Here is a 115,343-nt window from a genome sequence, read left to right as displayed (position 1 = left end):
CAGCAGGTCGAGCACGGCCGGGACGGACTGCCAGACCGTCACCCGGTGCTCGTGGACCAGGCGCAGCCAGGCGGCCGGGTCGCGGCGGCTGTCCTCGGTGACGGTGACGACGGCGCCACCCGCGCCGAGCAGGGCGAACATGTCGAACACGGACAGGTCGAAGTCGAGGGCCGAGACCGCCAGGACGCGGTCGTCCGGGCCGATCGCGAACCGCCGCACGAGGTCGTCGAGGGTGTTCCGGGCCGCCCGGTGGGGCACCCGCACCCCCTTCGGCACGCCGGTGGAGCCGGAGGTGAACAGCAGGTAGGCGTCCTGCTCGGGGTCGACCGCCAGCGCGTCATCGCGCAACGGCACGCCGGTGGCGGGGACGGTGAGCATCGTCGAGGAGTCGGCAGGCGACCCCGCCGCGGCCCCGGCGGTGGTGACGGTGAGCCGGACCCCGGCGGTGGCCCGGATCAGCTCGCGCCGGGCGTCGGGCTGGTCGACGCCGATCGGCACGTACACGCCGCCGGCGCGCAGCACGCCGAGCACCGCCACGATCTGGTCGGGGCCCTTCGGCAGCGTGACGGCGACGGCGTCGCCGGGGGCCAGGCCGCGGGCGGTCAGCTCGTCGGCCAGTGCCTGCGCCCGGCCCGCCAGTTCGCCGTACGTGAGCACGCCCGCCCGGTCCGGTCCGGGCAGCACGGCCGGGCGGTCGGGCTCGCGGGCTGCCCAGGCGAAGACGTCGCGGTGCAGCGGCCCGTTGTCGGTGGGGCCGGCGGTGTCGTTGGCCGCCGCCCGCACGGCCAGGGTGCGGGCGGGCAGCGCGATCGGGGCGCGCCGGGACCAGTCCGTGGCCGGGTCGAGCAGCCAGTCGACGATCCCCAGATAGGCGGCGAACATGTCGTCGACGAACCCGTCGGGGAACAACTCGTCCACGACGTCCCAGTTGAGATAGAGGCCGTCCTCGCGCTCCGTGATCTGGTAGTCGAGCCAGACCTGGGGGGTCTGGGACATGGTCCAGCCGGGCGGGCCGAAGCAGTCGCGGACGTCCGCGTCGAACAGCTCGCCGAGGTTCAGCGCGCTGGTGAAGACGACGGGCGCGCCGACGGGCTGGCCGGTCCGGGCGCGGGACAGGTCGCGCAGCACGTCGACTCCGCTGTACGCCGAGTGCGCGGCGTCGCTGCGCAGCCGATCCTGGTGGCGGCGGACTAGGTCGACGAAGCCGGCCGGGCCGGTCGTGTCGATCTCCAGCAGAATCAGGTTGGTGAAGTCGCCGACTACCGCGCCGACCTCGGGATGGACGGGGCGCCGGTCGTACATCGGCAGGTTCAGCACGAACCGGCCGCTGCTGCTCCAGGCGGCCAGCACCTCGGCGAAGGCGGTGAGGAACACCATCGACAGGGTGACTCCCGCCGCCGCCGAGCGCCGTCCCAGCTCCGCCTGCTGCTCCGGGGTCAGCCAGTGGTACCGGCGGACCACCCGGTGGCCCTGCACGGTGGCCGGGTCGACGGCGGTCGGCAGTTGGGGCGGGCCGGGCAGCGTGGCCAGCCGCTCGCGCCAGTACTCGCGGGCCCGGTCCCGGGCCGCGTCGGGCCGGGCGGCGATGGTGGCCAGGTAGGCGGGATAGCTGAGGCCCACAGGGGCCACCTGCCGGTCCGGGTTCCGGTAGAAGGCCGCCAGGTCCGACAGGATGAGCCGGAAGCTGTGGGCGTCGGCGACCAGCATCTCCACGTGCACGTGCACCCGGGTGGCACCGCCGGGCAGCAGGGACAGCTGGATGTCGAAGGTCTCCGCCTCCTCCACCCGCAGCCGGCGGTGGGACAACCGGTGGCGCAGCCGCGCCAGCTCCTCCTCGCACCGGCGCGGCGACAGCTCACGCAGGTCGTGCACCGTCAGGCCCGGCCACGGGCTCTCCGGCCGGATCTGCTGGGTGCCGTCGGCGTGGAACTCCGCCCGTAGCATGCCGTGCCGGTGCAGCACGGCGCGGACGGCGGCGTCGAGCCGGTCCGGTTCGACGCCGGCCCCGTCGAACTCGTTGTAGAAGTGGGCGCCCACGCCGCCCAGGGGCTGCCCGTCCGCCCGGCCGATCCAGTACGCGTGCTGCATCGTGGCCAGGCCGAACGGCGCGGACTCCGCCACGGCCACCGGCGGCAGCTGCGCCGGGCGGGCCTCGGCGTGGCGCTCCGCGACCAGGTGCCACCACTGCGCGAGGGTGCGCCACTCGACGAGCTCGCTGAAGGTGACGGGGACGCCTCGGCTGTGCCAGCGACTGGCCAGCCGCATGACCGCGATCGAGTCGAGGCCGAGCACCAGCAGATCGTCGTCGTCCCCGACGAGTGACGGCGGGCACTCGAGGGCCTCCGCGACGTCCTCGCGCATCCGGTCGAGGGTCAGGGGATCGGTGTCGACGGCAACGTCCAATGTCGCGTCTCCTCAGTCAGCCTCTACCACGTCTCCGGTCGGCTGGCGCTAAGCTATCAGCGACTTACGACTTGGGTCTAGAGACAGTCGATGATACTCGGAAAGACTCGTTGGACAGGCGACGGGAAAGGCGACGGGGCGGCGGACGGAGGAGCGGCGTGGGCGAGCGGCTGGGCAGCGGCGAGTGCCTGGTGTGGCGGTGCCCCGCCGGGCCGGTCCCCGAGCGGCTGCACGCCCTGCTTGACGACGCCGAACGCGCGCGGGCGCGGCGGCTGGGCCACGACGCGGCCCGCACCCGGTTCGTGGCGGGCCGCGTCGCGGCGCGGCTGCTGGCCGCCCGGCACGCCGACACGACGCCGCACGAGGTCGTCTTCTCCTCGACGTGCCGGCACTGCGCCGGCCCGCACGGCCGGCTGGAGGTGCACACCGGCGCGGGCGTGCTGCACGTGTCCGTGTCGCACTCGGCCGAGCGGGTCGTGGTGGCGATCGCCCGCGACACGGTCTGCGGCGTCGACATCGAGCGGGTGGCCCTGCGTGGTGGCCGGATCCCGGTCTCGGCACTCTCCCCCGCCGAGCGTCGGGTGCTGGCCGGCCTGCCGCAGCCGCGGCGACTCGCCGCGTTCATCCGGTACTGGTCCCGCAAGGAAGCCATCCTCAAGGCGACCGGGGACGGCCTCGTGCCGTCGCCGGCCGACCTGACCGTGAGTGCCCCGGATGCCCCCGCGCGCCTGCTGAGCTGGGCAGACCGGCCGCCGCCGCACATCAGCGTGCACCTGCGCGACCTGGCCGTCGGCGACGACTACCGCGGCGCGCTGGCCACGCTCGGCCGGCCACTGTCGGTTGTCGAGCGTGATGTTGACCCTCGCGCAGAGGCGAGTCACCTATGATGAACCACACCGGACGGATTGACTCCATACGAGAAGAGGCTTCATGTCGGAACGTTCGTTCTCTCCGGTCATCCCCTTCCTGCGCTACCAGGACCCGACGGCTGCCGTTGACTGGCTCGTCAACGCGTTCGGGCTGGAGCGTTTCGACGTCACCGAGGTCGACGGCAAGGTGGTGCACGCCGAGCTGAGCTGGGGTAACGCCACGATCCAGCTCGGCGGCGGCGGCCCGAACGACTCGCTGGGCATGGTCAGCCCACGCGAGTTGCCCGCCACCAGCGGCGGCGTCTACATCTGCGTCGGCGACGCGGCGGACGTCGACAAACACTACGAGCGGTCGATGCAGGCCGGCGCCAAGCCGGTCTACGAGCTGCATGACACCTCGTACGGCTCCCGCGACTACGGGGTGTACGACCTCGAGGGTCACGTCTGGAGCTTCGGCAGCTACCTGCCCCGCGAAGCGTCGGCATAGGGTTTCCGGCAAACACGCGTAAACACTTGCCCGGGCAGCGGGTCCGGGCCAAGACTGGCAGGCATGGATGCCTCCGGTCTGCCGCCCAGGTTCGACGCGCTCGACCCCGCTGTCCTGCACGATCCCTATCCGACCTATGCGCGGCTGCGCGAGGCCGGACCGCTGTGCCGGTTCGGCCCCGGCAGCTGGGGCGTCACCCGGCACGCCGACGTCGTGGCGTTGCAGCGCGACCCGCGCCTCGGCAGCGAGTTCCCCGAGGGCTACCACCACCTGTCGGTGGGCGAGGGACCGGCCAGCCACTTTTTCCAGCGCATCATGCTCTACCGCGACCCGCCTGACCACGTCCGGCTCCGGCGGCTGATGAGCGGCGCCTTCACCCCGGCCGTGGTGCGGCGGATGCGCGGCTACATCGAGCAGACCGTGGACCGGCTCCTGACCCCGGCGCTGGAGTCCGGCACCTGCGACGTGGTGCGCGACCTGGCGTACCCGCTGCCAGTGCTGGTGGTGTCCACGTTGATGGGCATCCCGCCCGAGGCCCACGACGACGTCCGGCAGCACGCCATGCGGCTCGGGCGGGCGTTCAGCGCCATCGTTCCCGAGGCCGCCCGGGGCGCGGCGCACGAGTCCGTGGAGTGGCTGCGCAAGTACATCGGCGGGCTGCTCGACGAGCGCCGTGCGGCGCCCGGCGACGACCTGCTGTCGACGCTGTTGCGGACCGAGGACGACGGGGACCGGCTGACCCACGACGAGATCGTGGACAACACGGTCTTCTCGTTCTTCGCCGGCTTCGAGACGACCGTCCACCTCATCACCAACGGGTTCGCCGCGCTGCTGCGGGCGCCGGACCAGTTCGCCGTCCTGCGCGCCGACCCCGGCCTGGTGCCCGGCGCGGTGGAGGAGTTCCTCCGCTTCGAGGCGCCCATCCAGGGCACCGCCCGGCTGGTCCGGGAGCCGGTACGGATCGGCTCGCGCACCGTGCGCGCCGGGCGGGTGCTGGTGCTGATGCTGGGCTCGGCGAACCACGACGAGGCGGTCTTCCGCTTCCCCGACAGGCTGGACGTCACCCGCAGCCCGAACCCGCACGTCACCTTCGGCGGCGGCGGGCACTTGTGCCTGGGCGCGTTCCTGGCCCGCACGGAGGCGCAGGTCGTCTTCGACTGGGTGCTGCGTCGCACCCGCTCGGTCGAGCAGGCCGGCGACCTGGTCCGGGAGAGCGACACGCCGTTCCGCGCCTTCGCCCACGTGCCGCTGGCCGTCCGGGCCGCCTGACGCCGGTGGCGTCCCGCCGCGGCCCGTTCGGCCGGGCCGCGCGGGCGCGGCCGGGCCGCCGCCCATCGGTGGACGGTCGCGCCCGCATACGGCCCTCGGGCCGGCGGGGGTCGGATCAGGCCGGGGTGGCGGCGAGGATGGTCAGCGTGGCGGTCGGCCGGACGGTGTCCAGCCGCAGCCCGGCACGGCCGAGCAGGGCCTCGGTTTCCTCGGCCGTGCGGTGGGTGCCGCCGGTCAGCACCAGCGTGTGCACGTCGTACAGCTTGGCTACGTCGTAGGTGTCCCCGGCGGGCAGGACGGCCTCCAGCAGCAGCAGCCGGCTGTCCGGCCGCATCGCCTCCCGGACCCGGCGGAGCACCGCCACCACCTGGTCGTCGCCGAACCCGGGCAGCACCGTCTTGAGCAAGTACGCGTCCGCGTTGGCAGGCAGCGGGTCGAAGAAGCTGCCGGGGACGATCTCGCACCGGTCGCGCACCCCCGCCTCGGTCAGGACCCGGTCGGCCGCCGCGACGACGTGCGGCAGGTCCAGCAGCGTGCCGCGCATCGCGGGGTACCGTCCGAGCAGGCCGGCGAGGAAGCCGCCGTCACCGCCGCCGACGTCGACCACGTGGGACAGCTCCCCCCACGGGTGGCAGGGCAGCACGGTACGCAGATGCAGCCGGGTGACGGCGTGCATCCAGCGGTCCACCCGCCGGCTTTCGTCCGGGTTCCCGGCCAGGTGGCTCCAGTAGTCCGTGCCGTGCGCCCGGTCGAAGGCGGCCTCGCCGGTGCGCAGGCTGTGCGGCAGCATCGCCCACGCCTGCACGTCGGAGGCGAGCAGCGTGTAGACGGCGCGCACCGACAGCGGGTGGTCGCTGCGCAGCGGCTGGGCCAGGGGCGTCAGGGCGAACACCGCCGGCTCCGGCTCCGTGAAGATGCCCTTGGCCGCCAGCGCCCGCAGCGCCCGGCACAGCGACCTCTCGTGCGCACCGACCGCGGCGGCGAGCTCGGCCACCGGCCGGGGCCCGTCGATGAGCAGGTCGGCGATCCCCAGGTCGCTGACCGCCCGCACGGTCATCGGCACGATGACATCGGCCAGCTCCGCCAGCCGCATCAGCGACGACAGGTCCATCGGCGGCCGCTGCCGGACGCCCGTTCGCTCAACCACCGCGCCTACCCTCCACGAATTGGATCAGATCCAGCCGGGCGAGCCCGTCCCGCACCCGAGGGGTCATCAGCCCGATCTGGTCCAGCGCCCGGCCTACCCGGGAGAAGATGGCCTGCCGATAGGCGACCATCAGCTCGTTGCGGGCGGCGAAGTCGAGCCCCTCGGCCATCGGGATCTCCATGCGTTCCCAGATGTCACCGAGCAGGAACCGGCGACGGATCAGGGCGGCGGCCTCCAGCACCAGCTCCTCCCGCTCGGCCCGCTCGCGAAAGGTCATCTCGTCGTACAGGCCGCGCAGCGACAGCACGCCGAACGACACGTGCCGGGCCTCGTCCCTCGCCACGAGGCCGGTGATCCGCTTGATCAGCGGGTCGTGGAAGGTGCTGTGTGCCAGCCGGAACGCGGCCATCGCCAGCGCCTCGACCATGATCTGCATGCCCAGCGAGATGACGTCCCAGCGGTTGTCCTCGAGGATGTCGGACAGCAGCAGCGCCAGCGGCTCGGAGATCGGGTACGGCCGCTCGATCTTCTCCCTCAGGTAGCGGGAGAAGACCTCCACATGGCGCGCCTCGTCCACCGCCTGAGTTGCCGCGTACAGCTTGCTTTCCAGTCCAGTGACGATCTCCACCAACCGGGCGGCGACAACCATGGCCGCCTGCTCGCCGTGCAGGAACTGGCTGACCATCCACACCTGGAGTTCCCAGCGGAACTCGTCCCAGGCTGGCCGGCCCCGCCGGGCCAGCGGGGACGCGGCGAACGCGGCCATGGCGAAGGCGGAGTCGTCGGGCAGCGGCGCCCCGAAGGGCACGTCGAGGAGCCAGTCGATTTCGTCGACGCTCCACTGCGCCTGCTTGGCCCGCTGGTAGAGCAAGCCGGTGCGGGAGTCCGAGGGTTCGTAGTTCCAGTTGAGTCGGGCGTCCTGGGTCGAGCGCACTACCAACTCGCTCATAGCAGCAAAGACTAGTTCGCCACACGCGCAAAGCCAATGGAAAGACTATCCTGCCGTTGTGGACGCACTCGAAACACCCGCCTCGGTCTCCCAGCGGCTGCTGTGGATGATCAAGCACTACCGGTCGGACTTCGGCGCGCTGAACTGCCCGGTCGTCTGCCGCATCGTGGGGCGCCTGGACGACCGGGCGTTACAGGCGGCGGTGGACCAGCTCGTGGTCCGGCACGAGTCGCTGCGGACGACCTTCCACGGCCGCGGCGCACGCCTCGTGCAGCGCGTGCACGCCCCGCGCCCGCAGCCGCTGGCCTGGGCCGACGCGGCGGCAGCGGGCGAGTCGCCGGACGCGGCGCTGGCCCGGGAGCTCCAGACGCCGATCGACCCCGGGCAGTGGCCGGCGCGGGCCAGCGTCTGGCGGGTCGGCCCGCGGGAGCACCTGTTCTGCCTCAACCTGCACCACCTCGTCACCGACGCGTGGTCCACCGGCATCCTGCTGCGCGACCTGGTTGCCTGCTACGACGCCGCCTGCGGCGGGGCCAGCGTCCCCACGCCCGTGGGCTGGCAGATGGCCCGCTTCGCGCAGGCGCAGCAGGAGCTGCTGGCCTCGGACCAGCTCGCCCGGTATCAGCGGTACTGGCGACGCCAGCTCGAGGGCAGCCAGATCCCCCGGCTCGACGCGCTCTATCCGGCCGCGGACGCCACCGGCGCCGCCACGGCGGCGACCCGATCCGTCGCGGCAGAGCTGCCGGCCGCGACCGTGGCCGGGCTGCGGGAGCTGGCGAGGCGGGAGAAGACGACCATGTTCACGGTGCTGCTGGCGGCCTTCCACGCCCAGCTGCACCGCCTGACCGGCCAGCCTGACCTGGCGGTAGCGTCGATGTTCGCCAACCGGTCCCGGCCCGAGGTGCGCGACACCGTCGGCCTGCTCGCCGGCATGGTGCTGCTGCGCGCCGAGGTCGCCCGTCAACGCAGCTTCGCGGACCTGGTGCGCCACGTGCACGTCGCGGTGATCAGCGCGTTCGCGTACCAGGACCTGCCCTTTCATCTGCTGCCCACCGGCCTCGTCGACACCGGCGGCGGGCGGGCCGACGACGTGATGTTCAACGTTATGTCGCCCCTGCGGCATGACCTGACCGGCGGCGGCGCGCGCTTCGAGCTGGTGGTTCCCACGGAGATCGGCAGCCGCTTCCCGTTCGAGCTGGCCCTGGCCCCGGTGGGCGAGCACCGGGTGCAGGCCGTGCTGTTCCGCGCCGGGGGTTGGGCCGACCCGGCGCTCGGGCGGGACTTCCTGGCCGGCTACCTGGATGTCGCGGCGGCGGCGGCGCGCCGTCCGGACGTCGCGCTGGCGTCGCCCGGGCGGTGACGGGTCGCGGCAACGCCAACGGTATTGACAGCGTCACAGGCATCCTGAGAACCTCTCAACACATACTCGTAAATGCACGTGGATAGCAGGAAAGGCAAGTGCTCACCGGGATAGCAGGTCAATCCGGGGCCGGTCGGCCGGCCCGAGGCGGAAGGGACCGTTGATGACGCTGCGACTGCACTGGTTCCTGCCACTGCACGGCGACGGCCGGGAGGTGGCCAAGAGCGCGGACGGGGCGGACGGGACCAGGAACATCCGGCGGGAGCCGGAGCTGAACTATCTCAGCCAGGTCGCCCGGGCCGTCGACGGGCTCGGCTTCGCCGGCGCGCTGGTGCCGACCGGCCTGTTCTGCGAGGACCCCTGGCTGCTGTCCACGGCGCTGTCGCAGCAGACCCGCAGCATGCACTTCATGATCGCCTGCCGGCCCAGCGCGCTGCCGCCGATGGTGTGCGCCCAGTCGGCCGCGACGTTCCAGCGGCTCTCCGGCGGCCGGCTGATGCTCAACATCGTCACCGGCGGGGACGCCGACGAGCAGCGGCGCTACGGAGACTGGCTCGACCACGACGAGCGCTACGCCCGCACCGAGGAGTTCCTCGACGTCTTTCACCGCGCCTGGCACGGCGAGCCGTTCGACTTCCACGGCGACCACTACCAGATCAAGGCCGGGATGCTGACCCGGCCACACGACGTGCGGCCGACGATCCTGCTGGGCGGCTCCTCGGCGGCGGCGCAGCGGGTGGCCGCCGCCCACGCCGACGTCTACCTGGCGTGGGGCGAGCGACCGGACGGGCTGGCCACTCTCACCGGCCGGGTCGCCGAACTGGCCGCTGCCCGGGGCCGCAGCGTCGAGTTCGGCACCCGGTTCCACGTCATCAGCCGGGACACCGCGCAGGAGGCGTGGGCGGTGACCCGCCGGCTGCTCGACGGCATGGACGCCAGCCGGATCGCCGACGCCCAGCGACGGTTCCGCCGCACCGACTCGGAGGGGCAACGCCGGATGGCCGCCCTGCATGGCGGCCGGGTCGACGACCTGGAGGTGTACCCGAACGTGTGGGCCGGCTACGGCCTGGTCCGCCCGGGCGCCGGCGCCGCACTGGTCGGCAGCCACGAGCAGGTGGCCGAGCGGATCGAGGAGTACCACACGCTGGGCATGAGCCATCTCATCCTCTCCGGGCAGCCCCACCTGGAGGAGGCGTACAACTTCGCCGAGGGCGTGCTGCCGCTGCTGCGGCGCCGGGGGCTGCTCGGGCTGGAGGCGTCGTGAGGGACCGGAGCGCGCTGGTGCAGACGACGCTGCTGGTGGGCAGCCCTCGCAAGGGCTCCCGTACCGGCGGGATCGCCATCCGGCTGATGGAGGAGCTGTCGCCGGCCCTCGCCGCGGAGGGCGTCGAGCTCGCCCGACCGGACATCGTCGACCTCGCCGACGTCGGTGCCGCGCTGCCGCTGCGCGCCAGCCGCAGCGTGCCGTTGGGGCCGGAGATAGAGCGGTCTCTGGGCCTGGTCCGCCGGGCCGGCCTGCTGATGGTGGTCAGCCCGACGTTCAAGGGCACCTACACCGGCCTGCTGAAGCTGTTCCTGGACATGCTCCCGATGGACGGGCTGGCCGACTGCGTCGCCGTCGGGGCGATGACCGCCGGCTGGGCCAAGCACCGCGGCGCCGGGGACCAGTACCTGCGCCCGCTGCTGACGGAGCTCGGCGCGACCGCGCCGGTTCCCTGCCTGTCCATCCTCGAGGAGGAGTTCGAGGACGTGCCAGAGGTCGTCGCGGGGTGGTCGCGCCGCTGGGCGCCCGCGCTCGGGGCGGTGGTGCGCCACCAGCACCAAAGTGCTCCGCCGCTCGTTTCCCACCCGCTGACCGGCGCTCGGGCCTCCTGAGCGTCCCCCACCCAACCGTCACGCCAGCAGCACGGAGGAGATCGACCATGACCGAGCAGACCGCTCCCGCCCGCCGTACCGAGGAGGAGATCCGCGCTACCGTGGCGGCGATCATCTCCGACATGGCGCCGAAGGACAGCGTGGAGGCGACCGCGGACTCCCACCTCATCAAGGACCTGGGCTACCACTCCCTGGCCCTGATGGAGGTGGCGTTCGCCATCGAGGACGAGTTCGACCTCGACCCCATCGACGAGGACACCGCGCGCAAGATCACCACTGTCGGCGCCGTGCAGGACCTGGTGGTCCAGCGGCTCGCGGAGCGCGACGGGGCCTGAGCACGAATCAGGGCAGGGTCCGGGTCGCCCCGGACCCCTCCCACACCCCTTGACGGGCGGGTCCGCATCCGGCCGTCGGGGTCAGCACCACCTCGTCCCCAGCGGACTTCCGTGGCCGAACGAGTGCCCCCTCCCGTGCGCCTGCGTGACGAACGCGGCGGCGGCCTGCTGGGCACCCCGGCCGGCCTGGTGCGGTCAACCCGTCAGTCGGTAGAGCCGGTGGAAGCGGTCGTTGACGGCGAGGACTGTCATTCCCGAGAAGCCGGCCTTGACCGCCAGCTCGCGCACCATCCCCGGGCGCAACACCGTGCCAGTGCCCGTCGAATCTTCCCCGGTACGGCTCGCGGGCAGGCAGTGCAGCACGCTCGTGCCGTACTGGAACCGCTCCACGTCGTCGCCGGGGGCCGTGAAGGCCGGCGCGACCTTGGCGTCCATCACGAGCACGGCGCCGTCGGCGGCGCGCAACTGCCGGCACGCCTCGAGCACGGCGACGGGTTGGGACACCTCGTGCAGCGCGTCGAAGAGGCACACCAGGTGATACTCGCCCGCCAGCTGGGGGTCGGCGGCGTCACGATGGGCGAAGCGGACCCGGTCGGCGACGCCCGCCTCGGCGGCGTGCCGCTCGGCCTGCCGCAGGGCCGCGCCGTCGAGGTCCAGGCCGGTCACCTCGGCACGCGGGTACGCCCGGGCCAGCGCGATGCTCGACCAGCCGGTCCCGCAGGCGACGTCGGCGATGCGCTGCCCGGGCCCGTCGAGCCGGGCGTGCACGTCGGGCAGTTGCTCGGCGATCCAGCCGGCGAGCTGATGGGCGAACAGGGCCCGGTTGGCGCCGGAGTGGCCCTCGCGCCAGTCCACGCCGAACACGTCGTCGGGCACGCCCGCGCCGCTGCGGTAGGCCGCCAGAAGGTCCGGCAGGGCGGCGGCGACGCCACCGAGGGGCAGCACGGCGAGGGAGGCCAGGGACATCGGGTCGTCCGAGACCGTCAGGACGGCGGCGTGCCCGGCGGGCAGCCGGTACGCTCGCCGCTCGGCCGGCAGCCGGGCGTCGTCGGTCTCCACGATGCCGCAGACGGCCTGCTGTTCCAGCCACTCCCTGGCGTACCGGGGGGCGACGCCGGCGGCACGGGCCAGCTCGTCCGGGCGCAGCGGTCCCGGCGCGGCGGCCAGCGCCTCGTACAGGCCGAGCTTGACCCCCAGGTACGCCGACAGCAGCTCCTGGGTGGCGAGAAGAGACTTCCACATCCTCATCGCGAACACGTGTGTCTGCGCGTCAGACGCCGTCATGAGGTACCTCCCCAGCCAGTCCGGCTGTGCTTTTCAGAGTGTCTACACACAACAGTCTCGTGTCTGTTGCGACGATACAGGCAGACAGTACGATGGTCATCGGTCGTTCCGGGACGCTTGGGTGGATCGAGCGAGCGCGGCCCGGTATTCGGACCGGCACGCCAGACCGGAGGGCGAGGATCGGCATGACGACTCTGCAACTGGTCCGTGATCTCCTTCCGGAGGTCGTCAAGCACGCCGACGAGGTCGAGCGGGTGCGGGGGCTTCCGGAGCAGCTGCTCGACGGGCTGCGTGCGGCGGGTTGTCTGCGCATGCTCGCGCCCGTGGAGCACGGCGGCACCGGCCTGAGCGTGCCGGACACGCTGCGGGTCGTCGAGACGCTGGGCACGGCGGACGGGTCGGTGGCCTGGATGGTCGGCCAGGTCGCCCTGTCCCAGCTCATCATCGGGTGCGCGCCGGCGGCGACCGTCGCGGCGATCTTCGCCGACGGCCCGGACGTCTACGCCGCCGGCGCGGTGGCCCCGAAGGGCCGAGCCACCGAGGTCGACGGCGGGTGGCGGATCTCCGGTCAGTGGCCGTTCGTCACCGGCTGCGAGCGCGCCGCCTGGGTGTACCTCAACTGCGTCCTGCTGCGCGGGCGCGCGGTGGCGTTGGACGGGGACCGGCCCGCCACCCGGATCATGCTGCTGCCCGCCGCCGACGTCACGGTGGTCGACACCTGGCACACCCTCGGCCTACGCGGCACGGGTAGCCACGACCTCGCCGTCTCCGGCGGCTTCTGCCCGGCGGAGCGGGCCGTGGAGCTGGTGCCCGGGTCGGCGACAGCGGCGCGGGCGGCGATGAGCATCGCGCAGTCCAGCCTCATCATCGCGGCGGCGGCGTTGGGCGTCGCCGAGGCGGCCCTGCGGGACGTCGTCGAGCTGGCGGCGGGCGGCAAGCGGCCGGCGCTGAGCGCGAAGCGGCTGGCGGCCTCAGCCGCCTTCCAGGAGCGGCTGGGCGAGGCGCGGATGGTGGTGCAGGCGGGTCGGGCGCTGCTCTACGACCAGGCCCGCGATGAGTGGGGTGGGTACGCGGGCCCGGATGCGGCGCTGCGGCGAGCACAGGTGCGGGCAGCTGCCGCGCAGGCGACCGCGCTGGCGGTCAGGGCGACCGACGCGGCCTTCGAGTTGGCCGGCGGGACAGCGGTGTACGACTCTTCTCCCCTGTCCCGGCGGTTGCGGGATGTCAACACTGCCCGCCAGCACTTCGTGGCCAGCCGCAACTCGTATGCCGCCTTCGGCGCCCACCTGGTGGGTGAGGGGGGCGACGGCGGCCCGCTGTGACTCGCGGGCCGCGACGTCACTTGACGCTGGGGATGACACCCTTGCGTCGCAGCCGGGTGATCCACCCCTGTGCGGTGTGGGTGGGCACGTCGTAGTGTTTGGCTACCCCGGTGACAGTGCGGTTCTTGAGGTAGATGTCCTTGAGTTCGCTCGGGTCCGGCATACGACGGTAGGCGCGGTCTGGCTTGGTGGCCCGGCTCGGCGCGGCGATACGGTAGGGCCTGGCCGTGTCCAGGCCCTCGGCCGGCGCGGCGGCGGCCGAGGGACGCTTGGCGGCGAACGCCTGCATCAGCAGGTCGAGGTCGACCTGGAGCAGGTCGGCGGCAGCGAGCTTGACGTCCTCGGCGACGCGAACGGTCAGCTCCTTGATGTAGACCTGGCCGTCCTCGGCGAATACGCGCATGGTGGTGCGGGAGGACTCCTCTCCCGCGCCTTCCTCACCAAGCACCGGTGTGATCGTGACGATGTACTGAGCCATGTTTCCGCCCCTCTCCCTACTCAGCATCCGGCGCCCGCAAGACACTAAGACACTGTCATACGTTTCCGCACGTTCACTTAGTCGTTCCGGACGTGAACAGAAGGTCACCCGTCAGGTCAGGGTGAGGTCATCATAACGGCTGGTGACGCCACACACGCCCATCAACGCTGATGGTTATCGAAAGACCACGTTGTGTGTCACCACCACGCAGACCATGCCCCGAAAGACACTTCTCGTGTTACCAAGATCACCCTACCGGTGGCTGCGTTCAGACAGGTATCCACACGTTCTTCGGCCGGAGGAACTCGCGCAGACCCGCGAGGCCACCGATACGCGCGGAACCGCTCTGTTTCACCCCGCCGAACGGGGCCGACGGCATGAGGCCCGGCGCCCCGTTCACCCATACGCTGCCGGCCGCGACGGCCCGGCTGACCCGGTGGGCGCGGCGCAGGTCGTTGGTGTGCAGATAGGCGCCCAGGCCGTATCGGGTGGCGTTGGCCAGCCGCACCGCCTCCTCCTCGGTGTCGAAGCTCGACACCGCCAGCACCGGCCCGAAGACCTCCTCCTGGGCGAGCTCGGCGTCGCAGTCGACGTCGGCGAAGACGGTGGGCTCCACGAAGAAGCCGTCAGCGAGGTCCCCACCGCAGCGCCCACCGCCCGCCAGCAGCCGCGCGCCGGCCTCCCGGGCCCGGTCGACCACGCCGAGGATGCGGTCGCACGCCTGCCGGGACACCACGGGACCCATCACGGTCGTCTCGTCGGCCGGGTCGCCCACCCGGACCCGACGCAACCGCGAGGTCAGCGTCTGGAGCACCTGCTCGCGGACGGCGGAATGCACCAACAGCCGGGTGCCGTTGGCGCAGCCCTGCCCCGACAAGGCCACCACGCCGCTCATCGCGTACCGCGCCGCCGACCGGACGTCGGCGTCGTCGAAGATGACGTGCGGGGACTTGCCGCCCAGCTCCAACGCCACCGGCGTCAGGTTCCGAGCCGCCTCGGCGAGCACCTGCCGGCCGGTCGCCGCACTGCCGGTGAAATGCACCTTGTCGACGCCAGGGTGTCCCGCCAGGGCCGCCCCGGCCGGCGGCCCGCCGGGCACGACCACCACCACACCCTGCGGCACACCCGCCTCCACCGCGATCTCGGCGAACCGCACGCCGACGAAGGGCGCCAGCTCCGACGGCTTGACCACGACGGCGTTGCCGGCCGCCAGCGCCGGGCCGAGCAGTTGCGCCATCGACATCAGCGCACCGTTCCACGGGATGATGCCGGCCACCACGCCGTACGGCTCGTCGAGGGTGTAGTCGAGGCTGCGCCCGGGCCAGGTGGGCACCACCTCGCCGCCGACCTTGTCGCACCACCCGGCGTAGTACCGCAGATGGTCGGCCGCCAGCGCCGGCAACCGCCGCGCCAGTTGCGTCGGCAGGCCGATCTCCAGGCTCTGCAGCGCGGCGAGGGACTCGGCGTGGACGAGCAGCAGGTCGGCCAGCCGCAGCATCGTGTCGCGCCGGACCTCGGCCGAACTGTCCCGCCACTGCGGCAGGCTCTCTCGGGCCAGCGCCACGGCCTGGTCGACTTCGGCCGGGCCGGCGAGCACCACCTCCGTCGTCGGCCGCCCCGTTGCGGCGTAGACGTGTTCCGCCCGCCCGCCAGACGACTCCACCACCCGCTCCCCGCCGATCCACAGCGCCGGCTCGGGCAAGAGATGGGTGGGCGGTTGAGTCATTCCCATCGCGCGCTCCTCACGTCGAGGCTTCCCACCGGTCATGCGTGTCTCTCAAGAATCCCATCGAAACCTCGTAGGACACTAGAGGCGTCTTTGATAGACACTGCTAGACACCGTAGATAGCCTGTTTCCCAGCAGCCGAGGCGGCAGAGGTGTCCGCGCTGGTCGCCCCGGCCGGTCAACGATCCGAGAAGCGATCATGGAAGGTACGGCGAATGACACGACCGAGGACGCGACCATCCCCCAGCCCTGCAGGGACCCCTGCGGAGCCACGTCCGATTGCCGGTCGAGCGCGGACCATCGCGCTCTTCGCCGTTCTGGTCGGCCTGCTGCTCGACCTGCTCGACATCGTGATCGTCAACGTAGCCCTGCCGACCATCCAGGAGGACATCGGCGCCTCCAGCGCCAACATGCAGTGGATGGTGGGCGGTTACACCCTCGCCTTCGCCACCATGCTGGTGACCGGTGGCCGTCTCGGCGACATCTACGGCCGCAAACGCATGTTCCTCATCGGCATGACCGGGTTCGCCGCCGCCTCGCTCGTCGCGGGGATCGCGGTAGCTCCCGAACAGATGATCGTGGCCCGTTTCGTGCAGGGCGGCATGGGTGCGCTCATGGTCCCACAGGTGCTGTCGATCCTCCAGGTCATGTACCCGCCCAATGATCGGGGACGCGCGTTCTCCGCACTCAGCGTTGTCTTCGCCGTCGGCACGGTGGGCGGTCCCGTCGTGGGCGCCCTGCTCACCGCCTCCAACGTCGGTGGTCTCACCTGGCGCACGATCTTTCTGGTGAACCTCCCCATCGCCGTGGCTTGTCTGCTGATCACCGCGAAGCTGGTGCCCGAGTCCCGAGGGGAGTCCGCCCAGCGGCTGGACGTCAAGGGCGCCGTCCTGGTGGGTCTCGGCATGCTGTTGCTGGTGTTCCCGCTCATCCAGGGCCCGGAGCAGGGCTGGCCGGCGTGGACCTTCGTCAGCCTGGCCGCCTCGGTGCTGGCCTTCGCCGCGCTGGTGGCGGTGCAGCGACGTCGAACGGTGTCGCCGCTCATCCCGATGTCACTGTTCTCCCACCGCTCCTTCCGCGGCGGCCTCGCCGTCTCCCTGTTGTTCATGAGCGGCGTCATGCCGTTCTTCCTGGTCAACACCCTCTACCTGCAGTTCGGGCAGGGCTTCTCGGTGATCAAGGCTGGCCTGATCGGCGTGCTGTGGGGTTTCGCCGTCCCCCTGTTCACCGCCATCTCCGCGCGCCGCATCACCCCGAAGCTCGGACGGCTCGGCCTCCAACTCGGGCTGGTCATGCTGATCGCGGCGATGGTCATCCTGATCACCGTGGTCCACCGCTTCGACACCGCCTCCCCGTGGGCGCTGGCCCCCGGGCTCATCCTCGGCGGCGCGGGCATGGGCATGACCTTCGCCCCGCTGCTCACCTACACGCTCAACGACGTGCCGTTGGACAGCGCAGGCGCCGCCTCCGGGGTGTTCAACACCGTGCAGCAGATGGGCGCGGCCATCGGCATCGCCCTGAGCAGCATGGTCTTCTTCCTCGTCCTGGGTGCCCAGTCCCCCGCCGTTGGCGACGACCTCCGCGCCACGGTCAAGGAGGAGCTGACCGCCCGAGGTCTGCCGGTGGCGACCGTCGACGCCGCCGCCGGCAACGCCCGGGCCTGCTTCAGCGGGCGGATCGAGGTCGCCAACCCGATTGCGGATCTGGACCCGTGCCGCGCCGTGTCGGCCCAGTCCGGGGCCGCTGACCCGGGCGTCGCTGACCTGCACGACAAGCTGCAGTTCCTGGCGAACCGCACCGCCTACCAGCAGACCACCGAACGGGCGCTGCTCTTCCAGATCCTGGTGTTCACGCTGGCCATCGCCGCCAGCTTCCTGCTTCCCCGCCGCGTCCAGCAGCAGGGTTGAGTCGCCTGCCCAGTGCCCGAGTCGGGTCCGCCGCCAGCCGTGGCTGCGGACCCGACAGGCATCCGGGTACCTGGCGGAAGCTGTCGGCGAGGCGGGGCACGATCGGCTCGGCGGCCTGCCTGCCTGCCTGCCTGCCTGCCTGCCTGCCTGCCTGCCTGCCTGCCTGCCTGCCTGCCTGCCTGCCTGCCTGCCTGCCTGCCTGCCTGCCTGCTGGGGACGATAACGGTCTGCTCGTCGAGGGCGGCCAGGATCGCCGCGACCAGCGTCGTGCCCATGCGGGGGCGGGTTCTTGACCGCGATCGAGGTGAGTCTGCGCCGGCGCCGGTGTCAACCCGCTGCAGAGTGTGGGGCACGGTGCGGGCCACGTCGGCGATCACAAACGCGTCGGGCGCCGGTCTACGCGGTGCCGGGGTGCAGGTCAGCGCTCCGCCGCATGGCCACGTTACGAAGAGACCTCCCCCGAGAGGGGCGGCCGGGTCCCTATCAGCGGTCCACCGACGCCACCCGACCCGGCGACAACACCCCCCGGGTCAGGCGTACGACAGGGGCAGTCAAGTCATACCGGGCCGGGCGACAGCGGGGTGCCCGGCTGAGGACGATCGAAAAGGTAACGAGGGTGGTACTCAGGCGGTATGAGGTCGCGGTGCGGCGGGCCGATCCGGAACGCCGCGGCCAGCCGCACGACGATCTCACTCCGTGTCGACGCGGCCCGCGGCAGCCTTTTCTTCCACAGCCGTCTGTGCGGCCGCCTTCTGTTTTGCGAGCCGGGCACCGGTGGCGCGGCGCTGCACGGCGAGGTCGCCGCGGCGCTCGACCGGCACATGAGACGTGCCCATCGCCAAACCGGTGGGCGACGGCATGTAGTCGTATACAGCCTCGTACTCGCCGGACCTGACCACGAAGGTCTCGTGCCAGACTCCGACGTCGCCGTTGTTCTTCATCCGCTTGAAGTATCGTGCCCAGACCTCGGCATGCGGCTGCTGCGGGTCGTTGGCGAATCGTTCCAACTGCTCGACGCTGCGGAAGTACCCGATCAGGATCGGCCCGCGGCGAGTCCAGGCGTGGTGGGCGCACAACGCGCCGTACTCAGGGTCGCTGAAGAGCGCCATCAAGATCTTGCGCATGTCGCGGAAGTTCGGGTACCACTGATGGATCTTCCAGTATCGATTGATCCGCATGCCGGTGATGAAAACGGCGAAGTCACCTTCGATCTCCGCGGTCATCCGCGGTCGCTGCTTCGGCTCATCGCCCATACCGGATCGCTCCCCTCGCTGGGTGCCGCTGGGCGGCAGTCGTATGTAGGATTTCAGGACAGCAGTAGAGAGTCGAAAACACAAGCTTTGACTGTGGAACACGTGGAAAGCCGCGTGTTGTCGAGGGGGTTGGCCATGCTCGGGCCCGCACCGCGTTTCGCCCCGCCGAACGACCGGCTCACCTACCACCTCAGCGAGCGGTGGGTCCGCGGCAGCATCGGCGAGGTCACCGTCGTGGACAGCCGGCGACCGCTGCTGGTCTGGGAGCCCGGGCTGCCCGTGCCGTTCTACGCCTTCGCGCTGACCGATGTGACCGGTGGAACGCTGCGGCCCGCCGCGCGGCCGCCGGAGCCCGGCAGCCGGGCCGGCAGCAGCTTTTACGATCTGACCGTCGCCGGGCTGACCCTGCCCAACGCCGCGTGGACCTACCCTGGCGACATCTTTGCCGAGACAGTGTGCCTCGCCTGGCGGGAGTGGTTCGGCCAGGGCATCGAGCGGTGGTACGAGGAAGACGAACAGATCTTCGTGCACCCACGTGATCCGTTCTCTCGCGTCGACTCGCTGCCGAGCTCACGGCATGTGCTGGTCGAACACGACGGCGTCGTGCTCGCCGACACCCACCGTCCGGTGCTGCTGTTCGAAACCGGCCTGCCCACCCGCTACTACATCCCGGCCGACGACCTGGTCCGCGATCTGTTGCTACCGTCCGACCATCACACCCGCTGCCCGTACAAGGGGGTCGCCTCATACTGGTCGCTGGGCGACCTACCAGGGCGCGACGGGCGCAACATCGGGTGGTACTACCCCGACCCACTGCCCGGCGTGGCCAACATCGCCGGCCTGACCGCGTTCTACCAGGATCGGGTAACGATACTGGTGGACGGCGAGCCGGTGAGTGCGACGGTAAGCGCGCGGATACGGAACTGAACGTGATCTCCACCGGCTCCGGCGACCGGTGAGGATCGAAGCCGCGGACGACGTCGGCAACCACCTTCCCGCTAGAGCAGGGCATTCGACGGGTGGGCACCGGAGACAGCGACCAGTGGCGAAGCGACCGGCGCTGTGCGCGGACGAGTCCAGCCGATCAAGCCAGGTGCGGTTAGCAGTCGAACAGGCGGACGCCTTCGCTAATCGCCGCTATGGCAGCTCATCGCTGCGGGGCGGCCGTACCACGTCCACGTACCGTGGGTGGCTGGCCCCATAGATGGCGAAGTTGAGCTGGGCGTCGCTCAGGCTGACATCCCCGTTGGGGCCGCCGGCCACCGTGCCGGCGTCCGCATCCCGCTGTCCGTCATCGGTCCAGAAGCAGACCGGGCAGGTGGTACACCCAGTCCGGTATGCGCAGCAGGGACAGCGGCCGAGGGATTGTTGAATCACGTCGGCAAGCCTTCCATGACATTCACCAATGGGCATCCTCGGCTCGCCTGACTCGTGCCACGGAGTAGCCGGTCTTCCACACGTGACCGACGTGTTCCTGCAGCAACTGCAGCGACTGCGCGGTACCCGCCCGAAGGCCGTCAGACCTCACCGCCGAGAGGAGCGCAGCGGCGAGCAGGTATGGGCCGAGAGCGCGGTGGGGCTGGCGGCGCAGCGCCCTATGGCCTCACCCGCGCCGCCTACATCGGCACCGAAGCCGCCAGCACCCTGACCATGCACCTGAGGCATCACTCCGCTCAGGCCAGGTTGATCGTGTACTGCGCGGTGTGCACCTTCCCGTCGACCTGGAAGTCGAAGAACGCCCGATACCGGCCCATGCTCGGTGCCGTCAGCCAAACCTTGACCGCCCCGTCGACCAGTTCCTGTTCGGGGTGGACATGCACGTAGCCCAGGTCGCCCTCGCGGACCACGACCAGGTGCCCGTACGCGCCCAGGTAGCGCTGCAACTGTGCGGGCGTGCCGGTGCGGCTGACCCGGAAGAGCATCGGCGCTGCCACCCCCACTGTGGGCGTGCCGTCCATCGACACCGTGAACGGCCCGGCCATCGCCTGCGGCTGCGCCGGCGGCAACGCGGCCGGGGTGTACGCGCCCGGCACGTCGTGGTCGACGCCCAGGACCAGCGGCAACGGGCTGCCGTCGGTCCCGGTCAGGGAGAAGTCGGCGTAGACGCGGTATCCACCGGCCCGGGCCAGCTTCAACGGGACGCTCCAGGTGCCGTCGGGCGCCAAGGTGGGGTGCAGGTGCTGGTATCCGCTCAGGTCGCGACCCACCACGATCAAGTGCAACGGCTTGTCGTGTACGACCGTGAAGCGCGTCGCCGCCTGCCGGTCAGCTCCGACGATCCGGAACCGGTAGTCCACGCTCACCCCGGCCGGCTGGGACCGCCGCATCGGCTGCAGCGTGTATCCACCGGCGCTGACCGTCGTCCCGGTCGCCTGCGTCTGGCCCGCGCTGCCGTCACCCGGATGCGAGTGCGCCCCGGTACCCGGCGCATGCTGATGCCCGTCCCCCGCCACCAGTGCCCGCTGAACGGCAGGCGGCCCGCCGGCGGGGGCCGTGAGCGTCGGCGCGCCGGTGGGGGTCCGCGCGTCGCCGGTACCGATCCGCCCGATCCCGAACCCGGCCAGCAACGCCACCAGCAACCCGGCGACGAGCGATGCGAAACGCGTGTTGCTCAACCGAGGCCCGTGCGTCAGGGCTGGGTCGGCCATGTCGGAAGCCCCCACCCGGCCGGCGGTCACGGGCCGCGCCGTGGCGGCGGCGCTCGCCGATGTCGCCTCCTGTCCGGCCGCCGGCGGCGTGGTCACGGCGATGCCAACCGCCCCGTTCTTCCGCGTCGCCGGGGCGGCGGCCCGTCGTCCCTTGCCGCCGGAGCCCGACGCGGCGGCCGTGCCGTTGGCGCCGGCGCGGCCGGCCGCGCCCGGTCTGCCCCTGGAGTGGGGGCCGGCGCTCTGCCGGCGAGCGGCCGCGCCCGAGCTGCGGTCCCGGCCGGAGGTCCTGCCTACGGGAGCCGGGCGGCGGCGCCAGCTCACGATGCCGGCCACGGCCGCCGCGACTGCCACCGCCCAGCCGGTCCACGCCATCCAACCGAGGCTGCCCTCGTCATCCTGGGCCGTCGAAGGAGCGGCCACCGCGGGCGGGGACGCCGACAGCGATGGCGCGGCCGGCGGGGTCGACGGCACGGGTAGCGCGGCCGGCGCAGCCGACGAAGACCCCGAGCCGTGCCCGAACGAGGCGTGCTGCTCGGCAGCCGCCACCAGCGACGGATCCGGCTGATTGGTCGGCGGGCGCCATCCCGGCGCCGCTGCCGTCACCCGCCCCGTGTAGCGGAAGCTCATCGTGCCTCGCACCGGCTCACCGTCCGAGGCCACCGACAGGTAGCTCACCGAGTACTGCCCCACCGCCGGCAGATGCGCCAGCGTCACCACCGCCGGGAACCCCGTCGAGTACTCGCGCGGCTCAAACTTCCCCGCGACCAGGAAGTACTCCCGTACCGGCTTGTCCAGCGGCTCGGGCGACCCATGGTTCCAGCCGTTGTCGACCCGACCGCCACCCGGCGCGGTGATCGTGAGGTACGCGTTGTCGGCGACCCGCTCCGTGAAATAGAGCTTCACCGCCGCCAACGGCTCGTTCACCGTGGCACCCTCCGCCGGGGTGGACATCGCCAAGGTGCCGTGAGCTGCCGCGGGCGAGGCGAGCCCGAGGACCGCGACCGCTGAGACGAGGACAAACGCGAGCAGGCCCGAGGCCGCGCGTCCAAGAGCCGGAGGGAGACGACGCATCAGAGCATCCTCGCGACGGAGAGGCTTTAGTCAAGGCATCGACAACTTTTTATTCAAATAGCAAAAGTTCTGCCCGCTCGGGCTCAACATACGAGCAGAGTCCACGAAACTTCCTCCGCCAGGACGCCGAGCTACCCCCACTGCGGGGGCGGCAGCCCCGAAACATCCGCAGCGTGGAGGACCGGACGTGGACGACAATGCACGGACGACCCGGTTGGCCCTTGCCGCCGGCGAAGGCGACCAAGCCGCGGCGGCTGCGTTCATCCGCGCCACCCAGCAGCAGGTATGGCGGCTCATCGCCCACCTCGCCGGGCCCAACGAGGCCGACGACCTGACTCAGGAGACCTACCTGCGGGCGCTGCGCAGCCTACCGAGGTTCACCGCCGCCTCGTCCGCCCGCACCTGGCTGTTCGTGATCGCCCGGCGGGTCGTCGTCGACCACCACCGCGCCGCAGCCGCCGGACCCCAGCCGGCCCAGCTGGAAGACTCGCACACCGCCACACACTCGCGAGCCGCCCGTGGCTTCCCGGTCGAGGACAAGGTCATTCTGCGACAGCTCCTGGACCACCTCTCACCCGAGCGGCGGGAAGCATTCGTCGCCACGCAAGTGCTCGGCCTCTCGTACGCCGAAGCCGCACAGGTCTGCGACTGCCCGGTCGGCACGATCCGGTCCCGGGTCGCCCGCGCCCGCGACGACCTCATCACCGCCATGGCCGACGCCGACATCACCGACAGCCGGGAACGCCGCTCCAGCTGACCTGGCGAGGTCGTAGTTGGATGGCGCCGGGGCCGGGTCTACTGGTTGACGGGCAGGTCGACGGTTCGGGTGGCCCAGCGGGCCAGCAGGGCCGGGTCGTGGGTGATGAGCAGGACACCTGCGGCGTGCTGGCGTTGGTAGTCGGTGATGACGGCGGCGAGGTGGGCCTGGGTGGAGGCGTCGAGCATGGCGGTGGCCTCGTCGCAGATGAGGTAGGCGGGCTGGTGGACGAGGGCGCGGGCCAGGCAGGCGCGTTGCAGTTGGCCGTCGCTGACGGCGTGCGGACGCCGGGTGAGCAGGTCCGGGGTGAGGCCGACGAGGTCGGCCAGCTCCGCCGCGCGCCTGGATGCCTCGTGCTTGGGGGTGCCGGTGGCGCTCAGTGGTTCGGCGATGATGTCGGCGAGGTTGAGCCGGGGGTCGGTGGCGGCGCGGGGGCTCTGGAACAGGATCGCGACCCGGGTCCGCAGGGCGGCGGGCAGCCGGTGCCGGACACCGACGACGGGCTGACCGTCGAGGGTGACGTGCCCGGTGTCGGGGGCGTGCAGGAGGGCGAGGACCCGGGCGAGGGTGGACTTGCCGCTGCCGGACGGGCCGCGGAGGCCGACTGTCTCCCCGGGAGAGATGTGCAGGTCGACGCGGTCGAGGACGCGCTGCCGGCCGTAGCAGACGGTGACCTGGTGCGCGGCGAGGCTTGTCATGCCCGTACTCCGGTGGCCAGGGGGTGGTGGCAGGCGACGTGGCCGGTGCCGTCTCCGGTTGAACCGGGCGGATCGTGGCACACGTCGCTGGCGCGGTCGCAGCGTGGGGCGAAGGCACAGCCAGCAGGGAGGTCGGTGAGCATCGGCGGGTGGCCGGGCACGGGTCGGAAGGCCCGCTCGGGCAGGGCGTCGAGCAGCCCGGCGGTGTAGGGGTGGGCCGGTGCGGTGAACAGGGCGTCGGTTCGGCGGTGTTCGACGATGCGGCTGGCGTACATGACAGCGATGGTGTCGGCGACTCGGCGGGCGGCGGTGAGGTCGTGGGTGATGAGCACGACGGCCGCGCCGGTGTCGCAGCGGCGGCGTAACAGGTCGAGGGTGTGGTCGACCAGCGGCCGGTCCAGGCCGGTCGTGGGTTCGTCGGCCAGCAGCAGCGGCGGGTCCGGGGCGAGGGCGAGCGCGGTGGCCAGGCGTTGTGCCATTCCGCCGGACAGTTCGTGCGGATAGCGGTCGAGGTCGACCGGGTCGAGTCCGACGTCGGCGGCGAGGCGGTCGGCGGCCGGTGCGGCGTCGCGCCGGGAGTGGCCGTGGGCGCGCAGGGTTTCCTCCAGCAGCCGCCGTCCGGTGCGGACCGGAGTGAGGGCGGTGGCAGGACTCTGCGGCACCAGCCCGATCTGGCGTCCCCGCACCGCCCGGGATAGCTGCCGTTCACCGCAGCCGATCAGGTCGATCGGCTCGCCGGTGGGTGGGTGCAGGAGGGCGTGGCCGGTGACGGTGGCGTTGCCGGGAAGCAGTCCGAGCAGGGCGTGGGCGAGCACGGACTTGCCGCAGCCGGACTCGCCGACGACCGCGAGGAGTTCCCCAGGGTGCACCTGCAGGCGCAGGTCGGTGACGGCGTGGACGACGGCGTCGCGGAGCCGGAAACGGACGGTCAGCCCGTCGACCTCCAGCAGAGCCGACCGCTGGCCGGTGTCGGGGATGGCCGGGGCGCTGGTGGTCACAGGTTCAGCTCCGCTCGGACGCGGGGGTCGAGGCGGTCGCGCCATCGGCCGGTGAGGGTGGCCAGGGCGAGGGTGACGGCGACCAGGACGAGGCCGGGGACGATGCTGGCCCACCAGGCGCCGGTGAGCAGGGACCGCTGCCCGTCGTTGATCATGTTGCCGATCGACGCGAGGTGCGGGGGCAGGCCGAGGCCGAGGAAGGACAGGGCGGTCTCGTGCCAGACGGCGTGCGGCACCATCAGCGTGGTCGCCAGCGCCAGCCGGGGCAGGACGTGTGGCAGTAGGTGCCGGGTGAGTACCCGGACGCGGCTGGCCCCGCCGGAGACGGCGGCGTCGATGAACGGGCGGGTGCGCAGGCTGAGCAGCTCGGATCGGACGATGCGGGCGGTGGACAGCCAGTGGGTCAGCCCGATGGACAGGATCACCGCGCCGAGGCTGGGGCGCAGCATCGCCACGATGAAGATGCCCAGCAGCAGGTGCGGCAACGCGGCGATGGTGTCGACCACCCGCATCAGCACCCGGTCGACCAGCCCGCCGACGGTGCCGGCGACGGCGCCGACGAGGCCGCCGATGACGGTGGCCACGAGCGCGGCGACCGCGCCGACGAGCAGGGAGACGCGCAGCCCGTAGAGGCTGCGCAGCGCCACGTCGCGGCCCAGGTCGTCGGTGCCGGCCAGGTGCTGCCAGGAGGGCGCGAGCCGGGTACGGGCCAGGTCCACGGCGCTCTCGTCGAGCGGCCACAGGATCGGGGCGAGCAGGCAGGCGGCGACCGCGCCGACGAGCAGAGCCGTGGCGACGGTGACGCCGGCACGTCCGGCACGCGGTTTCAGCCCCCGAAGGCGGGCGGGCAGGGCAAGATCAGTCATCGAGGCGTACCCGTGGGTCGGCTGCGGTGTAGGCGAGGTCGGTGGCGAGGTTCGCGGCCAGCACCACGACGGTGGTGGCCAGCGTGGTCGCGGCGAGCAGCGGGAAGTCGGCGCCCAGCGCGGCCTGCACGGTGACCGCGCCGAGGCCGGGCAGCGAGAACACGGTCTCCACCAGCACCGCGCCGCCGACGAGTTCGGGCACGTGGGTGCCGACCAGGGTGAGGAACGGAAGCAGCGCGGTGCGCAGCGCGTGCCCGAACAGGACGGTACGGCCGGGCAGGCCCCGGGCGCGGGCGGCGAGGACGTGGTCGTCGCGGAGGCTGTCGGCCACCGCGTCGCGGATGAACAACACGAACCATGGCGCCTGGGAGATCGCCAGGACGGCCACCGGCAGGATCAGGTGCCGCGCCACGTCGGCGGGGTCCGTGCCGGTGGCGGTGACATCGGTGAGTCCACCGGCGGGCAGCCAGCCCAGGCTGAGGGCGAACACGGCGATCGCAGCCAGACCGATCCAGAACACCGGCATCGACTGCACCGCGTACACGGTGGCGCGCAGACCCCGGTCGAACCAGCCGCCCCTCCGGTAGGCGGCGAGGGTGCCCAACAGCAGGCTCGTCACCAGCACCAACGCGAGGGCGGCGCCGACGAGCAGCAGCGTCCAGCCGGCACGGGCGGCCAGCACCGAGGTGACCGGCTCATGCCGGCTGGTCGACCAGCCCAGGTCACCGCGGAGCAGGTTGCCGACCCACCGCGCGTACTGCACCGGCAGCGGGTCGTCGACTCCCCAGTTCGCGCGGATCTGCGCCAGGTTCTCCTCGCTGGTCGTGAACGCCGCCGCGCCCGCGTACTGCTGGGCGGGGTCGATCGGGGAGGCCGCGCCGAGGGCGAACATCCCCACGCTGGTGGCCGCGAGCACGGGTACGGCGACCAGCAGCCGGCGGCCGACAACCGCGCCGGCACCCGCCAGCCTCCGCTGGCGGGCCGGTGCTTTCGACTGGACCACCGGCCCGCCGGCCCGGGTAGCCGCGGTCACGGCTTCTTCGTCCACGTGTGGACGTTCCACCAGAGGCTGTTGGCGACGTCGTGCTCGTGCGGTTCGACGCGTGGTGTCACCCCGGCCACGGTGTCCTTCACGACGTAGGTGTGCTGCAGATAGGTGAGGAACACCCACGGCACGTCGGCGGCGAGCTGCTTCTGGAACGTGGCGTAGGCGGCCTTGCGGGCGGCGAGGTCGGCGTCGTCACGGCCGGCCTGCAGCGCCGCGTCCGTGATGGGGGACTTGTAGGAGCCGGGGTTGAAGAAGCCCTGGCCGGCGAACTCGGACCGGAACAGCTTGTAGGAGACGAAGTCCGGGTCGTACGGAGTGCCGTATCCCATGACCAGGGCATCGGTCTTCATCCGCGGGGTCATCGCGTCCCAGGTCAGCCCTTCGGGCGTCACCTTGATGCCGACCTTCTTCGCGTCGGCGGTGACCGCGAGCGCCAACTCCTTGCGCAGGCTGTCGGTGGCGGGATACATGAGCGTGAACGCGGCCTGCCGGCTGCCCTTGACCCGGACGCCGTCCGGGCCTGGCTTCCACCCAGCGGCATCGAGGGCGGCGGTCGCGGCGGCCAGGTCGGCGACTGCATTGCCGGCAATGGACGGTTCGGCGAACTCCGACGACGGCGGCACCGGCCCGAACGCCGGCTCCCCCGCCCCGCCGAGCACACCGGTCACCATCGCCTGGCGATCCACCGCCGCGTTGAGCGCCCGCCGCACCGCCACGTCGCCGGTGACCGGGTTCCCCATCGGCAGCATCACGCCCCGGTAGTCGGCAGTGGGCACCCGCTGCACCCGGTACCCGCCCTGCTTGTCGAACCCGGCGGCCAGTTTCGGCGCCAGCTCCGCCGCGTCGAACTCCCCCGCCCGCATCCGCTGCGCACGCACGTTGTCGTCGGCGACGAACGCCACCACGACACCGGAGTTGGCCGGCTTGCCGCCCCAGTACTTCTCGTTGGCCGCGAGCACGAGCCGCTCTCCCGGCGTCCACGACGTCACCCGGTACGGTCCGGTCCCGACCGGCTTGCGGTTGAACTCGGCGGTGTTGACGTCCTTACCGGCGAAGGCCTTTGCTGGCACGATGCCCAGCGCCAACCGCTGCAGGAACGGCGCGTAGGCGTACTTGAGGGTGAACACCACGGTCGACGGGTCCGGCGCGGCGACCGAGGCGAGCATGTCCAGGTCCGAGCGCAGCGTGGAGTCGACCTTCGGGTCCAGCACCGCCCGGTAGGTGAAGACGACGTCCTGCGCGGTCAGCGGGCTGCCGTCATGAAACAGCACCCCATCCCGCAGCTTCGCCGTGACCGTCTTCCCGTCTGCGGACACGGTGGGCACCTCCCGGGCCAGCGCCGGCACCAGTTGGTTGCGGGCGTCGCGGGCCACCAGACCGTCGAAGATCAACGAGCCGCCGTCGACGCCGTAGTTCAGCACGGGGTTCAGGGTGTCCGGCTCACCCGAGGTCGCCACGACCAGCGTTCCGGCACCGCGCGCGGCGTCCGTCGGCGTCGCCGACGACGAGCAGCCGGCTGCGACCAGGACGGCGGCGGCCAGCGCCGTCACTCGGGTGGACAGAGGCTTACCCATGATTGCTCCTGTGGTTGCGGAGGCCACGGCCGCTCGTGCCGAGCCGATGGAACAGAGTGACCGGGACAGGCCCGGCACGCCGGTCACGGCGTCGGCGAAGCCGCGCGGGCAGCGTCGAAGCGGGCGGTGACGTCAGCCCAGTTCACCAGGTCCCACAGCCGGTCCACGTAGTCCGGTCGCACGTTGCGGTACTGCAGGTAGTAGGCGTGCTCCCAGGCGTCGAAGACCAGCAGTGGGGTGGCGGCCTGTCCGACGTTGCCGTGGTGGTCGTACACCTGCTCCACGATCAGCCGCCGGCCGAGCGGCTCCCAGGCCAGCACGCCCCAGCCGGAGCCCTGCACGCCCTTCGTCGCGGCGGACAGGTGCCCGGCGAAGCCCTCGAACGAGCCGAAGTGCTCGTCGATCGCGGCGGCCAGTTCCCCGTCCGGGCGGTCGCCGCCGTCCGGGGACAGGTTGTTCCAGAAGATCGAGTGCAGCACGTGCCCGGACAGGTTGAACGCGAAGGTCTTCTCCAACCCGACCAGCGCCGCGAAGTCACCCTTCTCCCTGGCCTCGGCCAGCCGGTCGAGGGCGTCGTTGCTGCCCTTCACGTACGCGGCGTGGTGCTTGCTGTGGTGCAGCTCCAGGATCTCGCCGGACATCGCCGGCTCCAGCGCACCGTAGTCGTACGACATGTCGGGCAGCGTGTAGACGCCCACCAGCAGGCTCCTTCCTATCGGGCGACAGCGCAGCAGGCGGGTACCCCGGCGAGGTGCGGATCATCGCGAGCCGGGACACCCGCCCACTGCTGCAAGCATTACGTAGTTGCCAAGCTTTGGCAATAATGACCCAAGGCTGAAGGGCCCTGCCTGACCCAGGCAGAGCTCGCAGGGAAGATCCGGCGACGTCGGCGCTCGCCGGCCGGGCACCGGGCCGGGCCCCGAAGCCGGGCTCGACCAACGCGGTCAGTGCCAGGGTTGTCGTCATCCGACGGCCACACCCCTCGCTCCGATGGCGGCCGCCACCGGTCCGCCCGGCACGGTGCATGTCCAACACGCAAACCGGCGGTGCCGAGACCGGTTGTCCGGGAACCGGACCGCGTGCTGGCTCGACTACCCGTGGACGGCCATCTAGGGAGGAGCCGAGGTCATGAGTGTGGATGGTGGACGACGCGCGATCCTGCGAGCAGCCGTTGCTGGCGGAGTAGGCACGGGGCTGGCCGCGACAGGCCTGGCTGCGCCGGCCGGTGCAGCGCCCGGCGGAGCCACGGCGGGCGGCCGCGGACCGCGCATCGCGATCCTGCTCTACGACGGCTTTACGGCGCTGGACGCCGTCGGCCCGTACGAGGTGTTGTGCCGGGTACCGGAGGCATCGGTGGTGACGGTGGCGAAACGAGTCGGTCCGGTGCGTACGGACACCGGCGTGCTGGGGCTGGTCGCCGACCGGGCGTTGCACCAGGTGCGACACGCGGATGTGCTGCTGGTGCCCGGCGCGGGCAACCGGGGTGTCATCGCGGCGATGCAGGACGCCGAGACGGTGGACTGGGTGCGGCGCCTGCACGAGCGCACGACCTGGACGACATCGGTGTGCACGGGTGCGTTGATCCTGGGCGCGGCCGGCTTGTTACAGGGGGTGCCGGCAACGACGTACTGGGCATCACGCTCCTACATGGAGTCCACCTTCGGTGCGATCTACACGCCCGGCCGGTTCGTGGAGTCCGGAAAAATCATCACCGCGGCCGGGGTGTCCGCAGGCATCGACATGGCCCTGCACCTGGCGGCGAAGCTGGCCAGCGACCGAGTCGCGCAGGCGTTGCAACTCGGGGTGGAGTACGACCCCGCCCCGCCGTTCGACACCGGCAGCCCGGAGAAGGCCGGGCCGCAGTTGCAGCAGTTGGCGCTTGAGCTGCTGGAGGCCGCAGCCCGATAGCTTCCGCGACATTGAGCCGTCAGGCAGGGCCCTTCCGCCACCTCGAACGGCCATCCAGCCGGCGTTTTGGGTCTGCGGTGCCTCCTCGTGACTACCACCGTGAGTTTCCGCGCAGCTGGGCGGGCTGCGGGCAGCTGCGGCATCGGAGCCTGGTGGCGGGCGAGGAAGCGGGGCGGGGATGACCGTGCCGATGAACTTGTCGTCGAGGCGTCGGCGGGGCGGTTGCGGGGCGGCGGTCATGGTGACCGCCGAGGCCGTTCGCGCGGCCTCAGCGCATGTTGCCGAGAGCGCTGATCTTCGGGTAGCGGACCGCTATGTTGGGACCTTTGCGATAGGGGATTGATCACCTCGAAGTTGCTGCGATCTGCTGAAGGGAGCCTTGGGTTGCGCGGGTCATCACTGGTGTGACTCCCATGGACTCCAGATAGGCGGCAGTATCCTTCATCTCCTGGCTGCGGCGCTCGGCGTGAAGCTTTGTGCCGGAGAGGAGGCGATCGATGACGGCGTGCCCGTCCCCCGCTAGTTGGGATGCGATCTGTTCCCGGGCCCATTGTTCATAGCCTGCGGCCCGGCTTGCCTCGACCGCCTCCCAGATGATGGAGGCGAGGCCCTTCATGAAGATGCTGCGCAACAGTTTGTGTGCCATGGCCGCGCCGGCGGGAGCGTCGAGCAGTTCAACCTTCGCTCCGAGAGCACTCATGAGGTCATTGACCGTCTTGGCGCCGGATCCGCTGGCCATCAGGGGTGTCTGTGCCCCGTGCCAGGTGACCGGGCCGAGGATCGCGACATCGGCGAAGGATGCTCCGGTCTCTTCGATGATCCGGGCGAGTTGTTCCATCACTGCGGGCGCTGACGAGGTGAAGTCCGCGTAGCAGGTCCTTGGCAGCAGGTACGGTGCGGTCGCTTTCGCGATGCTGGGTGATGCCGCGGCACCGGTCATGACGAGCACGAATTCCGCGTCTGCGACTGCCTCCTCCATGGAACGGACCCTGCGCACGCCGTCGGGCGTGGGGTTGTCGGCCGGGTCGACTCCCGTCACTTCATGGCCGTGGTTCGCCAGCGCGGCGGCGTATCGGCCGCCGGCTTCCCCAAGGCCGATCACTGCGCACTTCACGGTTCGGTTGCCTCCAATGTGTTTCTTTGCCTACAGGACGCGGGCTTGCGCTGCGGCTAGTGCACCTGCCGCGCGCCTCAGTTCTGGAACCCACGCCTCCAGTTCGTCAATGGAGTGACGCTCACTCGGGCCGGAGAGGGTGGCCACTCCGACCACGTCCCCGTCGGATCCGTGGACTGGTGCGCTGGCCCCAGAGGTTCCTACGGCGCGTTCATTGACGGTGATGTTGTAGCCACGGGTGCGGATCAGGGCGAGTTGCCCGCGAAGCGCCTCCGGCGTGATGACCAGGCCTTCGGCGCTGCGCATGGTGCCCGCCGTGCTGATTAGTTCTTCGAGGTCCGCCTCCGTCATCCACGCTGCGAGGACCTTCCCAGCTCCCAGGTAGAGCGGCAGACGCCTACCGATCGGCAGCTGGTACCGGAGCGGGTAGGTGCCTTCGACCCGTGCCACCACGATGCGCTCCATTCCGGAGCGCACGTGGTAGGAGGCGGTCAGCCCGGTCGTTGCAGCAAGCTCTTGCAGGACAGGGGTTGCTGCCCGGCTGACGCTGTCTGAGACGAGGAAAGCGTGCGCCGCCGCGAGAACGGCCACACCGATCCGGTAGCCTCCGGCGTCGCTGGTCACGTAGTCCCTCTTTTGCAGAGTGGTCAGGATCCGCAACGCCGTTGCCCGGTGCAGCCCGGTGGCGCGGGCGACGTCGGCAAGCCGCACTGGCCCTTCGTGTTTGGCGAGTGCGTCAAGGACATCCATGGCGCGCTCCAGTGAGCGCATGTTGGAGACACCCTTGCCTGGGGATTCCAGTGAGATGGCCTCTGCCTCCGACATAACCACTCCTTGTTCCGCCCGTCTGGTTACCGACGGACTGTAGCGATAGCCTCGCGGCGCTTTGCCTCGTCAACGAAGACCGCCTCGGCCGCGGCGGCAACCCCCTCGGCGTCTGCTTGTGGCACCACGACAACACCATCCGCGTCGCCGACGACGATGTCTCCGAGGCTGACCGCGACGCCGCCAACGGCAATGGTCACGCCGAGCCGGCCGGGACCGTGTTTGTAGGGCCCTGCCGGGGTGCATGCCCTGGCGAACACCGGCATGCCGATCTCCCCTAGGTCGGCGGCGTCTCGTACCGCACCGTCAAGGACGAAACCGGCTATGCCGGCGGCTGCTGCCCGTCCACCGATTAGCTCTCCGAGCAGCGCCCTCGATTCGTCTCCCTGCCCGTTGACGACGATGACGTCTCCCGGCTTGGCGATGCGCAGCGCTGCGTGGATAGCGGCGTTGTCGCCTGCTCGGGTCCAGACGGTGAAGGCCGGCCCGGCAACTTTGGCTCCCGGCCAACTGGCTTGGATGCGGGAATCGAGAGCGCCTAGCCGATCCATGGCGTCGCCGATGTTTGCCGTGGGGAGCGCCGCGAGGCGCCGGACCAGGTCTGGGCTCGGACGGGCAAAGGCGGCGACTGCCGGTGAGATGCTAACGGTTTCCGTCATTGTGGTGTTCACTTCTTGGCCACGAGGGGCAGGACAGCCTTGACGGTCTCCTCCTGCTCACCCCAGAACTTCTGGTAATCGTCTGCGCTCAGGTAGTTCGTCTGCAGACCCAGAGCCTTCATCTTGGACTCGACGGCAGGGTCCTCGATCGCCTTCTTGAGGGCGGCCTCCAGCTTCGTGGCGACCTCTGCGGGCAAGCCGGCGGGAGCGGAGTATCCGCGGGCAGTTGCGGAGATGACATCGACGCCCTGCTCCTTGAACGTCGGCGTGTCGGGCAGGAACTCGCTGCGCTGTTCGCCCATCACTCCGAGCAGCTTGATCTTCTTCTGCTTGACCAGGTCGGTAACGTCACTGGCGCTGCCGATGTACACCTGCACATGGCCGCCGAGGAAGGCAGCTGTCGCCTGGGAGGCGCCCTCCGAGAAGTGAACGAGGGCGAACTTCGCGCCCGTCTTCTGCTCGATGTCGACCGCCGCGAAGTGCTCGCCGGTCTGAAGGCCGGTGGTGCTGGCGGTAATCTTGCTCGGGGTCTTCTTCGCCGCGTCGATCAGGTCCTGCAGGGAGTTGTACGGGCTGTCGGGGGCCACACCGACAACGGCCGGGTCGATCACCTGCATGCCGAGAGGCTGGAAGCTCTCACGGGTGTACTTGGCTCCCCGGGACTTGTCCAAGGGCGACACCACGACGGAAGGCGAGCCGGTAGCGCCAATGGTGTAACCGTCGGGCTTGGCGCTGGTGAGGGCGGTATAGCCGATCTGCCCTCCCGCACCGGGCTTGTTGATGACCTCGACGTTGGTCCCAAGCTCCTTCTCAAGAAGGGGAGCGACGAGCCGAGCCGCGGTATCGACGGCACCACCGGGCGAAAAGGAAACGATCAGCTCGACCGGCTTGCCCTTGCGGGGCCAATTCTGAGCCCCGCCCGCTGAGGAATTGTTCGGGCCACATGCTGCCAAGGCCAGGCTGACAGACAGCGCTGCCGCGACGGCGAGGGACGCTTTGGGTCGCATGGGTTCTCCTCTGGTTCTGGGGAAATGCCGATGGGGGTTGGTGGTTGGGCCTGGGCCAGCCCTGCGACGTCAGGTCTCCGGGTCCTCGTTGAGGGCCGCGGGCTTGCGCAGGCGTAGCAGCGGGCTCGCGGCGATGAGCACGCCGATGACGAGGAGCACGACGGTCAGGGGACGAGTGAGGAAGATCGTGAAGCTTCCCTGAGAGATGTCGAGGGACTCCCGCAGAGATCTCTCCATGAGCGGCCCGAGAACCACGGTGAGGACCAGCGGGGCAAGGGGGATGTCGAGGCGGCGCATGGCGAGCCCGACGACCCCGAAGAGGATCATGACGAAGACGTCGAAGACGCTGTAATTGATCGTGTACGAGCCGATCACAAGAAAGAGCAGGATCAGAGCTGTCAGGACCTTCTCGGGGATCCGGAGGATGGCCGTCCAGAGCCTGACGAGTGGGACGTTGAGCACCAGCAGGATGACATTGCCGATGAACAGGCTCGCGATGATGGCCCACGCCACCTCGGAGTGCTCCGTGAACAGGGTCGGCCCAGGGGTCAAACCCTGTTGGAGGAAGGCACCCATGAGGACGGCGATTGTGGGCGACGCGGGAATGCCGAGGGTGAACAGCGGAATGAGCGCACCGTTGGCGTGGGCATTGTTGGCAGTTTCAGGCCCGGCAACACCCTCCACGGCACCCGAACCGAGTTCGTCACGGTAGCGCGAGAACTTACGCTCCGCACCGTAGGACAACAGCGACGAGACGGACCCGGTCATGCCTGGGATGAGACCGAGGACGAATCCCACGCCGGTGCCGCGCAGGATCGCCGGCGCGCTACGTCGAAGGTCGGTGCGCGTGGGCAGCAGGCCCCTCATGCCGGGGGTGAGCGGGTGGTTACGGCCACCGGTCGCGGTCATGAGGATCTCGGACAGGCCGAAGAGACCAACGATGACAGCCACGAAGCTGACCCCGTCGAGAAGACGGTCACTACCGAAGGTGAACCGGGGCGCTCCGGCTACCGGATCGATTCCCACCATCGCAATCAGCAGTCCGAGCACTCCGGAGATCAAAGCGCGAACCATGCTCTTACCGGCAAGCGCAACGAGGAGCGAGATGCCCACGACCATGAGGCCGAAGAACTCCGGAGGACCGATCTTCAGACCCAGAGATCCCAAGGGACGGGCTGCGATGACGAGACCGATGGTGGCGACCACGCCGCCGACGAACGATCCGATTGCCGCAATCGTGAGGGCGACTCCGGCGCGGCCCTTCTTGGTCATTGCGTAGCCGTCGATCGTGGTGATGGCTGACGCCGCCTCGCCGGGAGTGTTCAAGAGAACGCTGGTGATCGTGCCGCCGTACGCGGTGCCGTAGAAGATGGCGGCGAGCATGATGATTGCGCTGGTGGGCTCCAGGTTGAGCGTGAGCGGGATGAGGAGTGCGACGCCCGCTACCGGACCGATACCGGGAAGCACCCCGATCAGCGTGCCGACCAGGCAGCCGATGAAGGCGAAGAGCAGGTTCTGCGGCGAAAGCGCAGCGGCGAAACCGCCCAGGAGTTCGTTCACGACGTCCACGTCACACTCCCAGCCAGCTCAGCGGCGGCACGGTGGCATACGGCAGAGGCACCAGCAGGAAGTCATTGAAGAGATAGAACGCGCCGATGCTGCCTGCCACCGCAATGACGATCGATGTGAGCCACCCGCGCCGGCCCATGACCTTCAGGTGGAAGAGCAGAAACAGCAACATGCTGGCCTGAAAGCCGAGGAAGTTCAGAACGGCCGCCAACACCACCAGAGACGCGATGGTGACCGCCGGTTGCTTCCACGGAGAGGCCTCCCCGGCGGAGCTACCGGCTGCGGCACGACGGGTCTGGATGAACCAAGCGACGCTCAACAGGACCAGGGCCACCGCCAGGACCAGCGGGAAGAAGCCGGGGCCGGGGCCTTGCGGCAGCCAGATGCCCAAAGCGCGGGCTGAGATGACGACGTACACGGCGATGGCGATCAAGACCGCTTGCGCCGCCCAGGCGCCGAGGGGGCGCACATCGCGCCCCGCTGTCCGGGCGACTTCATCGCCGCTGTGCATCTCCACCGACACCTCCTGTTTCACGTAGTGAAACAATGTTTCACGGATGTGCCAAGGATGATGCAGGCCGCGCACAAGGCCGTCAAGACCTTCGCTTACGTCGAGCGGGTTCTGGCGCACCTGCACATCGAGAGACAGCCACTGCCCTGGGGCTGAAGACGGGCGACGCACCACATGCGGGAAGAGCTTCAAGCGGAGGAATCGTCAAGACCTGCGGATGAGGTGGCTACTACGCGGCCAGGGTGTCTTCGGGTCGTTCGATGAGCCGGCCGTTGACGACGGTGGCGCCGGCGCGGACGAGGGCGACCATGTGCGGGGCGTTGGCTGCCCGCCAGGGGGCCTGGGCGGCTTCATTGGGGTTGAACGCCTACCTGCGAACGATCAACATGATCATCATGTGCGTCCAGCACACCTGGACCGTCGAATCCGACACCGCGATCTACGCGCTCACCCCTGCGGGGAGCTTCCTCGCCGCCCCAGCAAAAATCCCCGCCCAACGGGACGGGGATCATGCAAAACGCGAGGACCAATCACGTCTCGTGTGAAAATATTGCACCGCGTGCAGCGGCCGATACAGCGGCCGTCACGGTCAATTCCGTAGCCCGGTTCAGTGCCAACGCGCGCCTGGTTTGGCCTGTGGTCAGGAGTTGCCACGCAAAATGATGTTGTAAGGCTGATTGCCAACGACCTTGAAGGACCGGGGTGGCAGGCGTTCACCCTGCCAATGCAGCCTGATACGGCGCTGATGCATAGCACCTTTTGGCAGGTTCGACGCTGCGCCTGGCGAGAGGAGAACGGCTGATTCCCGGCTTGCTCCAGACGCCCGCGTTTGCCGATGCGCGGCTACCCAGTGACACCGCCCGCCACGGCGACGGGTTCGACCCCGCTGCCGCCGTCGCCGCCCGCGCTCGTCGTCAGAGCCTGGTGCTCGCCGCCGGCGGGCCACGCTACGAGGCCGTCATCGATGAGATCGCAAATCCGGCGATGTGCGGCCGACCCCGTAGTTGTCGCCGATCAACTTCGGCACGTCGTCGCCGTGTGCGCGAACCATCCATCCGTGTCCGTCCAGGTGCTACCGGTCGACGCGTCGATCAGGGGACACAGCGCGCCGCGGTCCGCCTACTCGATCTACCGCTACCGCGATCCGCAAGGCTCGCAGGCTGTCGAGGTGGACACCCTCACTAAAGAATCGTCCTAGGAGGATGCGGGTTCCGCTGCCGCTCTTGCCTAGTGCCCACGCGACCAGGCCCGCCGCCTGGTGCGGGATGCCCAAGGCCCGCTCCCAGCCGTCAGTCGCAGTCCTCGGCGGCGGAGCCTCACGACTTCCGCGGTCGAGAAAGTCCTCGCGCACTGCGGCCAGCCGTCGATCGAACCGGTCGATTGGTCCGGCAGTCGAATGTTCGCCCACACGTGGCTGCACGTTTTCAGCATGCGCCATTTACGCCCGAGGGCCGGGCCGGGACACTTCCCTCAGCCCGCCAACAGCATGGTTGCGGGCCAGTCCCGCACGCCAACTCGGAAGGGTCTCTTGTAGATGAAACTCAGGCTCCGCGCGCTCACAGGGGTGGCCCTGGCTGCCGCCGTGACGCTGGTAACGCTCGCCGCCACCCCCGCGGCGAATGCCGCCGCCTCGGTTCCGTCGCAGGGATCGCCGACACAGCTCGACGTCGGCAACTGGAACGTCGAGTGGTTCGGTGCGCCGGACTTCGGCCCGACCAACGAGGCGCTTCAGCAGCAGAACGTCCGCGACGTCATGGCGGGCGCCGACATGGACGTGTGGGGTCTCTCCGAGGTTGTCAGCACCTCGGCGTTCGACACACTCGTGGCCGGCATGCCCGGGTACACCGGGGTCGTAGCCAACGACCCGATCGTGACAAACGGTGCGCAGTACTACTCGGACTTCAGCAACACCGAGCAGAAGGTCGCCCTCGTCTGGCGCTCCAGCATGGCCACCCTGGTGAGCGCGAAGGTCATCCTGACCAACCAGAACAGCAACTTCGCCGGCCGCCCGCCGGTGGAGTTCACGTTGCGCGGCACGTTCGACGGTGGCACCCGTGACCTCGTCTTCATCGTCCTGCACGCGAAGTCCGGGTCCACCCAGGATGCGTGGAACCTGCGCAACCCCGCGTCGCAGGCCCTCAAGTCCTACCTCGACACGACCTACCCCACACAGAACGTCTTCGTCATCGGTGACTGGAACGACGACGTCGACACCTCTATCACACCCGGAAAGGCTTCGCCCTACGCCAACTTCGTGAACGACGCGGCGCGCTACACGTTCCCGACGCGGGCCCTGTCGCTGGCGGGCGTGTCGTCGACGGCGAGCTACCCGGACTTCATCGACCACCAACTCACCACCAACGAGGTGCAGGCGAAGTACGTCGCCGGCTCGGCGACCGCCTTCCAGCCCCAGGCCTATGTCCCGAACTACACGACGACGACCAGCGACCACTACCCGGTGCTGGCTCGCTACGACTTCGTCATCGGCGGTGGCGGCGGCACTAACCAGCCGCCCACGGCGTCGTACACGCACTCCTGCACCGCTCTCAACTGCACCTTCACCGATGGCAGCACCGACTCCGACGGCACCATCGTGAGCCGCAGCTGGGACTTCGGCAACGGCCAGACCTCGACGGCGATGAACCCGACCGTGACCTACGCATCGGCCGGAACCTACGCGGTCTCGCTGACCGTGACGGACAACGGCGGGGCCACCCACACCACGACCCAGAACGTCACCGTCACCGCCGGCGGTGACGGCGGACCCGCCAACGTCATAATCAACGAGGTGTTGGCCAACGAACCGGGCAGCAGCACCGCTGGCGAGGCCATCGAGATCGTGAACACCGGTGGCACGGCAATCAGCATCGCCGGCTGGACCGTCCGGGACGGGTCGGCAGTGCGGCACACGTTCGCGGCCGGTACGACGCTGCAGCCCGGCAAGGCGATCACCGTGTTCGGCGCGGGCTCCGCGATCCCCGGTGGCATCGCGGCGGTGGCAGCCAGCACCGGCGGCCTCAACCTGTCCAACAGCGGTGACCAGGTGATCCTGCGGAATTCGGCTGGAGCGACGGTCCAGTCGATGAGCTACTCCTCGAGCCAGGCGGACTCCGACGGGGTGTCCATCAACCGAAGCCCTGACGGCTCGGCGACCGGCGGCTGGGTCAAGCACAACACCATCAGCTCGCTGTCCCGCTCGCCCGGCCAGCGCGCCAACGGAACGGTGTACTGAGCCCCGATCCACCGGCTTGACTTCGAAGTGATCGTTTAGCGGGATTCGGGCTGGCCGGCCCCGGTGTGTCGGGTAGCCGGAGTGCGGTAACGCGCTCCGGCTACCCCGACACACCGGGGCCGGAACGGGCTGGGACCTCCATGAGTGGCGGCACTCCGGCCTGACCCGTCAGCAACGAGGGGACGAGTCCGGCAGGGTACGGGCCGCCGGACGGTCACGGCGTCGCACCCCGCCATCGGGTTACCGCATGCCACGGACCATCTGCTAGACCCGCGACGTCGACCTCGAGCACACTCCCATCTGGGAACCGCAGATCGTACGGGCCGCCCAGATCGAGCAGAAACCGCCACGCCTCCGGATCGGGCTGGCCGTCGCGGAGCCGCGCGTTCCAGCCCTTCCCATCGACGATCTCAATACGCACCGGGTGGGTGATCGCCAACGAGGAGTTCATGACCCATCCCAGGACCGCAGCACTCTCGAACGCGAGGACAGCCTCATCGACGGCATCGCCGGTCCGATCATCCACTGGCGTCCTCCGCTGTCGTGTTCAAGCTACCGCCCCAGGCCAGTCGACGTCGCATGGACAGTCGACGTTCCCGGCCTGTACTCGGCCGAGAGAGCAATCATCCGCCGGGGCGGGTACGCGTCAGCCAGGTGGCGAGCTTCCGGCTGGTGTCCTCGCCGAGCACCGTCGCCCCTCGGGCCGCCAGCGCAACCAGTGCGGCGTGCTGCGTCGCGGTTACCGACAGCTGCGGCCGGGGGCTGCGGCGCCAGGTCATTTGTTCGGCATCTCGCGCGAGGCGGGTTACGTCGGCTTTGCCACGTCCGGCCAGGCGGGGATCCGGGTCGAGGGCCAGCAGAAGGGCGGCGCGCAACTCGACGTCGACGCCGCGGCCACGCAGCAGGCGGTAGCCGGCGCGGCGCAACTCCACCCGGCCGTCCGCGAGCAACTCCCACGGTAAGCCCGGCGGCACCGCACCGGCCAGCGGCCGCAGTGCGGCGGTAACCTCCCGGACCACCGCCGGCGACGGATCCCGCAACAGCGGAAGCAACTCCCCGACACCGACAGCATCCAGCACCCGCAGACCCCTGACCGCTTGGGCGCGGACCTTGGCCAGCGAGTGGCTCAGCAGCGGCCGCAGCAGCGCAGCGTCCGCGGCCGAGCCGGTCTCGGCGAGTCCGGCGATCGCCCCCAGGAGCGGCTCCGCGGCACCGACCGCGAGCCGGTAGTGCTCCCGCGCGTCGATGCCGAGGCGGCGGGCCGCGTCCCGGGCCACCGCCCGCACCAGCGGCGCATCATCATCCAGGTGCACGGCAACGTCAGAGTCGTGGCCGACCCGGACCAGCCCGGTCAACGCCACCACCCGCACCTCGGGCCACCGCGACCCGGCTAACCGGCGTAGGACATCGAGCCGGCGGGTCCAGACCGCCTCACGGCAGGCCGCCTCCGCCGCCCGGACCCGAATCCCCACATCCGGGTCAGTCTCGGCGCTGGTCACATAGTCCGGCAAACGCAGCCATCCCTGCGACACAGCGATGTCGAACACGAACCGCCGCTGCCGGCGGCCATCCGAGCCGAACAGCCCGCGCCACACCTCGGGCGACGACGAGAGCAACGCCGCCCGTACCTGAGTGACGGCGAAACCACCCCGTACCCAAACATCGAGACGCAGCACCACCGGCAGCACCGATGGCAGATAAGCACCGGGATCGTCCCCGAGCAGCAGCGCCAACCCGGAACGCGCCGGATCCCGCACCGGCTTGACCCAATCCGCCGTACGCAACACCAGAAACGGCATCACCTCCGGCCACGGCCGAGCGACCATCGCCGCGACCGCACGCTCCCGGACCCGCCCATCACCGTCCATACTGGCCAACGCCATCGCCACCGGCCCCGACGTCACACCCGAAAAGCGCACCCTGACCCGCCGCACCGCGGACTCCTGGTACGTGCCGTACCACGGTCCCTGACGCGCGTGGGCGTCGACCCGCGTCACCAATCCGGCAACACCGGTCACGATCGCCAACGCCGACCGCGCCACCGCCTCATCACCAGCAGCGTCGACCTCAAGCAGCACCTCGACCAGACGGTTCAACGCCTCCCACCCGCCTGCGGCAGCACCGTCGACCGCGCGCCGCACCGCGCCGAGCGGCCCACCCTCCTCCAGCACCGGCCGCTGCACCCCTTTCCCCCAAGATCACCCCGACATCCTGCCCGAGCTGACAAACCCGCCCGAACCCGTTTTCCCGCCGTGTAGTACAGGCCGTAGCGGTGGAGTCGATTCCAGCGCGCGCAGGGACCCTTTTGTATCCCGGTGTCGCCTAACCTTTGGCCAGCGGCCCCTGGATGGGAAACTGCGGCGTGAGTTGGTCGCTCTTCGTAATTCCGCTGCACGGTCTCTCTGCGAACGGGATGTCGGAGTGGATCGCGTCGGCGAGATTCGCGCGAGGCACTCCGGACGGGGTGCCGGAGACTCTGCCCTTGCCCCCGCCGAGGTTCTCAACGCCCTCCGGTCGGCGGGCTGCCACGGGACGAACTGGTTCGAGATCGTCGGCAAGAAGACTGGCTCGCGGTTGCCGGAGTGCCCGGACCCAAGCACCTGCGCGAGCACTGGCGGACTGGATCTGGGGGGAGGTCAGCGTGTACTCACCCGGAAAGGCAGGTAGCCTGCCGCCGATTCCAGCGGATGCCGTGGTGGAGACGGTGACCTTCCGTAAGCCGAACTCCGTTGCGGCACTGAGTGCCGTATGTGGCTTAGCGTCAGTCGCAGGCCCTCAGTTGGTCTTCGACGAGACGGCCGCAGAAGCATTTGTGGTCTGGCCTGGCGAAGACGTTGGGGAGTTAGTGGACGACTGGCCCTGGTGACCTACGTTCCCTGCCAAATCATGATCCCCGCGCTAGACGCCGGACTGGCCACCCAAGCCACCACGGACCTGCGCCACCTACCCATCGGGCCTTGGGCCGGACTCGCCGTGCTCGTCGCATGGTCAGCCGGCACACTCCTGGCCGGCACACTCCTGCTCCGATTCCGCGACACCTGACCGGCTCCCCTCACCGGCCACGTTCACCCACACCCGGCCCCACCGTTCGCGCACCGATCGTCGCGGTGCCGAACAGCGGCAAAGTGGCCGCGCGGGTGCTTCTGCCGCGTCAGCGAAGCGGATCATTCCGTCGATAACGAGGTCCACGCATTGGACGGCAAGGTCGTGGCCGGCGTCTGGCACAACCTCTGTGCGACGTCGGTGAGGGCCTGCGAGGTACCACCCATCAGGCCGACGACCGACAGCCTGCCGGTGGGACTCCAGAAGGGTCGCCTCGCTGATCGCGTCCCAGTCGGCGTCGACCTCCGCCGGAGGCCCGGGCAACACCCGGACGCGTGCCTCGATCCAGCCGGTGTGTATGCCGCATCCCGCCGCTGCCCACCAGCGCCGACATCAACACGTCCACGAGCCGCTCTCCTGAGGACTGAATCAACGGCGGTTGCTAGGGCTATGCGGCCCAGCCGCCGTCATCCCTGGCGTGGTGCGGGCACGGACTGCCCGTCTTGACCTCTTGCCAGCGGGTGGGGTTGGCCGTGGCGGCGATCCCGCGCGCAGACGAACTCGTCCCGCTCAGCAGCAACGAGATCCGCCGCCTGGCGGCCCGCCTCGCCCAAGGCGGACGTGCCGTGATGCGCCAAGCCCTGCACTGGTCACGATGGCGCCGCAAAGGCGTTTGAGTCCTTTGCGGTAGTTGCAGTATTAGGCGTTTATTTGGACGTTTGCAATACGTTCAGCAAATCGATCGGGTCAGGTCATCTGGACTCCTTAGCTTCGCCGTCGAAGGAAGTTGGAGTTGGCAACTGTTTTGGCTGCTCGCGGCCAGATGGGACGAGACCCCGATGCAACCAGCTGCTGCCGTTCGTGCGCGCGGCATCACCAAGACCTTCGGCGATGTCATCGCCCTCGACGGGGTCGATCTCGACCTCCCCGAGGGGCAGATCCACGGGCTCGTCGGGCCCAACGGCGCCGGCAAGACCACTCTCCTGGGCATGCTGCTGGGCCTGGCGGTGGCCGACGGCGGCTCACTGGAGATCCTCGGCTCACCGGTCGGGCGCATCCTGTCGGTGCCTGGCGGCGTCGCGGGCTTCGTGGACGGCCCCGGTCTGTATCCCGAGCTGACGGCGCGCCAGAACCTTGCGGCCCTGGTCTCCCTGCGGAGCGGCGCCGGCCGCTCCGCCGACGTCGACGAGCTGCTCGACCGGGTCGGACTCACCGAGGTGGCGGGTGACGGCGTCCGCGGTTTCTCGCTCGGCATGCGGCAGCGCCTCGGGCTGGCCGCCGCCCTGCTCGGCGAGCCGCGTCTGCTGGTCCTCGACGAGCCGGCCAACGGCCTCGACCCTGCCGGCAAGCGACAGGTCCACCAGGTCCTCACCGACCTCGCCGAGGCCGGCGGCACCGTGGTCCTCTCCAGCCACCGCATGGACGACCTCGCGGCGCTCTGTGACGACGTCACCCTGCTGTCCACCGGCCGGGTCGTCTTCTCCGGCCCGATGCATAAGCTGGCCACGGAGAGCGGCGAGCTCGACTACCGGCTCGTCACGACCGACGCCGACGGCGCACGCCGGCTCGCCGCCGACATCCCGGGCCTGAGCCATGTCGCGGGCCGGAAGTCGCAGTCGCAGTACGACGACCAGTCGTTCGTCGTGCGGGGCCCGGAGCCGGCCCTCGACGACCTGGTCGCCCGGCTCGTCGGCGCGGGCATCGCGATCCGCGAGCTCGGCCCCGTCGTGCCCCCTCTGGAGGCCGCTTTCCTGGCGCTCACCGGCGCCGACGCCGACACCGGCCCCGGCCCAGACGCCGACATCAGCACCGGCTCCACCCCCGACCTCCAGGAGACCTCCCGATGACCGCGGCCATCGTCGATGCCCCCGTCCGCACGCAGCCACAGCCCGTGGCGCTGAGCCGCTGCTACACGTTCGAGCTGGTCAAGCTGGTCTCGCAGTGGCGCGTCCGGCTGGTCTTCCTGGCGTGCCTGCTCGCCCCGGCCATCTACACCGCGGTGATCAGCCAGCAGACCTCCCTTCCCGCCGACGCGGTCTACGGCCGCTGGATGAACCAGTCCGGCTGGGCGGGCTCCCTGGTCATCCTCGAATTCATGGGCACGTTGGTGCTGCCCCTGCTCACCTGTCTCGTGGCCGGTGACGTCTTCGCCGTCGAGGACCGGCTCGGCACGTGGCGGCACCTGATGGTCGCGGTGCGCTCGCCCCGCCGGATCTTCGTGTCCAAGGCCATGGCCGCGCTCACCGTCACCCTGGCGCTTCTCGCCGCACTCCTCGTGTCGTCGCTGGCCGGCGGCCTGCTGGCGCTCGGCACCCAGCCGATGCCGGGACTGGACGGGCACATCATGGACTCCGGTGAGCTCACCCGGACGGTCCTCCTCGGCTGGCTGACCATCGTCCCGCCCACGCTCGCCTTCTCCGCGGTCGGCCTGCTCGGGTCGGTCGCGCTGGGGCGCTCCCCGCTGGGCCTACTGATGCCGGTGGTCATCGCGCTCATCCTCGAAGGTGTCCAGCTGATGCCGGTCCCGGTGGCGCTCCGGGTGGCGACGCCGATGAACGCCTTCATTACCTACCGCGGCCTCTTCACGGCCCCAGGTCAGCTCGGGTCGCTGTGGATCGGGCTCGCCGTCAGCCTGGCCTGGACGGCGCTGGCCACCTACCTCGCCTACCGACTCTTCGTGCGTCGCGACTTCACCGACCTGGCCTACGACGGCATGGGCCGCCGCTTCCTGGTCGCGGGTCTGGCCCCGCTGGCGGGCCTGGCCGCAGTCACGACCGTGGTCGTCGCCGTGACCACGGGTGCCAACGGCACGGGCATCGAGCGGCCCAAGCTCGAGGCCTCGCTGGCGACGTCGTTCTCGCACCTGTACGTCCTGCAGACCGAGCAGCTCAACCGGCAGGCGGTCACCGAGGAGCAGCTCCACGCCACGGCCAAGTGCGACAAGGCCGGGGAGCGCGTCGAGGACCACGGTCCGGGCGCCGACTGGCGCTGCGTCGTGACGTGGACCCTCCCTGGTACGACCGCGACCGGCAACGCGATCTACCAGCTCGACGTGACCCCGGACGGACGGTACGTCGCCGACGGCGACGGGCCGAAGGAGGTCAACGGGTTCTTCCAGGTCGCCACCCCCCTGGGTGACCGACCGAACCCGCTGTGGCAGTTCGACGGAGTCGTCGACCTGCTGGCAACTACAAAGTGAAGGGAAACCAGATGAATGTAAGGCGCAACCGCGTCGTGAAGCGGCCTCGTCGTCGCCTCCTGCGCTCGTTGCCCACCGGCCTCGTGGCCGGCGGCGTGGCCCTCGCGGTCACGGTCACGGGTGGTGTTGCCTACGGTTCCACCATGGGTTTCGGTGAGAACCTGGTCGGCGGGGAGTACACCGACGGTCTGCAGATCTCCTCCAACCAGATCATCAAGCCGCTCGGCGAGCGGCTCGTGACCAACTACGGCAAGTTCATGGGCTCCACGATCAGCCCCGACGGCCGCTTCCTGGCCGCGACCGCCAACGACCGGTCGATCTCGCTGCAGATCTTCGACCTGGAGACCTACCAGCTGATCTTCCGCGCGGGCACCGCCTCAGGCGCCAACCTGCGTCCGTCCGACAACACCGTCGGCCAGGAGAGCCCCCTCTACTCCCCCGACGGCAAGTTCCTCTTCATGCCGAACGCGACCGGCATCACCCGGTTCCCGGTCAACGCCGACGGCACCCTGGCGGCCGGCACCAAGATCGCGATCCCCAACCTGACCGGCCCCACCCGGCAGGCGCTCACCGCCGGCATGACGTTCTCGCCCGACGGCAGCACGCTGTACGCCGCCGTCAACGGCCAGAACACCGTCGTCGCGATCGACCCGGTTGCCGGCACCATCAAGGCGACCTACCCCGTCGGCATCGCGCCGCGTCAGCTGAAGTTCGTCGGCACCAAGCTCTACGTCAGCGACGAGGGCGGCCGCCTGGCCCAGCCGGGTGAGGACACCATCAAGTCCTACGGCACCAACGTCCCGGCGGACCCGGTGCTCGGCACCTCGACCACCGGTGTCCTCAGCGTCATCGACACGGCCAACGCCGCGGCGCCCATCGGCCAGATCGAGGTCGGTCTCCACCCGACCGACATGCACCTCGAGGGCAGCGCGCTATACGTGGCCAACACCAACGACGACACCATCTCGGTGGTCGACACCAGCATGGACAAGGTCGTCCAGACGATCGAGACCAAGCCCTGGCAGAGCTCGGAGGTCGGCTACGAGCCCGACGCGATCGCCGTGTACAACGGCCGTCTGCTCGTCAGCCTCGGCCGCGTCAACGCAATCGCCGTCTACAAGCTCGGCGAAAGCGCGCTCGACCCGGTCAGCTACGTCGGCCTCGTCCCGACCGACTACTACCCCGAGGACGTCTTCGCGGTCGACGACCAGATCGTCGTGGCCAACCGCCGCGGCATCGACGCCCGGGGCCCGGCCATCACCTACAACCAGGGCTTCGGCACCACCCCGGCGACCGGCCACGGCACCCACGCCACGACCGCCTCGCTGACCCGCTTCACCCTCCCCTCCGACAGCGAGATCAGGGACACCTACACCCCGCAGGTCTTCAAGCAGAACGGCTGGGGCGGCGCGGACAGCGACGTCAAGCGCGCCGTCCGCGGCAGCAACGTGGCGCCCCTGCCCGTGCCCCGGCGCATCGGCGACCCCTCGCCCATCAAGCACGTCTTCATGCTGGTCAAGGAGAACCGCACCTACGACCAGATCCACGGCGACATGCCCGAGGGCAACGGCGACCCGTCGCTGGCCCAGTTCGGCGAGCAGGTCACGCCCAACATCCACGCGCTCTCGCGCCAGTTCGGTCTCTACGACAACACCTACGACATCGGCACCAACTCCGCCGAGGGTCACAACTGGATCATGCAGGGTGACAACCCGGAGTACACCGAGTCCAGCGCCGGCGAGTACGTCCGCAGCTACGACACCCAGGAGGACGTGCTGGGCCACCAGCGCTCGGGCTTCCTGTGGACCGCCGTCATGGCCGCCGGCCACACCGCCAAGAACTTCGGCGAGTTCGTCTACTCCTCCAGCGGCAAGCCGGCCGGCTCGACCTGGCAGCAGTACTACTGCGCCGCGCAGAACGTCGAAGGGGGCGGCGACCCGGCGCAGCTGACCAGCCCCGCGCTCAAGGGCAACTACGGCTCGCCGATCCCCTCGCTCAACAACATCACCGTGCCGACCGCACCCCCGTTCGACATGCAGATCCCCGATCTGTACCGCTACCAGATCTGGAAGGACGACTTCCAGAAGAACGGTCCGGCCGAGTTCAACATGGTGTGGCTCTCCGACGACCACACCGGTGGTCCGGTGTCCCAGCGGTCGAACGTCGCCGGTGGCGACCTCGCGCTGGGCAAGATCGTCGAGACGATCTCGCACAGCCCGTACTGGAAGGACTCCGCGATCTTCGTGGTCGAGGACGACAGCCAGGCCGGCCCTGACCACGTCGACGGCCACCGGGCCCCGATCCAGGTCATCAGCCCGTACGCCGTCCACGGCAAGACGGTCTCGACCTACTACTCCCAGATCAACATGGTCCGCACCATCGAGCAGATCCTGGGTGCGGAGCCGCTCAACCAGAAGGTCGCCGCGGCCACCCCGATGTACAGCGCCTTCACGCCCAAGGCCGACCTCACGCCGTACACCGCGAAGGCCAACAACATCTCGCTGACCGAGAACATCAAGACCGCGCCCGCGTGCGGCCTCGACACGCCGACCGGCGCCAACGCGGCCGCCCTCCAGGGCCCCGTCCCGGCGAGCTTCGTCTCCTACTCGGAGGCGTGGGACAAGTGGGCCTCGAAGCAGCGCCTCACCGGCAAGTGGGCGCAGGCCGACTACGCGAACCCGGAGCTGATGAACCGGTACACGTGGTACGACGCCCACAACTGGGACCTGCCCTACCCGGGTGACGCCAAGATCTACCTGCCGAAGGACGTGCCGGGCGCAGCCCTGCCCGGCACCGACGTCGACTGACCTTGCGTCACACACGGATCCCATGACGGGGATTCAGGCGGCCCACCGGGAGATCCGCGGTGGGCCGCCGTTCCGCACGCCGGCCGCCGCCCCCGGCCGGCCGGTCGAGCTCGCGCTGGTGACGGAGGCGGCGAACACCGGCGGAGGAACGTGAACAGGCAGTGCCGGCATCGGCCTCGGGCACCGGCGCGGCCGGGTGGGCAAGGCGGCAGGAACGAGCGGACGGACGAGCTGTTCGCCGTATAGGCGGGAAGATTGTGCCATGCCGGCGACAACGGCAGATGCGGTCCCGCGTCGACGTGCTCGACGACCTTGACGGCAGCGGCTCTGGAGGCCGGGCCAACCCTCGCGTGTGGCCGCCCGGCATCAAACGGGGGTGGGCATACTGCTGGCATGCCTGACGGCCTGCACGGACCGAACGTCATCACCGCCGGGGAGTCCGTCCTGCTTCTCGTGGCGGTCAGCGGAGGCGAGGCCGTGCACCTCGTACGGCGGCAGAAGCCGACGGACCAGGCCGTGGCGCCGTACCTCACCACTACCTCACGGGCGGAGACAGCGAGCGGGAGGCAGTCGGGCGGCGGTATGACGTCGAGGCGCTGCGAGAGCCGATCTGGGAGGCACGACGATGTGCGGCCGGGTCTGGGCGCTCATGGTCGGTGGTGACGGCGGGACGCTGAGCAGGTACCGGGAGCCGGCGTTCGCGCCGACGTGCCGACGGTGTCTGATGCTGATGGACCGCCTGTTCCCCGCGCCGGCGGTCGACCGCAGAGTCCCGGTCGGCGCGCCGGTGGTGTGCGACGTGGTGCGCGAGCACGGGTACGCGGAGGTCCGGGAGGTGCCCGGTGACCAGCTTGCCGTTCTGCGGAAGGAGATTCGTTCGCTGATCAGACAGCAGACGGGCCACGCCGCCCAGACAGTCGTTCACGGCGATCTCCTGCTGGTGGTGTGTGATCCGCTGCGGGACGCGGGGGCGGAGATGCGGGCGGCGGCCGAGACGGTAGGAGCGATGCTGTTCGGGGATCAGCCGCTGCCGGCCACGCGACTCAAGCGGCCATGGGTCGTCTCGTGGACTGCGTGGGACCTGGGATAGACGTCAGGTTGACGTGCTGCGGCCTTCTGCGCGCTCGCCAATTGCGGGTGCTTGGGCTGGATCTGGCCCTGGCACGGCAGCAGGACGGCTCTTGGACGCAGTCACACGCGCTGGTCGCGATGCTCACCGCTGCCCGCAGGCGCAGTGATGTCGGTGGTGGGCTGGGACAAACAGCTGGCCGAAGCAACGACAACGATGGCGGCCATGGGCAGCAGCAGTGAAGATCGGAATTTAGTGGCTGGAAGACGCACAGCCTGCTATCAGTGCCAGAGTGACTTGAGCCGACCTGCTGTGGGAGCGGCCTGACCGTTTCGGAGGCACCGAAGTGGGCACCGAGCACGCCTCCTGTTGCTGCCTGTCGCCGTTGTCGATAGGAACGCGTGAAGGCGGTGTGGGTGCCCGGCGGCCATGGCCGCCGGGCACCCACACCCACACGCACGTTCAGCAGCAGCTTGACGTGGTTCCGCTGGTTGCGGGTTCCGTCTCGGCAGCCGGGGTGCAGCAGTCGCTCTCGGCGGTCTTCTCCAACTGCGGGGAGTCGGCCTTGACGGTGTAGACCTCCCAGGGTTCGTTGCCGGGGCCGCGTACCCAGACCTTGTCCTGGAGTGCGTAGCAGCACTCGGTGTTGTTCTCTTCCAGGGTGATCAGACCGGCGTCGGTGAGGCGCGTGGTGGCGGCGTTGACCTCGTCGGTGCTGAACACCTCGACGCCCAGGTGGTCCATGACAGTGGGCTGGTCGGCCTCACCTTCGAGGAGCACGAGCTTCAGCGGCGGGTTCTCGATGGCGAAGTTGGCGTAGCTGGGGCGACGCTTGGCCGGCTCGACGCCGAACAGCTTCGAGTAGAAGGCCACCGAGCCTTCAAGGTCGGACACGCGCAGAGCGAGTTGGACACGCGACATGATTTCTCCTCTTGACGGGTTCAGCGGACGTAGTTGGTGAGAGCAGTGGTGCGGGTGCGCTCGTAGCGGGCGTCGGCGCGGAAAGCCGCGGTGCACACCTGCCCACACGATTCGCAGAACGTCACGCCTTGGACGTCGACGTGGCGGCGACGGAACAGCTTGATCATCGCTTCGTCCTTGCCTAGATGATTTTCGAAGCAGGACCCACGTTGCACCTTGTTTTGAAATCTGTCAACCTAGAGGCATGTCGAAACAAGCGCTGCCGGTGGTGGATCTCAACGCGGTCGCCTGCTGCTCCCCCATCGCCGCTAGCCCGATGGACGCCGATCAGGCGACGGTGGTCGCGCCGATGTTCAAGGCCCTGGGTGACCCGGTCCGGCTGCGGCTGATGTCGATGATCGCCTCGGTTCCCGAGATCTGCGTCTGCGACCTGACCCCGGCGTTTGACCTGTCCGGGCCGACCATCTCCCACCACCTGAAACTGCTGCGGGAGGCGGGGTTGGTCGACTCCGAGCGGCGCGGCACCTGGGTGTGGTACCGGGTGAGGCCGGAGGCGTTCCGGCAGCTCGGCGCGCTGCTGGAGGTCTCCGCCGCCCCGGCCGCCGGCGGCACCGCGTGAGCCTCGCCCTGCCCCGGCGGGCGTCGGCGGAGTTCGCCGGCACCGCACTGCTGGTTGCAGCCGTGGTCGGCTCCGGGATCGCCGCCGCCCGGCTCTCCCCCACCGACGTCGGCCTCCAGCTCCTGGAGAACGCGGTCGCCACCGCCCTCGCGTTGGGCGCGCTGATCTTGATCTTCGGGCCAGTGTCCGGGGCGCATTTCAACCCGGTCGTGTCCGCCGTCGACTGGTGGCTCGGCCGCCGCGCCGGCAACGGCCTGACCGGCCGCGACCTCGCCGCCTACACCGCAGCCCAGACCGGCGGCGCGATCACCGGAGCGGTCCTGGCGGACCTCATGTTCGGGCTGCCCGCCGCGACCTGGTCCCGCACCGATCGCACCGGTGGGAACCTATGGCTGGCCGAGGTGGTCGCCACCGCCGGCCTGGTCGTCCTCGTCTTCGCCCTCGCCCGCAGCGGCCGCACCGCCGCAGCCCCCGCCGCGGTGGGCGCCTACATCGGCGCGGCGTACTGGTTCACGTCCTCGACCTCGTTCGCCAACCCGGCCGTCACCATCGGCCGGGCCTTCACCGACACCTTCGCCGGCATCGCCCCATCGTCCATGCCCGGCTTCATCGCGGCCCAGCTCGTCGGGGGCCTGGTCGCCGTCGCCGCCCTCGCCGCCTGGTACCCCGACGCCGCCGACTCCGCCGACGTCGTCGTCGTGCCGCAGTTTGCCCAGGAGAACCGATGACCGCTCCCGCCAGCACCACCGGCATCACCATCACCGCAATGGGCGACCAGCACGCCGATGCCGTGCTCGACATCTACCGGCTCGGCATCGCAACGGGCCACGCCACCTTCGAAACGGAGCCACCGACCTGGGGGCGGTTCACCGCGACCCGGCTGCCTGACCATCGTTGGGTGGCTGTCGACTCCGCCGGCCGGGTCCTCGGCTGGGTGGCCTGCTCGGCCGTGTCCGACCGGTGCGTCTACGCCGGGGTGGTCGAACACTCCGTCTACGTCCACCCCGACGCCCGCGGCCGCGGAGTCGGCCGGCTCCTGCTCGACGCCCTGATCGCCTCCACCGAGCAGGCCGGCATCTGGACCATCCAGTCCGGCATCTTCCCCGAGAACACCGCCAGCCTCGCCCTACACACCGCCTGCGGCTTCCGCACCGTCGGCACCCGCGAACGCGTCGGCCGCCACCACGGCACCTGGCGCGACGTCACCCTCATCGAACGCCGCAGCCCCACCATCGTCTGATCGGATCTCACGAATGAGCGACAAGCCCACCGTCCTGTTCGTCTGCGTCCACAACGCCGGCCGCTCCCAAATGGCCGCCGGCTGGCTCCGTCACCTCGCCGGCGACACCATCGAGGTCCGCTCCGCCGGCTCCGCCCCCACCGACCAGGTCAACCCCGCCGCCGTCGAGGCCATGCGCGAGGTCGGCATCGACATCACCGACCAGACCCCCAAGCTCCTCAACTACGAGACCGCCGAGTCCTCCGACGTCATCGTCACCATGGGCTGCGGCGACGCCTGCCCCGTCTTCCCCGGAAAGCGCTACGAGGACTGGAAACTCGAAGACCCCGCCGGCAAGGGCATCGAGGCCGTGCGCCCGATCCGCGACGAGATCCGCACCCGGGTGGAGAAGCTCCTCACCGAACTTCGTCCCACCGCCTGACCAACCCGCCGGCGCTGCCCGCCCGGTCACTCGTGGGACGGGGGTCGACATTCGCTCGTCCGGCCGCCGGCGGCCGGGGCAGGTCATCACGGTTCCCTGCCCGCAAACTGACGGTGGCCGGTACTGGTTCGACCGGTGTATCGATGGTGTTCGTGTAACGATGGAAGGCGTGGGAACTGCGAAAACTGCTACGCCTGCCATCTCGCCGCTTGCTGGCGAGCCGATTAAGCGTGCCGATGCCGAGCGGCTCGCGGGAGTGCTGAAGGCATTCGCCGACCCGGCCCGGCTACGACTGCTCAGCCTGATCCAGTCCGCTCCCGAGGGCGAGGCGTCCGTCAGCGACCTCACCGCGCCCCTTGGTCTCTCCCAACCGACCGTGAGCCATCACCTTCGGATCCTCACCGAGGCCGGCCTGCTCGAACGCGAGCAGCGCGGCGTCTGGGCGTACTACCGGCTCGTGCCCTCCGCGATCGCGGCGATCGCCGACCTGTTGACCCCGCCCCGCAAGCGGGCGACGAAGCGGGCCCGCTGAGCGGCGCTGCCGAGGGCCTCCGCCCGGTTCTGCGTGTGCCCGCGATGGCATCCGCTCAGGTCACAGCCGCACGGGCCACGCCGGCAAGGTCGTGCCCCATCAACAATGCCTGGGCTGATCGGATCGGTGGCGACACCATGGTCGCGGAGCAGGGACCGGTATGGCGCCCGTGGGCTCCCAACTGCCGTCGTTGCTGGTAAGCGGCTTCTCAACCGTGGCGGTAGCCGACCCAATGGTCATCGGGATTGGCCGTGTCTGACCTCCGAGGGCCTGGGTCCTTGCCCGGAACCAGGGCTTGCATCTGATACCTAGGTACAGGCTTACCGTCGTTGCATGAGCGACCAACATGTCACGACGGATGGCTCCTGGGTGCCGGACGCGTGCACCCTGCCGACGGCCGAGCGGCCGCTGCGGCTCGCCGAGTTCGATCAGTTCTTCCGGGACGCGGCCCGGAGTGCCGACCGGTTGTCGGCACAGCATCTGCGGTTGCAGCTCGACGGCGCGGACCAGGTCGAACAGACGGCGCGGGACCTGACGGCCCGTGAATCGTCCTGCTGCACATTCTTCACGTTCGACATCGCACGGCCCGACTCCAACTCGCTGACGCTCGACGTCCGGGTGCCCGCGGCACACGTCGACGTGCTGGATGCCCTCGCCCAACGGGCTGTCCGGGTTCAGCGATGACCGGACCGGGACTACGCAGCGGCCAGCTCGCCGACGCGGCCGGGGTCAACCTGCAAACCCTGCGCTACTACGAGCGCCGCGGACTGCTCACCTCCCCCCAGCGGTCGCCGGGCGGGCATCGACTCTATCCGCCCGAGACGGTCACCCTGCTGCGGGTCATCAAGACCGCACAACGCCTCGGCTTCACCCTCAACGAGGTCGCCGACCTGCTCGCCGCCGGCCGACACCAGCACAGCAGCCGACCCGACACCGGCCTCCAGGCACGAGCCAAGGACAAGCTCGCCGAGGTGGAACAGAAGGTGGCCGACCTCACCGTCATCCGCGACACCCTGCGGACCGCCATCTCGGCCGGCTGCGACGACCTGATCGCCTGCGCCGGCAACGCCTGCTGCCCCCTGCCGTTCGCTGAACTCGCCGAAAGGAACGACTGTCGGCGTACGGGTCAACGTGCACAGCCAGGTACAGCTGAACGTGCACAGTGTCGTGCAGATGGCGGAGGCGCGTCCGAGCCTTCAACCGTCCGCAAGCCGGCCAGCGGATTCAGCGAGACCTACAGGTACGAGCGGGCGGCCATCGTGACGTTCCGTTACCAGTGAGCCGGCATCGACCGTATGGCCTATCCGCTTCTAGCCGATGTGTGGTTGTCAGGTTCGCTCGGCGAGTAGGGCTTGGCCAGGGCCTGACAGTTCGTTGATGGCGTGGCCGCGTCCGGCGATGGCCATGAGAAGGGCTTCGCCTGGGCCGCGTACTTCGGGGCCGGAGCCGCGTGACCAGTCCAGGTCGGTGGCGACGAGGGTGAGGCCGCGGGCTCGTTTGGGTGCGCCGATAGGCGGCGCGGTCAGCGCTAGCCGCAACGCGGTTCGCAGACGGTCGTGGGGTATCTCGCGGGGCATGCCGAGTGGGCGGCGAATGTCCTGTTGGTGGATCATCCCGTCCACGAGGGCGATCATGCCGCCGCGCGCGGCGGTCACCCCTCTGGGCCGCTGGTGGGCACGTAGCAGATCGATCAGTTCCTGCGGGCTACGGGAGTACTCACGTATGCCAATCTCGTTGGCCTTGCTGAAAACGAACCCGCCACGGGCGAAACGCTTGATCGTGCCCGCCCAGCCCAGTTCCTCGTAGCTGATCACGTGAGCGATCACATCCCGGACGGTCCAGCCATCACACAGGCTCGGCGCCTCCTACTGCTGTGGGGTCAGCGTGCCGAGGAAATCGGCGAAGTCGCCACGCTCTCGCATGGCAAGGGTCATCACGTCATCCGCATTCGGCTCTTGGCTGCTCATTCGGCCACCTCCACGAACCTCCGGGTACGTTGCGTGTTCTGCGTCAGCAATGATGACCAGCCTCCCATTGGGGGCCGACAGCTTGGCTCGCCGCGCGCCGATCTTGGATCAGTGCACGCTCATGGCCACGACACGCGCGGCGGCTCGGGCACCAAACAGTCACCCTCAGTTATAACGACCTTGGCTCGGCTCGGACAGCGAGCGTCGTTGAAGTTGATGGCCCGATCGACGGCAGGGTGGCGGACCTCAGGGACCAATCGTTGAGCGTCGTTATGGACCTGTGCACGTTCGGGCGTACCCGATTGGGCACGTTGGCCCGTACGCCGACAACGACCGAGCCGACAACTACTGACCGGCGGCCCCGCCTGCTCCCCTCCGGCATGACCGGACTCGCCGCAGCGGCCTGCGCCGCCTGCTGCGTGCTGCCGGCGCTACTGGCTGCCGGGGTCCTCGGTGGTGCCGGCTGGGCCGCAGTCAACCGTTTCCTGCCCGGCGTCGCCGTCGCCCTGGCCGTGCTCGCCGGCCTGTCCTGGTGGTGGGCCAGCAAGCGCCGCCACACCACCGGCTGCGCCAGCGGCAACTGCTCCTGCACATAGGGCGACCAGCGCGAGCGCGAGGTAGCAACGCCACGGTCGGACGCATGACAGCAGTCCGCTCGATCCTGCTGTTCCTGATCGCCGCGCGCGCCGAGATCGGCGGCGCCTGGCTGGTATGGCAGGGCTGGCGGGAAACCGGGGCCTGCTGTGGATTGCGGCCGGAGTCATCGCGCTTGGGCTCTACGGCTTCGTCGCCACCTTCCAACCCGACCCGAACTTCGGCCGCATCCTCGCCGCCTACGGCGGCATCTTCGTCGCCGGCTCCCTCGCCTGGGGCATGGTCGTCGACAAGTTCCGCCCCGACCGCTACCACATCATCGGCGCCGCCATCTGCCTCGTCGGCGTCGCCGTCATCATGTACGCCCCACGGGCCAGCTAAGGGACGTCTCGTAACTGTGTGGAGACGTTGTCTGCGGCTGGGTCTGTGGTCACCAGGTCAGGGCGATGTTGTGTAGGGGGTAGCGGGCTGCCGTCGCGGTTCTTGCGGTACGGGATGACCACCTCGGGGTTGCCGCGGTAGCCGCCGTCGGCCATGACGGGCCGTCCGGCCAACTTCTGGTCGATGCCGGAGGTCCAATAGACGATCGTGTCATTGCGGTTGCCCGGCTGAGGGTCGCCGACGGCGATGACCAGGCGGTTTCTGGCGTCGATGGCCACCTGCAGGTTCGTCGAGTACCGGTAGTTCTTGCTCGGCGCCGCAAGGCGGTGGTCCCGCGTCGGGATGAGGGTCCCGTCCACGACGGCGATATGGTCGACCGGACGGCGGCGCACAGGTGCGAGAACCAGCAGCGGGCCAAGGGTGTCGATGACTCGGTGCGCGGCGGAATGCGACACTCCGAACAGCGGGCCGATCTGCCGCGTCGTCAGGTTCGTGCGCCAGTAAGCGGCCACCAGCAGCACCCGGTCGGGAAGTTCGAGGGCCCACTGCCGGCCCGGCCGACGGTCAGCGATCCCGTCCCCGCCATGCTCGGCGACCAAGCGGACCAGCCTGCGGAACTGGGCGGGAGCCAGCCCCGTGAACGGGAAGATCCACTCCTGGCGGGCTACGGAGATCACCTGCACCCACGCATCCTCGATCAACATTCTCAGCGGACAAACGCCGGGACCACGAGGAGTAGACGCATATCAGAGAGGACAACGTGAGCAGCCAGTACATCGTCATCACCGGCGGTCCGGGAGCTGGCAAGACCACGCTGATCGATAGCTTGCGGCGTGCTGGCTACGCCTGCGTCGACGAAGCGGGGCGACAGATCATCCAGGACCAGCTATCGATCGGAGGCCAGGCGCTGCACACCCGCGACTCACGACTGTTCGCCGAAATCATGCTCAGCTGGGAAATCCGCTCCTACCGCCAAGCGAGCCAACATCCCGGACCCGTCTTCTTCGACCGAGGGATCCCCGACCTGGTCGGCTACTACCTCCTACTCGGCCAGCCCGTTCCAGCGCACATCACAGCCGCAGCGCAGCTCTTCCGCTACCACCAGCGTGTGCTCATCGCCCCGCCCTGGCCGCAGATCTACACCACGGACAGCGAACGACACCAAGACTTCGCCGAAGCCGTACGTACCCACGACGCCATGATCGCCGCCTACACCCAACACGGCTACCAGCTCAGTACCCTGCCGCGCAGCGATGTCGCCTCCCGCGTCGAGTTCGTCCAGCAACACGCAGCAGCCATCGATCACGGATCTCCCGGATCACCTCGCCCAAGCTGCCCCGAGTTAGGAGACGTCCCTTAGGTCGTCGTCGGTGCCGGTAGGCCGCCACCATATCGAGCCACTCTCGATCTGGCCGCAGTCAGAGCAGCGATCACCACCGAGGCCACGGCGCCATCGCGCCGATCTGGTCAAAACGGAGCGATACGGCGTTGAGTCTTCTTGACGGGTCTGTCCGCTGTGGCTTCAGGTGTAGGCCAGGAGCCTGCCCGCGACCGTGACACCCGTCCACGACGTCAGGGAGACGACTGCGGCGATCCGGGCAGGCACAGGCGATGGCTCGCCCAAGTCCCAGTCCGACACACTGCGGTAGGTGCGCCTGTGGAAGCTCAGGATGTTCAGGCCTGCGATCAGGATGAGGCCGAGCTTCCACGGAGCGCTGCCACGATCAGCCATGAGGCTGGCGCCGGGCAGGAACATGAGGACGCCGGTGACCGCCGCGATCACGAACCCGAGGCGTGACAGCGGGAGGAGATAGTTGGCCATGGTCGTGACCCGCAGCTTCTGCCTGCCAAGTCCCAGCAGCCGGAGATCGAAGGCCGCGGCCAGGCCGATGAGAAGGGCGATACCGATGATGTGGATGCTCTCGAGCACCGGAAATAGGTAGGCCGTGCCACGGATGGCTTCGGCGAACCAGCCGTCCTCAAGCCAGGAGAAGAGGTCGTCCATGACGAGCGCTCTCACGCCCGGCGCGAGCGTGCCCGTAGGTAGAGCGCCCCGCCCACAACGACGACCACCAGCGACGCCGACCGTGCCCCACACCACAATCGGAGACGTGCCCTCGGAATCCTCCGCAGCAGCTGACGCATCCTGGCCTGGGTCGGCTGCCGGCGCATCGCTCTCGGGATACGGAACCGGCAGCGGCCTCGCCGGCAGTTGACTGCCGAGCACCTGGTGACCGTTGACCGTCCTCGAACCAGAACACGACCGGACGGAACTCGTCGTCGTGACTCCTGCCGATGTAGCCGACCGCTTCGACCCGCTCACCGTCGACGAGCGGACGGTCCAGACCCCACCTCCCGGTGAAGCTCGGCGGCGCGATAACAACCTCCCAGGTCGCCGGCACCGGGGCGTGGTCTGAGTCTCGGGAGCTGCTGCATGTTGTGGAGTGGCCGGTGGCTGAGGGCAGCGCGCGGTCGACGATCGCTCGGTCCTGGCCAGCTCAATCCAGCAACGCCCGGACGGCAGCGGGGGTGGTCTGTCGTCTGTTGGCCGGATGGTCCGGGTGGACTTTTGGCTGATGGTGAGTATGGTCATCTAGCTGTCCGCACCTCTGCGTTCAGAGGAGGCCAGCGACCGTGGCCGAGAGATCGACCGCACGCCCCGCCGATGGGGCTGCCCAAGTTCACGACGACCCAAGTGACGTAGACAGCTGGATCGCTCAACTAGCGAGTCCGGCAGCAGACGACTTCGACACGCACGACGAGTGGCCGGAGGCGGCCGCACCGCAGTGGCCCGAGAACGCGTCGGACCCGTACGAGGAGCCGTACCAGCCCGCGGATACGAACCCGGAGGACGGGCGGCACGCAAGGCACCGGGCAGACCAGCAGTACGAGGAATACGAGCAGTACGACGGTGCCTACCGTCAGCACGAGTACGCGCCCCAGGGGTCCGACCCGGTGACCGAACCCACACCGGCGGACTACGAGCCCGACCAGCCCTACCGGTACGACGAGCACGACCAGGCCCCGTGGCAGGAACGGCAGGCCCAAGCGCCGTACGGACCGATCGATGCCGGCCCACTCCACGAGGACGCGAATGCCGCACTGCAGGACACATACATCCTGCCGGAGGTGGGCTACGCCGCCCAAGAGGAGCATTACCCGCACGACGATCACGCCGGCCCCAACCAGTACCGCTACGGCGCGTCCGCCGCGCAGGACCCCGAGCCTGTCGACGACTCTCCGACCCAAGTGCTCCACATCCCGGAGCTTGATGCCCGCCCGCGGCCGACCAGTCGGCGGCGCTGGCTGGTCGCGGTCGGCGGGCTCGCGTTGGGGGCGCTGGTCTGCGCTCTGGCGTTCAACTGGGGGTCGGGCCAGCCGCCGGAAGGCGAGCGGCCGCTGGTGGTAGCCACCATCCCACCGGAAGGGTCTGAGATGCCTATTGCCCTCCCGGAGATACCGTCGGCGACACCGACTTCCGCGACCCCGCGCAGCTCCCCCGCCACGCCCAGGGCCACACGGTCGGTCACCCGTTCCGCCACGCCCAGCGCCGCACCGTCGGTCACACGTTCCGCCACACCGGCCCAGACCCGAAGCCCGAGTCCACCCCTGCTCGGCCCATCGAGCAACGACGGAGTGGCGAACATGGTCCAGAAGTACTGCGATCGACACACCGCCGGGAGCTCAGCGGAGCCCGGCAACGACGGCCGTTGGCAATGCACGAGACTTCTCTCCGCGTCCACCGTCGACATGGACGTCGCCTGCCGCGACACCTACGGTTCGGGCGCCTACGCACGAACGTCGACTCCAGGCGATCCGTATGCCTGGCGCTGCTACCGCTGACGACCCGCGGCCCGCCACCGATAGCCCGATCTCCGTCCGGCACCCTACGACCGCATCAGGCATCCCTAGGCGGGCAGCCGGAGAACCTCGGGACTGTCGCTGCCAGGCGGACTCACCCCCCCTCCAGCCCCGTCCGCCCACACCGCGAGCGCCACTCATACGCGTCCCTCCCCGCCATCGTCGACACAACCGGATCGGGCCCCAGAGCGCAGATCAGGCACAACGAAGGCAGGGGACGAAACCTTGGCATTACGAGATCAAGTTGCCCACCTCGGTCTACCTGGTGCCCAATCCCCATTTGGCCTGCGGAAACATCTCGCGGCATCTCTCAGCGTCAGCGGTCGAGTGTCGACTTCTTGAGGACTGGATGAGAACGAGGTCGCCCTGGTCGACGGCGTGGAAGCTCGGGTCGAGTCAGCTTCCGTGCTGCCCATGGGCACCTCGTCAGTGGGCTACGCCGCGGCGGGTTAGCTCGCGGAGAATGCGATGAGGAAGACGGCTCTTGCTGGCTCTTTCATCCGCTCGGCGGCGGGCTACCTCGACGTCTTTACTGCAGGTCGGCGGCGATCCGGTCGGCGTTGGCGGACAGGGCGTTGTAGCCGTCGGTGGTGAGCTTGCCGTCGCGTCGCAGCTCGGCGAGCTTTTCGCGCAGTTTCTTGAGCTGCTTCTCGGCCTGGTCTGGGTCGTTTTCGGTGATCTCCTTCGCGATCGCGTCGACCTTGGTGTGCAGGTCTTTTGCGGCATCAGGGTTCAACCGGCCGGCTTCCACCTGATCCTGGATCGACCGTCGCATGCCGGCGATCGGGTCAGCGGGTGGAGTGGGGCTCGGCGTACGGGAGGTGGCCCGAGGGCTCGGTGTGGGGCTGGCCGGGCTGCGGGCGGCGGACGCGACGGTGCGTAGCGAGGGCGTGGCGGGCGCGATGGTGAGCGGCACGGCCGGCACGCGGGGCGCCACGGCGGTGGTGGCCGATGCCGGTGGCGTGGTCGGCGCAGTGACCGAGGTGTGGTCGTCGCGGTCGCGCAGCGTGACGCCGGTCAGGGCGAGCAGCGCGACGCCGAGCACGGCCGCCGCCAGTAGCGCCTCGCGTCGATGCCGCGCCAGGCCCGGCCTGGGGCGTGCCGGGACAACTGCGTCCCGCCTGGGCGGAAGAGCGGTCACCGGCGTGGACCGTGCCGGCCGGCCCGGGTCCGCTGGCGTGACCGACACGAGGGGAAGCGGCGTGCCGGCCCGGGGCAGCAGGGCTGCGAGGCGGTCCCGGACCTCGAGCGCGCCGGACGGCCGGTCGGCGGGATCCTTGGCCAGCAGTTCGGCGGCCAGGGCGTCCAGCTCGGCGGGTACGTCGGGCCGGCGCTCGCGCAGCGGCGGGGGTGGCTCGTTGACGTGCTGATGCAGCACGCTGAGCGGCTCGCCAGCGAACGGCGGACCGCCGGCGAGCATGGCGTAGAGGGTGCAGCCCAGCCCGTACAGGTCGGTGCGGTGGTCCACCGGCTGGCCGAGGGCCTGCTCCGGAGACATGTACGAGCTGGTGCCGAGCTTGGTCGCCGGCTCGGTGAGGGTGTTCTCCCCCTCTGCCCAGGGAAGGCGGGCGATGCCGAAGTCGCAGATCTTCACGCTGCCGGTGGCGGTGACGATCAGGTTGCCCGGCTTTACGTCACGGTGCACCACCCCGGCCGTGTGCGCGGCGGCGATCCCGTCGCAGGTCTGCACGGCGATCGACAACACCTGCAGGACAGTGAGCGGGCCGTCGGCGATCAGTGCGGACACGCTCCGTCCCTGCACCAGTTCCATGATCAGGTAGGAGTCGTTCTCCTCGGTGCCGAAGTCGTGGACAGCGACGATGTGCGGATGGGTCAGCCCGGCCGCCGCACGGGCCTCGCGGTCAAAGCGTTCCGCAGCCATCGGCTCCTTCAGGCCCGCCGCGGTCAGCACCTTGATCGCCACCGGGCGGTCCAGGCGCAGGTCGCGACCGCGCCACACCTCACCCATCCCGCCGCTGCCCAGCAGCTCCTCGCACTGGTAGCGGCCATCCAGCAGCCGTCTCGGCACGGCCCTCACTGCTCCAACCCAGCGCGCCGCTGCACGGGGGGCGGTGACGCGACGGCCGGCATCGGGGTCAACGGACGAACCACCAGGACTCCCTCATGGTGGGCGATCCCCCAAGATGGTCAACGCGCCATCGGCACCGAGGAAACGACCAGGCCGCATCGCCGACAGCTCGGAGAAATGCGTCCTGACCGTCGAGTTTGGAGTCGTTGAAATGACGGAATGGGCCCGTGATCATCGTCCGAGGCACAGGCCAACATGGCCGCGACGCCGGGCGGCACCCTAACCTCAACCCTGACCGGTGATGCGGCAGCCGTTGCGCCGTCGCCCTCAAATGCATCCCGAGTCTCGCCGCCCGATCGAACCGACCCGCGGGATATGGTCCCCTCGGATCCGATCCTGCGGAATGCCATCCAGGCCGGTACGCCTTCTACCTGCCTCGCAGGTGATCCCGGTAGCCGACACCACCCCAGCCTTCAGACCGCCACTGGTGCCGCACCGTTTCGCCAGTGGCGGCGGACTGAATGCCTGGGCCTAGGGCTGCACGGGTGGCTGGGAGCAGGTCTGCTCGGACGGGGACGATTTTTCGGTGCAGGTCTGCTAGTGCTTGCCGCGAGTCGGCACGAGGTCATCGGGCTAACATCGCCACGATCAGGGTGAAGCTGATGGCCAGCAGGACGGTCACGGCAAACACGACGCTCGGCGGCCCCTGCCGTGAACGCCGATGGAGTTGCCACAGCAGCTGCGTTGGCTGGTTCCAGACGGATACGGCCGCATGGCGGCCACGCCGGCGCGTTGGATTGGTGCGGGTCGTTGAATATGCCACCGAGTTGCCTCCGACGGAGCGTCTGGTGCGCTGTTCGGGTGAGCGGGACAAGTGGTCGTCTGCCTCGAGGCCGCGCACCTCGACCTTCCACTCATGACAAGCGATACACCCGTCCGTGTCGTTACATTTGGGTGAGCGACCGTGCGCAGATGGTGATCGTGATGGGGGTCCTGCTCCCCCAAGCGGCTGCGGCGCCTGGGGCGCGTTGATGCCGCTTGCCGGCCATCAACTGCGACGGGACTCCAGGAGGTCGGTTGGAGAGCGACGCGAGAGCTATTCCTCCCGCCCGGGCCATCGGCGTCGTTAGCAACCGACGACCACCGCTCCGATCCGCTCGTGCTGAGCCCAACCCCGTGCGATCTGCCCAGCAACCTCTGCCTGCAGCCGTCGCGGGTCCAGAGCCAAGAGCCGGCACGACGGGCAAAGCGCCGGAAGTCCACCGTCACCATCTACCGGATCGCTTGGCTGGCAGCGAAATCCGACCGGTACCTCTTCTGACAGGGGAAGGCAGTACTTCACTAGGGTCCCCATGCTCGCGCACATGAGAAGTGCCTTCACGTGGTGCGGGTGCATTCAGGACCTCCTCGTCCCTGTCGACTCCAGGAACCATGCACCGCACCCTCTCTAACCGGCGGCGAGGCAGCGCAATCATCTCTCAGACGCAATCTGCCCGCGCAACGCGGAAGCTCCCGCCTCCCGATGAATCGGAGCGGCCGAAGCCGCCCCGGGTGGGGGTCAGAGTGCCGCCAACGACGGCGATCTGGTCGACCAGGCGCCGGCGGACCGAGCGGCGACGACTGCGGCGGGGCCGCCAGCCGGAAGTCTGCGAATGGTGACAGGACAATGTGCAGCGCCAGCATCGATGTGATGTGAGAGAACTGGGTGTCGCCTACTACAGGTGAAGGGCGATCTGGCCCTTCCGCCCGGGCGGCTCATCGACACCCTTCCCCCGGTGGGCCGCTCGGCGTCGAATGCGAGCAGCCTGGAGACAGCATGCCGCCCCGAGCGCACTATTCCTCCCCGGAGTGGCCGGCGCTGAACTCGCAATCCGTACCCACCGGACGACCGGCATGGAAGGCGGCGCACCCGGCCCCAGTCAAGATCGACGACGACACGTCCGTCGTGAACGACTCACCGCCAGACGCGGCGCATGGATCACTCGCGGTCTATACGCTGTTCGGGGGAATCATCCTGTTAGCCGGCTGCCTCGTGCTGCTGGTCGCAACTCTTAGCACGTGAGAAGACCGGCCACGACCAGCCTCCCAACGACGCCAGAGCAGGTTAGCCCTGGCGCTTCAGAGGTGGAGACCTGGGCACCGGCGCCAGGCGCGGCCATCAGACGGACACGTCGGGCACTCCCATCCACCGCGGCCGGTTCCGCCCGCTAACCCGAGTCCATTACATGAGAGTCCATGGCTTGTAACCTGCAGATACTTGCCTCCGGCAACGGTGGCGGAACTGCGCGGGATAGGTAGCGTGCCAGTCATGAACGACCGGCAGCTCGGCGAGGACGATCAGGTGAGCGGGTGCATCCCGGCCCGACCGGTCGTGCTGCTGTCGCAGCACTTCACCGCTGAGGCAGTGACCCCGCTGCGGCACCTCCTCGCCGCGCGGGTCACGGCCGCTGGCCTGTCCGGCGACGACGGTGATGACTTCGTGCTGGCCGTTCATGAACTGGTGACCAACGCGGTACGCCACGGTGGCGGGTCAGGACACCTGGATCTTCGGCAGGTGGACGACATTCTGGTGTGTGAGGTCACCGATCACGGCGCGGGCAGTGACGCGCTGCCCGTGGACCTGCCGCCGGCGCACGTGCCGGGCGGCCGGGGGCTCTGGCTTGCCCATCAGTTGGCCGGCGCGCTGATGCTGACCCGCAGGCCCGACGGCGTCACCGCCGCAGTGAGCGCCTGCCTGACCCGTCAGCCGGCCGCCGCCGCGGCGCAGCAATCCGCTGCCCCCAGGGCGGACGGTAAGGTTGACGCGTCCGCGATGGAGGGTGAGCAGGAATGAATCCGGACCTGACCTGGCAGCACCAGATCCACGCCGAAGGCGACCGCAGAACAGTCGTGCTGTCCGGCGAAATCGACATGAACGGCGCCCCACGGCTACAGGACCTCCTGCAAGCGGCAGTCGATAACGCTGACGTCGTTGAGGTTGACGCGGCCGCGGTAACCTTCATCGACTCGAGCGTCATCAGCGCATTGATCACCGCGCGGAACACGGCGGCGACAAACGGACGGCACCTTTCGCTGGTCAACGCCAGCCCCCAGGTCCACCGGGTTCTCGATGTCACCGGCGTGCTCAACGCGCTGACCGTTAAGTCCGGCCGCGCGTAGGAGACCTCTGCAACTGGGACGTGGTACGCCGGTTCCAGCGAGGTCACGATCATGACAATCGGGGTGGGGCCGGCCGTGGCGACCGCCCCCATGGGGCCGATTCGACCGGCGCACGCGCCGCCCCGCCACACAGGACGCAGCAGACTGATCGCTGCGGCATCGGCGCGGCGGGCGAAGAGGCTAGCTGGTCAGCGGCGATTCGTGTCGAGTGCCAGCAGGCCGTGCGCTTGCACGACGGATACCGACAGGGTCTTGTAGCCGACGTCGTCGAACAGCACGGTCATGCAGTCCTGTTCGTAGCCGAGGACCATGCCTGATCCCCATTTGGCGTGCCGCACGATTCGGTGCAGCGGGAACGGCCGTCTTCGGGGAACACCTCAGAGGTGCCGCCGTCGCAGTTGTCGCAGTGCCCGCAGGGGTGGCTCAACTGCTCTCTGTTCGGCTTGTCGATGCCCATGCCGAATGGCGAGGTGGCGACCATGATCGGCACCCGGTCGGCCCCCGTTCGCCGACGACCGGCTGCGCCTGATCTGCCGGTACGACCGCGACCAGTTCGACGCTCGTCCGCGGCGATAAGGGGTGCTTGCACTCGAGTGGTCCGGGCGGCGGCACGCGGCCATGCACGAACTGCTCGATCAACGCGTCGGCCCGTTGCAGTGCGTCCGCCCCGCTGCCGCCAGACGCTCGTCGACCAAAGCAGCTAGGCGTGCCCCGACCTGCATCATGCATGGTACGACTGATGGCATATAACGTGAAGCCGACAGAACGGGCTTGCGATGACCGCCGGCAACACGAGGGACCTGCTGCGGGATCACGCCGAGCCGCAGCGTGCCACCTACGTCGAACTCTTCTTCGACGTGATCTTCGTGTTCGCGCTGACCCGGCTGTCGAACACCCTGTTCCACAACCTCACCTGGCTCGGCGCCCTGCACACCGTGATCCTGCTGGCCGCGTTCTGGTGGGTCTGGGTCTTCACCGCCTGGACCACGAACCGCCTCAACCCCGCCCAGCCGGCGATCCAGCTCGTCATCGTCCCGATCGCGTTAGGCACCCTGATCATGGCAGGCGCGGTCCCCGCGGCGTTCGGCAAGGACGGCCTGGCCTTCGCTGTCACCTACGTCGTCATCCAGATCGGCCGGGCCTTCTTCGTCACGGTCGCGCTGCGCGGGCGGGAGGTGTCGATCGGCTCGCTGCAACAGCTCATCTGGGCCTGCTTCTCGGGCGTGTTGTGGATTGCGGGCGCGTTCACCACAGGCCCGGTCCGGGTGTTGATCTGGCTGTTCGCGGCTGCCCTCGGCTACACGATGACCCAGCTGGATTTCCGGCTGCCCCGGCTCGGCCCGGCCCGGATCGCCACCCAGGCGGTCAACGCGGAGCACCTCGCCGAACGCTACCAGCAGTTCATGATCGTCGCGTTCGGCGAGGCGATCCTGGCCTCGGGCGGGCAGTTCGCCGCGTTCGGCTTCAAGCCGGATCGGGTGATCGCCCTCGTGCTGGCGTTCGCCATCACCGCGCTGTTGTGGCGGATCTACTTCTACCGGGCGGGCCTGCTCCTGCCGGCCGTGATCGCCGCGAGTGCCCGGCCGGCAGTGTTCGCCCGGTCCGCCTCGTACGCCCATCTGCTCATGGCCGGCGGCATCGTGCTCAGCTCGGTCGGCGACGAGATCATCATCAACCACCCGTTCGCCGCGCCCAACCTGGTCTGGTCCGCCGTCATCCTCTGCGGGCCGGCGATCTACCTGGCCGGCCGCGCCCGGCTCGACTACCTGTCCTTCAGCCGCGTCGCCCTGTCCCGGGTGATCGGTCTGGTCGTACTCGTCGCGCTGGCACCCGTGGTCGCGTTCCTGCCACCGATCCTGATCGCCGTGGTCGCCGTCGTCATCCTCCTCATCATCGCCACCTCGGACACCGTCTCCTGGCGTGTTCGCCCCAGCAAGCCGACTCCACCCCCGCCAGGCGGGCGGTATCGAGGCATGTGGAGATCACAGATGACAGGGTGGCTACGCCCTCGAGCAGCGGCGGCCCGCCTGGCCCGGCCGGTACGTGGCCAATCGCTGCGCGCCCAACTCCGTGAGCTCTGCACGGCATGCTTCAACGGCGGCGGCGCTCGGCAGGTCGATGCAGTACGTGGTCTGGCAGGCCGTCGTTCCGGGGTACGGTGTCCGGGGAGAACAGCCGGGACAGCCGCCGTCGGACCACGATCTCCTCGTCGTCTGGCACGGCGCGAGGCTAGGCCAGACCACGGACGGTGCTCAGGTACGCGCAGTCATCCTGTGGACGGGAGGATTCCCAGTCGATGACCACCTGCTCATGTGCCAGCTGTGCTATCCGCTATCGGTAGCCACCCGGTTCGGGCAACCACCATGTCAGTAATTTCCTCGATCGTGCGCCCATCGGTGCCGATCCGGTGGCCGATCCCGGCTCGTTCCAAAGCTTCGGCCCGGTGCACCGCCTGGTCGGCGACGCGATGGAGTGCCTGGGCGCGGAACTGCTTGCGCCGATCACCCCGCTGAAAGCGACGAGAACGACGGCTCGTCCGTAGCCACAGTCTCACCCGAAGTATTGTCCCGCCGGAGCGCCCTACATCGCCAACCGGATTGCCCATTCGCTACACGATGAGGGCGCCCCGTAACAGCTGACGTCCATCCGACGCCGTCCAGATAGGACGGCCGCGCCTCGGTCGCATCCTGCCGGACGGGACGTCGGCCCCACGATCCGTCCGGTCCAGAGGCTCGCGGGCACCGGAGACCGACATGGCCAGGAAGTCCGACGCCCGATCGGTGGGGCTGGGATGACTTTGGCCCCTTCCTTCAGGGCTCAGCTACAGCTTCGACCCCCTCACGGATCCGGCCGGGTGGAGCAGGTCGGCGCGGCGGCGGGGACGAGGACCAGGAGCTTCCGGCCGACCCCTATGGCAGACAAGAGTTTGGCGACGTTCAGGGGCACCAACCCGAACGGGTCTCAATTTACAATCCATGGGACTGATGGGAAGATTGGGACTCACGTGAAACTTCGTCTAGCGGGACAACCTGTGCAAACCGCCCGGTTGGGCCCGCTCCGACCGTTCCCCGGCGTGGGCGCCTGGCCGCCCGTGAAGCTGCCGCCGAGCTGCGCGGGAGACCTCGCGCTGAGTTTGCACCGGGGTGCACAGGGCGACCTAACCAGCGGCGCCGGCGCGCACCTGCCTTTGATCGAGGTCAGCGGGTAATTCACGAGGGGGTCCTGGGGATGGACGGTTATTTCGCCAACGCGCGTCATGAGCGGCTGCGAGAGGAGGTCAGAGCGTTCGCGGAGGCCGAAGTGCGGCCCCGGGTAGCGGAGATGGAAGCTTCCCGTGCTGTGGCGCACGAGCTTTCTCGGCTGATCGCCCGCCAGGGCTGGATCGGTGTCACGATCAGTCCCGAGTACGGCGGCATGGGCCTGGGGCATCTGGCGAAAACGATCATCATCGAGGAGCTGGCCCGGGTCAGCGGCGCGATGGGCGCGATGGTGCAGGCCTCGCAACTCGGCGTGGCCAAGATCGTCCACTTCGGCAGTGATACCCAGAAGAAGACGTGGCTACCGGCCATATCGAACGGTGATTGCTTGCCTACCATCGCGGTCACGGAGCCGGAGTCAGGTGGGCATGTCCTCGGTATGACGGCCAGCGCGGTGCGCGACGGTGACGACTACATTCTCACGGGCCGGAAGGTTTTCGTTGGCAACAGCCACGTGGGTGACCTGCACGGAGTGGTGGTGCGGACCGGGCCGGGCTCTAAGGGGCTGTCGGCGTTTCTGGTGGAGTCGGACCGTCCGGGCTTTTCCCTGGGCCCGCACCAGCCGGCCATGGGTCTGCACGGCTTCAGTTTCGGCGAGCTGAACTTCGACAACTGCCGGGTTCCCGCGGCCAACATGCTTGGCGACGAGGGCGACGGGCTGGCGGTGGCCTACTCGTCCAGCGTTCTCTACGGGCGGCCCAACCTGACGGCGGTCTCGCTGGGCATCCACCAGGCCGTCATGGAAGAGACCGTGGCGTTCGCCGCGCAGCGGCACCGCTACGGCAAGCCGCTGTACGAGCTGCCGTCGATCAAGTTGAAGGTCGGGCAGATGCAGTCGCGGCTGATGACCGCGCGGCTGGCCGCGTACCACGCGGTGCATCTGCTCGATCAGGGGCAGCCCTGCGACGCGGAGCTGATGAACGCCAAACTCGTCAATGTCGAGTATGCGTTGGACTCGGCGCGTAACGCGATGGAGATGCAGGCCGCGAGCGGTCTGTTTACCGATCGGCCGCTGGAGCGGTATGTGCGCGACGCGTACCACATCTTCGCACCGGCCGGAACGTCTGACGTGCAGATGCTCCGGCTGGGCGAGGTGGCGCTGGGGCACTCGAAGGGTCAGTGGTCGCAGCGGCTTGCCGCAGCTGTGACGGCGGCTGCGGGCTCGGGCTGATTACTGCCTGCGCCGGTCGCGCTGGTTGATCCGCTCCACCAGCTCTTGGGCGAGGGCCTTGATGGTTTCCAGTCCCGGTCGGCCCCAGGGGCGCGGTTCGGTGTCCACCACGCAGATGGTGCCGAGCGTGGCGCCGGTGTGGTCGATCAGGGGCGCCCCCAGGTAGGAGCGGATCCCGATCTCGTCGACCACCGGGTTGCCGGCGAATCTCGGGTAGTCGCAGACGTCGTCGAGCACGAGCGCTTTGCGGCGGACGACGACGTGCGGGCAGTAGCCGTGGTCGCGGTCCATCACGCGGCCCGGTTCCCCGGCCGCGCCGTCCTGCGGGTCGGCTCCCGCCTGCTCTGCGGACGGGGTGTAGAGCCCGGCGAAGTACTGGCGTTCCTCGCTGATGAAGTTGACCATCGCATACGGGGCGCCGGTGACTTGCGCGAGCTTCTTGGCGAACTCGTCGAACTCGGGGTCTGGGCTGTCCCCGATGCCGAGTTCCCGCAGCCGCTGGACGCGTTGCGGGGCGTCGCGGTCTTCGGGAGTCATCAGGGGGTGTCTGCCGATGTCGTTGGTCACGATGAGCTCCGTATCGTCAGGTTGCTGATGGTTCAGGGTTGGCGGGCGGCGTGAGTGCCCAGCAGGTGCTGGATCAGTGCGACCAGTACGGCGGTCGCGGATCGGCTCTGTCGGGCGTCGCAGAGCACGATCGGGACGTGGGGTTTGAGGTCGAGGGCGGAGCGGACCTCGTCCGGTTCGTAGCGGAAGGATCCGTCGAACTGGTTGACCGCGATGAGGAAGCCGATCTGGCGGGATTCGAAGAAGTCCACCGCGGCGAAGCAGTCCTGCAGCCGGCGGGTGTCGGCGAGGACTACCGCGCCGAGGACGCCGGTGCACAGTTCGTCCCACATGAACCAGAAGCGCTCCTGGCCGGGGGTGCCGAAGAGGTAGAGGACGTAGCGGGGGTCGATGGTGATGCGGCCGAAGTCCATCGCCACGGTGGTGGTGGACTTCTGTTCCACCCCGGTCAGGCTGTCGGTCCCGGCGCTGGCGGTGGTCAGGAGTTCCTCCGTGGTCAACGGCTCGATCTCGCTGACCGCGCCGACGAAGGTCGTTTTTCCGACGCCGAAGCCGCCGGCGATCAGGATTTTGAGCGCAGCGGGGATCAGCTCAGAGTCGCCGTCGTAGGCCATCGAGAATTGCCTCCAGGACAGAGATGTCGGTGGGATCGACGGCGGGGCCGGGTGCTCGGGCGGCCACGGCGCCGCAGCCGACGAGGTCCGACAGCAGCACCTTGGTGATGGTCGCCGGCAGCTTCATGCGCGCGGCGACCTCCGCGACTGTGGTCGGGCTGGTACACAGGTTGAGCGCGCGGGCGTGATCCGGTTCCAGGGCTGTGCGGGGCAGCCGGCCGGTGGCGGCCACCATGGACAGCAGGTCCAGTTTGATCGTTGGCAGGGTCCGCCCGTTGCTGACCGCGTACAGGGGTACGAGCCGCCCTGCCTCATCGTCGAACCAGGTTTCGTCATGCGGCTCGACCATGCTCTCACCGGGGCGTGCTCGGCACGCCTGCGGCTTGGCGTGGAGCTGTCGCCAGGTACGGCCGGACACTCTTGACCAGCTGTGACATTTCGTATCCCAGCACCCCGGCGTCTGCGCCACGGGCGGCCAGCACGGCGAGTACCGCGTTGGAGCCGGCCGCCGAGACGAAGAGCAGGGTTTCGTCGAGTTCCGCTACCACCTGTCGGACCTGTTCGTCGCCGGCGAACCGGTTGCCGGCGCTTCGGGCGAGCGAGAAGAGTCCGGAGGCGATCGCGGCCAGGTGGTCCGCGCCGTCGGAGTCCAGACCGTGTACGGCCTTTTTCAATCCGTCGGAGGACAGCAGCAACGCGCTGAGGGTGTGGGGGACTCGTTGTACCAGGCCTGCCAGCAGCCAGCCGAGGTCAGGGGCCTGGCCCGGGGCGACGTCGCTTGGCATGATGATGAGATCCTCCTGGGAGTTGTGGCGCTTGGTCAGCTGAAGCGGTCAGTTACGGTCGCGTGGGGCCGCTGTCCTCGTCAGCCGCGCTCTCCGCGCGGGTGACTCCCTGCATGAACGAGGCCACCAGGGCAGGGTCGTGTTCGACGGGCGGTTCGTCCGCGCGCGTGGCCGGGACGTTCTGCAGCTGGGGTGCCAGATGCTTCTGTGCCTGGCGCCGTGGCAGTTGCGGACGGATGTCGTGAGTCGCGGCACCAGGGCCTGCGTGGGCAGCCGGGCCGAAGGTGGGCGGCGCGGGAGCGGCAGGCGCCACCGGTGTCTGCCGCGGCTCCCACCCGCCCGGCTGGCCGAGGCTGCCAGGGCGGTCGTTGTGGCCGTTGCTGAACGTTGGCGCCTCGGTGTGAGGAGGTGGGACAGAACGCGCGGCCTGCGGGGCGGCGGCAGCGACCGCCGGTGGGGCTTGGCCGGGCAACCCCGCTGCCGTCTCCCGACGCGCCGGCTGGCTCGTCTGGTGGGCCAGCACCTGGGGTCGCGATCCGTGCTCCCGTTCCTCCCCGCCGAGCAGCGCGTGCGGCAGGACGACAACGGCCTGGATGCCGCCGTAGATGTTGTTCTGCAGTCGCACGGCGATGCCGTGCCGGCGTGCGATGGCCGACACCACGAACAGGCCGATCCGGCCGTCGCTGAGCAGCTCCGCGATGTTGACCCCTTCCGGGTCGGCGAGAACTCCGTTCACCCGGTCCTGGTCGTCCAACGCCATTCCCAGGCCGCGGTCCTCGACCTCTACCGCTAGGCCGGCGGCGACGGCGCGGGCGCGCAACATGACGTGCGTGTGTGGTGGTGAGAAGGTGGTCGCGTTCTCGACAAGCTCGGCGACCAGGTGGATGACGTCGGCGACGGCGTGGCCGCGCAGGGTGCCCTCGACCGGGGGGATGAGCTTGACCCGTGAGTACTGCTCGACCTCGGCGATCGCCGAGCGCAGCACCTCGGTCATGGCCACCGGCCTGCGCCACTGTCGGCGCGACACCGCGCCGCCGAGCACGGCGAGGTTCTCGGCGTGGCGGCGCACCCGGGTGGCGAGGTGGTCGACCTGGAAGAGGCCCTTGAGCAGGTAGGGGTCTTCGACCTCGTTCTCCAGCTCGTCGAGTAGCTGGATCTCCCGATGGACCAGGGACTGCAACCGGCGGGAGAGGTTGACAAAAATCTCGACCGGCTGGTCCGCCCGGCGGCGGGACCCCATGGCCGACGCCTGCAGGACGGCTGTTTGGGCGGCGTGGTGGGTCTGGTACAGATCGTGCTCCAGCGGCCCGAAGACGTCGTCTTCGACGGGCGGGAAGTTCGGGGCTTGCAGGGCCGGCCGCTCACCCCGGTGCATCTGCTCGAGCAGCCGGCGCACCTCCATGCGGCCCCAGGCTGCCGATGAGCGCATCGTGTCGACTCTTCGCTGGATCGAGCCGGCGAGTGCGGCCGTGCGGTTCGCCGCGACCAGCAGCACGGCGGCGCCGACGGCGGCCGCGACGCCCAGGATGGCGACAGTCGCGGCGGACGGGGAGTTGCTGGACACGGCGAGCACATACGTCACCACAGCTACCGCGAGCAGAGCCATGACAGCGGCGGGCAGTATCGAGAGCCACAGAAGGCTGGTTCGCAGCCGGCCGTCGGGCTGTGACCGCTGTGCGACGGGAGTGGCGTCTCGTCCTGCGTCACTGCGCAGCGCACGTGCATCAGGTGGGAAGAGGTCAGACATCAACACCCTCGATACCGGGAAAACTGGCCGCAACGCGTGACATAGCGGCTCACTCTACATTGCCCAGACCAAACCAGATATTAGAGAAGTTCGCTCAATCATGAGCGACCGCACCCGCACCCTCAACCCCCACCGCCACGCCGACGCACCACCGCCGGTCAATATGCTCAGGTCAGAGCCACATCTATGGCTGGATTTTTCCGCCCCCGCGTGACCGAATTTCGGTCATCCGATACGCCAACTACGGCGACACGGAGCACCAGGCGATCACGTCGTTGGCGACCGGCCACCACACGTGCAGCCAGCAGATATCGCGCTGCCGTAACGGTGGAGGGCGGGCCTGCGCTGATCCACACGAGGCGGCCGGATGCACGGCCCACCTCGCCGGCCGGGCGGGACGGCGGGCCCGCACCGATCCGCGGTCCCGTCCGGCCTCCGCCAGGTCTGACCTGCAACCGTGAACCTGAACGCTGCCGGAGGTGCCGTGACCGCTGGATCAACTGCCACACCTCGCCGACCGCCAGGAGGGTACGGGTGCCCCACGTTCGCCGGGTGACGCGAAGGTCAGTAGCGGCGGCAGGGCGAGGAGCTTTCCCATTCATCACGTGAAGGCGCTGCTCATGTGTGCCAGCACGGGAAGGCTCGTGAAGTATTCCCTTCCTCTGGCCATAGTGGTACCCGCCGGATTTGGCTGCGAGCCGAGCGATCCGGGGAAAGGTGACGATGTGTTACCGCCACTGTGTCCGTCGTGCCGTCTATTGGCTCTAGATCCGCAGCGGCTGCAGGCTCGAGTTACAGCACAAGTCTCAGATGGCTGGGCCAAACACGAACGGATCGGGGCTGTGGTCATCGGCTGCTAACGACATCTTGGTCAGCGGTTGTTGTGCGAGCTGCGAAACGCCGTCGGTCTAACGCAATTCTGGGCACCAGCCCCGCCGACGGCGGCCCTCTGCCACCCGCCTGGATGCTCTCCGACCTGCGGCACCCAGCGGCCCGTACAGCCTGGCCTGGCGCGACGCGCCCAGACCAATCCTCCGTTCACTGTGATCGGTCGACCACACTCGGTGGCGTACGGGCGTTGATCACCCGCGACGGCCAACGGTCGGAGGGGTGCGGGGGATGGCTCGACGGGGCGGGCCGACGGGAGCCGCGCCGCGTCTCGGGTTCCTGCTCGGCGGGGTCGTCGTGGCGTGGAGTGTTCACGAGGCCGCCACGGGGTCACTTACGCCGCCGACCTCCCCTTCGGCCGCATCGTGGACGCCGCCGCCAGCCTGCTCACCGGCGTCCTCCGCCCAATCTCTGGCTCGCCGGCGCCACCACCGGCACAAGGCAGGCTCGCCGAGGAAACGGCCCCCAGCATTCCGCCGAGCGGTGTCGGCCCTTACCCGGGATCTGCCGAACCCGGGCCCCGGCCGCCGAACGTGGTCACCCCACCGCCAGCCCACCCCGTCCAGTTCGGCACGCCGAAGCCCGGCAGCCTGGCCGCGGCTTGCCTCAACGTGTGCCCGCTCTGCAGGTGCCGCGAGTCCTGCCTAGTATGTTCCCCGGATGCGTCGCTGACCGGTTTGAGAGGTCGAGGTGCGCGGCCACCATCCGGAGCGGGTGCCCTCGACCCCCGGGTTCCCGTATGGCGCACAGGAAGGCCTCGTTCACCCCCAAGAACGAGGCCTTCCGCGCGTCGGCACCGGGGCAAGCTTGGGTCGAGCAGGCAGTTGTCTATCCGCGTTGTTGATGGCGTCGGATCTGCTCCTCGAGCACTGCAAGGCGCGCATGAATATCGGCCAGCTGCGCTGCCTCATGCTTAGCGCGCGAACGTGCAGGTATGCCAGACGCCGGCTGAGTCGGTCTTCGGCGTGATCCGCGACAGGCACAGGCACCTCCGCAGGCCGGCGCGATCCCCAGCGGAGCCCGGTTCGTCCTCACCCAACTGCGGCTGGGCACCGCGGTCCCGTTCACCCTCACCGCAATCGCCACCAAGTGACCTGACACCTTGCCAGATCCCGTATGCGGGGTGGTGGATACCGGCAGACCGGTGGACACCACCACGCAGTCGTCACAGCGCCCTCCGACTGTGACGGGCTGTTGCGGAGCTGGCCATTTCAGAGATGAACATCAGTAGGAGAGGAGCAAGGCGGGCAGGTAGAAAGGCTGGATCACGGTGACACGAACGCGTAGGGAATGGGGCCGGGTGGCCCTCGCCGGCACGCTCGCGCTGTTGGCGGTCCTGCCGGGGACAGCGCCCACCGTGGCGGCTGCGGCGGGCGACGGGTCGCCGTATGCCGGGGCGCTGAGGGCGAACTGTGCTGCGTATCCGGGTGGGGCGACGATCTGCTCGGCGCAGGTTCCCAGCTTTGACGGCACGCCGCTGGATGTGGATGTCACGCGGCCCATGCCCGGCACTGGTGACATCCACCCCTTGATCGTGCTGCTGCACGGCTTCGGCAACGACAAGCACGAGTGGGAATCCACCTCGGAAGTCGCTGACGGGGCGGACAAGTACCACTGGAACAGCCACTGGTTCGCCGAACACGGCTACTACGTGCTCACCTACACCGCCCGCGGCTTCCGCGACAACGGCCCGAAAGCCAGCCATCAGCCGTCGACACCGGCCGGTGCCGCGCCGACCTGCCTGCCGCCCGGCGGGTCGGCCTGCCCGCCAGCGGGCACCATCCGAGTTAAAAACAAGGACGTCGAGATCCGCGACACCCAGTGGCTCGCCGCCCTTGTGGCGCTTGCCTATCCCGACATCAACCGGAACCAGGTCGCGGTCAGCGGAGGCTCATACGGTGGCGGGGAGAGTTGGCTGCAGGCAGCCGCTCAGGCAGGCAGCGAGTATTGGAGCGACTGGCCCGGCCTGCCGCGGCTGCGTCTGCAGGTCGCCGTGCCCAAGTACCCGTGGACCGACCTCGCCTACGCGCTGATGCCCAACGGCCACCCGGGCGGACCTTCCCAAGCGCCCGCTGGTGAGCCGTACCGGGGCAGCGACCTGTACTCGTCGGCGCAGGGGGCGCCCGACAGTCTCGGCGTCGGCAACCCGATCGGCGTCGCCAAGACCAGCTACATCGGCGGGCTCTATAGCCTCGGCACCGCCAACGGTGTCTTCGACGAGGGCTCGCTGAGCCCGCAGAGCAACGGTCCGGAGCCGTTCACCGCCTGGCTGGCCAGGGTCGACGCGGGAGAGCCGTACAGCGTGCCGGGCCGCGTGGATGACCCGATCATGGGGCAGCTCAGGGCAGCGTTCAGCGGGTGGCACTCCGCCTACTACCAGCCGGGGTGGCGCATCGGACGGGATGCGGGTCGTACACCGGCGATCTTCTCCGTGTCGGGCTGGACCGATGACCTGTTTCCGCCGGTGGAGTCGTTCCGCATGTTCACCTACCTCAAGCGCCTGGACCGCGACTGGCCGGTCGATGTCGCCGTGGGCGACATCGGGCACGCCAGGGCGCAGAACCCGCCGGCCGTGTGGCAGGCGATCAACGAACAGGCGTGGAGATTCCTACAGGCGAACATCACCGGCGGCCGCCCCGCGCGCACCACGGTGTCCAGCTACCCCACGCGGTGCGTGGGCGCGGCGACCGCCGCGGATGCGATCAGCGCGGGCAGCCCGGAGGGCCTCGCCAAGGGAACCCTCATCGTCGACTACAACGGTTCGGTGCTCCTGCCGCCCACCTCGGGCGCCACCGATCCGGACGCAGCCGTCACCGATGCCGTCGCCGGCGGCACCATCACCTCCACCAGTGCCGGCTGCCGCACGTCCGCCCGGCTGATCACCTCTCCGAGCGATGGCTACACCGGGATTTCGCAGCCGCTGCCGACGGGGCAGACGCTCATCGGGATCGGTCGCGCTCAAGCCCGGTACGCCGCCATGCCGGGCGCCACCACTGCGGTGCTGGCCGCACGGGTGTGGGACGTGTCCCCTGACGGCGTTGCGGTGCTGGTCAGTCGCGGCGCTTACCGGTTCGACTTCACCGGGTACGACCCCCGCAGCGGCGTAATCCAGGTGCCGTTGTACGGCAACCATTGGACGTTCCCCGCCGGGCACCGAATCCGACTGGACCTTGCTCAGGTTGACCAGCCGACGTACCGGCCACCGAACCCGGCGGTGACCGCGGCGCTGGACCTGTCCGCCACCCGGCTCGTGCTGCCGGTCCGGGCGCAAGCCGACACCGCCATCCGTTGACGGCCGCGCCTACCCCTACAAAAAGCCCATCCAGAGCACTAGCGCCGCTGCCTCGAGTAGACGGCACCCGGGGCGGCCGGCAGCCGTATCAGACAATCGACGATCAGGGCGAATACCGCGTGCCGGGCGGCCATGTGGTCGGCGATCAGGCCCCTCCAGTCGTCTGGCTGCGAGTGCTTGAGCAAATGGATGCGCCCCGCCTGAATGGGCGGGGCGCATGAACGGTGTCAGCGGACGTGTGGGCGGCACCGGCGTGGTGCCATCTGCCGCGTCTGGCCAGCCACGGGTAGCGGGTGGTCCGGCAGCTCGGCGGCCACCTCGATCCGCGGTGACCGGTTCGCTGGCAGGTGTGCCCGGTCAGCGATCACGACCACGTCGACCTCCCCGTCGATCATCGTCTGCTCGAGGGTTTCCCATGGCGTCCGGACGACCCCCGCCAACCGGTAGCCCCGCCGGCATGTGTGGTAGAAGCAGGCTGAAAGGGCGGGCTCCAGCGGCTTGATGCCGGCGGGGACCCAAATGACAGCTATCTCCATGACCTCTCCTGATCAACGTCGCCTATCTGGATGAGTGATCAGGAGGCGCCGCGGCGGCGGAGGGGTACGTTCCACGGGCCGGTTCACGGCGCGGGCGTCCAGGGCAGCCGCGGGTGCGCCTCGGCACAGCGGTGGCGTGGACAGCGGTGAGTCGGCTGTGGCCCAGGGCCCCGATAGGTCGACACGGGCGACGCTGGCTACGGCGGGCGCGGACGCCGGCACCAGCCACAGCGACGGCAGCCACGGTGCAGGGCCCGCAGGAGGGCCTGCCGGCGGCGCATCGGCGGCTACGGCCGCCGGCGACCGCTGCCGTGCGGCAGTTGGGGCCGGGCTGGCCGGTGGAGAGGCGGCCGCGGGTGTCCTCGGTCGCGACAGCGGCATTCGCGTCGGGATGGGTGAAGGTGCAGGGGCCGATATCGCTGGGGTGGGGGCCGGCCGAGCGACGGGCGTCGCCGGGCCGGTTGGCGTGACGGCCGGCGGCTTAACGGACGGCAGGTCCAGCCCGCTGGCCGGCGATGTCTTGATCACCTGTGGTAGCAGCGTTTCGGCGATCTGCGGCCGTACGGTGGCGTGCACCAGGGGAACATTTGGCAGCGGGGCCGGGTCGGCGTGGGCGGCGTCAGCGACAAGGGGCGCCCCTGCCGCCGCCACGCCGAGCGTCATCGCCCAAAGCCATCGTCTCACCTGAAGAATTCTCTCGTGAATGCATGAGGGTGATCTAGGGGTACGAGGCGCAACTCGCCACGCATCAACCCTTCCTGCCCGGCCCCCAACTGATCGCCGCGGAGATGCCCTCTGCCGCCCGGTCACGGCCACATGCCGAGCCGACCCTTGGCACTGCCTGTTGCCTCCGGCAGTCATGACCGGCTCAGGCCAGCTGGATCGGGCGAAATGCCGCGTCTACCACGACGCGACGCGCCCGACTCCCACGAGCGTCAGCCTGTGATCGGTCGACCACATTAGGTAGAGTGCGGGCGTTGATCGTCGGCTATGGCCGAGGGTGGGAGAGGTGCCGGGATGACTCGACGAGGCGGCCGGTGGACGCGGGTCGCGCTGCGCCTCGGGCTCCTGCTCGGCGGGGTCGTCGTGGCGTGGGGCGCCCACGAGGCCGCCACCACCGGGGCCGCCCACGCCGCCGACCGGCCGCCGTCCGCCCCGGTGGACACAGCCGTCGACCTGCTCACCGGTATCCTCCGCCCGATCCTCGACACGACGGCATCACCACCGGTACCGGGGTTGCCGGCCGATGAGGCGGCTCCCGGCGCCCCTCCGGCCGGAGCCATCCCCCGACCGGCACCAGCCCGGCCCGCAACCTGGCCGGCGAACCAGGTCACCCCACCGCCGGCCGGCCCGGTCCAGATCGGTACGTCAAAGCCCGCCGTCGGCGTCGGCCGCCCGGCCACTCGGCCGGGTGGCGGGGAAGTGCTGGCGCCGGTGGCTGGGGTTCTCCGTCCAGTCACGGAGCCGGTCCGGTCCGGGGTACTCACCCCGGTGGCCGACGCGCTGCGCCCGGTCACCGACCCGGTGCGGGCCGGCGTGGTCGCTCCGGTAGCAGACGCCCTCACCCCGGTAACCCAGCCGCTCTCCCCGATCCTGTCCCCCGTTTTGCGGGAGCTGGAACCGGTACTCAAGCCGTTGGATCCCGTCCTCGAGCCCCTCGAACCGGTGACGGACCTTCTGGACCCGCCCACCAGCCTGCCGGCCGAGCCACCACCCGCGGCGACGCCCCCGACCGGCCCGGTCGGCGACCCGCTGCCGTGCGCTGGCCTGGGCTGCAGCGGGCCTGCCACCGGATCGGTCACGGCACCGGCCAGGCTTGCCTCGATGCCCGCCCTCAGCAGCATCCCGACGGACAGGCACAGCACACCGCAGCTTTCGTCCCTGCCGAGCCTCGCCGAGTCGGACGGGCCGTACCCGGTGCGGCCGGACGCGGATTCCGCGCCCGCCACGCCTACCCCCGGCACCAGTGGATCCGGCTCGTCCGGCGCCGTCCCCGGGAACCCGGCCGACACGCCGACGTCGGTGTGTACGCCGCCCAGCCTGGCGGGGCACCGCTGCCACCCGACCGGCGGCGACGCTCTCCCGTCCCGCTCGCCCCGCCCGGGGACCCGGCCCGCCTGACCGGCGGGCCGTTTGCGTACCGTCCCCGCGGCACCGACGGCTTCTGCGCACCCGTATGCCCTGGCGGCCCTAGTGGCCCGCGCCGGTCCCGCGACGACGCCGGCAATCTTCCCCGACTTTCCCCAAGCACGATGGTGACCAGGAGTTACCCATGAACATGACCATGCCCGTCGTCCGAGCCCGCTGGTGCGACATCGACCGAATCACCGAACTCGTCACCGAAGCCCTCTCCCCCACCGACCTCGGCGCCTGGCTCGTCCCCGACGAGCAACACAGGCCCACCGTTCTCGCCGCCGTGACCCGGATCTGGATCGAACACGCGCTGCTCTTCGGCGACGCGTTCCTGCTCCCAGACCGGTCGGCCGCGACCGTCTGGTTCCACCGCTACCGGCCCATCCCACCCCCAGCCCGCTACACGGACCGGCTCGCCGACGCCTGCGGCGTACACCAGGAACGGTTCCTCCAGTTCGACCAAGCCCTTGCCGCGCGGCGCCCCAGCGAGCCGCACAACCACCTGGCGCTGCTCGCCGCGCCCGGCCCCGGGGGTCCAGGCCGCGCCGCGGCGGTCCTCGCCGGAGCGCAACGCTGGATGGACACACTCAGCCTGCCCACCTACGCCGAGGTGTTCACCGACGCTGACCGTGACCTGTTCCAGCGGCACGGCTACACCCACCGGAACGCCTTCCCCATCGGGGGCGACACCACCACACACGCGATGTGGCGGCTGCCGCCGTTCTGGACCGGCCGATCCAGCCGCAACACCCGCTCACCCATGCGGCGTCCCCTCGTCCTCGCCCACAACAACCCATCAAGCCGGTGGGCTCTGCACTGATCCACCCGGCCTGGCCGGGGCGGCCCCCGCCGCCCCGGCCAGCGGGGAGCATCACCAGCAGGCAACCCGGCACAAGGACCAGCAGATGAGCCCGATCACCGCGACCCATCGGAGCAGGGCGGCGAGCCCGCGCTCACGTCGCCGCGCGGCATGGTGTGCAAGCTGACTGCCGAGCAAAGACGCCTGCCGACGCCGCCGGCGCGGTCGCCGGCCCTCGGCACGGCTGCGGAGTGACACCTGGTCGCACTGGCCGGCTGGCTCGACCGTCTACTCGATCGGTTACCGGTGGCCGTATTCACCTGCACGGTGATGGAATCGCGGTCAGGGCGACCCCTCCCCGTGGCCGCCCTAGCCAGCTCGTAGCCGCGGGGTGCCTGCTGGTCAAGCCATCCTCCGGCCCTGCCTCACGCGAGCGGTTGCGGCCCGCCCAGCACGCTCGTCACCTGGCCGCGGGACACCTCGACTGCCGCTGGCAAGCCCCAAGTCCGGCACCTATTCTCAGTGGTGCAGCCATAGGCGGGGTCCCAGATCTCGTTTCTGGGACCACGGCCCCGGCTCTCACCCACCAGACGGCACCAGGCGTCACCGGCTTGTCGTGTGGCTGCCTGCTGGGTAGCGCAGCCGCGAGCCGTCCGTACGCGTGTGTGCGGCATTCTGCTCACGCCAGGCCCCTTCGGCACCGGCATGTCAAGCGTTCGCGGCTCTCGCTCAGCCTTGCCCGTGAGGAGTAGCGCGGCAAACTCCATGATGGAAATGGTGGCCGACTGGCCCAGTGCTGCCGCCGTCCGCAGGATTCCGCCCGACTGATCCGGCGAAGCGAACAAGCCGACGGTTCATGTCAACTCCGCTGGTACCGGGCTACACAGGAAGCATGCACCTTTTGAGACGGCTAGTCCGCACCGGAGCACCCTCCGGCGGACGTGTCGACGTCAACCGATGCCAGCTGTGCGACAGCAAGATCGACGAACGCCCAGCATGCGCTCTGATTCCTGACACGACCGGCTCTGATGCTCTCCCGGGACTCCACGGTCGGCGACTGGTTGTTGGGTGCAGCGGCGCGCACCTGGCCGCTCTACTCGCCAAGCACGGCCCAGCGCCCCGCTGACCGGCCGTCCTGGTTAGACCTGGCTCTCCTCGTCCCGGTCACGCTGCGCGTGAACCGCCCCCGGTTCTTGTAGAGACTCCACAGAACCCGGGCCCGCACCGAAGTGGTCTCCCGGCTGCATCACCTGCTCCTGGAGTTGGTGCCCGGCGGCGCGAAGAAGGACCTGTCCGCCCAACAGGCCCGCGCCCTGCTGGCCAGCGTGCGCCCGCGTGACGTGGTCGGCAAGACCCGCCGGCGGCTGGCCTCCGAGCTGATCGGCGAACTCGTCGTCATCGACAAGAAGATCCAAACCGCGAAACAGGAACTCACCGACCTGGTCAACAGCACCGGCAGCCGGCTGATGGACCTGACCGGCATCGGACCCTCCGGTGCGGCCCGCCTGCTCGGCGACATCGCAGACATCGCCCGGTTCGCCAGCCGCGGCCACTTCGCCTCGTGGAACGGCACCGCACCGATCGACGCCTCGTCCGGCGACCAGAACCGGCACCGGCTCTCCAGAGCCGGGAACCGGCGCATCAACCGAGCCCTGCACATCATGGCCATCGTCCAACTACGCCACGACACCGAAGGACGCCGCTACTACCGACGCAGACTGGCCGCGGGCAAAACCCCGATGGAGGCCCTACGGGCACTGAAACGACGCCTGTCCGACATCGTCTACCGGCAGATGGTCGCCGACGCGAAGCCGGTCAGGACGGGCCCGGGAGGACACGCGGGGGCGACTCTGCAATCCAGCGCGGCCGACCCAAACCCCAAGATCGACACTTCGGAAAAGTCACTTCCCGGACCCGCCACACCCCAGCCTAGAACAACCCTCGCCGCCGCCTCTTGATGACACAGAGGGGTGCCAGATCCGTTCGTTCCGACCTGAGCGCGGCAGGCCCTGTCAGCGGTCCGCAAAGCACTCGTCAGCTGGGCACGGGCTGTTCATGGTAGAGCGGCTGGTCCTGGGTGGGGTCGGCGGGGACCACGTCGAGGCGTGGGTCGGTGGTGAGTTGGGTGATCAGTACCCGGGTGCCGCCGATCCCGGCCCAGTGCGGATCGACGTCCTTGGCCACGCACCAGGCGTGATCAGCGGGCCAGGTGAACGCCGGCTCGGCGTTGCTGAGGCGACGCTGGCCCGGCCACCCTGCAGCGGTGTCCCATGTGCCGACGTCGGCTAACGGCCCTCGAAACAACCAGTATGCACGGTTGGGCACCACAACCTTGGGTGCCTGCGGCATCGAGGGCGGGGCAGCGGGTGTGGGCGCCAGTCCCGGCTGGCCGCCGGACCGATCAAGCGGGGCGGCGGTGTGCTCTTCGTCGATGTACACGGGGTCGTCGTCGGCTGCGACGTCGGCGTCGCCGAAGCCTTCCCAGACGCAGAAGTAGCAGTCTTCGGGGGTCGTGGTATGGGTGGCCAGCACCTCGAAAAGAGTGGGCAGCTGGTCCGTGGGCCAGTCTGCGGGGGCGTCGTTCTCGCTTTGGCCGGGGCGTGCCGGATCGGGCAGAAACCGAAGCCGCGCGTAGGCGTCGAAGCCCGCAGGGCCGAGGCCCACAAGCTGCTGCCACGGCAGGTCGCTGTGGGCGATCCAGTCGGCGGCCGACAGTTCCCGACAAAAGTTGAGTGTCACGTTCCGGTTCTACCGCCAAGCCCCGTACCGGCGAATCTGCCACGCCACCCCGACGGGTCAGATAAGGAGTGAACTGCCGCCCAAGGGCAAGGCAGAAGCGCCTCACCCAAGATCATCGCAACCGCGCGGACCTGGTTCACTCCGCCGCCAACACCTACGCGGAACTCCGCGCCGAGATGGACGGCGAACTGAAGAACCTCAAGCTCTACTGGGAAGGCAGCGCCTCGCAAGCCTTCAGCCAGTACGCCGACCGCGCGTCGGCCTATCTCACACAGCTCGAAGCCCAGACACGCTGGCTGGCTGAACCGCCCCGGGTTCTGTGGAGTCTCTACAAGATCCGGGGCGGTTCACATCCTCTAGATCGACTTCGGCATAGGTCCGATGTTCTCGGCCAGCAGCTGGCCGACCCGCTCTGCGTCTGGGGCACCCAATTCATCGAAAATCTGTAGCGCCACTCGCCACGACCGGATTGCTTCGTGCGCGTCGTCGTGCGCCAGCGCGTTGGCCCCGGCGTTCACGAGTGTCTGCGCTGCCAGATAGCGCTCACCATTCCAGCGGAACAGGAATTCCGACCGGCGGAAGCAGCCGGCGGCATAGGCGTGGTTGCCAAGTTGGGTGTAGATGTATCCCAGGCTGTCCCAGCAACAGGCCCGGCCGTGCTCGTCGTCGAGCTTCTCGAAAATCGCGAGTGCTCGTTCGCAGCAGTCGAGGGCCTGCCGGTACTGCCCTCGCAGCGCGTAGATCCAGCCCAGGTCGCTAAGCGTCAAGGCCATACCGCCGCGGTGCCCGGCGGACTCGAACATCGCGAGGCTGGCGACCGTGTGACGTCGCGCCTCGGTGTGCCGGTGCCGCGACTGCGCCACAAGGCCGAGGGTGTTCAGGGCGCGGGCCTGCCCGATGAGATCGCCGGCCCGGCGATCAATCTCAAGCGAGCGACGCAGGTGCGCTTCGGCCTCGTCGTACCGGCGCAACCGCACCAGCGCGCGGGACAGGCCACGGTGGGACAGTGCCCGGAACGCCGGATCACCGAGCCTGGCCGCGGCGGCGAGCGCGGTCTCGGAAAGGCGAAGCTGGTCGGGCCAGTACCCATTCCGCTGCAGGTAAGTAGCCAGGGCGGCCGCCAGCAGGCACGCCGACATGTCCTGTCTCACCTGGTATGCGTACCGAACGGCGCGCAGCAGTACGGCCCGGTTTGCATCCAACCAGGCTCCTGCCGCCTCGGCGGTGCTCAGCGACACCGGCAGCGCGCCCGGCTGCGCCGGTGCGGATGGCGGTAGCTCGCGGTCGGGTTCGAGCAGAAGAGCGGCAGCACGAGCAGTCTGGACGTAGTAGTCGAGCAGCCGCCTTTCAGCCGCCCGCCGGTGCTCCGGTGGGTTGGTGTTCAGCAGTTCCTCGGCGTAGCTGCGGAGCAGGTCGTGCTGGACGTACCTACCCGGGGCATGCTCGGAGACGAGATGCCGGCACGCCAGGTTGGCCAATGCCTCCCGGGCTTCGGGGACCGGCATGCCGGCGAGGCTCGCGGCGTCCGGCACGGCGACGTCCGGCCCCGGGTGCGCTGCGAGCAGTCGGAACAGCCGCGCATGCACGGGCTGCAGCAGCCGATACGACCAGGAGAAAACGACTCGGACGTTGGCCCCCGGATACCCCGCGTCCAGGGCGTCGAGGGGCGCGGCCGTATCCAGCTCGGCTGCCAGGTGCGCTAGCGACAACTGCTGTCTGCAGGCGGCCCGTGCCGCCGCGATGGCCAACGCAAGGGGTAAGCCGGCGCAAGCGGAGACGATGTCACGGACAGCGCCGGGAGCGGCCTCGCATCGAGCACCGAGCCGGGTCCGTAGCAGGGCCTGCGCGTCAGGCTCGGATAGCGGCCCCAGGCCGAGTGGATGGGCGGCGGCAACAACCAGCAGACCCGCGAGTTGATCTCGGCTAGTTATCAGTGTCACGCAGCCGGGGGCTCCGGGTAGCAGCAGACGTACCTGGTCGACGTCCCGCGCGTTGTCCAGGACGACAAGCACCCGGCGCCTGGCCAGCAGGCTGCGGTACAGGGCGGCCTGCGCCACCACCCCTTGCGGAACATGGTCGGCTGGAACACCCAACGCCTGCAGGAATCCCTGCAACGCGGTGCCGGGCTCGATCGCTGTGCCCGGCGGGCCGAAGCCGCCGAGGTCCACGTACAACTGGCCGCCGTCGAACCGCTCGGCGACCCGATGCGCCCAGTGCACCACGAGACTCGTCTTGCCGACGCCCGCGGTCCCGGTGACGGTCACCACCGGCGCCGTCGCGGCGTCCAGTGCGGCGAGCGCGGCGGTGCGGCCGGCGAAGCCCTTGATATCGGCGGGCAGTTGCGCCGGCACCGGCACCCGGGCGACCGGGTGGCGGTGCAGCTGCGTGTGCACGCCGACCAGCACCTCGTGGCGGCGCCGCCAGTCCGCCACATCCGTGTCGGTGCCCCCGCACGCACGAATCAGCGGCCGCACCAGTGTGTCGAAATCAGGCGGGCGTTTGATCTCGCCATTGAGGATCGCGTAGAGCTGCGTCCTGCTGATCCTGATTTCGCGTGCCACGCTGGGCAGGTTCCGCCCGGACGCCTGCCAGCACCGGCGCAGATCGGCGCAGAACGCGGCCACCGGGCTGATGTCCCCCGAGACATCCACGGCCACCACTGTATCCGGTGTCGTCCGGCCCGGACGCCGGGAGCGGCTTGCGTGACCAGCGTGGAGGCGTGGGCGTTCCGGAATCTGTCGGGATCAGACAGCCGGTGCCGAGAGACCGGATCTACTGACCTGGCGCCTGGCGGGAGGAGTCACGCGGTGTCCCGACGCAATCATCGGCTGGCCGACGCCGCGCCGGCCCGGCTCTCCGGCGTAGCACGGCGTCGCACTCAGCACGTGCTCGCGGATGCGGTCGCAGCCGCCACTGCGGCACCTGCCGCGCTCGGCGTCGTCGGTCCCCAGCCCCAGGCTTACTCGGGAGGAACCTCTTGCAGCAGAGACGTTGGAGAAGGATGTTCAGCGGCGCGGAGCTGACCTACGCCACCTCGGCAGGCAGGCCGCGCGGGTTGTCGCGGGCGGTGGCCGTGCTCACCGCCATGCTCGTCGCCAGCACCTTCACGATCTTCGTCGCTGCCGGGCCGGCTGCGGCGAAGGGCGCTCCGGGGATCCCGGGCGCCTACTACCCGAGCTACACCTACAAGGGTGTCCAGATGACGCTCAGCCGGCCGTACGTCTGGCTCGACAAGGGCACCACCTGGACCTATGGCGACGGCACGCGGCTGAAGACCTGGTCGGTGTCGTTCTACGACAACAAGCCGATGATCAGGAACTTCGGGACCGGTCGAATGAACTTCTTCACCGGCCTGACCGGTTGGGAGTTCGGCGTTCAGCTCGTGCTCCAGCCGGACTCGAACCTTGTGGTGTATACGGAGGACAGTCGCGCGGTCTGGGCGACCGGGATCCGTTGCAACAACGCCGCCGGTCAGGGTTCAGTCCTAGCGTTGCAGAACGACGGGAACATGGTCGTCTACTGCACGTCCGGCTGGGGATATCCGCAGATTGTCAGTGTAGCCTGGGCGAGCGGCATCACCTGAGGCGTGTCCTCCTGAGCGCGGTCTCCCGCCACACGCCAAACGTGGCAACCTGGCCTGTGGACCGACAGCGGAAGTCGCGTTCGCCACCGCCGTCGGCGAGGCCGTGGCGGCGTCAAAGCCAGTCGAAGCTGCGCCCACGCAGGGCGCTGCGCGTGGATCTCGGGGTCGAGGGCCGGTGGTCAGCCGTCCTTCGGCCCCTTTTTCGCACTGGCAGGCGGCCTGGAGTCGAACGAGAGCGGAATGGTGGCGGGCCCCCGCTGCGCGGCGCGGCACGGACACGGGCCGGCCCCCACCCCCACAGTGCCTGTTCACGTCAAGATCCTCGGCGCTCTCCATGACGCCGAACAACACCCTGGCCGATACGTCGAGGCTGGCGGTGGCCAGCACGCATCGGTCGTCCTCGACGGCGGGCGCGGGCAGGTTCGGCACGTCGGCCGACGTCATAGGCCTTGGTGAAGCGGGTCGGTGACCTGACCCCGCTCGGCCAGCTCCTGCTGCTTCCGGTTGGCTTCGTTGGTGCAGACAGGCCGGCCGCCACCAGCAAGCAATGCTCAAGACCTGTGGATCGGCCGGGAGGGGCGTACCTTCCCGCTGATCGATTCGTGTAGGTCTCGAGCATGGCCGACGCTGGCGCGTCGAAGGCACGCCCGGGTTGGCTGTGGTCGCTGAGGATGGGCAGCGGCGTGATGGTATCTAGCTGCTGGACGAGGACGTTCGTGAGGGGGCGCGGCAGATGTTGCCCATTGCGCCTGCGCTGCCGAACCCGAGGAGGCCGGGCATGACCGACATCGCTGGACAGCAGCGCCGGCCCGCGTACACCGTGAACGTCGCCGCCGCCGCGGCCGCACTGGGACTGCTGGCCTTCGCCGCCGACTCGGTCGACGGTGTTGCCGGCCACGTGATGGTCGCGCTGACCTCGAGCGGATTCGCCTGGGGGCTGGCCGCCGTCCTGGCCGGCCGGCACGCGGATACCATGCGGCGGGCCGTCACGGGCGCCACCGGCGTGCTGGTCCTGGCCACCGTGTTGTACTACCTACTCATCCTGCTGGTTAGCCGCCGGTGGAGCGGTGCCACCTTGGCGGACGGCAGTTCGGCCAATATGGCCGGACTGCGCTCCGTCGCGGTAATGACTGCGGTGTGGCTGGCCGGGTCGCTGCTCGCCGGCCCGCTGCTCGGACTGCTCGGTTACGCAGTACGCGCCAACACCACCCGCCGCGCCGCCCTCGCCGCCGGTATCGCGTGCGGGCTGCTATCCGCCGAGGGCTGGCACGCGATCGTGCAGGCGCCGCCTTGGCGCCTGCTCGCCCTTGGTGATCCATTCTTCTACGGCGTCGCGTTCGGGGAGATCGTGCGAGTGGTGCTGCCGCTGGCTGCTCTGGGGTGGCTGGTCGCGGCACACCGTCTCGGCCGGGCCTGGCCGATGCTGCTCGCCTCCACCGCCGCAGCCGCCACGGCTGGCACCCTGCTGTGGTACGCCCTGGGGCTGGTCCAGGGTGCTTGAATTGCAGCGCGCTCCGGCCGGTACGGCTGTGGAAATCGACCACGACGAGGCCCTAGAGCTGCTGAAGGCCGCAGCCCGATAGCCTTCCACGACGTCGTCACCCTGTTACCCGCCGCAACCGCTGACGCGGTCGACGCTGCCGAGCCAGCAGAGGGCCTGGCCAGTTCGTTCGGATGTACCGGCCAGGCCGTCAAGGTCACAGCGGGCCCCAACCGAGGGCGGCAGTCACCTGAACACGTGACCAGCCGGTGTCGTGCTGATGGACGATCCGGCCGGTTCGGCCTGGGCCGGCGGGGTGGGCTCGGGCGGTGCGGCGGTCACGGCCAGGACCTGGTCGGCGACGGTGTCTGCGAGGGCCCGATCGTGGGTGACCAGCACCAGGGCGCAGCGGGACCGTTCGACCTGGTCCATGAGGCAGCACATTGTTTCTTCCTGGGTCACGGGGTCCAGGCGTGATGTCGGCTCGTCGGCGAAGATCAGCAGCGGGTCCAGGAGCATGGCGCGGATGATCGCTAGGCGCTGAAGTTCTCCGCCGGAGACCTGGCCGGGCCTGCGCTTCAGTAGACCCTCGTGCAGGCGCATCGCCGCCATCAGCGACGGGAGGCGCTCTGGCGCGGGCCGGTGCCGGCGTACCACGTCCGCCAGCGCCGCCTCGATGGGTACGCGGGCGGGGAATGCCACGGCGGGGTCCTGGTACAGCTTCTGCAGGCGTCCGCCGGCAAGTTCCTCGGCGTGCCGGACGCTGCCGGTGTCGGGCCGGAGCAGGCGCAGCAGGATGTTGCCCAGGGTCGTCTTGCCCGAGCCGCTCGGACCGGAAAGGGCCAGCCGGTCCCCTGGGTGGATGGTGAGCGACACTTCGGAGAACAACGTCCGGCCGGCGAAGCCCTTGGTGACCCGATCGGCCTGTACAAGCGGCGGCGCTGCGGGCTCCACGGTCCGCTCCTGCGTCCCGCTCCCCCGTCCGCGTACCCACGGATGTTGCCACCGGCCGGGCTCGGCGGCCAGCAGCCGCCGGGTGTAGGGGTGCGACGGCGTGGTGAGCACCTGGTGGGCGGGCCCGCGCTCGACGATGCCGGCCTCCCGCATCACCAGGACGTCGCCGCCCAGGTCACGGCCCAGGTCGAGGTCGTGGGTGATCGTGAGCAGGATCCCGCCGGCTGCCACGTGCCGGTGCAGCAGCGCAGCGAGGTCGTTGCGTGCCTGGTCGTCGAGCCCCTTGGACGGTTCGTCGGCGATGAGCATTCGGGCTCCCCCGATGGTCGCCGCAGCGAAGGCGACCCGCTGGGCCATTCCGCCGGAGAGGGTGTGCGGGTAGCTTCGTCCCGCGCCTGCCACACCGAGTTCCTCGAGCACCTTCTCGGCGGCGCGGTATGCGGACTGCCGGTCCGACCAGAATTCGGCGGAGCCCTCGGCGACCTGTCCGCGCACGCGCATGGTGGGGTCCAGCGCCAGCACCGGTTCCTGCGGCAGCAGCGCCATCACGCGGCCCCACAGGCCCCGGCGGGCCCGCCGCTCGGCCACGTCGTAGCTGGTTCCCTCGACGACCACGCGGCCACGTGCCTCCAGGCTCGCGGCGAGGGTTCCCATGACGGCGTGCGCGAGCAGCGACTTTCCAGAGCCGCTCTCGCCGACGATCGTCACCGCCCGGCCGGGCTCGAGCCGCAGGTCAGCGACGTCCAGCAGGATCCGACCGGCGTGGGTGACGACCAGGTCCCGTACGTGCACGGTCATGACGTGCTCTCCTTGCTCCGCAGGCCCAGGAGCCCGACCAGGACCGTAACGAGGACAAGCGCCGGTGCCAGCGACATCCACGGTGCCTCGTCGTAGAACGGAAACGCCTCGGTGACCATGAGGCCGAGTTCGGGGGTCGGCGGCGCGACGCCGACGCCGACGAAGCCGAGGGTGGACAGGGCCAGCACCGAGGTCCCGATGCCGAACGTGGCCATGGTGGTCAGCAGCGGGCCGAGGTCGGGCCACAGGTGGCGGCGCAGCACGTGCACTGCGCCCAGTCGCAGGAGTTGTGCCGCCTCCACGGCCGGTCCGCTCAGCACCAGGGCACTGCGCGCCCGCACGACGCGGAAGTACTCGACCCACTGCGCCAGCGCGAGGCCGGCGTACAGCGCCCACAACTCGCCGCCGGACATGGCGGACACGATGAGGACTATCAGCAGTGCGGGGAGCGCCACGAACGCCTCGGACATGCCGTGCAGCACGGTGTCGACGATGCCGCCTCGCCAGGCGGCGAGGATGCCGGCCAGCGTCCCCGCGGTGATGGCCGTCGCCACGCAGGCGACCGCCATCACCAGGGACAGCCGGGTGGCCGACGCGAGCCTCCCCGCGACGCTTCGTCCGAGGTGGTCGCGCCCCAGAGGCTCGGCCAGGCTGGGCGGCTTCAGGAAGCGCGTCAGGTCCTGCGCGGCCGGGTCCGGCCACACCCACGCCCCGATCACGGCGAACAGGCCCAGAAGTATCAGCGCTGCCGCGGCGCACCGTTGCGTCGGTGAGAGCCGGCGCAGCCGCTGCCCTGCCCGCCGGCGGACCGATGTGGTCGTCGTGGTGGTACTCACGAGGCCACCTGCCGCCGTCGCGGGCGTGGATCGAGGGCGAGGCCCGCCACGTCGACGACTGTGTTGATCAACACTACGAGCAGGGCGAGCGCCACCGCGGCCGCCTGGATGACGGGCACGTCCCGCCAGAAGACCGCGTGGACCAGGGTGTGCCCGAGCCCGGGCCAGGCGAACAGGCTCTCCACCACGACAACCCCTTCGATCAGGATCAGCGCCTGCGCGCCCACGTAGGCGACGAGGGTGACGCCGGCGTTGCGCAGCACGTGCCTGGCCAGGACGGCGCGTCCGCGAAGCCCCTTGGTCTCGGCGAAGGCGATGAAGTCCGAGCTGCGCAACTGCGCCACGGTGTCGCGGGTGACGCGGGCGAACAGCCCGGACAGCCCCACCGCCAGGGCCGCCGCGGGCAGGACGACGTTGGCGGCAGCGCCGTGCCCGACGGCCGGGAGCCAACCGAGATGGACGGAGAAGAGCATGATGAGCAGCAGCCCGAGCAGGAACGGCGGCAGCGCGCGGGCGCCGGCGACCCAGACCGTGGTCAGCCGGTCGAGCGGGCCACCGGGACGCCAGGCTGCGGCCACGCCCACCGGCGCGCCGACGGCGACCGCGAGGGCGAGCGCCGTGGCGGCCAGCTGCAGGCTGCTGGTCACCGGCAGCAGCAACTCGTGCGCCACCGAGCCGCCGGTCACCAGGGACGTGCCGAGGTCGAACTGCGCGAGGTCAGCCCACCAGCGAGCCAACTGCTGCCACCCCGGGGCGTCGAGACCGAGGTCGGCGCGCACGGCGTCGGCTGACGCGGCCGTGACCCGGTCGTAGCCGTAACGGCCGGCGGCGATCCGGAACGCGATGTCCCCTGGCAGGTTCTGCACGATGGCGAAGCACGCCGTTGACACCAGCAGCGTGACCGAGACCGCCTGCAGGGCCCGCTGTGCCAGCACCCGGGCGACGGGAGGGGTGGTGCGCCTGCGTCCGACCGCCGGTCTGCGGACCGCCAGTTCGACCTCGTCGGTGGCGACCGGTGGCGGTGCGGGCGTCACGACGACCACCTCAGCTTGTCGAGCAGCCAGGAGCGCTCGAGTGGGTCGAGAGTGAACCCGTCGACGCGGTCGCTGACCACCGCGCTCTGGCGGTACCAGGCCACCGGGATGACGGGCAGCTCGCTCTGCAGGATGCCGGAGATCTTCTCGCGTCCGGCCGCCGCCGCGGCGGCGTCGGTGCCGTCGGCGAGGTCACCCAGCGTGCGGGTAAGTTCAGCATTGCTCCACCCCATGGCGCCCCAGTCCGCGCCCCGGGGACCGTAGTCGGTGCCGAGGGTGACCAACGGGTCGGGGACGAGCGCGAAGTTTCGGGCGTACAGGCCCAGTTCCATCGTGCCGTCCTGGTGGCCGGCGGGGATTTCACTGGAGTTGCCCACCTGCACGTTCACGCGGATGCCGACCTCCTTCAGCGCGGCTTGCACGGCGGTGGCCAGGACCGGCAGCTCCGGGCGGTCGGGGAAGGTACGCAGCGAGATCTCCAACCGCTTGCCGTCGCGGGTCAGGATTCCGTCGGTTCCCGACGTCCAACCTGCCTCGGCGAGCAGGTTGCGAGCCTGTCCGGGGTCGTGCGCGAGCGGCGGCACGGAGTCCTGGTGCCACTCCGGGAGGGACGGCGGGAAGAGCTGGGTCGCTGCCATCTCGGGGTCGCGCAGCAGGGCCGTCGCCATCGCCTTGCGGTCCAGGGACGCGCTGATCGCGCGCCGCACCCGTAGGTCGCCGAGCACCTCGTGCCCGGCGTTCACCTTGAGCAGGATCGTGCGCGGAAGGGTCACCGACGAGATCTCGACGCCGGCGGCCCGCTGGATTCGCTGCCGGCTGACCGGGTCGATGCCGAAGGTCACCTCGGCCTGCCCGCTTTCAGCCATCAGCGTGCGCGTCTCGGCGCGACCAACGGCCTGGTACGAGATGCGCTTGATGTTCGGCTTCTCGCCGTTCCACCGCTCGAACGCCACCACCTCGAGTTTCGATGGCTGCTCGATCCGCTCCACCCGGTACGGTCCGGTGCCGATCACCTTCCCGACCTTGCCGTCCGCGCCGTAGGAGGCCGGCGCGAGCACCTGCGTGCTGGCGTGCGCGAGGACAGCCGGGAGCGGAGCGTACGGCCGTTGGAGCTGGACCCGCACCTCCCCGCCGTCGCCCGTGACCGCAGCCACCGGCGCCTCAGCCCACGGCGTCCCAGGCTCGTCGCGGGCAGTCTTGAGCGAGGCGGCGACCGCCTCGGCGGTGACGTTCGTGCCGTCGTGGAAGACCGCGTCCGGGCGCAGCCCGAACGTCCACGTCCGCTGGTCGCCGGACACCCGCCACCCGGTCGCGAGTCCCGGCCGCAGGACACCCCGTCCATCGGCGTCCACCAGGGTCTCGGCCACCTGCAGCCGGGTGAAGAAGCCGTCGCTCCGCGACGGCTCAAGGCTGTGCAGTTCGAACGGGCCGACGACGCGGAGCAGCTCCGCTCCGCCACGGGGCTGTCGCCCGCCCTCGGGCGGTCCGCTGCAGGCCACCAGCACCGCCGAAACCGCCATTGCCACGCCCGAGGCCGCCAGCCTGCGCCACATCATGTTGATCTCCTCCCGCATGCGCAGCCCACAGGCTAATTGGCGATCGTTTTCATTCTCAAGTTGCCATGTATGCACCAACCAGGACCGCCGAGCGATACGACTGCGCAGCAATCCACCAGGCAGGGAGCAGGAGATCCGATGACGTTGGAAGGCCACGCCGGCTCCGCGCCGACCGGGTCGCTGACGGACTACCGGCATCAGCATGGCGTCGCCGTTCGGTCTGATGTGGCCGGCCTGCCACCACACCAAACGGCGGCGGGATCAGTCAGCGGAGCCGGTCGTTGGCCCAGCGGTAGGCGCCGGCGAAGGGCAGGAACCAAGCGGTGCCGCTGTAGAACGGCACGGGCACCTTGGCAAGCCGAACCCACTGCTCGCCCGTTACTTCAGGCCTTTGGCATACAGCGGCAACACGACCTCGTCGACCCGGACAGGCGGCGCTGCCGCTTACGCAGGGTCTGCGGCTCGAACGTCCCCGCCCGGTCCCGCGGCACGTTGATCCGCGCCGGGCCGCTGGCCTCGGTCAGGACCGTCTTCGGTCGGGTGCCGTTGCCGAAGTTGCCCGACCCCGCACCGACGCCGTCGGCGGGGTGCTCATCTGGCCGAGGATGCCAGGTGGCAAGGCAGCAGAGCCCACCGAGATTCAGGGCGCATGGCCTTACGCTGATGAGCAGCCAAAGACCTATCCGATCATGACTGGCGTCAAGCGTCCTGCGACGCCTCGTCAAAGTTCATGCGAAACCAGCACCGAGGCCGTAACGGACTGCCTGGCACCCAGTAGGCGGGTGCCAGGCAGTCGCTTGTCAGCCGTTCCGGGAAAGCCTCAGCGCGAAGGTGCTGGGGCCGACGTTGCTGAGCGTGGTGGTGTTCGCAGCCAGGTACCGGTCCAGGTACGGCGAACGGTCACCCTGAGTCGGCGCGTCGGACCGCGGACCCTGCACATCCAGGGCGAGCCGCGCGCCGGAGATCTTGATCGTGTGGCCCGAGGGCATGGCCCGCCATCTGTTGGAGTCGATGGTCCCGATCTGGACCCCCAGCCGGTGCCCACGCTCGAAGGTCCAGTCGGTCGACTTTAGGTCGAAGGAGATCGATCCGTTGCGCTCCACCAGCGCGACGTTCTCGTCAAACATGGTCGCCCTACCATTCGGAGCGACGTCCCACAAGCGCACCATCACGTTGCCGCTCGTGCTCGCGTTCAGCGTGATCCTCGGCGTACCGGTGAGCCGGAGTGCCTGGGGCGCGGGCGTGGACCAGGTCCAGAAGCTGGTGGTGGCGGTGTCGCCCTTCTTGGCCCTGTTTCTCTCGGTACGGGACAGCGGTTCGATCCGCGGCGCCCGCTCCAGGTCCCAGCGACCGGTGTCCACTGTGGCAGCCGCCTCGGCAGCAGCCGTCGAGGCACCGCCGTCGTCGAGGTACTGCCCGGTCGAGAGCCGTGCGTCGTACGACGTCGCGGTCACCGGCCAGATCGCCTGCGCGCGCCAGTGGCCGAGGCTGTCCTCGATGACGTACGCCGGATCGGTCACCGACGGGTCGGTGCCGCGGAGGTACTGGTCATAGAACCGCATCACCTCGTCGAACCAGCCGGCACGGCCCATCGACAACCGGCCGTCGGCGCCGGTGTCGTTGCCTCGCACGTGCTCCCACTGGCCGAGCCAACCGCGTTGCGGACCCTGGTGGTTGTCCAGGTACTCCTCCATGTCCTCCGGCTTGGTGTTGGGCTCGATGAAGCCCTGGGTCACGAACAACGGCGTGCCGGTACCGGCAGCGTCCGCGGCAAGGTTCCGCGCCCTCCAGTACCCCGAATCGGGGTCCGGGTTGTTGTTGTTGATCATGTTGTCGCTCAAGCACTTCGGATGGCTCGCCTCGTACAGCGCGTTCGCCTTGTACCGGTCGCTGTCGCCGGCCATCGGAGGCATCGTCGCGATCGAGTTGTACGCCGCCGGAGTGCCCGTGACGTTGGGACGCGGCACCTTGTTGCTGAACAGGTAGTTGTACATGTCCCAGACGGGCTCCTGGGCAACGACCGCCTTCAGGGCGTCCATCCTGAGGTTGTTGCCCACCAGCCCGGTCACGGCGTCGTACGACTTCCCGTACATCCCGACCTTGCCGTTGGACCACGGCTGGCTGGCCGACCACTCGATGGCCGCTCGGACGTCGGCCTGCTCGCCCGGACCGACCCAGTCCAGGCACCCGGTGCTGCCGCCGAAGCCGCGCAGATCGACCATCACAAAGGTGTAGCCACGCGCCATCAGGCCGGCACCGTCGACGAAGTCCTGGAAGCGCGCCGATGGCCCGACCCGGTCCCACCCCTCGGGGCCAGTCTGCCCCGAGTGCGCGAAATAAGGGCCCACCGACAGGATCACCGGCGTCTTCGCATCCGCCGGCAGGTCTGCCGGACGCAGCACATCGGCATGCAGCTCAACCCCACTACCGTCCGACGACGGGAAGTACGCCTCCGTCCACGCCGCCCCCTCGGGAACCCGTGGATTCTCCTCGTGGGTAATCGGCTCGTCAGCTGCCGCGGCTGCCGTCCCCGCCTGTGCCCCCGCAGGCAATCCGCCCACGGTGAGGGTCGTGATGATGGCCAGTGCACCGGCCGCCGCGACGGGCGACAAGTTCCTGCGAAGGTTCATCCATCCTCCCCTGAAGTCAGCTCCAGACGAGGGCCCCGTCTGGCTGGCTATCGAGGGTAGAGAACCTCTCCGGTCATGTCTCCCCTCGACCTTCACCGGGCCCGGACGGGCAAGTCTTGGGCGCTTCGACACCACGGGCGCTGGTACCGGAATCAAGGGTCGTCCTCTCCGACGTGCGGATGCCCTGATGAACGCGGTCATGGAACCGGGTCCAGCCCGGCCGCCAGGAATTCCTGGCCGCACCCTTACTTGGAGCCAGCACCGGCGACGCCTACTCCACGCCGATGCCACGGTTCGACTAGTTCTACAACGGACGGCGACTACATGGAGCGGCAGAAGGGTCCGGCGGCCGACAGCTGCAGCGCGGCAAGTCGGCCAGCAATTCGTCTCCCGGTGCGATCCACTCGATGCTCGCGACCGATGGTTCCCGCCGTGCTCCCGTGGGCCACCGGCGACAACGAGGCCCTCACCTGGCATCTGCTGGACCTGGCGACGGTGCGCTGAGGATGGCCGGCAGTCCCGCTGGACCCCGCGCAGCCGAACGCGCCCCAGGGTTGCTGGTGCCGATATGATCCCGTGACGCCCGCCTATCAGGAGGCACCGTGCGGCCCGCTCACCACACGACCGGCCGAGGCGTCACCAACGACGGCTCGCGTACGCCTCCCGGGCACCCTTCGACAAGGGAGCGTCGATCGGCGGCCGAATGGTAGCCCTCAGCGGGGTCATCGGCATCCGCCAGGACGAGCAGCTAGGCACCAACCGGCGTCCCCGCCGAGGACTAGGTCGAGGTCACCGACCGGTACGGCCGCGGACCGTCACCGACATCAACGGCGCCCCCATCCTCTACCTGGCGGGAGAATCCGGTGCCCCACCAACAGTACGGATAGTCATGTCCCAGCTGGCGTTCCTCGGCCAACGCAAGGAAGACCGGATGTCTGAAACCACCACGCACACCGTCACGAGGGTGGCCGGCGGCCGCCGGGTGCAGGCTGTCACCGCGGTAGGCGCGGCAGGCGACGAGCTGGCCGGCGCCGATGGCTGAGCCGTCGGCCACGAAGGCGATGGCTCGCCCGGCGTCCCCGTCGGCCCGTGACGGCGCGTCGATGCGCCTGCTCGCCATCGCCGGTGGGCTCGCGGTCGCGCTCGTTGCCGGCTTTGCGCTCGGCGAGGTGGTCCGCGACTCGGCGGGCCCGACTGGATCGGCTCCGATGGGCCGGCCGCCCGGCGCCAGCCTGCCCGCCTCGCGTGGCACCGGGCACCAGCACGCGGGCGGTGCTGCAACGACGGCTGCCGGCGCCGAGGTAGGCGGGCTGGCCGTCAGCGCCGGCGGCTACACCCTCGCACCCGAGACGACCTCGCTCACGGCGGGCGCGCGGAGCACCTGGCGGTTCCGCGTGATCGGCCCCGACAGCAAGCCGGTGACGAACTTCGCAATCGTGCACGACAAGCCAATGCACCTGATCGTCGCGCGTCGAGACTTCTCCGGCTACCAGCACCTGCACCCGACGATGGCGCCGGACGGCACCTGGAGCGTCGACCTGTTGCTCCCGCAGGCCGGCGCGTGGCGGGCGTACGCCGACTTCGCGACCGTCGGCTCGGCCAACGCGCAGGTCCCGCTGACCCTCGGCGCGGACCTCACCGTGCCCGGCGATTTCCGGCCGCTCCCTCTGCCCGCCGCCAGCCGCGAGTCCATCGTCGACGGATTTGCCGTGACCTACGAGGGCACGCCGCGACTCGGTGAGACCCAGGCGCTGGTGTTCCGGGTGAGCCGAGACGGTTCGCCGGTGGCCGACCTGCAGCGCTACCTCGGCGCATACGGGCACCTTGTCGTGCTACGGGAAGGCGACCTTGGGTACGTGCACGTCCACCCGGAGCAGCGACTCCTCGGCGGCGCGGTCAAGTTCTGGCTCACGGCGACGAGTCCCGGCCGGTACCGGATGTTCTTCGACTTCCAGGTGGGCGGCAGAGTGCACACCGCCGAGTTCACGCTGGTGGTGCGGTAGCGCCGCCACCGGGCACAGTTCCTCCACGAGTCACCGGCACGGCAACGGGCCGCGTTAGCCGTGCCGGTGAGTACGGCAAGGGCTTGCTCCTTGTCCCCGCTCGTGAGGAAGGCCGGACAGGGGATGGTTCCGCGCCACCAGGCCGACTACCATGGCGCCGATCAGCTACATTGATCGATTTACCTGATCGGATGTGATCGCATGCGGCAACCCCGCAGAGGCGTGATCCTACTCTCCGTCGTCCTCGCCGCCACCGCACTGACGGTTGGACCGGCCGGCGCGGACAACACAAAGGTCTTCGACGACGGCGGTGTCGTCGTCGAAAGTCACCAGCACGGTGGCGAGGGCGGCCACCTCGACCACGACAGCAAGGACGTCACCCTCGTCGGCAAGGCACGGGTGAACAACGCGCGAGCGGGCGTCGTCTCCGATGTCGGCGTGCTCGGCAACTACGCGTACCTCGGCGCGTTCAACAGCGATCCGTGCGAGGGCGGCGTCTACGTCATGGACATCTCCGACCTCAGCAAGCCCCGCCAGGTCGGCTTCATCGCCGCGTCGCCGGGCTCATTCGTCGGCGAAGGGATCCACCCGCTCCAGTTCAGCACCCCCACGTTCACCGGCGACGTGCTGGCGTACAGCAACGAGTTGTGCACCGACGCCGCGGCACCCCCGGCCGTGGGTGGAGCGACCCTCGTCGACGTTTCCGACCCCCTGCACCCCGTGGTCCTCGCCAACGGCTTCGGGGCAGTCGAGCCGGGGGTGACATCGCGGGCGCGGACAGTCCACAGCACGTTCATGTGGCAGACCGGGGCCGGACCGGACCGCAAGGCCTACATCGTGCTCCCAGACAGCCGCACGCCCATGCTGCCCATCTTTGACATCACCGACCCGCGGCACCCGGTCCAGGTGATCGACGTCGACGTGGCCGCGATGTTCCCGCAGATCCTGCAGCCGGGTGTCGACCTGGACACGGTCTTCTTCCACGACGTGGTCGTTCGCAAGCACGGCAATCGGCAGATCATGCTGCTGTCCATGTGGGACGCCGGCTACGTGGCGCTCGACGTGACCGACCCGGCCCACCCGAGCTACGTCGCCGACACCGACTTCACCTTCCCCGACCCGCAGTTGCACGAAACCAACGGGGTGACGCTCGGCCCCGAGGGCAACGGCCACTACGCCGAGTTCGTGCACAACGGCCAGTACGTGCTGACCACCGACGAGGACTTCGGGGCGACCCGGGTCCGTGTCGCGACGAACGACGGAGGCGACTTCCGGGCGGTGCAGGCCGGCAGCGCGCAGCTGCCCACCGGCGACGAACTCTCCGGCACAGCCATCTTCGTTGGTCTTGGTTGCAACGCAGACCCGCCAGCGCCCGCCCCGGCAACCGGCGGTCCCTACGTCGCCCTCGTCGAGCGGGGCGGATGCGGCTTCACCGAGATGGCGGCGAACGTGGAGTCGCGCGGGTACGCGGGGACGGTTGTCTTCAACCGGACGGGTGCGTCGGGCGGCTGTGGCTCGCTGGTGAGCCCGTCGGTCGTGGCCAACAAGCCGTTCTTCTTCGTGAACCGGCAGGCCGGCCTGTCCATCATGGATGCGGACGCCGGCTACGACGAGGCGGCCTGCCAACGGAGCTCGGCCAGGGCCTCGGTGCCGGTCGGCACTGTCGGGGACACCGTCACCTTGGCTGCCACCTTCGATGGATGGGGCTACGTGCACCTGTTCCGCAACGGGACCGGGAAGCTGCAGGAGCTGGACACCTACGCCGTACGGCAAGGCATGGACCCGGCCTACGCCAGCGGGTTCGGCAACCTGACCGTGCACGAGGTGGCCGTGTCGAAGCAGAACCCACACCTGGTGTACGCGTCGTACTACGACGCAGGGCTACGGGTCCTCAGCATCAAGAACGACCGGATCACCGAGGTCGGCCACTTCGTCGACGAGGGCGGCAACGACCTCTGGGGCGTGCAGATCCTCCAGCGCGCCGGAGGCGAGTACGTGCTCGCCAGCGATCGCGACTTCGGGCTGTACGTGTTCAAGTACACCGGCAAGAACTAGGTAAGCACTCCCCCGCGGCGCCGTCACCCATGAGGTGGCGGCGCCGCCGCATTCCCGGCACCTGCCCCGCACGGTCGACCACTTCGTTCATGGGAGGATTCCGCGGGTGTGAGCGACTGCTACTTCGCCAGTATCGGGTGGATGACGTCGATGCCTTGCTCGCCTACTACGGCGACCCGCTCGTTGCTCGCTATGTTCGATGGGAACCATGGTCGCGCGAGCAAGCGGTCGAGCAGGTCGCCAAGCGCATCCACCGCTTGGGTGTTACCGGGATCGAGTCCGCTCTGGCGCTCAGCCAGCTCTACACCGTGAAGGGCGACGTCACCAGCGGCTATGGGGTCTCCCTGGTCGTCGGCGTCGACACCACCACGACCCCGGCCGGCGGCGGCGCCCCGCCGTCCGGTGGTCCGGACGGGACCCCGCCTTCTGGCCCGCCACCGAGCGGCATGCCCAACTGAGAGCGGCACGGATCAGGGTGGCGTGGCCGGGGCGGCCCGCAGCTGTCGCGTTCGGTGAGGACGGGCGCGAGCAGCCGGGTCTGCGCGCCGTGCCGGCCGTCGAGCAGGTTCATCAGCATCTCGACAGCGAGCGCCCCCACCTCGTCGGCGGGGATGTCGACGGTGGTCAGCCGCACCGGCAGCCCGAGGGCGACATCGTCGGGGCAGATCGCCAGCACCGACACGTCATCCGGCACTCGGCGGCCGGCCGCGTGCAGGATGCCGAGGACGGATCCGAGCGCGGCCTCGTTGTGCACGACCAGCGCGGTCGCATCCGGCAGCTCCGCGTCGACCCGGCGCAGGCATTCCGCGGCGCCGTCGAAGGTGGGTTCGCACGCGTGGGCGACCGATGCGAGGCCGAAGTGTGCGACGGCGTCGGTGAAGCCGGACAGGAACCGCTCGGCGTACCCGGTGCCGCGTTGGTAGACGACGGGTGGTGGGCCGACGAGGGCGACCGAGCGGTGGCCGTGCTCGGCCAGGTGCTGCACGGCCGCGTATCCGGTGGCGGCCCAGTCGAGGTCGACGCAGCTGATGCCGGCTGGCCGGTGGGGCAGGCCGATGAGCACCGCGGGCTGGCGTAGCCGGCTCAGCACCGGAACTCGTACGTCGTCCGCCTCCACGTCCATGACGATCAGGGCGTCGACCATCGCGCTGCCGGCCACCCGTTCCAGCCCGGCGGTGCCCTCGTCCTTCGTCAGCAGCAGTACGTCGTGGTCGTAGGAGCGGGCGGCGGTGACGACCGAGGTCACGAACTTCATGATCACGGGCACGTTGATATCGGCGCGCAGCGGCGCGACGAGTGCCAGCACGTTGGTGTGCCGTCGGGCGAGCGCCCGGGCCCCGGCGTGGGGGCGGTAGCCCAGTTCGGCGATGCTCGCCTCGACCCGGGCCCGGGTGGCCGCGGAGATGGACCGCCGCCCGCTCAGCACGTACGACACGGTGCTCGGGGAGACGCCCGCCGCCCGCGCGACATCCGCGATCGAGACCACGCCACCTCCCCCATGGTCGAACCGTTTCGACTATGCCGATCAAGCTATGCGTCGCGGCCCGGCCCTCGCAAGTGGTGGCCGGGCGCGGCGCTGGCGGCCCGAGCAGGGCCTGCCATTGACATCGATCGTGGCGTGCCCCTAGCCTGGCCGTCGAAGCGATTCGACTCGCGTCCCCGTGCCGGTGAGCGGCGCTACCGCCGCCCTACCGGTACCGACCTGGGCTGCGGACGTCGTTTTCCCCATCGTGCTGTTCCCGACGTCGCCGCAGACCTCGAAGCGCTTCGACCGCCCACCACCGAGGAGGCCCGTGTGAGGCGCAAGGCGTACTTCCGACGCGTCATCCCCCCGCTCGTGCTGACCCTACTGCTGGCCATGCTCGCGGCGCCCGTCCCGGCGGCCGCCCAAACCCCCGAACCCCTACCGTTCCGCGACCCTCAGCTGGCGCTGGACGTCCGGGTCGACGACCTGCTGGGCCGGCTCACGCTCGACGAGAAACTCTCGCTCATGCACCAGTCCCAGGCGGCCATCCCCCGCCTCGGCATCTCCTACTTCAAAGCCGGCACGGAGGCGCTGCACGGCGTCGCCTGGTCCAACGACCTGAACAACAACTGGAGCCAGGTGCTGGCGCGCGGCACCGTCTTCCCGCAGGCCGTCGGCCTGGCCAGCACGTGGGACCCGGCCCTGGTACGACGGGTCGGCTCGGCCACCGGCGACGAGTTGCGCGGCTATCACACCATCGATCCGACCGTCTGGGGCCTGCAGGCGTGGGCGCCCGTGGTCAACCTGCTGCGCGACCCGCGCTGGGGACGCAACGAGGAGGGGTACTCCGAGGACCCGCTGCTGACCGGCGCCATCTCCGTGGCGTACGGCAAGGGCCTGTCGGGCGACGACCCGACCTACCTCAAGGCCGCGCCGGTGCTCAAGCACTACTACGCCTACAACAACGAGGTCGACCGGAGCCGGACCTCGTCCGGGCTGCCGCCCAGGGTCAAGCGCGAATACGACCAGGCCGCCTTCCGGCCGGCCATCCAGGCCGACGCGGCAACCGGCGTGATGGCCTCCTACAACCTCGTCAACGGCCGTCCGACGCACCTCGACCCGGACCTCAACGAGGTGGTCCGGAGCTGGACCGACAAGGAGCTGTACAACGTCAGCGACGCCTGGGCCCCGCACGCGTTGACCCAGCTGCAGCACTACTTCGACGACCCGACCGAAGCGGAGGCGTACGCCGCGATGGTCAAGGCCGGGCTCGACGAGTTCACGGTGGACGACACCAACAGCGCGCCGATGGCCGCCACGCTCAAGATCGCGCTCGACCGTGGCCTGCTGACCGTCGCCGACGTCGACCGGTCGGTCCGCCGGGTGCTGTCGATCCGGTTCCGGCTCGGCGAGTTCGACCCGGACGGCGGCCCGTACGCCGACATTCCACCGAGCGTCATCGACAGCCCGGCACACCGCGCCCTCAACCGCGAGGCCGCCGACTCCGCCATGGTGTTGCTGCGCAACAACAAACGTAAGCTGCCGCTCGACCCGGCCAAGACGCGGAACGTGGCGGTCATCGGCCCGCTGCACGACACGTTGTTCAGCGACTGGTACGGCGGGACGATGCCCTACCAGGTGACCCCGCTGGCCGGCATCCGCGAACGCCTGGGCGCCAAAGCCACCGTCACCGGCGTCGAGGCCCTCGACCGGATCGCGCTACGCGACACCGCCACAGGCCGGTACCTGACCGCCACCGGAACCGGCGGCGGCGACAACGTCGTGGCAGCGACCGGCCCGGCCGGCGCGGCCGCCCAGTGGGACGTCAACGACTGGATGGCCGACGTGGCAACCCTGCGCAACGCCGGCAACGGCCGGTATCTGACCGGCAACTGGGGCCCCTTCAACACCGCCTCGGAGCGGCCGAACGGCTGGTACGTGCAGCAGCAGTTCCGATTCGAGCGACAGCCCGACGGCACGTACCTGATCCAGTACGTCGGCTACGAGACCAACGAGAGCTGGTGGTCGATCCCCGAGCACTACGTCACCGTGGCCGCCGACGGCACCGTCGGCACCGGCTCGAAGGCGGACGCCGCCCGGTTCACCCGCGAGGTTGTCCGTGACGGCGCGGCGAACGCCGTTGCCGTCGCCTCCGGCGCGGACGCGGCCGTCATCGTGGTCGGCAGCAACCCGTTCGTGTACGGCCGGGAAAACCACGACCGCACCAGCACCGCGCTCGGCGCCAGCCAGCAGCAGCTCATCGACGCCGTCACGCGGGCCAACCCCAACACGGTCGTCGTGCTCGAGACCAGCTATCCGACCACCATGGACGTCCGGCCGGATGCGCTCCTGTGGACCACCCACGCCGGCTCGGAGACCGGGCACGCCGTGGCGGGCGTGCTCTTCGGCGACCACAACCCGGCCGGTCGGCTGACCCAGACCTGGTACGCCAGCGACGCCGATCTTCCGCCGAACCCGCTCACCTACGACATCATCGGGTCCGAGCAGACGTACCTCTACTTCCAGGGCAGCCCGCGCTACGCGTTCGGTCACGGGCTGTCGTACACCACATTCGCGTACGCCAACCTGCGCACCAGCGCCGCGTCGGTGTCCGCCGGCGGCTCCGTACAGGTCAGCGTCGACGTGACCAACACCGGCCACCGCGCGGGCGAGGAGGTCGTGCAGCTCTACACGCACCAGCGACAGTCGCGGGACACCCTGCCGGTCAAGCAACTCCGCGGCTTCCAGCGGGTGTCGCTGGCGCCGGGCCAGACCACGACCGTACAGCTGACGCTGCGCGCCGACGACCTGGCCCACTGGGACGTGACCCGCGACAAGTGGGTACTCGAGTCATCGATGCACGACCTGCTCGTGGGCGCGTCGTCCGCCGACATCCGCCAGCGAACGACCCTGCGCGTGGACGGCGAACACATCCCCGCCCGCAACCTGTCCGTGCCGACCCGGGCGGAGAACTTCGACGGGTACGCCGGCATCCAACTCGTCGATGAGAGCAAGGTACGCGGGACCTCCGTCGGTGCCGTGGAGTCCGGCAACTGGATCAGGTTCGCCGGTTGCGCGCTCGGCCGCGCGGAAACGACGTTCACCGCTCGGGTCGCGAAGGCGAGCGCCGGGGCAGGCACGATCGAGGTCAGGCTCGGCTCGCCGACCGGGCGGCTGCTCGGCACGGCGACCGTCCCGAGCACCGGCAACGCCTACGCCTACGCCACCACCACGGCACGCCTGTCGGTGGCACCGGGCATCCACGACGTCTACCTCGTCTTCCGCTCGGACCTGCGGCTGGCAACCTTCTCGATCGCCTGACGCCTCTTCGGTGCCGGTGCGCGTGGCCACCCCACGCGCACCGGCACCGCCGAGCGTGCCGGTGCCAGGACGTGGCTCTGCTGCCGCGCACTCACCACTGCGCCGGCTGGAACCGGACACCGGGCGGGAAGCGCTGGACCGCACCGCCACCGCGCCCGCACCGAGCCGCTCGTACGCGTCGACGAACGCAGGTCCAGTCGAACCGGTTTCGCTCATCCCCAGGCTCGCGACCGGACCCGCCGCTTCGTGCGGGGTCCAGGGACTGCTCCCCCACCCGCCACGAAGCGACAGGTTCATCCGAGACAGTCGATCAACGGCGAATGGTCATCGGCCAGGCGTGCGAGGTTCCTTCCATCGTGGCGAGTGGGTGTGGTTGGCCGGGCATCGTCGACAGCGCGTCAGCGACGGCGTGCAGGTCCGCTTTGATGTAGGTGGTGGTGGTGGATCCCGGACTGTCGGTGTGTCCGGCGTAGGCGCGGGCCACACCGTAGCCGAAGTCCCATCCCGACTTCATGTACGAGCAGGAACGGGCCCGTCCCGAGCGGGCGGGCCCGCACCGCCACCGGCACCGGCACCGGTCGTCGACAGAGACGTCGCCGGTGTTCACAGTAGGGAGACAGTTCGCTTTCTTGCTCGCCGAGCATGACTTCACCGGGCCAGAACTCCATGAACGCGGCACCCTCGCGGCGACCGGTGAGTGAGTGCCCGCCGCGCCAGCTCGATGGCGCCCGACAGCATCCGCCGGCCGAGTCCCACAAACCACTGCATCGTCGACTCCATGCGGGGTGACGCGAATTGACCGCCCTCGGGGGCCGAGCTGCAGATGGACCGGGCTGCGTCGACACGCCCACTTTGCTAACGGCTGGCGACAGGTCATCGGCCGGACACTCGCGGTGATAGTCTTCGATACTGTCGACGCATGCGGCAGGGTCACAAGGGAGTCACGGGACACGGCTCGGTCCGATCGTCCTTGGTGCACGGTGAGCGACGGTGATGCGTGCGGCACGCGCAGCACGGCGGTCCTCAGCGGCCCGGGCCGAGCGTACCGGCCGTGTCCACTGAGGTCATCGCCGTACTGCGGCGCGCGTCACTGGCGGCCGGGTGGCCAAGCGTATATCGGTACGTGCGGCGCGAGGTCGACGACATTATCGACGTCTTCGACCAGACGGTGCGGCCGATCGTTGACCGGACCATCGACGGCACGCTCCGGCGGCAGGAGGTCTCGCGGATTCTGCTGAGCACGAGCGTCAAGGTGTGCCTCGCGATGTCCGGGTACGCGCGGGCCACCGGAATCGCCTTCCAGGCCGACCGCGCCGTGCTGGGCGGCTCGTTCACCCGCGTGTACGACGACCTGTTCGACAACTTCCGCAGCCAGTGTCTGGACGAGCGGCTGACGGTCCTGTTCGAGGGCGGCCCCTTCCAGCCGCAGTCGGACGCCGAGGCACTGCTGTTGGCGCTCTACCACACCATCGAGACGGCGCTGCGGGACGAGGAGTCCGAGCCGGTCTACGCGGCCCTGCGCGGGATGCACCGGTTTCAGATCCAGTCGCGGCAGCAGCGGAGGTCCGTCGTCTCCGGGCAGGACCTGCGCCGGATCACCCGCGGCAAGGGTGGGCTCGGCACCACGGCGCTGTTCGGACTGCTCCGGCCGGCGCTCTCCCCCGACGACCAGCGGCTGCTCGTCGAGCTCGGCGACATCCTCCAGGTCCTGGACGACTACCACGACGTGGCCCTGGACCGCTCCGAAAGCGTCGTCACCGAGGTGACCCTGGGTTCGGTCACGTTGACCGAGACCAGCCAGCGGATCAGGTGGCTCCGCCGAGAATTCCGCCGGCAGTACCCCTGGCACAGCCGACGCCGACTCTTCGGCATGTTGTTCATGATGTTGGCGCGTGCCCTGGTCCATCACCTGGTCGACCGGCACCGGCACCGGTCGGACGCCCCGCCCCGTGACGCACGCGCGCCGTCGCCGCCCCACCCGGACGATCGTCGGCCGCACCGGTTACTGTTCCGGCCGGCCGGGAACATCCGCCCGGCGGCGGGCGCCGCCCCGGCAAGCGAGACGGCTTGATTGTGCGCATCATGCCAGCTTGTTGGGTTCACGTTCGGTGGACGCCCGGTGGCGGCCGGTAGAGTGACCGCGGAGGACCTTCCGGCTGTGCGATCGCCCCCGGGGAGTCGCGTTGCAGGCGGCCGTAGGGGCCACGGCCGGGGCCCGCAGCAAGGCGGCGACAGTGCGGGCAGCACGCCGGGGAGAGGCGGCAGGCAGTGGGGACGACAGAGATGGTGCTGGCCGAGTCGGGCAGCATGCGGCCGGAGGTCCCGATACCTCTGGCTCCGCTGGGCGGCCCCGCCCACGTGTTGCGGCGACTCACCGTCGGGCCCGGCCGGTCGTCGTTCGAGCGAGCCCGCAACATGACCCTGGGCTGGCTGGCGGCCGCCGTGCTGGCCGTGATCGTCGATCGTCTGCTAGTCGACCACGTGCTGGCGACCTTCGCCTCCATCACCCTGGTCGGGTACACGATCGTGCGCGCCGCCGCCCTGGTGGTCGTCGAGCGGCGGCAGTATGGCTTCGAGTGGCGGTGGCTGGACGACCTGTCACGCCTGTTGCGGCGGCATCCCTTCGAGGTGGTCGCGGTCCGGGTACAGGTGGCCATCGACGAGACCCGATCCACCGCCCGCGCCGTCGACCTGACCAACCCGGCCGACGTCGCGTGGTTGCTCAACCAACAGGCTGCCGCCACGGCCGACGTATCCTCCCAGGTCCGAATCGAATTCGGCTACTGGGAGACCGATGGCTCCGGTCGGGGCAGCGACAGCGTGCGGCGAAGCCTAGCGGACCTCAAGATCCATCCCGTGGGCACGCCCACCAGCCGGGCGCGCATCCGGTTCCCGCAGGCCCGCTACGTCGCGGTCGCCGGTGCTGCCGGGTCGAGTGACTGCTGGCCCGGCCGCGTCGCGCACTGGTCCCTGGTTGGGCCTGTGCAGCTCACCACCGCCCATGCGGCGTAGCGACCTGGCCAGCGAGCCGGTCAGCCTTGGACCGCCGTCTCCGCTTCCGGTGCCCCCACCGACGCCGGCGAGGGCTGCACCAGCCGTTCCTGAAGCAACACGTGCCGGAACTGGTAGAGCGGTCCCACCTGGCGGAGCACGCCGAGTTTGTGCGCGTCCTGGAGGAACGTCATGAGCCGCAGCGGGGTCCACCCGCGGTACGCCAGCCAAAGCCGCGCGAGCACGAACTGGGCCCATGCGCTGGTGGTGTAGACCATCATCCCGAGGCCGGCCGCCCCGAGCAGCAGTCCGACGGAGGCGCCGAGCAGCCCCTCCATCAGCGGGCTGAGCTGGAAGATCAACCCGTACTGCTCGGCCCCGACGACGCCGCCCATCAATCCGCCGACCAGCGCGCCGGCCACCCCGCCCAACGCGGTCCCGTACAGCACGGTGCCGCGATCACCGCGCAACACGTTGCCCGGGCTGGCCGGCTCCTTCGGCTCGGTCGGCTCGGTGAACCGACGCACCATGCCGAAGACGAGCCCGAAGAACAGCCCGATCAGCGCGCCGTAACCGACGCTGAACAGCAGGCCGACAATGAGTCCGCCGACGAGCGCGCCGATGATGCCGAAGCCGATGTCGCGGACCAGGAACTCCGGCGCCAGCTCCGCGCGGCGGAAGATCCGGGGTACGAACCGGCGTGGCCGCTTGTCCCGCAGGCTGCCCAGCGGAAGGGCGCCGAAGAAGCCGACCAGCAGGCCGAAGGCCACACCGAGGTGGGGCCGGCCGAACAACCCGAACATCACCCAGCCCAGCAGGGCGCAACTCACCGTGCCTACCGTGACGCGCACGACCTGCGAGACCGGACGGGGCACCGCTCGGGGCAGCTGCCACCACGCCAGGTCGCGGGTCCTGAGCGTCTGGAGATGCCCGGCCAGGAACACCAGCGCCCGCTGTGCGACAGCCGGGTCCCACCGCCGAGAGACCCGGATCGGGCTCGGCACCCCGCGGTGCGGGCGGGTGCGGAACACCGTGGGGATAAACCGGTCCAGGAGATGTTCCTCGACGTCGTGCTGCCGCGGGAACCGACGCCTGTCGAGCAGTTCCCGGGGCGAGGTGTCTTCGGTCTCGTAGACGGTGCGGGCCAGCGCGAGCATCAGCGGGTTGGTCAGCGTCTGCGCCAGTTCGTCCGACGGGTGGGCGACCAGGTCCGCAAGGACCGGCTCCCACTCCTCTAGCCGGGCATCGGCGGTGGCGTCGAGCAGGAAGTTCGCCGCCGCCTGCGGCTCCAGCGGCCGCAGGCGGACAACCAGCACACCGACGAGCAGGTTCGGTGCGTTGGCCGCCAGGAACTCCTCCATCCGGCAGGTCAGCACAAAAGGCCGATCGGCGGACCAGTCGTCGTCGAGCGCGCGCAGCGCGACGGGCCGCAGCTCGGGTGGCATCTCGTCCAGGCCGTCCAGGATCGGCAGCACCAGGCGCTGGGTGACGATCTCACGGATCGCACCGGCACCGAACCGCGCCTCGTTGCCCAGGAACGGGTAGTCCTCCACCAGCCGGCGGACCAGCCAGTCGTCGAGGTTCTCGTTCGGGTCCCAGGTGGCGATCTGCAACAGCACCGGCACCCGCTGGGAGGCCTCTTTCAAGAGGTCCAGCGTGAGGATCACGCACAGGCCTGTCTTGCCCGAACCCGGTTCGCCGATGACCACCATCGGGCGAGGCTGCCCGACGAACTCGTCGATCAACCGCGGCAGCTGCCCGGCCGGCGGCAACCGCACCCGATCGTTCGGCCGATCCGCCACCTCCCAGCGGACCGGCATCTGGCGCGCCTCCTGAAGCTGGCGCCGGCGCGCCTCCTCGTCCCACTGCTTACGCACCTCGATGGCGAGCACATGCACCGCCTGGTCGACCTGCTCCGGAGTGCTCTGCCGGCCGGGCGTCGACCAGCTCAGCGGGCCGATCTTCAACACCGGCAGCAGCGCGACCAGGGTGGACACGATCGTGAGCACAGTGGTCAGGTTGGAGCTGCCGAATCGTATCCACGCGATCGCGATGACGGCGGCCAGCACGAGCCAGAGGAGCAACGGATACGCCGTCCTGCGTCGCCACATGTTCGCCATCGGCTCCCCGGTCGTGTCCTACCAATTCGCACCGCTCCGACGCGCCGCGAGCACCCTCAAGGCACTACGAAGCGTGCCACGTCAGCCGCAACTGGTAAAGCCGGAGACGCCGCACGACGGCGAACGATGAGACCTCCACCGGTGGCCAGCCCGCCCGGGGCGGGCCGTCGGGATCATCGACATTCAGTCGCTGCCACCAGGGAATAGTGCGTCACCAGTGGCACCATCCACCGAATCCGAGGTTGAGGCCAATCGCTCACGCAAGCCTCCAGCCGGACGCACACCATTGCCATTCTGCGTACCCGGCCGCCCCGGGAGGCCGTTCGCCGTCCCAGAGACGTAGCGGGCCTGACTGACCGTAGCCGAGGTCGCCTCGCTTGTTGCTTGAGCCCTTTCCAACCTGATCTTGCAGGTCAGGGTGGTAGGCGGGGTTCGCAGATTGATGAAGGCGAGGCTCCAGGTAAGACAGCAAATCTGTGAGTGTGGTTTGTCAAGTGGTTGTGGTCGTGTTGGCGAGCAGGCGATCGCCGACCTGCGGGCCGATCCGGGCGCCGATACCGGGTACGCACGCGTTCGCTTGGCTGAGCTGCTGGCCGACGCCGGGCGTCTGAACGAGGCGGTTGCCGTGCTGCAGCCGGCCCAAGAGAGGTGGATCCGGTCCTTGCTTGCAAACTACTCATTCGCCAGGGCGACCCGAGGAGGCCGTCGCGGTGATACGCCCTTGAGCGCCGGCGTTAACCTTGCATCCCCGCGCACGGCGGCCAGATGCGTGCGCTGGGCATGCAAGGCCGACCACCGGGTCTTACAGCGGAAGGAGATCCTCGGCGAGGGCGTCCGGGATCTGCAGCGCGTCACTCGAACCGGTCAAGAATGGGAACCCGCCGCGGAGGAAGACCCAGTTAAGGTACTGCACGAACGGCATCGTCGTCTCCGCGACGAACAGCCCGTCGGCATGAGCATCAGGCACCGCCATGCCGTACGGACCGCCACCGCTGACGTTGTCCTTGTGGTACCGGTCCGGCGCCAGGGTCAGCTGGAACGGCCTGGCATTGGGATTGTCTGCACTCCGATCGCGCCACTGCTCCCATTCATACTCGTAGTGGAAACGCATAGACGAGTGGGGATAGTGCGAACCCTCGACCTGGATCACCAGCGGATCGGCCGACGCAGACAGCGGCCAGTCCGGATGTGTACCGACGAGCCAGACATCCCCGACTATGCGCACCCACGACAGCAGCGTGAGCGGCACTGGACCGAACCGCTCCTGCAGCCAGGCGGCATACTCAACGGCCGCAGGAGTCGGCGGGATATGCGGTATCACCGGAGTCTGCTCATCATCGTTGGCGTGGAACCGATACCCGTCACGAATCAACCGCTGCACGATCACCTCGACGTTGTGCCGCGCGCGTCGGGCCATCTCGTCACAGACGAGCTGCACCTCCTCCAGTGCATCAGGATCCCGTACTGCATCGCCGAGCTGCGCCAGCTCATCCCACACCTGCCCGCGCTCCCCGGCGCGGTAGCGAACCAGCCAGTCCCCAGTCATGGGCACGATCTTCTCGCATTCTGGCTCCGGACCATGCCCCAGAACGCACCGCCCGCCCAGGCCGCGCCCCGGCCAGACCTGGTCGTCGCCACCGGAGCTACTGGCCCGCCGGAGGCGACCTCGGACCGCCTCGACCACTGCGACGACGGGTACCGGGCTCGGGCAGACTGAGGTGCTCGGCTCTCGGCCTTTTTCAGGCTGGCCCCGGCCACGCCTGCCCCGCCTTTCCCGGAAAGCGCTACGAGGACTGGAAGCTCGAAGACCCGGCCGGCAACGGCGTCGAGGCCGTGCGCCCGATCCGAGACGAGATCCGCGCCCGGGTGGAGAAGCTCCTCACCGAACTGCGTCCCATCGCCTGACCAACCCGCCTGACCAACCCGCCGGCGCTGCCCGTCCGCCCGGTCACCCGTTGGGCGGGGCCGACCCTCGCTCATCCGGCCGTTGACACGGCCGGGACAGGTCAACACGGCTCCCTGCCCGCAAACTGACGGTGACCGGGTACTGGTTCAACCGGCGTATCGACGGTGTTGGTGCAACGATGGAAGACGTGCCAACTGCGAAAACTTCTACGCCTGCCATCTCGCCGCTTGCCGGCGAGCCGATCAAGCGTGCCGATGCCGAGCGGCTCGCGGGAGTGCTGAAGGCAGTCGCCGACCCGGCCCGGCTACGACTGCTCAGTCTGATCCAGTCCGCACCAGAGGGCGAGGCGTCCGTCAGTGACCTCACCGCGCCGCTTGGTCTCTCCCAACCGACCGTGAGTCATCACCTTCGGATCCTCACCGAGGCCGGCCTGCTCGAACGCGAGCAGCGCGGCGTCTGGGCGTACTACCGGCTCGTGCCGTCCGCGATCGCGGCGATCGCCGACCTGCTCACTCCGCCCCGCAAGCGAGCGACGAAGAAGGCCCGCTGAGCGGCACCCTCGAAGGCCCCCCGGGCCTGCGGGCGCCGGCAATGACGTCCGCACTGGTCACGACCGCGTCAACCACGCCGACAAGGTCTTGCCTACGACGCCTGGGCTGATCGGATCAGTGGCGACACCCTGGCTGCGGAGTAGGGACGCCAGTGTTTGCCCGTCACCGGCCAGCCGGCGCCGTTGGCCGGTGAGCCGCTTTCAACGGTGGGCGATAGCCGACCGGGCATCAGTTCAAGGGGTGATCGATAGCGGTGTGGCGGGCGAGCAGCGGTTCGAAGATGTCGCGGCCGAGCGTGACGGCCTGGTCCTGGTCGAGAACCGTGGCGGCCAGGTTGGGGTGGGCTTTGGTCCATGCCTGAGCGCTGGATCCGCTCGTGAAGAAGTTGATGGTGGAGCAGCAGGTGTCCACCGAGCGACCAGCGTCTCCGGTGGCCGCGTACACGATCACCGCTTCCGTCGGCTGAAGGTGGCGGCACCGTTGGTGATGGTTACGCGGACCGATTGGCCGGTGTGCGGGTCGACGAAGGCGACTGCCGCGTCGGTGCCGAGCATGAACGGCATGCCGAACGCGTCGATGGCGCACATCGCGAACACCTCGACATCGCCGAATGACACCCCGGTGCGGCGTTGGCGTTGGGGAGAAAGGGTAGGCCGCGACCAGACGCCCGGCGCTGTCGACGGCGACAAGATCTTCCCGGGCAAATTCCCGCAGCGGAATCCGGGCTCAGTTTTCGGCGATGTCACCGGTCGGCGCTACCGCGTTTACGGGTCGAAGCCGGTTCATCCGGGCCGACCCGGCGATCAGGGTTAGGCTGCCGATCAGCGCGAGCGCGATGACGCTGACCGCCAGCGGGTTGGCGATCTGGTTGGCTAGCGGGTACATGTAGTCGGCGACGAACAGCACGCTGGCGGTGTTCGGGTCCGGGACCATGCTCAGCACGTTGTCCAGGGTGTTCACCCCGCAGGCGAGGAGAGCCGGCAGGCCGAGCAGCAGGATCAGCCGCCGGGTCGACCGTGGGGTCCGGGCGACCCGGTGAGCCATCCAGGTCATCCCCTGCCACATCAGGATCAGCCCGATGACGAACCCGGCGACCGCGCCGACGAGCACGCCGCTCGGCTCGATCGGATAGGCGCTGACCGTGACGGTCTTGTCGTATGCGGACACGCGTAACAGCACCCCGTCCTGGTGCGCCCAGAACACCCCGTTCGGGCTGTTCACGCCGCCCTGGCTCAGGGCGCCGGTCCGCCAGCCCGCACTCGTCACGTGCTGGTAGGCGTCGGCCAGGACGGTCGGTGTCTCGGCGACCTGCTCGTAGACACGGATCTGGCACATCGGTGCCGGCCGCCCGCCGTCCCAGCCCTCCTCAGCGAAATCCTGGAACTCGCCATACGTCTTGTAGGCGTAGGCCATGTCGAGGAGATTGTCGCCCGGGAGTTCATGAGTGAACGAGGCCGGCCGACCGGCCAGATCGTCGCTGAAAGCGGCAAGGTCGGGTTCCTGGGGGTTGGCGAACCCCCAGACGGCCAGGGCGCCGGCCCCGCTGAGCACCACGGCCGCCCAGATCGCCACGAGGCCGGCCGCGAGCCTGCCGATCCAGGTAGGCGGCACGAACCGGTACCGGAGACCGTTCACCAGCAGGTAGGCCGCCTCGCCGCGCGACGGCCGGACCTGCCCCGGCTCGGCCGCGTCGAGCAGGGTGGTGAGGATTTCCAGCCCGCGTTCGCGCCGGTAGAAGCCGGGGTACGCGCGGAGCAGACGGCAGTAGGAGCGCTCGAGGTCAGGCATGCTGAACTCCCCCGATGAAGCCGAAAGCCTCGCGCAGTCGGGAGGCGGCCACCTTCGCGTTCGATTGGAACCGCTCCACCGCGGCTTCGAGCGCCGCGCGGCCGTCGTCGGACAGCGCGTAGTAGCGACGCAGTCGGCCACCCACGGCCTCTTCCCGGTCGACGACGATCAGGCCCTCCGTGCTGAGCCGGTCCAGCGCCGCGTACAGCGTCCCGGCCTTGAGTTTGACCCGCCCGCCGGACAACTGTTCGACGGCCTGGATGATCCCGTAGCCGTGCAGCGGGGTGGCGCGCACCAGCGCGGTCAGGATGAAGAACGTCGGTTCCTGCATCGTCATGGCCCACACGATAGACCATCTCTATATACAGTCGATCTGAATACAGCCGATCTGAATGCCCACCGGGTGCTGGCGTCGGCCGATTGGCTGCATCACGCGAGGCTCCGGAGGTGGCTACCCATCTACATCTCGACAGAAGCGGATGCGCCATACGGCCGATGCCGGCTCGCTGCTAACGGAACAGCCCTGGGTCTTGCTGAATCCGCCCGCTCGGCTCCGAGCACGCCGACGCACAAGGACCAGCCCAACCCCGGCATGAAGGACATATTGAAGGTCTGAATCGGCCTGGGTTTCCCGGAGGGCATGATCTAACAGGGAGAGAATCATGCCAGCACCGAAGAAGTATGACGATGAGACGCAGGCGCGTGCGGTCCGGATGTATGCCGACCGGATCGCCGGTGGTGATGTTTCGCAGGT

The 115,343-nt window shown here is 69.6% G+C and carries 95 protein-coding genes and 8 pseudogenes (1 of these 103 running past the window's edge); 50 read left to right on the top strand and 53 right to left on the bottom strand.

What is annotated here, in order from left to right:
* Positions 1-2,361: the 5' end (the start) of an amino acid adenylation domain-containing protein gene (locus ACFYML_RS22595; RefSeq protein WP_387422579.1), read on the bottom strand. The gene continues 4,146 nt to the left of window position 1, outside the view; the window shows 2,361 of its 6,507 coding nt (coding positions 1-2,361); its start codon is at positions 2,359-2,361; the stop codon falls past the left edge of the window.
* Between the two features lie 200 nt (positions 2,362-2,561).
* Here ACFYML_RS22595 and ACFYML_RS22590 point away from each other — a divergent pair, with 200 nt between their 5' ends.
* The 3 genes from ACFYML_RS22590 (at position 2,562) to ACFYML_RS22580 (ending at position 5,028) form a co-directional block, all read left to right on the top strand.
* On the top strand, positions 2,562-3,290 hold the full coding sequence (locus tag ACFYML_RS22590; protein ID WP_387422532.1) for a 4'-phosphopantetheinyl transferase family protein: 729 nt from the start codon (positions 2,562-2,564) through the stop codon (positions 3,288-3,290).
* 43 nt (positions 3,291-3,333) lie between these two features.
* Entirely contained in the window at positions 3,334-3,759 is a 426-nt protein-coding gene (locus ACFYML_RS22585; RefSeq protein WP_387422531.1) for a VOC family protein, read from the top strand.
* Positions 3,760-3,822: 63 nt separating this feature from the next.
* Complete coding sequence (locus ACFYML_RS22580) at positions 3,823-5,028, top strand: cytochrome P450 (protein ID WP_387422530.1); 1,206 nt, start codon at positions 3,823-3,825, stop codon at positions 5,026-5,028.
* 115 nt (positions 5,029-5,143) lie between these two features.
* Here ACFYML_RS22580 and ACFYML_RS22575 read toward each other — a convergent pair whose 3' ends face one another.
* The gene (locus ACFYML_RS22575; RefSeq protein ID WP_387422578.1) at positions 5,144-6,139 is read right to left on the bottom strand and encodes a methyltransferase; all 996 of its coding nucleotides are present in this window, start codon (positions 6,137-6,139) and stop codon (positions 5,144-5,146) included.
* Between the two features lie 28 nt (positions 6,140-6,167).
* Positions 6,168-7,124 (bottom strand): ferritin-like domain-containing protein, encoded by a 957-nt coding sequence (locus ACFYML_RS22570; protein ID WP_387422529.1) that lies wholly within the window; start codon positions 7,122-7,124, stop codon positions 6,168-6,170.
* A 58-nt stretch (positions 7,125-7,182) separates the two neighbouring features.
* On the opposite strand from ACFYML_RS22570, the gene ACFYML_RS22565 reads away from it, so the two are divergent.
* The 4 genes from ACFYML_RS22565 (at position 7,183) to ACFYML_RS22550 (ending at position 10,694) form a co-directional block, all read left to right on the top strand.
* On the top strand, positions 7,183-8,484 hold the full coding sequence (locus tag ACFYML_RS22565; protein ID WP_387422528.1) for a condensation domain-containing protein: 1,302 nt from the start codon (positions 7,183-7,185) through the stop codon (positions 8,482-8,484).
* A 163-nt stretch (positions 8,485-8,647) separates the two neighbouring features.
* On the top strand, positions 8,648-9,748 hold the full coding sequence (locus tag ACFYML_RS22560; RefSeq protein ID WP_387422527.1) for an LLM class flavin-dependent oxidoreductase: 1,101 nt from the start codon (positions 8,648-8,650) through the stop codon (positions 9,746-9,748).
* Positions 9,745-10,359: an NADPH-dependent FMN reductase gene (locus tag ACFYML_RS22555; RefSeq protein WP_387422525.1), complete on the top strand. Its 615-nt coding sequence runs from the start codon at positions 9,745-9,747 to the stop codon at positions 10,357-10,359. The genes ACFYML_RS22560 and ACFYML_RS22555 overlap by 4 nt, the downstream gene beginning before the upstream one ends.
* Before the next feature lie 47 nt (positions 10,360-10,406).
* Positions 10,407-10,694 carry a phosphopantetheine-binding protein gene (locus ACFYML_RS22550; protein ID WP_357441815.1) on the top strand — a complete coding sequence of 96 codons (288 nt, stop codon included), beginning with the start codon at positions 10,407-10,409 and terminating at the stop codon, positions 10,692-10,694.
* Positions 10,695-10,889: 195 nt separating this feature from the next.
* Here ACFYML_RS22550 and ACFYML_RS22545 read toward each other — a convergent pair whose 3' ends face one another.
* On the bottom strand, positions 10,890-11,978 hold the full coding sequence (locus tag ACFYML_RS22545) for a class I SAM-dependent methyltransferase (protein WP_387422524.1): 1,089 nt from the start codon (positions 11,976-11,978) through the stop codon (positions 10,890-10,892).
* 185 nt (positions 11,979-12,163) lie between these two features.
* On the opposite strand from ACFYML_RS22545, the gene ACFYML_RS22540 reads away from it, so the two are divergent.
* Entirely contained in the window at positions 12,164-13,300 is a 1,137-nt protein-coding gene (locus ACFYML_RS22540) for an acyl-CoA dehydrogenase family protein (RefSeq protein WP_387422523.1), read from the top strand.
* Between the two features lie 16 nt (positions 13,301-13,316).
* On the opposite strand, the gene ACFYML_RS22535 is transcribed toward ACFYML_RS22540, so the two are convergent.
* Together ACFYML_RS22535 and ACFYML_RS22530 are read right to left on the bottom strand one after the other, a co-directional pair.
* Positions 13,317-13,778, bottom strand: a complete 462-nt coding sequence (locus ACFYML_RS22535) for a hypothetical protein (RefSeq protein WP_387422522.1) — start codon at positions 13,776-13,778, stop codon at positions 13,317-13,319.
* 268 nt (positions 13,779-14,046) lie between these two features.
* Positions 14,047-15,510: an aldehyde dehydrogenase family protein gene (locus ACFYML_RS22530; RefSeq protein ID WP_387422521.1), complete on the bottom strand. Its 1,464-nt coding sequence runs from the start codon at positions 15,508-15,510 to the stop codon at positions 14,047-14,049.
* 209 nt (positions 15,511-15,719) lie between these two features.
* Between ACFYML_RS22530 and ACFYML_RS22525 the strand changes: the two genes are divergently transcribed.
* Positions 15,720-17,411 carry an MFS transporter gene (locus ACFYML_RS22525; RefSeq protein ID WP_387422520.1) on the top strand — a complete coding sequence of 564 codons (1,692 nt, stop codon included), beginning with the start codon at positions 15,720-15,722 and terminating at the stop codon, positions 17,409-17,411.
* A gap of 200 nt (positions 17,412-17,611) precedes the next feature.
* On the opposite strand, the pseudogene ACFYML_RS22520 reads toward ACFYML_RS22525, so the two are convergent.
* Together ACFYML_RS22520 and ACFYML_RS22515 are read right to left on the bottom strand one after the other, a co-directional pair.
* Positions 17,612-17,861 (bottom strand): annotated as a pseudogene (locus ACFYML_RS22520) (hypothetical protein); the annotation flags it as partial.
* Between the two features lie 239 nt (positions 17,862-18,100).
* Complete coding sequence (locus ACFYML_RS22515; protein ID WP_357441827.1) at positions 18,101-18,634, bottom strand: DUF4188 domain-containing protein; 534 nt, start codon at positions 18,632-18,634, stop codon at positions 18,101-18,103.
* Between the two features lie 165 nt (positions 18,635-18,799).
* Here ACFYML_RS22515 and ACFYML_RS22510 point away from each other — a divergent pair, with 165 nt between their 5' ends.
* On the top strand, positions 18,800-19,591 hold the full coding sequence (locus ACFYML_RS22510; protein WP_387422519.1) for a DUF427 domain-containing protein: 792 nt from the start codon (positions 18,800-18,802) through the stop codon (positions 19,589-19,591).
* Between the two features lie 210 nt (positions 19,592-19,801).
* Here the strand turns inward: ACFYML_RS22510 and ACFYML_RS22505 are convergent, their stop codons facing one another.
* A complete protein-coding gene (locus ACFYML_RS22505; RefSeq protein WP_387422518.1) occupies positions 19,802-20,077 on the bottom strand; it encodes a CPCC family cysteine-rich protein in 276 nt (91 codons plus the stop codon).
* 260 nt (positions 20,078-20,337) lie between these two features.
* Positions 20,338-22,383, bottom strand: coding sequence for a copper resistance protein CopC (locus ACFYML_RS22500; protein ID WP_387422517.1), 2,046 nt, complete (start codon positions 22,381-22,383; stop codon positions 20,338-20,340).
* A gap of 187 nt (positions 22,384-22,570) precedes the next feature.
* Here ACFYML_RS22500 and ACFYML_RS22495 point away from each other — a divergent pair, with 187 nt between their 5' ends.
* Positions 22,571-23,140: a sigma-70 family RNA polymerase sigma factor gene (locus tag ACFYML_RS22495; RefSeq protein ID WP_387422516.1), complete on the top strand. Its 570-nt coding sequence runs from the start codon at positions 22,571-22,573 to the stop codon at positions 23,138-23,140.
* A 38-nt stretch (positions 23,141-23,178) separates the two neighbouring features.
* Here the strand turns inward: ACFYML_RS22495 and ACFYML_RS22490 are convergent, their stop codons facing one another.
* The 6 genes from ACFYML_RS22490 to ACFYML_RS22465 form a co-directional block, all read right to left on the bottom strand.
* The gene (locus ACFYML_RS22490; protein ID WP_387422515.1) at positions 23,179-23,838 is read right to left on the bottom strand and encodes an ABC transporter ATP-binding protein; all 660 of its coding nucleotides are present in this window, start codon (positions 23,836-23,838) and stop codon (positions 23,179-23,181) included.
* Positions 23,835-24,836 (bottom strand): ABC transporter ATP-binding protein, encoded by a 1,002-nt coding sequence (locus tag ACFYML_RS22485; RefSeq protein WP_387422513.1) that lies wholly within the window; start codon positions 24,834-24,836, stop codon positions 23,835-23,837. The genes ACFYML_RS22490 and ACFYML_RS22485 overlap by 4 nt, the downstream gene beginning before the upstream one ends.
* Entirely contained in the window at positions 24,833-25,702 is an 870-nt protein-coding gene (locus ACFYML_RS22480) for an ABC transporter permease (protein ID WP_387422512.1), read from the bottom strand. The genes ACFYML_RS22485 and ACFYML_RS22480 overlap by 4 nt, the downstream gene beginning before the upstream one ends.
* On the bottom strand, positions 25,695-26,750 hold the full coding sequence (locus ACFYML_RS22475; protein ID WP_387422511.1) for an ABC transporter permease: 1,056 nt from the start codon (positions 26,748-26,750) through the stop codon (positions 25,695-25,697). The genes ACFYML_RS22480 and ACFYML_RS22475 overlap by 8 nt, the downstream gene beginning before the upstream one ends.
* Positions 26,732-28,324 carry an ABC transporter substrate-binding protein gene (locus ACFYML_RS22470; RefSeq protein ID WP_387422510.1) on the bottom strand — a complete coding sequence of 531 codons (1,593 nt, stop codon included), beginning with the start codon at positions 28,322-28,324 and terminating at the stop codon, positions 26,732-26,734. Before ACFYML_RS22470 ends, ACFYML_RS22475 begins: the two co-directional genes overlap by 19 nt.
* Before the next feature lie 83 nt (positions 28,325-28,407).
* Positions 28,408-29,022 (bottom strand): superoxide dismutase, encoded by a 615-nt coding sequence (locus ACFYML_RS22465; RefSeq protein WP_387422509.1) that lies wholly within the window; start codon positions 29,020-29,022, stop codon positions 28,408-28,410.
* Positions 29,023-29,452: 430 nt separating this feature from the next.
* Here ACFYML_RS22465 and ACFYML_RS22460 point away from each other — a divergent pair, with 430 nt between their 5' ends.
* Positions 29,453-30,232 carry a DJ-1/PfpI family protein gene (locus ACFYML_RS22460; RefSeq protein WP_387422508.1) on the top strand — a complete coding sequence of 260 codons (780 nt, stop codon included), beginning with the start codon at positions 29,453-29,455 and terminating at the stop codon, positions 30,230-30,232.
* 343 nt (positions 30,233-30,575) lie between these two features.
* Here the strand turns inward: ACFYML_RS22460 and ACFYML_RS22455 are convergent, their stop codons facing one another.
* The 6 genes from ACFYML_RS22455 to ACFYML_RS22430 all read right to left on the bottom strand — a co-directional run bounded on the left by ACFYML_RS22455 (position 30,576) and on the right by ACFYML_RS22430 (position 36,109).
* Complete coding sequence (locus tag ACFYML_RS22455) at positions 30,576-31,334, bottom strand: NAD(P)-binding domain-containing protein (protein WP_387422507.1); 759 nt, start codon at positions 31,332-31,334, stop codon at positions 30,576-30,578.
* Between the two features lie 42 nt (positions 31,335-31,376).
* Positions 31,377-32,171, bottom strand: a complete 795-nt coding sequence (locus ACFYML_RS22450; protein ID WP_387422506.1) for an IclR family transcriptional regulator — start codon at positions 32,169-32,171, stop codon at positions 31,377-31,379.
* 26 nt (positions 32,172-32,197) lie between these two features.
* A complete protein-coding gene (locus tag ACFYML_RS22445; RefSeq protein WP_387422505.1) occupies positions 32,198-32,830 on the bottom strand; it encodes a hypothetical protein in 633 nt (210 codons plus the stop codon).
* 8 nt (positions 32,831-32,838) lie between these two features.
* Positions 32,839-33,837 carry a tripartite tricarboxylate transporter substrate binding protein gene (locus ACFYML_RS22440; RefSeq protein WP_387422504.1) on the bottom strand — a complete coding sequence of 333 codons (999 nt, stop codon included), beginning with the start codon at positions 33,835-33,837 and terminating at the stop codon, positions 32,839-32,841.
* 69 nt (positions 33,838-33,906) lie between these two features.
* Entirely contained in the window at positions 33,907-35,406 is a 1,500-nt protein-coding gene (locus tag ACFYML_RS22435; protein ID WP_387422503.1) for a tripartite tricarboxylate transporter permease, read from the bottom strand.
* Position 35,407: 1 nt separating this feature from the next.
* Positions 35,408-36,109 (bottom strand): tripartite tricarboxylate transporter TctB family protein, encoded by a 702-nt coding sequence (locus ACFYML_RS22430; RefSeq protein ID WP_387422501.1) that lies wholly within the window; start codon positions 36,107-36,109, stop codon positions 35,408-35,410.
* 68 nt (positions 36,110-36,177) lie between these two features.
* On the opposite strand from ACFYML_RS22430, the gene ACFYML_RS22425 reads away from it, so the two are divergent.
* The 4 genes and pseudogenes from ACFYML_RS22425 to ACFYML_RS22410 all read left to right on the top strand — a co-directional run bounded on the left by ACFYML_RS22425 (position 36,178) and on the right by ACFYML_RS22410 (position 39,149).
* Entirely contained in the window at positions 36,178-36,462 is a 285-nt protein-coding gene (locus ACFYML_RS22425; RefSeq protein WP_387422499.1) for a hypothetical protein, read from the top strand.
* Between the two features lie 214 nt (positions 36,463-36,676).
* Positions 36,677-36,868, top strand: a pseudogene (locus tag ACFYML_RS22420) (Scr1 family TA system antitoxin-like transcriptional regulator); the annotation flags it as partial.
* A gap of 13 nt (positions 36,869-36,881) precedes the next feature.
* Entirely contained in the window at positions 36,882-37,115 is a 234-nt protein-coding gene (locus ACFYML_RS22415; protein WP_387422497.1) for a Scr1 family TA system antitoxin-like transcriptional regulator, read from the top strand.
* Between the two features lie 336 nt (positions 37,116-37,451).
* Entirely contained in the window at positions 37,452-39,149 is a 1,698-nt protein-coding gene (locus ACFYML_RS22410; protein ID WP_387422496.1) for a lamin tail domain-containing protein, read from the top strand.
* A gap of 214 nt (positions 39,150-39,363) precedes the next feature.
* On the opposite strand, the gene ACFYML_RS22405 is transcribed toward ACFYML_RS22410, so the two are convergent.
* Both ACFYML_RS22405 and ACFYML_RS22400 read right to left on the bottom strand, forming a co-directional pair.
* A complete protein-coding gene (locus tag ACFYML_RS22405; RefSeq protein WP_387422495.1) occupies positions 39,364-39,675 on the bottom strand; it encodes a hypothetical protein in 312 nt (103 codons plus the stop codon).
* A gap of 97 nt (positions 39,676-39,772) precedes the next feature.
* Positions 39,773-41,332 (bottom strand): HEAT repeat domain-containing protein, encoded by a 1,560-nt coding sequence (locus tag ACFYML_RS22400; protein WP_387422494.1) that lies wholly within the window; start codon positions 41,330-41,332, stop codon positions 39,773-39,775.
* A 1,698-nt stretch (positions 41,333-43,030) separates the two neighbouring features.
* Between ACFYML_RS22400 and ACFYML_RS22395 the strand changes: the two genes are divergently transcribed.
* The 5 genes from ACFYML_RS22395 to ACFYML_RS22375 all read left to right on the top strand — a co-directional run bounded on the left by ACFYML_RS22395 (position 43,031) and on the right by ACFYML_RS22375 (position 49,287).
* A complete protein-coding gene (locus ACFYML_RS22395; RefSeq protein WP_387422493.1) occupies positions 43,031-44,038 on the top strand; it encodes an ABC transporter ATP-binding protein in 1,008 nt (335 codons plus the stop codon).
* Positions 44,035-45,390 carry an ABC transporter permease gene (locus ACFYML_RS22390; RefSeq protein ID WP_387422492.1) on the top strand — a complete coding sequence of 452 codons (1,356 nt, stop codon included), beginning with the start codon at positions 44,035-44,037 and terminating at the stop codon, positions 45,388-45,390. Before ACFYML_RS22395 ends, ACFYML_RS22390 begins: the two co-directional genes overlap by 4 nt.
* A gap of 143 nt (positions 45,391-45,533) precedes the next feature.
* The gene (locus ACFYML_RS22385; protein WP_387422491.1) at positions 45,534-48,197 is read left to right on the top strand and encodes a bifunctional YncE family protein/alkaline phosphatase family protein; all 2,664 of its coding nucleotides are present in this window, start codon (positions 45,534-45,536) and stop codon (positions 48,195-48,197) included.
* A gap of 22 nt (positions 48,198-48,219) precedes the next feature.
* A complete protein-coding gene (locus ACFYML_RS22380) occupies positions 48,220-48,351 on the top strand; it encodes a hypothetical protein (protein ID WP_387422490.1) in 132 nt (43 codons plus the stop codon).
* 570 nt (positions 48,352-48,921) lie between these two features.
* Positions 48,922-49,287 carry a hypothetical protein gene (locus ACFYML_RS22375; protein ID WP_387422489.1) on the top strand — a complete coding sequence of 122 codons (366 nt, stop codon included), beginning with the start codon at positions 48,922-48,924 and terminating at the stop codon, positions 49,285-49,287.
* A 441-nt stretch (positions 49,288-49,728) separates the two neighbouring features.
* On the opposite strand, the gene ACFYML_RS22370 is transcribed toward ACFYML_RS22375, so the two are convergent.
* Positions 49,729-50,187: an ArsI/CadI family heavy metal resistance metalloenzyme gene (locus ACFYML_RS22370; protein WP_387422488.1), complete on the bottom strand. Its 459-nt coding sequence runs from the start codon at positions 50,185-50,187 to the stop codon at positions 49,729-49,731.
* A gap of 20 nt (positions 50,188-50,207) precedes the next feature.
* The gene (locus tag ACFYML_RS22365; RefSeq protein WP_387422487.1) at positions 50,208-50,354 is read right to left on the bottom strand and encodes a hypothetical protein; all 147 of its coding nucleotides are present in this window, start codon (positions 50,352-50,354) and stop codon (positions 50,208-50,210) included.
* Positions 50,355-50,431: 77 nt separating this feature from the next.
* Here ACFYML_RS22365 and ACFYML_RS22360 point away from each other — a divergent pair, with 77 nt between their 5' ends.
* The 7 genes and pseudogenes from ACFYML_RS22360 (at position 50,432) to ACFYML_RS22330 (ending at position 54,279) form a co-directional block, all read left to right on the top strand.
* Complete coding sequence (locus tag ACFYML_RS22360; protein WP_387422486.1) at positions 50,432-50,806, top strand: ArsR/SmtB family transcription factor; 375 nt, start codon at positions 50,432-50,434, stop codon at positions 50,804-50,806.
* Positions 50,803-51,510: pseudogene (locus tag ACFYML_RS22355) on the top strand (aquaporin); the annotation flags it as partial. The gene ACFYML_RS22360 and the pseudogene ACFYML_RS22355, both read left to right, overlap by 4 nt.
* A 20-nt stretch (positions 51,511-51,530) precedes the next feature.
* Positions 51,531-52,046 (top strand): GNAT family N-acetyltransferase, encoded by a 516-nt coding sequence (locus ACFYML_RS22350; protein WP_387422485.1) that lies wholly within the window; start codon positions 51,531-51,533, stop codon positions 52,044-52,046.
* A gap of 13 nt (positions 52,047-52,059) precedes the next feature.
* Complete coding sequence (locus tag ACFYML_RS22345; RefSeq protein ID WP_387422484.1) at positions 52,060-52,467, top strand: arsenate reductase ArsC; 408 nt, start codon at positions 52,060-52,062, stop codon at positions 52,465-52,467.
* Between the two features lie 160 nt (positions 52,468-52,627).
* On the top strand, positions 52,628-52,999 hold the full coding sequence (locus ACFYML_RS22340; protein ID WP_387422483.1) for an ArsR/SmtB family transcription factor: 372 nt from the start codon (positions 52,628-52,630) through the stop codon (positions 52,997-52,999).
* A gap of 333 nt (positions 53,000-53,332) precedes the next feature.
* On the top strand, positions 53,333-53,683 hold the full coding sequence (locus ACFYML_RS22335) for a hypothetical protein (RefSeq protein WP_387422482.1): 351 nt from the start codon (positions 53,333-53,335) through the stop codon (positions 53,681-53,683).
* The gene (locus tag ACFYML_RS22330) at positions 53,680-54,279 is read left to right on the top strand and encodes a MerR family transcriptional regulator (protein ID WP_387422481.1); all 600 of its coding nucleotides are present in this window, start codon (positions 53,680-53,682) and stop codon (positions 54,277-54,279) included. The genes ACFYML_RS22335 and ACFYML_RS22330 overlap by 4 nt, the downstream gene beginning before the upstream one ends.
* 48 nt (positions 54,280-54,327) lie before the next feature.
* Here ACFYML_RS22330 and ACFYML_RS22325 read toward each other — a convergent pair whose 3' ends face one another.
* A complete protein-coding gene (locus ACFYML_RS22325; protein ID WP_387422577.1) occupies positions 54,328-54,852 on the bottom strand; it encodes a maleylpyruvate isomerase family mycothiol-dependent enzyme in 525 nt (174 codons plus the stop codon).
* A 494-nt stretch (positions 54,853-55,346) separates the two neighbouring features.
* Between ACFYML_RS22325 and ACFYML_RS22320 the strand changes: the two genes are divergently transcribed.
* Both ACFYML_RS22320 and ACFYML_RS22315 read left to right on the top strand, forming a co-directional pair.
* Positions 55,347-55,562, top strand: a complete 216-nt coding sequence (locus tag ACFYML_RS22320; protein ID WP_387422480.1) for a hypothetical protein — start codon at positions 55,347-55,349, stop codon at positions 55,560-55,562.
* Positions 55,563-55,606: 44 nt separating this feature from the next.
* A pseudogene (locus ACFYML_RS22315) lies at positions 55,607-55,941 on the top strand (YnfA family protein).
* A gap of 35 nt (positions 55,942-55,976) precedes the next feature.
* On the opposite strand, the pseudogene ACFYML_RS22310 reads toward ACFYML_RS22315, so the two are convergent.
* A pseudogene (locus ACFYML_RS22310) lies at positions 55,977-56,624 on the bottom strand (transposase family protein); the annotation flags it as partial.
* 77 nt (positions 56,625-56,701) lie between these two features.
* Here ACFYML_RS22310 and ACFYML_RS22305 point away from each other — a divergent pair.
* The gene (locus tag ACFYML_RS22305) at positions 56,702-57,301 is read left to right on the top strand and encodes an AAA family ATPase (protein WP_387422479.1); all 600 of its coding nucleotides are present in this window, start codon (positions 56,702-56,704) and stop codon (positions 57,299-57,301) included.
* A gap of 162 nt (positions 57,302-57,463) precedes the next feature.
* Here ACFYML_RS22305 and ACFYML_RS22300 read toward each other — a convergent pair whose 3' ends face one another.
* Positions 57,464-57,946, bottom strand: a complete 483-nt coding sequence (locus tag ACFYML_RS22300) for a hypothetical protein (RefSeq protein WP_387422478.1) — start codon at positions 57,944-57,946, stop codon at positions 57,464-57,466.
* A gap of 629 nt (positions 57,947-58,575) precedes the next feature.
* On the opposite strand from ACFYML_RS22300, the gene ACFYML_RS22295 reads away from it, so the two are divergent.
* Positions 58,576-59,784 carry a hypothetical protein gene (locus ACFYML_RS22295; RefSeq protein WP_387422477.1) on the top strand — a complete coding sequence of 403 codons (1,209 nt, stop codon included), beginning with the start codon at positions 58,576-58,578 and terminating at the stop codon, positions 59,782-59,784.
* Between the two features lie 547 nt (positions 59,785-60,331).
* Here ACFYML_RS22295 and ACFYML_RS22290 read toward each other — a convergent pair.
* On the bottom strand, positions 60,332-61,831 hold the full coding sequence (locus ACFYML_RS22290; protein WP_387422476.1) for a protein kinase: 1,500 nt from the start codon (positions 61,829-61,831) through the stop codon (positions 60,332-60,334).
* 2,308 nt (positions 61,832-64,139) lie between these two features.
* Between ACFYML_RS22290 and ACFYML_RS22285 the strand changes: the two genes are divergently transcribed.
* Both ACFYML_RS22285 and ACFYML_RS22280 read left to right on the top strand, forming a co-directional pair.
* Positions 64,140-64,664, top strand: coding sequence for an ATP-binding protein (locus ACFYML_RS22285; RefSeq protein ID WP_387422475.1), 525 nt, complete (start codon positions 64,140-64,142; stop codon positions 64,662-64,664).
* Positions 64,661-64,990 carry an STAS domain-containing protein gene (locus tag ACFYML_RS22280; protein WP_387422474.1) on the top strand — a complete coding sequence of 110 codons (330 nt, stop codon included), beginning with the start codon at positions 64,661-64,663 and terminating at the stop codon, positions 64,988-64,990. The genes ACFYML_RS22285 and ACFYML_RS22280 overlap by 4 nt, the downstream gene beginning before the upstream one ends.
* Positions 64,991-65,178: 188 nt before the next feature.
* Here ACFYML_RS22280 and ACFYML_RS22275 read toward each other — a convergent pair whose 3' ends face one another.
* Complete coding sequence (locus tag ACFYML_RS22275; RefSeq protein ID WP_387422473.1) at positions 65,179-65,301, bottom strand: hypothetical protein; 123 nt, start codon at positions 65,299-65,301, stop codon at positions 65,179-65,181.
* Between the two features lie 465 nt (positions 65,302-65,766).
* Here ACFYML_RS22275 and ACFYML_RS22270 point away from each other — a divergent pair, with 465 nt between their 5' ends.
* On the top strand, positions 65,767-67,290 hold the full coding sequence (locus ACFYML_RS22270) for a low temperature requirement protein A (protein WP_387422472.1): 1,524 nt from the start codon (positions 65,767-65,769) through the stop codon (positions 67,288-67,290).
* A 928-nt stretch (positions 67,291-68,218) separates the two neighbouring features.
* Positions 68,219-69,418: an acyl-CoA dehydrogenase family protein gene (locus ACFYML_RS22265; protein WP_387422471.1), complete on the top strand. Its 1,200-nt coding sequence runs from the start codon at positions 68,219-68,221 to the stop codon at positions 69,416-69,418.
* On the opposite strand, the gene ACFYML_RS22260 is transcribed toward ACFYML_RS22265, so the two are convergent.
* The 5 genes from ACFYML_RS22260 to ACFYML_RS22240 are packed head-to-tail and all read right to left on the bottom strand — an operon-like array spanning position 69,419 to position 72,990.
* Complete coding sequence (locus ACFYML_RS22260) at positions 69,419-69,985, bottom strand: GAF domain-containing protein (protein WP_387422470.1); 567 nt, start codon at positions 69,983-69,985, stop codon at positions 69,419-69,421.
* Between the two features lie 32 nt (positions 69,986-70,017).
* Positions 70,018-70,599: an ATP/GTP-binding protein gene (locus tag ACFYML_RS22255; protein WP_387422469.1), complete on the bottom strand. Its 582-nt coding sequence runs from the start codon at positions 70,597-70,599 to the stop codon at positions 70,018-70,020.
* Positions 70,577-70,948: a DUF742 domain-containing protein gene (locus tag ACFYML_RS22250; protein WP_387422467.1), complete on the bottom strand. Its 372-nt coding sequence runs from the start codon at positions 70,946-70,948 to the stop codon at positions 70,577-70,579. Before ACFYML_RS22250 ends, ACFYML_RS22255 begins: the two co-directional genes overlap by 23 nt.
* A 4-nt stretch (positions 70,949-70,952) precedes the next feature.
* Complete coding sequence (locus ACFYML_RS22245) at positions 70,953-71,384, bottom strand: roadblock/LC7 domain-containing protein (protein WP_387422466.1); 432 nt, start codon at positions 71,382-71,384, stop codon at positions 70,953-70,955.
* 52 nt (positions 71,385-71,436) lie between these two features.
* A complete protein-coding gene (locus ACFYML_RS22240; RefSeq protein WP_387422465.1) occupies positions 71,437-72,990 on the bottom strand; it encodes a sensor histidine kinase in 1,554 nt (517 codons plus the stop codon).
* Between the two features lie 2,329 nt (positions 72,991-75,319).
* Here ACFYML_RS22240 and ACFYML_RS22235 point away from each other — a divergent pair.
* Entirely contained in the window at positions 75,320-77,311 is a 1,992-nt protein-coding gene (locus tag ACFYML_RS22235) for a CocE/NonD family hydrolase C-terminal non-catalytic domain-containing protein (protein WP_387422464.1), read from the top strand.
* Between the two features lie 227 nt (positions 77,312-77,538).
* Here the strand turns inward: ACFYML_RS22235 and ACFYML_RS22230 are convergent, their stop codons facing one another.
* Positions 77,539-77,847, bottom strand: coding sequence for a hypothetical protein (locus ACFYML_RS22230; RefSeq protein ID WP_387422463.1), 309 nt, complete (start codon positions 77,845-77,847; stop codon positions 77,539-77,541).
* A 1,017-nt stretch (positions 77,848-78,864) separates the two neighbouring features.
* Between ACFYML_RS22230 and ACFYML_RS22225 the strand changes: the two genes are divergently transcribed.
* The 3 genes from ACFYML_RS22225 to ACFYML_RS22215 all read left to right on the top strand — a co-directional run bounded on the left by ACFYML_RS22225 (position 78,865) and on the right by ACFYML_RS22215 (position 82,737).
* Positions 78,865-79,968: a hypothetical protein gene (locus tag ACFYML_RS22225; protein WP_387422462.1), complete on the top strand. Its 1,104-nt coding sequence runs from the start codon at positions 78,865-78,867 to the stop codon at positions 79,966-79,968.
* Between the two features lie 151 nt (positions 79,969-80,119).
* Entirely contained in the window at positions 80,120-80,800 is a 681-nt protein-coding gene (locus ACFYML_RS22220; RefSeq protein ID WP_387422461.1) for a hypothetical protein, read from the top strand.
* Between the two features lie 1,208 nt (positions 80,801-82,008).
* On the top strand, positions 82,009-82,737 hold the full coding sequence (locus ACFYML_RS22215; protein WP_387422460.1) for a transposase: 729 nt from the start codon (positions 82,009-82,011) through the stop codon (positions 82,735-82,737).
* A 76-nt stretch (positions 82,738-82,813) separates the two neighbouring features.
* Here the strand turns inward: ACFYML_RS22215 and ACFYML_RS22210 are convergent, their stop codons facing one another.
* Entirely contained in the window at positions 82,814-83,518 is a 705-nt protein-coding gene (locus ACFYML_RS22210; protein WP_387422459.1) for a hypothetical protein, read from the bottom strand.
* Positions 83,519-83,874: 356 nt separating this feature from the next.
* Entirely contained in the window at positions 83,875-86,169 is a 2,295-nt protein-coding gene (locus ACFYML_RS22205; protein WP_387422458.1) for a tetratricopeptide repeat protein, read from the bottom strand.
* A 350-nt stretch (positions 86,170-86,519) separates the two neighbouring features.
* On the opposite strand from ACFYML_RS22205, the gene ACFYML_RS22200 reads away from it, so the two are divergent.
* A complete protein-coding gene (locus ACFYML_RS22200) occupies positions 86,520-87,101 on the top strand; it encodes a hypothetical protein (protein ID WP_387422457.1) in 582 nt (193 codons plus the stop codon).
* 778 nt (positions 87,102-87,879) lie between these two features.
* A complete protein-coding gene (locus ACFYML_RS22195; RefSeq protein ID WP_387422456.1) occupies positions 87,880-88,602 on the top strand; it encodes a hypothetical protein in 723 nt (240 codons plus the stop codon).
* Positions 88,603-88,827: 225 nt separating this feature from the next.
* Here the strand turns inward: ACFYML_RS22195 and ACFYML_RS22190 are convergent, their stop codons facing one another.
* The 6 genes and pseudogenes from ACFYML_RS22190 to ACFYML_RS22165 all read right to left on the bottom strand — a co-directional run bounded on the left by ACFYML_RS22190 (position 88,828) and on the right by ACFYML_RS22165 (position 96,389).
* Positions 88,828-90,333: an ABC transporter ATP-binding protein gene (locus ACFYML_RS22190; protein WP_387422455.1), complete on the bottom strand. Its 1,506-nt coding sequence runs from the start codon at positions 90,331-90,333 to the stop codon at positions 88,828-88,830.
* Entirely contained in the window at positions 90,330-91,169 is an 840-nt protein-coding gene (locus ACFYML_RS22185) for an ABC transporter permease (protein WP_387422454.1), read from the bottom strand. The genes ACFYML_RS22190 and ACFYML_RS22185 overlap by 4 nt, the downstream gene beginning before the upstream one ends.
* A complete protein-coding gene (locus tag ACFYML_RS22180) occupies positions 91,166-92,203 on the bottom strand; it encodes an ABC transporter permease (RefSeq protein ID WP_387422453.1) in 1,038 nt (345 codons plus the stop codon). The genes ACFYML_RS22185 and ACFYML_RS22180 overlap by 4 nt, the downstream gene beginning before the upstream one ends.
* Positions 92,200-93,915 carry an ABC transporter substrate-binding protein gene (locus ACFYML_RS22175; protein WP_387422452.1) on the bottom strand — a complete coding sequence of 572 codons (1,716 nt, stop codon included), beginning with the start codon at positions 93,913-93,915 and terminating at the stop codon, positions 92,200-92,202. Before ACFYML_RS22175 ends, ACFYML_RS22180 begins: the two co-directional genes overlap by 4 nt.
* Positions 93,916-94,143: 228 nt before the next feature.
* Positions 94,144-94,316 (bottom strand): annotated as a pseudogene (locus ACFYML_RS22170) (transposase); the annotation flags it as partial.
* 243 nt (positions 94,317-94,559) lie between these two features.
* A complete protein-coding gene (locus tag ACFYML_RS22165; RefSeq protein WP_387422451.1) occupies positions 94,560-96,389 on the bottom strand; it encodes a CocE/NonD family hydrolase in 1,830 nt (609 codons plus the stop codon).
* Between the two features lie 889 nt (positions 96,390-97,278).
* Between ACFYML_RS22165 and ACFYML_RS22160 the strand changes: the two genes are divergently transcribed.
* From ACFYML_RS22160 to ACFYML_RS22150, 3 genes are all read left to right on the top strand, one after another.
* Positions 97,279-97,431, top strand: a complete 153-nt coding sequence (locus ACFYML_RS22160; RefSeq protein ID WP_387422450.1) for a hypothetical protein — start codon at positions 97,279-97,281, stop codon at positions 97,429-97,431.
* A complete protein-coding gene (locus ACFYML_RS22155; RefSeq protein ID WP_387422449.1) occupies positions 97,424-98,392 on the top strand; it encodes a hypothetical protein in 969 nt (322 codons plus the stop codon). Before ACFYML_RS22160 ends, ACFYML_RS22155 begins: the two co-directional genes overlap by 8 nt.
* Before the next feature lie 222 nt (positions 98,393-98,614).
* Entirely contained in the window at positions 98,615-100,447 is a 1,833-nt protein-coding gene (locus tag ACFYML_RS22150; protein ID WP_387422448.1) for a PA domain-containing protein, read from the top strand.
* Between the two features lie 331 nt (positions 100,448-100,778).
* Here the strand turns inward: ACFYML_RS22150 and ACFYML_RS22145 are convergent, their stop codons facing one another.
* On the bottom strand, positions 100,779-101,933 hold the full coding sequence (locus ACFYML_RS22145; protein ID WP_387422447.1) for a LacI family DNA-binding transcriptional regulator: 1,155 nt from the start codon (positions 101,931-101,933) through the stop codon (positions 100,779-100,781).
* 309 nt (positions 101,934-102,242) lie between these two features.
* On the opposite strand from ACFYML_RS22145, the gene ACFYML_RS22140 reads away from it, so the two are divergent.
* Complete coding sequence (locus ACFYML_RS22140; RefSeq protein ID WP_387422446.1) at positions 102,243-105,233, top strand: glycoside hydrolase family 3 C-terminal domain-containing protein; 2,991 nt, start codon at positions 102,243-102,245, stop codon at positions 105,231-105,233.
* 310 nt (positions 105,234-105,543) lie between these two features.
* Here the strand turns inward: ACFYML_RS22140 and ACFYML_RS22135 are convergent, their stop codons facing one another.
* The gene (locus ACFYML_RS22135; protein WP_387422445.1) at positions 105,544-105,747 is read right to left on the bottom strand and encodes a hypothetical protein; all 204 of its coding nucleotides are present in this window, start codon (positions 105,745-105,747) and stop codon (positions 105,544-105,546) included.
* A gap of 609 nt (positions 105,748-106,356) precedes the next feature.
* On the opposite strand from ACFYML_RS22135, the gene ACFYML_RS22130 reads away from it, so the two are divergent.
* A complete protein-coding gene (locus tag ACFYML_RS22130) occupies positions 106,357-107,304 on the top strand; it encodes a class 1 isoprenoid biosynthesis enzyme (RefSeq protein WP_387422444.1) in 948 nt (315 codons plus the stop codon).
* A 344-nt stretch (positions 107,305-107,648) separates the two neighbouring features.
* Positions 107,649-108,245 (top strand): hypothetical protein, encoded by a 597-nt coding sequence (locus tag ACFYML_RS22125; protein ID WP_387422443.1) that lies wholly within the window; start codon positions 107,649-107,651, stop codon positions 108,243-108,245.
* 20 nt (positions 108,246-108,265) lie between these two features.
* On the opposite strand, the gene ACFYML_RS22120 is transcribed toward ACFYML_RS22125, so the two are convergent.
* The 3 genes from ACFYML_RS22120 to ACFYML_RS22110 all read right to left on the bottom strand — a co-directional run bounded on the left by ACFYML_RS22120 (position 108,266) and on the right by ACFYML_RS22110 (position 111,890).
* Positions 108,266-110,308 (bottom strand): hypothetical protein, encoded by a 2,043-nt coding sequence (locus ACFYML_RS22120; protein ID WP_387422442.1) that lies wholly within the window; start codon positions 110,306-110,308, stop codon positions 108,266-108,268.
* A gap of 526 nt (positions 110,309-110,834) precedes the next feature.
* Positions 110,835-110,987 carry a hypothetical protein gene (locus ACFYML_RS22115; protein ID WP_387422441.1) on the bottom strand — a complete coding sequence of 51 codons (153 nt, stop codon included), beginning with the start codon at positions 110,985-110,987 and terminating at the stop codon, positions 110,835-110,837.
* Positions 110,988-111,146: 159 nt separating this feature from the next.
* On the bottom strand, positions 111,147-111,890 hold the full coding sequence (locus ACFYML_RS22110) for a hypothetical protein (protein ID WP_387422580.1): 744 nt from the start codon (positions 111,888-111,890) through the stop codon (positions 111,147-111,149).
* A 200-nt stretch (positions 111,891-112,090) separates the two neighbouring features.
* On the opposite strand from ACFYML_RS22110, the pseudogene ACFYML_RS22105 reads away from it, so the two are divergent.
* Positions 112,091-112,249, top strand: a pseudogene (locus ACFYML_RS22105) (phosphatase); the annotation flags it as partial.
* 179 nt (positions 112,250-112,428) lie between these two features.
* The gene (locus ACFYML_RS22100; RefSeq protein ID WP_387422440.1) at positions 112,429-112,800 is read left to right on the top strand and encodes an ArsR/SmtB family transcription factor; all 372 of its coding nucleotides are present in this window, start codon (positions 112,429-112,431) and stop codon (positions 112,798-112,800) included.
* Positions 112,801-113,029: 229 nt separating this feature from the next.
* Here the strand turns inward: ACFYML_RS22100 and merB are convergent.
* The 3 genes and pseudogenes from merB to ACFYML_RS22085 all read right to left on the bottom strand — a co-directional run bounded on the left by merB (position 113,030) and on the right by ACFYML_RS22085 (position 114,920).
* A pseudogene (gene merB / locus ACFYML_RS22095) lies at positions 113,030-113,364 on the bottom strand (organomercurial lyase).
* 163 nt (positions 113,365-113,527) lie between these two features.
* The gene (locus ACFYML_RS22090) at positions 113,528-114,589 is read right to left on the bottom strand and encodes a hypothetical protein (protein ID WP_387422439.1); all 1,062 of its coding nucleotides are present in this window, start codon (positions 114,587-114,589) and stop codon (positions 113,528-113,530) included.
* Positions 114,582-114,920 carry a PadR family transcriptional regulator gene (locus ACFYML_RS22085; protein WP_387422438.1) on the bottom strand — a complete coding sequence of 113 codons (339 nt, stop codon included), beginning with the start codon at positions 114,918-114,920 and terminating at the stop codon, positions 114,582-114,584. The genes ACFYML_RS22090 and ACFYML_RS22085 overlap by 8 nt, the downstream gene beginning before the upstream one ends.
* Positions 114,921-115,343 lie beyond the last annotated feature (423 nt).

The organism is Micromonospora sp. NPDC007230, assembly GCF_042869115.1.
Classification (GTDB): domain Bacteria; phylum Actinomycetota; class Actinomycetes; order Mycobacteriales; family Micromonosporaceae; genus Micromonospora.
This window is presented reverse-complemented; position numbering and strand designations above follow the sequence as displayed.

Bases quoted from the DNA above. Each gene is read 5' to 3' on its own strand.
- ACFYML_RS22345 (WP_387422484.1), top strand. From the start codon at position 52,060: ATGAGCGACAAGCCCACCGTCCTGTTCGTCTGCGTCCACAACGCCGGC.
- ACFYML_RS22280 (WP_387422474.1), top strand. From the start codon at position 64,661: ATGAATCCGGACCTGACCTGGCAGCACCAGATCCACGCCGAAGGCGAC.
- ACFYML_RS22415 (WP_387422497.1), top strand. From the start codon at position 36,882: ATGAGATCGCAAATCCGGCGATGTGCGGCCGACCCCGTAGTTGTCGCC.
- ACFYML_RS22370 (WP_387422488.1), bottom strand. From the start codon at position 50,187: ATGTCGCGTGTCCAACTCGCTCTGCGCGTGTCCGACCTTGAAGGCTCG.
- ACFYML_RS22275 (WP_387422473.1), bottom strand. From the start codon at position 65,301: ATGGTCCTCGGCTACGAACAGGACTGCATGACCGTGCTGTTCGACGAC.
- ACFYML_RS22515 (WP_357441827.1), bottom strand. From the start codon at position 18,634: ATGACCGCGGAGATCGAAGGTGACTTCGCCGTTTTCATCACCGGCATG.
- ACFYML_RS22560 (WP_387422527.1), top strand. From the start codon at position 8,648: ATGACGCTGCGACTGCACTGGTTCCTGCCACTGCACGGCGACGGCCGG.
- ACFYML_RS22365 (WP_387422487.1), bottom strand. From the start codon at position 50,354: ATGATCAAGCTGTTCCGTCGCCGCCACGTCGACGTCCAAGGCGTGACG.
- ACFYML_RS22395 (WP_387422493.1), top strand. From the start codon at position 43,031: ATGCAACCAGCTGCTGCCGTTCGTGCGCGCGGCATCACCAAGACCTTC.
- ACFYML_RS22300 (WP_387422478.1), bottom strand. From the start codon at position 57,946: ATGGACGACCTCTTCTCCTGGCTTGAGGACGGCTGGTTCGCCGAAGCC.
- ACFYML_RS22460 (WP_387422508.1), top strand. From the start codon at position 29,453: ATGAGTGTGGATGGTGGACGACGCGCGATCCTGCGAGCAGCCGTTGCT.
- ACFYML_RS22230 (WP_387422463.1), bottom strand. From the start codon at position 77,847: ATGGAGATAGCTGTCATTTGGGTCCCCGCCGGCATCAAGCCGCTGGAG.
- ACFYML_RS22250 (WP_387422467.1), bottom strand. From the start codon at position 70,948: ATGGTCGAGCCGCATGACGAAACCTGGTTCGACGATGAGGCAGGGCGG.
- ACFYML_RS22425 (WP_387422499.1), top strand. From the start codon at position 36,178: ATGAGCCGGCCGTTGACGACGGTGGCGCCGGCGCGGACGAGGGCGACC.
- ACFYML_RS22505 (WP_387422518.1), bottom strand. From the start codon at position 20,077: ATGCCCATTGGTGAATGTCATGGAAGGCTTGCCGACGTGATTCAACAA.
- ACFYML_RS22450 (WP_387422506.1), bottom strand. From the start codon at position 32,171: ATGTCGGAGGCAGAGGCCATCTCACTGGAATCCCCAGGCAAGGGTGTC.
- ACFYML_RS22100 (WP_387422440.1), top strand. From the start codon at position 112,429: ATGGAAGACGTGCCAACTGCGAAAACTTCTACGCCTGCCATCTCGCCG.
- ACFYML_RS22200 (WP_387422457.1), top strand. From the start codon at position 86,520: ATGTTCAGCGGCGCGGAGCTGACCTACGCCACCTCGGCAGGCAGGCCG.
- ACFYML_RS22375 (WP_387422489.1), top strand. From the start codon at position 48,922: ATGCTGATGGACCGCCTGTTCCCCGCGCCGGCGGTCGACCGCAGAGTC.
- ACFYML_RS22320 (WP_387422480.1), top strand. From the start codon at position 55,347: ATGACCGGACTCGCCGCAGCGGCCTGCGCCGCCTGCTGCGTGCTGCCG.
- ACFYML_RS22490 (WP_387422515.1), bottom strand. From the start codon at position 23,838: ATGACAAGCCTCGCCGCGCACCAGGTCACCGTCTGCTACGGCCGGCAG.
- ACFYML_RS22500 (WP_387422517.1), bottom strand. From the start codon at position 22,383: ATGCGTCGTCTCCCTCCGGCTCTTGGACGCGCGGCCTCGGGCCTGCTC.
- ACFYML_RS22530 (WP_387422521.1), bottom strand. From the start codon at position 15,510: ATGGGAATGACTCAACCGCCCACCCATCTCTTGCCCGAGCCGGCGCTG.
- ACFYML_RS22240 (WP_387422465.1), bottom strand. From the start codon at position 72,990: ATGGCTCTGCTCGCGGTAGCTGTGGTGACGTATGTGCTCGCCGTGTCC.
- ACFYML_RS22335 (WP_387422482.1), top strand. From the start codon at position 53,333: ATGAGCGACCAACATGTCACGACGGATGGCTCCTGGGTGCCGGACGCG.
- ACFYML_RS22340 (WP_387422483.1), top strand. From the start codon at position 52,628: ATGGAAGGCGTGGGAACTGCGAAAACTGCTACGCCTGCCATCTCGCCG.
- ACFYML_RS22225 (WP_387422462.1), top strand. From the start codon at position 78,865: ATGACTCGACGAGGCGGCCGGTGGACGCGGGTCGCGCTGCGCCTCGGG.
- ACFYML_RS22270 (WP_387422472.1), top strand. From the start codon at position 65,767: ATGACCGCCGGCAACACGAGGGACCTGCTGCGGGATCACGCCGAGCCG.
- ACFYML_RS22535 (WP_387422522.1), bottom strand. From the start codon at position 13,778: ATGGCTCAGTACATCGTCACGATCACACCGGTGCTTGGTGAGGAAGGC.
- ACFYML_RS22245 (WP_387422466.1), bottom strand. From the start codon at position 71,384: ATGCCAAGCGACGTCGCCCCGGGCCAGGCCCCTGACCTCGGCTGGCTG.
- ACFYML_RS22165 (WP_387422451.1), bottom strand. From the start codon at position 96,389: ATGAACCTTCGCAGGAACTTGTCGCCCGTCGCGGCGGCCGGTGCACTG.
- ACFYML_RS22575 (WP_387422578.1), bottom strand. From the start codon at position 6,139: ATGGACCTGTCGTCGCTGATGCGGCTGGCGGAGCTGGCCGATGTCATC.
- ACFYML_RS22255 (WP_387422469.1), bottom strand. From the start codon at position 70,599: ATGGCCTACGACGGCGACTCTGAGCTGATCCCCGCTGCGCTCAAAATC.
- ACFYML_RS22195 (WP_387422456.1), top strand. From the start codon at position 87,880: ATGACCGACATCGCTGGACAGCAGCGCCGGCCCGCGTACACCGTGAAC.
- ACFYML_RS22090 (WP_387422439.1), bottom strand. From the start codon at position 114,589: ATGCCTGACCTCGAGCGCTCCTACTGCCGTCTGCTCCGCGCGTACCCC.
- ACFYML_RS22440 (WP_387422504.1), bottom strand. From the start codon at position 33,837: ATGCGACCCAAAGCGTCCCTCGCCGTCGCGGCAGCGCTGTCTGTCAGC.
- ACFYML_RS22350 (WP_387422485.1), top strand. From the start codon at position 51,531: ATGACCGCTCCCGCCAGCACCACCGGCATCACCATCACCGCAATGGGC.
- ACFYML_RS22570 (WP_387422529.1), bottom strand. From the start codon at position 7,124: ATGAGCGAGTTGGTAGTGCGCTCGACCCAGGACGCCCGACTCAACTGG.
- ACFYML_RS22155 (WP_387422449.1), top strand. From the start codon at position 97,424: ATGGCTGAGCCGTCGGCCACGAAGGCGATGGCTCGCCCGGCGTCCCCG.
- ACFYML_RS22285 (WP_387422475.1), top strand. From the start codon at position 64,140: ATGAACGACCGGCAGCTCGGCGAGGACGATCAGGTGAGCGGGTGCATC.
- ACFYML_RS22585 (WP_387422531.1), top strand. From the start codon at position 3,334: ATGTCGGAACGTTCGTTCTCTCCGGTCATCCCCTTCCTGCGCTACCAG.
- ACFYML_RS22265 (WP_387422471.1), top strand. From the start codon at position 68,219: ATGGACGGTTATTTCGCCAACGCGCGTCATGAGCGGCTGCGAGAGGAG.
- ACFYML_RS22545 (WP_387422524.1), bottom strand. From the start codon at position 11,978: ATGACGGCGTCTGACGCGCAGACACACGTGTTCGCGATGAGGATGTGG.
- ACFYML_RS22580 (WP_387422530.1), top strand. From the start codon at position 3,823: ATGGATGCCTCCGGTCTGCCGCCCAGGTTCGACGCGCTCGACCCCGCT.
- ACFYML_RS22135 (WP_387422445.1), bottom strand. From the start codon at position 105,747: ATGAAGTCGGGATGGGACTTCGGCTACGGTGTGGCCCGCGCCTACGCC.
- ACFYML_RS22220 (WP_387422461.1), top strand. From the start codon at position 80,120: ATGAACATGACCATGCCCGTCGTCCGAGCCCGCTGGTGCGACATCGAC.
- ACFYML_RS22380 (WP_387422490.1), top strand. From the start codon at position 48,220: ATGACGGGGATTCAGGCGGCCCACCGGGAGATCCGCGGTGGGCCGCCG.
- ACFYML_RS22110 (WP_387422580.1), bottom strand. From the start codon at position 111,890: ATGACTGGGGACTGGCTGGTTCGCTACCGCGCCGGGGAGCGCGGGCAG.
- ACFYML_RS22510 (WP_387422519.1), top strand. From the start codon at position 18,800: ATGCTCGGGCCCGCACCGCGTTTCGCCCCGCCGAACGACCGGCTCACC.
- ACFYML_RS22360 (WP_387422486.1), top strand. From the start codon at position 50,432: ATGTCGAAACAAGCGCTGCCGGTGGTGGATCTCAACGCGGTCGCCTGC.
- ACFYML_RS22330 (WP_387422481.1), top strand. From the start codon at position 53,680: ATGACCGGACCGGGACTACGCAGCGGCCAGCTCGCCGACGCGGCCGGG.
- ACFYML_RS22410 (WP_387422496.1), top strand. From the start codon at position 37,452: ATGAAACTCAGGCTCCGCGCGCTCACAGGGGTGGCCCTGGCTGCCGCC.
- ACFYML_RS22550 (WP_357441815.1), top strand. From the start codon at position 10,407: ATGACCGAGCAGACCGCTCCCGCCCGCCGTACCGAGGAGGAGATCCGC.
- ACFYML_RS22160 (WP_387422450.1), top strand. From the start codon at position 97,279: ATGTCCCAGCTGGCGTTCCTCGGCCAACGCAAGGAAGACCGGATGTCT.
- ACFYML_RS22190 (WP_387422455.1), bottom strand. From the start codon at position 90,333: ATGACCGTGCACGTACGGGACCTGGTCGTCACCCACGCCGGTCGGATC.
- ACFYML_RS22445 (WP_387422505.1), bottom strand. From the start codon at position 32,830: ATGACGGAAACCGTTAGCATCTCACCGGCAGTCGCCGCCTTTGCCCGT.
- ACFYML_RS22390 (WP_387422492.1), top strand. From the start codon at position 44,035: ATGACCGCGGCCATCGTCGATGCCCCCGTCCGCACGCAGCCACAGCCC.
- ACFYML_RS22480 (WP_387422512.1), bottom strand. From the start codon at position 25,702: ATGACTGATCTTGCCCTGCCCGCCCGCCTTCGGGGGCTGAAACCGCGT.
- ACFYML_RS22525 (WP_387422520.1), top strand. From the start codon at position 15,720: ATGACACGACCGAGGACGCGACCATCCCCCAGCCCTGCAGGGACCCCT.
- ACFYML_RS22470 (WP_387422510.1), bottom strand. From the start codon at position 28,324: ATGGGTAAGCCTCTGTCCACCCGAGTGACGGCGCTGGCCGCCGCCGTC.
- ACFYML_RS22125 (WP_387422443.1), top strand. From the start codon at position 107,649: ATGACCCTGGGCTGGCTGGCGGCCGCCGTGCTGGCCGTGATCGTCGAT.
- ACFYML_RS22540 (WP_387422523.1), top strand. From the start codon at position 12,164: ATGACGACTCTGCAACTGGTCCGTGATCTCCTTCCGGAGGTCGTCAAG.
- ACFYML_RS22085 (WP_387422438.1), bottom strand. From the start codon at position 114,920: ATGCAGGAACCGACGTTCTTCATCCTGACCGCGCTGGTGCGCGCCACC.
- ACFYML_RS22385 (WP_387422491.1), top strand. From the start codon at position 45,534: ATGGGTTTCGGTGAGAACCTGGTCGGCGGGGAGTACACCGACGGTCTG.